Raw genomic sequence first — 114,483 nt, forward strand, 5'->3', positions numbered from 1 at the left:
GCGGCTCGGCGACGCCGCCCGCCGACGCCTCGCCGAAGGACACGCCGTCGTCGGAGCCGAAGCCCCCGGCCGAGACGCCCGCGGCCGACGACGGCGACGAGGGCACCGAGGACACCTCAGGCGTCCCGCCGACCTGCACGCCCGAGGTCCTCGCGCTCGCGATCGCCGCGACCGCCGAGTCCTTCCCCGAGGGCACGAGCCCGTCGTTCACGGTCAGCATCACCAACACCGGCACGCAGCCGTGCGTGGTCGACGCGGGCGACACGCAGCGGGAGATCGTCATCACCTCCGGTGTGGACCGCGTCTGGTCGTCGAAGGACTGCCCGGTCGCGGGCAACGAGACCCGCACGCTGCTGCTCGCGGGTGGCGCGGCCGACGAGTCGACGCTCGCGTGGAACCGGGTCCGCTCCGCCCAGGGCTGCCCGGCCGACCAGCCGACGCCCGGCGCGGGCACCTACTCGGCGGCGTTCACGCTCGCGGGTGCGACGGCCACCCCGGTCGTCTTCGGCCTCGGCTGACCGGTTCGTCGGCGCGGGCCCACCCTGTGCGGGTCAGCCGATCGAGTCTCTAGACGTACCGCTCGAGGATCGACGACTCCGCGAGCCGGGACAGGCCCTCGCGCACCGCGCGCGCCCGCTGCTCGCCGACGCCGTCGACGGCCATGAGGTCGTCGATGCTGGCCGCGAGGAGCTTCTGCAGGCCGCCGAAGTGCGCGACGAGCCGGTCGACGATCGTGCCGGGCAGGCGGGGGACCTTCGACAGCAGCCGATAGCCGCGGGGGCCGGCGGCCGCGTCGAGGGCGTCGCCGCCGCCGGGCAGACCGAGCACGCGGGCGATGTGCGCGATGTCGAGCAGCTCGGTCGACGTGAGCTCGCCGAGCGCGGCGAGGACGGTGTCGACGTCGCGGCGGTGGGTGTCGACGTAGTCGCGGATGACGAGCGCGCGGTCCGACCCGAGCCCGCCGACGAGCTCGTCGAGCTGGAGCGTGAGGAGGCGTCCGTCGGTGCCGAGCTCGACGACGTAGCCCTCGATCTCCTCGGAGATGCGGCGGACCATCTCGAGCCGCTGGACGACGGTCGACACGTCGCGGACGGTGACGAGGTCCTCGATCTCGAGCGCCGAGAGCGTGCCGCTGACCTCGTCGAGGCGGGCCTTGTAGCGCTCGAGCGTCGCGAGGGCCTGGTTGGCGCGCGACAGGATCGTCGTGGAGTCCTCGAGCACGTGCCGCTGGCCGCCGACGTAGAGCGCGATGATCCGCATGGACGCGGACACCGAGATCACGGGGAAGCCGGTCTGCTTGGCGACGCGCTCGGCGGTGCGATGACGCGTGCCGGACTCGGACGTCTCGATGGTCTGGTCGGGCAGCAGCTGCACCGCTGCGCGGACGATGCGGTCCCCGTCGACGACGACGGCGCCGTCCATCTTGGCGAGCTCGCGCAGGCGGGTGGCGGAGAACTCGACGTCGAGCTCGAACCCGCCCGAGCAGATGCTGGCGACGAGGTCGTCGAAGCCGAGGACGATGAGGGCGCCCGTGCGGCCGCGCAGGATCCGCTCGAGGCCGTCGCGAAGCTCACCGCCGGGGGCCACGGCGGCGAGGGTGGACCTGAGCAGGTCGTCGGGGGCGTGCGAGGTCGGCACCTGAGCATGGTAACGAGCCGTGTCGAGCGAGTTCCGGACGACCCGCCTGACGGGCACGACGAGTGCGGAGGTCCGCCCGTTCGCCACGCTCACAGGGCGGGCAGCTTGCGGTGGTCGACGATCGCCGTCTCGACGCCGCACGTGGTGCACCGCAGCCGGTGGACGGTGCTCTCCACGTCGGTCCAGAGCACGACGGGCTTCGGCTCCCAGACGACGTCCCGATGCGCGCAGGCCGCGTCGCCCTCGCGAGCTCCGTCGTGCTCCGCCGCCTCCCCGTGCTCGTGCTCCCCGCTCACGCGCCGATCCCGGCGGCGCTGACGGCCTGCGCGAGGTCGCCGACCTGGAGCACGCGGATGCCGTCGGGCGGGGCGACGCCGTCGAGCGACCCGGCGGGTACGACGGCCCGCGTGAACCCGAGCCGCGCGGCCTCCGACAACCGACGGCCGACGCCGGACACGCTGCGGATCTCCCCGGCCAATCCGACCTCGCCGACGGCGACGAGCCCCTGCGGCAGCGCGGTGTTCTCGCGCGAGCTGACCGCGGCGAGCGCGAGCGCGAGGTCGGCGGCGGGCTCGACGACGCGGGCGCCCCCGACGGTCGACACGTAGACGTCCTGGTCGGCGAGCCGCGCGCCGAGGCGTCGCTGCAGCACGGCGAGCACCATCGCGAGCCGGGACGAGTCGACGCCGGAGGTCGTCCGGCGCGGGTTCGGCACCGCGGACGGCGCGACGAGCGCCTGGACCTCGGTCGCGAGCGGTCGGCGTCCTTCGAGCGTGACGGTCAGGCAGGTGCCGGGGACGGCGGCGTGCGACCGCGACACGAACAGCCCGGACGGGTCGGCCAGTCCGACGATGCCGTTCTCGGACAGGTCGAAGCAGCCGACCTCGTCGGTCGGGCCGAAGCGGTTCTTGGTCGCGCGCAGCAGGCGGAGGCGGGAGTGCCGCTCGCCCTCGAACTGGCAGACGACGTCGACGAGGTGCTCGAGCGTGCGCGGCCCGGCGACGGACCCGTCCTTGGTGACGTGCCCGACGAGCACGACGGGCAGGTCGCGGGACTTCGCGGCGGCGATGACGGCGGCGGTGACCTCGCGGACCTGCGCGACGCCTCCCGCGGTGCCCTCGACGGCCGCGGACGCGATCGTCTGGACGGAGTCGAGGACGAGCAGGTCGGGGTCGACGACCTCGATGTGCCCGAGCACGGTCGCGAGGTCGGTCTCGTCCGCGAGCAGCAGCTGCTCGTGCAGCGCGCCGACGCGCCCGGCCCGCAGCCGCACCTGCCCGGCGGACTCCTCGCCGGTCACGTAGAGCACGCGACGTCCGCCACGCGCGGCCCGTGCGGCGACGTCGAGCAGCAGCGTCGACTTGCCCACGCCGGGCTCGCCCGCGAGGAGCACGACCGCACCGGGCACGATGCCGCCGCCGAGGACCCGGTCGAGCTCGTCGACGCCGGTCGGGCGGGCGCGCGCGGCCTCGACGTCGATCTCGCTGATCGGGCGCGCGGGGGAGCGCGTCGGCGCGGTCGCGACCGTGCGCGGGGCGCCGCCGCCGGGCCCGAGGTCCTCGCTCACCGTGCCCCACGCCTGGCACTCGCCGCACCGGCCGACCCACTTGGTGGCCGTCCAGCCGCACTCGGCGCAGCGGAAGCCGGGGCGGGCGCTGCGGTCGGCGCGCTTGGTGGTCGTCGTGCTCACGCCCGGCACCGTACCGACGGCCACCGACACACCCGGCTCGCCGCGCCCGACGCCCGCGCGCCACGGCGGACCGCGCTCGGCTCGCTCCACCCGGTGGCCCGCACGACGCCAGGACGGAGAGGCTTGCGTGAGTGCTGAACGGGTGTTTAGTGTGGTGAACGTGCGTTCAGCCTCCGACGACCTGACCGCCCGCGCCCGCATCCGGGACGCGGCCATCGCCCGCTGGGGCCGGGAGGGCTTCCGGGCGGGCATGCGCGCGATCGCCGCCGACGCGGGCGTCAGCGCCCCCCTCGTCGTCCACCACTTCGGTTCGAAGGACGCGCTGCGCGCCGCGTGCGACGAGCACGTCCTGCACCGCATCTTCGAGGAGAAGTCCGCGGCCGTCGCCGGCACCCCGCCCACCGACGTCGTCGCGAAGCTCGCGATGCTCGAGGAGTACGCCCCGCTGTTCGCGTACGTCGTGCGCAGCCTGCTCGACGGCGGCTCGCTCGCCGCGCGGTTCGTCGACGGGATGGTCGAGGACGCGGAGAAGTACCTGGAGGACGGCGTCGCCGCCGGCACGATCCGGCCGAGCCGCGACCCGCACGGACGCGCGCGAGCGCTCATCGCGACGACCGTCGGCACGATCGTCATGGCGCAGACCGACGCCGCCGCGGGACGCGGCCCGGCACCGACCGAGGACCCGACGGCCGCCATGAGGGCGATGTACGACAACGTGATGGTCGGCAGCCTCGAGCTCTACACGCACGGCCTGTTCACCGACAGCTCCTACCTCGACGCCTATCTCGCCTACGAGGAGAACCCCCATGAGTGACGCGATCGTCATCCGCGACCTGGTGAAGACGTTCGGTGCGAAGCGCGCGCTCGACGGCTTCGACCTCACGGTGCGGACCGGGGAGGTGCACGGCTTCCTCGGGCCGAACGGCGCGGGCAAGTCGACGACGATCCGGGTCCTGCTCGGGCTGCTGCGCGCGGACTCCGGTGAGGTGCGGCTGCTCGACGGTGACCCGTGGCAGGACGCGGTCGCGCTGCACCGCCGGCTCACGTACATCCCGGGCGACGTGAGCCTGTGGCCGAACCTGTCGGGCGGCGAGGCGATCGACGTGCTCGGGCGCCTGCGCGGCGGGCTCGACCCGCGTCGTCGGGCGGAGCTCGTCGAGCGCTTCGAGCTCGACCCGCGGATCAAGGGTCGCGCGTACTCGAAGGGCAACCGGCAGAAGGTCGCGCTCGTCGCGGCGCTCGCGACCGACGCGGAGCTGCTGCTCATGGACGAGCCGACGAGCGGCCTCGACCCGCTCATGGAGGCGGTGTTCCAGGACGTCGTCCGAGAGGCCGCGGCCGAGGGGCGGACCGTCCTGCTGTCGAGCCACATCCTCGCGGAGGTCGAGGCGCTGGCCGACCGCGTCACGATCATCCGCCAGGGGAAGGCGGTGCAGTCCGGGTCGCTCGACGAGCTGCGCGGGCTGACCCGCACGACGGTCGTCGCCGGTGTCCGCGACGGAGCGACCGCGGAGACGGCGCTCGGCGCGCTGCCGGGTGTCCACCACCTGCGCCGCGACGACGGCCACGTCACCGCGGACGTCGACACGGCCGCGCTCGACGAGGTGCTTGCCGTGCTGCCCCGGCTCGGCGTCACCTCGCTCGTGGCGCACCCGCCGACGCTCGAGGACCTGTTCCTGCGCGAGTACAGCGACGAGCTCGCGACGCTCGGCGTGCGGGAGGGCGACGCGCGATGACGACGACGACCGCACCGGCGCGGGTACCCGCCGCCGCGGAGCGCTCCGGACGTGACGACCCGCTCGTCGGGACGGGAGCCCTCGTCCGCGTCGCGCTGCGGTTCGACCGCTGGCGCATCCTCGTGTGGGCCGTCGCCGTCGCGGGGATGGTGCAGGTCTCCGTCGACGCCCTCGCGAACGTCTACGCCGACCCCGCGACGCGCGCCGCCCGCGCCACGCTCATCTCGTCTCCCGCGGCGACCGCGCTGGCCGGCCCGGGCTACGGGCTCGGCGACTACACGCTCGGCGCGATGACGGCGAACGAGATCGCACTGTGGGTCATGCTGCCCGTCGCGATCATGGCGATCCTCGCGGTGACGCGGCACCTGCGCGCCGCCGAGGAGGACGGCCGTCTCGAGCTCGTGCGGTCCGCCCCCGTCGGCCGGGACGCGCCGGTCGTCGCGGGGCTCGTCGCCGCGGTCGTCGCGACCCTCGCCGTCGGCGGGCTGACGTTCCTCGCGCTGCTGTCCACCGACCTCGACCCCGTGGGCTCCGCCGCGATGTGCGCGGGGGTCGTCATGGTCGGCCTCGTGTTCGCGGGCGTCTCGGCGGTCGCCTCGCAGCTCTCGTCGCACGGGCGCACCGCGTCGAGCCTCGGCATGGCGGCCCTCGGCGTCGCGTTCCTGCTGCGCGCGGTCGGCGACGTCCGCGGGCCCGAGAGCACGAGCGTCCTCACCTGGCTCTCGCCGTTCGGCTGGGCGCAGGCCACGCGCGCCTACGTCGACGAGCGCTGGTGGCCGCTGCTGATCGGCGTCGCCTTCGCGGCCCTGTGCGTGGCCGTCGCGTTCCGCCTCGTCGGGCGGCGCGACCTCGGCACCGGCCTCGTGCCCGAGCGCCTCGGCCGCCCGGCCGCGCGTCCCGCGCTCGCGGGCATGGCGGCGCTGACGCTGCGCCGGCAGACGGGCGCGATCGTGTCGTGGGGCATCGCGATCGTGCTGTGCGGCGCGCTCATCGGCGTCCTCGCCGGTGCGATCGTCGACTTCATCGAGGACGACGCGACCCTCGGCGAGATGTTCGGCAGCGGCACCGACGCCACCGCGGGCGCCTTCGCGCTCTACACGATGTTCCTCGCCGTGATGGCCGCGTCCTACGTCGTCACCGGCGTCGCGGCGGTCCGGCACGAGGAGGTCGCGACGCGCGGCGCCCGCGTGCTCGCCGGACCGGTGTCGCGGTGGCGCTGGCTCGGGACGCAGGTCGGTGTGGCGGGCGTCGCCGGTCTCGTCATCATGCTCGTCAGCGGCCTCGTCATGGGTGTCACGGCCGCGGCGAGCCTCGACGACCCCGCCCAGGTGGGCGTGCTCGTCGGCGCGGCTGCCGTCACGCTGCCCGGCATCGCGTGCGTGCTCGGGCTCGCCGTCCTCGTCTACGCCGTCGCCCCGCGACTGCTGGGGGTCGTGTGGGCGTACGTCGCCTACGTGGGTGTCGTCGGCATGTTCGGCGAGCTGCTGCCCGACGGGTCCGACGCGCTCTCCCCGTTCACCTACCTCCCCGGCCTGCCCGCCGACGAGATGGCGTGGTCGCCGGTCGTCGCCGTGACCGCCGTCGCGGCCGTGCTGCTCGCCGCCGGGTTCGCCGCCTTCCGGCGTCGCGACGTCGTCGGCTGAGCGCCCGTCGGTAGGCTGCGGAACGTCCGGCGGGCGTGCCGGGCAGGGCGAGCGATGGGAACCCGATGACCGAGACCGGCGGATCCGGCGGCAACACGAGCCCGCACTGGGGGCGGCTGGGCTGGGCGCCGACGGGTGCGACGGCTCCCGCCGACGGTGCCCCCGCGACGGCCGACGGCCCCGCGGCCGGTGGTCCGAGCACGCCGCCCCTGGTCCCCGCGGCCGTGGCCCCGGGTTCCGCGAACGCGCCGTACACGCCGACCACGACCGCGCCGTCCGCACCGGGCACGAACGCGCCGTCCGCACCGGGTGCGTCCGCGCCGTCCGCACCGGGCACGTCCGCACCGGGTACGACCGCGCCGTCCGCACCGGGTACGACCGCGCCGTCCGCACCGGGCGCGACCGCGGCGGCATCGACCGTGCCGGCCGACGCGACCGCGACCACGCCCGCGGACCCGCCGTCGGTCGCTGCGCCCCTGCCGCGGCGAACCGCCGCGGGGGCCGCGGACCCGTCTCCCGGTGCGGGCGCGCTCGCCGCCTTCAGGGCCGGCGCGGCGGCGGGTGCCGCCGCCGGTGCGGCGCCCACGACCGTGACCGCGGGCGCCCCGCCCACGACCGCGGGAGCCCCGCCCACGACCGCGGGCGCCCCGCCCGTCGGCCCGCCGCCCGGCCTCGTCCGGCCGGTGCCGTCCGCGGCGACCGCCGCGGGCGCCACCGCGCGTCCTGCGTTCACCGCGCCGACGCCGGCGGCCGTGCCCGCGAACGGGACGCCGCTGCCGACCCGCACGCCCACGACCGCCGTGGTGACATCGGCGGCCGGCCAGGCCACGCCGCCTCGCGCCACGCCGACTGCTCCGTCCGGTCCTGCCGCCGCCACGCCGACCGCTCCGTCCGGTCCTGCCGCCGCCACGCCGACCGCCTCGGCCGCGGGAGTGCCGTCTTCGGCGGACGCTGCCGGAGCGGCCCGTCCGGTCGACTCGCCGTCGGGTCTGCCCACGGCCCCGCCGACGGGACCTGCGACGGGCCCGTCGCGACGCGTCCCGGTCCGTCCGTCCTTCGGCAAGCCGTCGACGCGGCCGGTGAAGGCCGTCGCCGCCTCCGCCTCCGCGGCGACGGGCGCGGGGGACGAGTCCGGTGCGTCCTCCGGCGGCACGGGTGGCTCGGGCGGGCGGCCGCGCTGGCTGCTGCCGGCGATCATCGGTGCGGTCGTGGTCGTGATCGCTGTAGTCGTCGGGGGGATCCTGATGTCGCGGAACACCGGCGACGAGACGCCCCCGCCGGTGGCGAGCACGATCCTGCTGCCGTCGCCGACGCCGACGATCCAGCCCGCGGCCCGGACCGCGACGACGGCGTTCGCGACCGCGCTGCCGACGACGGTCCTCCAGTACGCGCTGACGGGCTCCGCGCCCGACGACGAGTGGCTGGCGGCCGGTGCGGTCGAGGCGTACACGGACACGTTCGGCGACGGCGCGGACGGCGACGTCGTCGTGCGGGCCGGGCAGTGGGAGACGCCGGAGGAGGCGTCGACCTTCGCCGCGCAGCTCGTCGCAGCCCTCCCCACGGCGGCGGCCGCGCCGAGCCCGTCCGCGACCGCCGGTCCGGCCGACGCCGGCCTGCCCCAGACGGGCGAGGTCGTCGCGGGTGGCACGCCGGCCGGGACGTACACGATCGTCGACGCCGGTGACGGCACCGGGGTCGCGGTGTGGACCAACGGCTCGTCGGTGTTCCACGTCGTCGCCCCGGTCGCGGACATCGCCGACCTCTACGCCGCCTTCCCGCTGTAGCGGCGTCCCGCACAGCTGCCCGTCGGGCCCCGGACGCGTCACGCGCCGGGGCCCGACGTCATCACGCGCCGGGGCCCGACGTCATCACGCGCCCACCCACGCCCCGACGTCCAGGCCCAGGACGCGACCCGGCGTCGAGCGTGTCCGGCGACGACTCGAGGCGGTCGTGCGTGGCCGCGCCCGGCCCGTCGTCGGGCGGCAGGTCGGGCCTGTGCGCGACCCTCGTCGGGCGCCGCCGGGGCTTCCGTCACCCGTCCGGGCGATTCGTCGCGAGACGTCCTGCAGCCCCTGCGGCGTGTCGCGCACCGGCGCGTCCGGGCGAACTGGACGCTGCCCTTGTGGACCCGGTTGTGCACGGTGCTGTGCGGCTGCTGGGGACGCCTGTGGACGGTCCGCGAACCCGCAGGTCGGGGGCTCTGTCGGACCTCGGCGATACCCTGGGTTCTCCACAGGGTGAAGTTGAACGACACGGATGTAACACAATCCCTAGTGGTGGCTTGTGAGTCGCACCCCTAGGTGTAGTGTTGAAGTCGACGCGGTGGGGGAACCGCGATCGGCTCCGCAAGGGGCCCACGGACCATCGCGACCCACTCCGGGGGGAGCGTCGCGCGAGAGTGAACTAGGAGCCACGATGACGATCACGGTCTACAGCAAGCCGGCGTGCGTGCAGTGCAACGCGACCTACCGCGCGCTCGACAAGCTGGGTGCCGAGTACACCGTCGTGGACATCAGCGAGGACGCCGACGCGCGTGACTACGTCATGTCGCTCGGCCACCTCCAGGCCCCCGTCGTGATCGTCGACGGCGACCACTGGTCGGGCTACCGCCCGGACCGCATCAAGGCGCTCGCCGACCGCATGGCCGCCGCCGTCGCCTGACGCACGCGGGCGGCCGGACGGGTCGCCCACCACGGACGCCCCGGGCCGGCGCAGGACTCGCACCGCGTCGGCCCGGCGGGCATCCGCCCCCGGTACCGGACACAGAAGAGGGTCGGCTCCGCCGTGCCCTCGCACCGACACCGCACCGACACCGCACATCGAGAGCGACGGTCCGACCGTCCGACCGGGGCGAGGGGAGCAGGCCGATGAGCTCGCTGGTCTACTTCTCCTCCGCCTCGAACAACACGCACCGCTTCGTGGAGAAGCTGGGCCTGCCCGCCCGGCGCATCCCGCTGCGGCCGACTGACCCGTTCCTGCACGTGACGGAGCCGTACGTCCTGGTCGTCCCCACCTACGGCGGTGGCAACGAGGGCGGCGCCGTGCCGCGGCAGGTCGTGAAGTTCCTCAACGACGAGGGCAACCGGTCGCTCATCCGCGGCGTCATCGCGGCGGGCAACACCCACTTCGGCGAGGCCTACTGCATCGCGGGGGACATCGTCGCGGCCAAGTGCCGCGTCCCCTACCTGTACGGGTTCGAGCTCATGGGAACGAACGAGGACGTGCACCGCGTCCGCGAGGGATTGAGGACATTTTGGCAGCGACAGTCGCAGATACCCGCGTAGAGCTGACGGGGCTGGACTACCACGCCCTGAACGCGATGCTGAACCTCTACGACGCGGACGGGAAGATCCAGTTCGACAAGGACCGGGAGGCGGCGCGGCAGTACTTCCTGCAGCACGTCAACCAGAACACGGTCTTCTTCCACGACCTCGACGAGAAGCTCGAGTACCTGGTCGAGAACAAGTACTACGACCCGGCGGTGCTCGCGCAGTACGACCGCGCGTTCATCAAGACGCTCTTCGAGTACGCGTACTCGAAGAAGTTCCGCTTCCAGACGTTCCTCGGCGCGTTCAAGTACTACACGTCGTACACGCTGAAGACGTTCGACGGGAAGCGGTACCTCGAGCGTTTCGAGGACCGTGTCTGCATGGTCGCGCTGAGCCTCGCCGAGGGTGACCAGGACTTCGCGATCAGCCTCGTCGACGAGATCGTCTCGGGCCGCTTCCAGCCGGCGACGCCGACGTTCCTCAACCTCGGCAAGGCGCAGCGCGGCGAGCCCGTCTCCTGCTTCCTGCTGCGCATCGAGGACAACATGGAGTCCATCGCGCGCGGCATCAACTCCGCCCTGCAGCTCTCCAAGCGTGGCGGCGGCGTCGCGCTCCTGCTCAGCAACATCCGCGAGCACGGCGCGCCCATCAAGCACATCGAGAACCAGAGCTCGGGCGTCATCCCCGTCATGAAGCTCCTCGAGGACTCGTTCTCGTACGCGAACCAGCTCGGCGCGCGCCAGGGCGCGGGTGCCGTGTACCTGCACGCGCACCACCCGGACATCTACCGGTTCCTCGACACCAAGCGCGAGAACGCCGACGAGAAGATCCGCATCAAGACGCTGTCGCTCGGCGTCGTCATCCCGGACATCACGTTCGAGCTGGCGAAGAAGAACGAGCCGATGTACCTGTTCTCGCCGTACGACGTCGAGCGCGTGTACGGGGTGCCGTTCGCGGACATCGACGTCTCGGAGAAGTACTACGAGATGGTCGACAACGCGGCGATCCGCAAGACGAAGATCAACGCGCGCGAGTTCTTCCAGACGCTCGCCGAGCTCCAGTTCGAGTCCGGCTACCCGTACGTGATGTTCGAGGACACGGTCAACCGTGCGAACCCCGTCAAGGGCAAGATCACGCACTCGAACCTCTGCTCGGAGATCCTCCAGGTGTCGACCCCGTCGACGTTCAACGAGGACCTCTCCTACAAGGAGGTCGGCCGCGACATCTCCTGCAACCTCGGCTCGATGAACATCGCGCTCGCGATGGACGGCCCGGACTTCGGCAAGTCGGTCGAGACCGCGATCCGTGCGCTGACGGCCGTCTCCGACCAGACGGACATCGAGTCGGTGCCGTCGGTCAAGCGCGCCAACCGCGGCGGCCACGCCATCGGCCTCGGGCAGATGAACCTGCACGGCTACCTGGCGCGCGAGCGGATCTTCTACGGGTCCGACGAGGGCCTCGACTTCACGAACATCTACTTCTACACGGTCGCCTACCACGCGATCCGTGCGTCGAACCTGCTCGCGCAGGAGCGGAAGCAGGCGTTCTACGGGTTCGAGGACTCGAAGTACGCGACGGGCGAGTACTTCCAGAAGTACGTCGAGAAGGAGTGGGCGCCGCGCACCGAGCGCATCCGTGCGCTCTTCGCGGACGCCGGCGTGCACATCCCGACGCAGGACGACTGGCGTCAGCTGGCCGCCTCCGTCAAGGAGCACGGCATCTACAACCAGAACCTGCAGGCGGTCCCGCCGACCGGCTCGATCTCGTACATCAACCACTCGACGTCGTCGATCCACCCGATCGCGTCGAAGATCGAGATCCGCAAGGAAGGCAAGATCGGCCGCGTCTACTACCCGGCGCCGTTCATGACGAACGACAACCTGGAGTACTACCAGGACGCGTACGAGATCGGCTACGAGAAGGTCATCGACACCTACGCCGAGGCGACGCAGCACGTCGACCAGGGCCTGTCGCTGACGCTGTTCTTCAAGGACACGGCGACGACCCGTGACCTCAACCGGGCGCAGATCTACGCCTGGAAGAAGGGCATCAAGACGATCTACTACATCCGCCTCCGCCAGCTCGCCCTGGAGGGCACGGAGGTCGAGGGCTGCGTCAGCTGCATGCTGTGATTGATCGACGCCCTCCTCGTCGGTCCGCCGTGGTGACCTCACCTCCGAGCGGACCGACGAGGGCGCCGGCTCCGGCGTGGTGGGCGTCAAGGCCGCCGAAGGCGGCCCGGGCAGAGTCGGCGCCCTCGTCGGGCCGCGGACGGGACCACACGAGAAGGAACGACGGGACATGACCCCCACGGGGAAGCTGAAGCTGATCGACCGCGTGTCGGCGATCAACTGGAACCGGCTCGAGGACGAGAAGGACGCCGAGGTCTGGGACCGGCTCGTCGGCAACTTCTGGCTGCCGGAGAAGGTGCCGGTGTCGAACGACATCCAGTCGTGGGCGACGCTCACCGAGCAGGAGAAGACGCTCACGATGCGCGTCTTCACCGGCCTGACGCTGCTCGACACGATCCAGGGCACGGTCGGCGCGGTCAGCCTGATCCCGGACGCGATCACGCCGCACGAGGAGGCCGTCTACACGAACATCGCGTTCATGGAGTCGGTGCACGCCAAGTCGTACTCGTCGATCTTCTCGACGCTGTGCTCCACCAAGGAGATCGACGAGGCGTTCCGCTGGTCGGAGGAGAACCCGAACCTCCAGCGCAAGGCCGAGATCGTCATGCAGTACTACAAGGGCGACTCGCCGCTGAAGCGGAAGGTCGCGAGCACGCTGCTCGAGTCGTTCCTCTTCTACTCGGGCTTCTACCTGCCCATGTACTGGTCGAGCCGCGCGAAGCTCACGAACACGGCCGACCTGATCCGGCTGATCATCCGTGACGAGGCGGTGCACGGGTACTACATCGGCTACAAGTTCCAGAAGGGCCTCGAGGCGCTGTCGGCCGAGGAGCGCCAGGAGCTCAAGGACTACACGTTCGAGCTGCTCTTCGAGCTGTACGACAACGAGGTGGAGTACACGCAGGACCTGTACGACGGCGTCGGTCTGACCGAGGACGTCAAGAAGTTCCTGCGCTACAACGCCAACAAGGCCCTGATGAACCTCGGCTACGAGGCGCTGTTCCCGCGCGACGAGACCGACGTGAACCCGGCGATCCTGTCGGCGCTGTCGCCGAACGCGGACGAGAACCACGACTTCTTCTCGGGGTCGGGCTCGTCGTACGTCATCGGCAAGGCCGTCAACACCGAGGACGAGGACTGGGACTTCTGATCCCGTCCTGACGCACGCCACGAGAGGCCCGCACCCCGCCCGGGGTCGCGGGCCTCTCGCGTGTCAGGACGGCCCGGCGGCGGCCGTCGCGGCGTTGCGGGCGGCGAGCCGGGCGAACGCGTCGGTCAGCTCGGGCGGGGACACGACGTCGACGTCGGTGTCGAAGCGGTTGAGCGACGCGGCGAGCGCGACCCACGACCACGAGCTGGTCGTGAGGCGGCAGCGGTCGGGGCCGAGGTCCTCGACGACCCCGTCGCCGACGAAGGGCCGGACGACAGCGGCGGGGCTGTGCAGGACGACCGTGCCGCGGCAGGGCGGGCCGCCGGTCGCGTCCCCCGCGCCCGCGTCGGAGCCCGCGAAGCGCGCGGCGACGTACGCGGCGACGTCACCGCCCGGCACCTCGCGCGGCGTGAAGCGCGGCCCGGTCGGCGTGCGCGGGGTGAGGCGGTCGGCGCGGAACAGGCGCCAGTCGTCGCGGTCGAGGTCCCACGCGACGAGGTACCAGCGGCCGCGCGACGCGACGAGGTGGTGCGGCTCGACGCGCCGCGGCGGACCGGTCGCCGCCGGTGTGCCGGCGCGTGGGTCGGCGTGGTCGAACCGCAGGACCTCGTGGGCCCGGACGGCGGCGGAGATCGCGACGAGGACGTCGGGGGCGACGGGGTCGGCGGCACCTGGTCGACCAGCAGCCGGGAGCGTCGTGAACGTCAGGGCGTCGAGCCGGTGGCGCAGCCGCGACGGCATCACCTGACGCACGGTGCCGAGCGCGCGCACCGCGGCCTCGTCGATCGCAGCCCCGGTTGCCGTCGCGGCCTGCAGCGCCACGGCGAGGGCGACCACCTGGTCGTCGTCGAGGAGCAGCGGCGGCACCTCCGACCCGGCCTCGAGCCGGTAGCCGCCGTCGGGTCCCATCGTCGCCTCGATCCGGTAGCCCATCGCGCGCAGCCGGTCGACGTCGCGGCGCACGGTCCGGCGGCTGATGCCGAGGCGGTCGGCCAGGAGCGAGCCCGGCCACGCGCGGCGCGTCTGCAGCAGCGAGAGCAGCCGCAGCAGGCGGGAGGTCGTCGTCGCCATGCCGTGAGCCTAGGGGCGAAGTAGGACCGAACCTGACCTACACGCACGGAAGGGTGGTGGTCACCGGGATCGACCCGGGCGAGCACCCGTCAGGAGCGGACATGACCCTCACCACCACCACGCACCTCAATTTCCGCGGCGACGCCCGCGCGGCTCTCGACCTGTACGCCGCGGCCGTCGGCGGGCGCGTCCCCGTGACCACCGACGCCGAGCTCGGCATGCCCGCCGACGCGCCCGGTGCCGACGGCGTCGTCTTCGGGCTCGTCGAGGCCGACAACGGGTTCCGGGTCATGGCGTACGACGTCCCCGGCGCACCGGGCCCGGCGCAGACGGGCTCGACGCGGCGCGAGAACGGCGTCACCCTCACCGACCAGCCGTTCTTCGTCTCCGTCCGCGGCGCCTCGCTCGACGAGGTGCAGGCCGTCTGGGACGGTCTCGCGGACGGCGCGACGGTCGTCGAGCCGCTCGCCGCGTCGGCGTGGAGCGCGGGGTTCGGCATGCTCACCGACCGCTTCGGCGTGACGTGGGTGCTCGACGTGGCCACCCCCGCCTGACCTGAGCGGAAGGCGGGACCTTCGCCTCGCGCGACGGTCCCGCCCCGCTCGTAGCGTGCGGAGCAGGTCCCGACGGAGGGGGTGGAGGTCTCGTGTCCCGTCACACGCCGACGGCACGTGCGCGGCTCGACGACGTCCCGGGCCCGCGGCTCGGTGAACCGCTGCCGCGGTTCACGTCCGCCGGCACCGCCGGTCTTCCCGAGGCGACGAGGCGCTGGCTGCGGCACGCGATCGCCGAGGGCACGCCGCTGCACCGCTCGGCGGCACTGACGATGCACGGCGAGATCAGGATCGGCTCGTGGCGCCCCTTCACCGCGCGTCAGCTGATCGTCCCGGGCTCCGCGTTCGTGTGGCAGGCCCGGACCGCGATCCTCGGGCTGCCCGTGCGCGGCTTCGACCGCTACGTCGACGGCGTGGGCGAGATGCGTTGGCGGCTCGCGGGCGTCGTCCCGGTGCTGAGCGCCCAGGGCGACGACGTCACGCGCAGCGCGGCCGGGCGGCTCGCCGGGGAGGGCGCGCTCGTCCCGACGGCGTTCGGCGTGGCGACGTGGACCGCGGACCGCGACCACGACGCGTTCGTCGGGCGGTGGCTGATCGACGGCGACGAGCACGGCGTGCGGTTCGAGGTCGGACCGGACGGACGGCTGCGCCGCGTGACGATGGACCGGTGGGGCGACCCCGACGGACGCGGCCACGCGCTGCACCACTTCGGCGTGACCGTCGACGCCGAGGCGACGTTCCACGGCGTGACGATGCCCGGACGCTTCCGTGCGAGCTGGTGGGCGGGCTCCGAACCCGAGGAGGAGGGCGAGTTCTTCCGCGCGACGATCACGGACGCGTCGTTCTCCTGAGGCCGTCGCGGGGTGGATCTCGGGGACGTCCGCTTCCCCAGGAGGATGCTGGGTCCCATGGACCACGACGCACTGCACGACGTCCGACCCGTCACGACACGTCTCGTCGATCCGCGGGACATGACGCACGAGGTCACGGCCCCCGTCTTCCGGGTCACCTTCTGGACGGGGGAGCGTCACGACGACGACGGCACCCCGGCGAGCCAGGAGGCGACGTACGAGCTCGAGGGGGTCGACGTCGTCGAGGCGATCGCGTGGACGCGAGCTCACGCACGGACGGTGTCCCCGCTCGTCCTCGTGCAGCTCGCGGTCGTCGCCGACGACCCCCGGACGGACGGCCGCACGGCGATCAGCCTGTGGTCGTGGGACGGCATCGCGGATCGGTAGGCGACGCGCGAGGCGGACGGCTCGCGCCGCGCGCGCGGCGGGGTGAGGCTGGTCGTCGGCCCGGTGGACGCCGGCCGTACACAGCAACGAGGAGCTCGCATGGAGTACCGCCAGCTCGGCCGGACCGGCCTGAGGGTGTCGGAGATCGGGTACGGCGCGTGGGGGATCGGGGCGTCGCAGTGGAAGGGCGCGCAGGAGGACGAGTCGGTCGCGGCGCTGCGCCGCGCGATCGAGCTCGGCGTGAACTTCGTCGACACGGCGCGCGGGTACGGCGAGAGCGAGCGCATCGTCGGCAGCGTCCTGCGGGAGCACCCGGACGTGCTCGTCGCGACGAAGGTGCCGCCGAAGAACATGGTCTGGCCCGCGCCGGACGGGCTGCACCCGGACGAGACGTTCCCGGGCGAGCACGTCCGCGCGAGCCTCGAGACGAGCCTGCAGGCGTCGGGGCTCGATCACTTCGACGTGCTCCAGCTCCACGTCTGGTCCGACGAGTGGGTCGGCACGGGCGACTGGCTCGAGACGGTCGCGGCGCTCAAGGACGAGGGCAAGATCCGCTTCTTCGGAGTCTCGATCAACGACTACCAGCCGGAGAACGCGCTCGCCCTGGTCCGCAGCAGTGCGGTCGACACGGTGCAGGTCATCCACAACGCGTGGCACCAGCAGCCCGAGGAGCAGCTGCTGGGCGCGTGCGAGGAGCACGGCGTCGGCGTCATCGTGCGCGTCGCGCTCGACGAGGGCGGGCTGACGGGCCGGATCACGGCGGGCGCGACGTTCCCGGAGGGCGACTTCCGGACCACGTACTTCGGTGGCGACCGGCCGGCGCAGGTCGAGCAGCACGTGACGGCGCTCGTCGAGGACCTCGGCATCGACGTCGACGCGCTGCCCGACGTCGCGCTGCGGTACGTGCTGGACCACCCGGCGGTGTCGACGGTCATCGCGGGCATGCGGACCGTGCGGAACGTCGAGCGCAACGCGGCGACGAGCGACGGGCGGCGGCTCACCGAGGAGCAGCGTGCGGTGATCCGGCGGCACCGGTGGGAGCGGAACTTCTACCGGGCAATCGACGCCGAGGACTGATCGGCGGCCTCGGGCCCCGCGCACGCGGACGGGCGCGTCCGTCCGCTGCGCGGGGCAACCGTTCGCGCGTCCGGGCGACGGCGACCGGCGCCGGGCAGCCGGAACGGGCCGGGCGGGTCAACAGCGCGGCACCGCGGCCGATGAGGTCGGTGGGACCGGTGGCGACACACCGGTCGTCCGCGACCCAGGAGCACAGCCCCATGCCCGTCTTCACCCCGAAGCGCACCGCCGACGTCCCCACCCAGCGGTCGTCGCCCGAACCGACCGCCGAGCGCGGGGCCGCCACCAGCGGGGGCGCGGGTGCGAGGACGCGGCGCCGGCTCGTCGCGGACCGGTCCGTGCGGACCAAGATCCTCGGCCTGGTCGGGATGCTCGCGGCCGTCCTCGTCGCCGTCGGGGCGTTCGGCGTGATGTCGTTGAGCGCGCTCGCCGACCGGTCCGCCGCGACGTCGCGGGCGAGCTCCGAGGTCACCGGGCAGCTGGCGACCCTGTCGAACGCGCTGTGGACCGTGCGCAACGGCATCTCGAGCGTGCCCGGGTACCCGGACGACGAGGGCAAGCAGAAGGCGATGGCGGCGGTGCGTGCCGCGTACGCGTCGTTCGACTCGGCGACGGACGACTTCGCGGAGGTCTACGCGGGCGCCTACGGGTCGATGCCGCCCGAGTGGGACGCGTTCCTCGCACGCTACGACGAGTACAAGACCAGCGTGGACGCCGACGTCCTGCCGCCGGCGATGGACGACGACCGGGCCGCGTGGGCCGCGCAGAGCGACGAGACGGCCCGCGTGGGCATGAACCTCACCGCGTCCCTCGCGGACCTGAGCACGCACGTCGACGAGGCGGTCGCGCTGGACCAGGCGGACGCCGGTGCGGCGGCCTCGCTCGCGCGCTGGACCATGATCGGCGTCGCCGGGGCGGGCCTCGTGGTCGCGCTCGCGCTCGGCATGCTGTTCGCCCGCAGCGTCCGCCGCGCGGTCGGTGACGTGCAGAGGAGCGTCGACGCGCTCGCCACGGGCGACCTCACGGTGACAGCCCGGGTGCGCAGCGACGACGAGCTCGGCCGGATGGCCGCGGCGCTCGGCCGCGCGCAGTCGGCGCTGCGGACCACGCTCGCGGGCGTGACCGAGGCGTCCGGGACCGTCGCGACCGCGTCGGAGGAGATGTCGGCCGCCGGCGCGCAGGTCGCCGCCGGTGCGGAGGAGACGTCCGCGCAGGCCGGGGTCGTGGCGACGGCCGCCGACCAGGTGAGCCGCAACGTGCAGCTCATCGCCGCGGGCGCGGAGGAGATGGGCGCGTCGATCCGCGCGATCGCGGAGAACGCGAACGAGGCCGCACGCGTCGCGGAGGAGGCGACGGCCGTCGCGGCCCGCACCACCGACACCGTCGCCCGGCTCGGCACCAGCTCGCGCGAGATCGGCGACGTCGTCAAGGTCATCACGTCGATCGCCGCGCAGACCAACCTGCTCGCGCTCAACGCGACCATCGAGGCCGCGCGCGCCGGGGAGGCGGGCAAGGGGTTCGCGGTCGTCGCCGGGGAGGTCAAGGACCTCGCGCAGGAGACGGCGAACGCGACCGACGACATCGTCCGCCGGGTGCAGGCCATCCAGACGGACACCGAGGGCGCGGTCGCGGCGATCGAGCAGATCTCGCACATCGTCGCGCAGATCAACGACTACCAGCTCACGATCGCGTCGGCGGTCGAGCGGCAGACGGCGACGACGAACGAGATGTCGCGCGGCGTCGTCGAGGTCGCGACCGGCGCCGGCGAGATCGCGGCGAACATCACCGGCGTCGCTGCGGCGGCCCGGTCAACGACCGAGGTGCTCACGCAGATGGGCGAGTCGATCCGCGAGCTCGCGGTCATGGCGCAGGACCTCGAGGGCCGCATCACCGCGTTCACCTACTGACGAGGCCCGCGTCCTCGGCCGGCACGACCGGCGACGCGCTCGGGCGGCGGTCCGACGGCCGTGACCTGCGCGGGGACCGTCGCAGCGCGGTCCTGGACGCGCGGCCGAGTGAGGCTAGCCTCACCTGAAAAGCGGCTCTGACCTGCGCAGAGACCCCGGCGCTTCCCTAGGCAGGACGCGCGTGACGGGTCTAGCGTCGGTCAGGTACGCCCCGTCCCCGGATCGTGGAGGTACCGATGAGCACGCTGATGGACCTGCCCCCGGTCGCCGAGTGCTCGGTGGCCGGCTGTTCGTACAACGACCACTCGCACTGCCACGCGGCGGCGATCACGATCGGCGGGCACGCGGGCGACGCGGCCTGCGCGACGTTCATCCCGCTCGGCGTCAAGGGCGGGCTCGAGAAGGTCGTCACCCACGTCGGTGCGTGCCAGCGCGACGACTGCGTGCACAACTCCGCGCTCGAGTGCGCCGCCGACTCCGTCCGGGTCGGCGCCGGCCAGGACTCCGCGGACTGCCTCACCTACACGCCGCGCTGACCCGTCGCCGAGACCGCCCCACCCGATCGCCGGGTGCGGGCGGTCTCGTCGTCCCCGGGTGGTGTGGGCGGTTCGGTGCGTTTGACCGCCGCCGGGAAGGTGACGTGCGCCGTCCGGGCTCCCGCGGCCTCGGTCGACCTCCGTAGGGTGCGGCTGCCGCGTCTCCCGAGGCGGCTCTGGTCCGAAGGAGGCACGGGTGAGCGCACGCGCCGGCTGGTACGCCGTCCCCGCCGAGCCCGGCACCATGCGGTACTGGGACGGGTCCGCGTGGACCGAGCACCGGCAGCCGCTGCCGCCTCCCGCGGACAGCGTCCCGATCCCCGCGCCGGCGCCCGCCACGCCCGCCACGCCGGCCGCGGCCGCTCACCCGGGCCCCGCCGCACCCGCTCCCGCTCCCGCTCACGCCTCGACCCCGCCGACGCGTCCCACGCCGGCCCCCGCGCCCGCATCTCTGCCCGCCGTCGCGACCGTCGCCGGCACGACGGCCTGGTCCCCGACCCAGCCGTGGACACGCCCGACGACGCCCTCCCCGGTGGGTGGCCTCACAATCCCGCAGCCGAGCCGCCCCGCGGATCCGGCCGCCCGCAGCACGTCGACGACGGACATCGCCCCCTACCCCTCGCTGCCGCCGGGCTTCAACGGCCCGACGGGACCTGTCGCGGTCGTCCCGCCGCAGCTCGCGGGTGTGGCCGCGGACCTGTGGGCCTCGGCGTCGCGGTACGCGGCGAGCGAGCAGGGGCGCAGCGCGGGGGCGACGGCGGTCGGCGGCGCGCTGGTGGCGGACGGCATCGTCGGGTTCGGGCGGAACCGCGAGGGCCTCGGCGGCGCGGTCAAGATGATGCTGTTCGGGCTCGTCTTCTTCGCCCTCGGCATGTTCCTGGTGAAGCCGATGCTCATCGACGCGGGGACGGTCGGCTCGGGCGAGGCGAAGGCGGTCGGCACGGTCACGAACCGCAACGAGTCGCGCGACGACGACGGCGACCGGCTCTGCGCGCCCGACGCGACGTTCACGGTCGCCGGCACCGTCTACACCGCGTCGGCCGGCTACCGGTCGAGCGCGTGCCCGTCGGTCGGCGGCTCGGTCGACGTCATCTACGACGTCGCCCGCCCCGCGGACGCGCGCATCGCCCCCGACGCGACGTTCCGCCTGCTCGGCTGGGTGTTCCCGGCGGCCGGGCTGCTGTTCTTTGTCGTCGGCCTGTGGACGACCGTCGTCCGGGCGGGGCAGATCGGCGTCGGCGGTGCGCTGCTGCTGCGCGGCCTGCGCGGTCGCCGGTCCGCGGCGGGGGCCGGGACCCCCTGAACGACGACGAGGGCCACCTGCGCGCACCGGGTGGCCCTCGTCGTTCCCTCGCCTGGCGGCGAGAGGCTGTCAGTGCTCGGGCGGTGTCGCGACGGCGACGAGCTCCCGGATGAGCGCCGCGGCGGCGGGCACGAGCTCGCGCTCGCCGGCGACGAGCGACGGGTCCTGCGACCGGACGGCGGCGGCGTCGTCGAGCGCGCTGATCAGGTCGGTGCCGACGCACGTGAGGAACGCGGCGAGCAGCGCGCGCGCCGCGGCGGAGTACTCGCCCCCGGCGTCGACGACGACCTCCGCGATGATGAGCGCGGTGAGCGCGACGTCGAGCTCGGCCGGGCCGCTGCGGGCGTTCGACCAGTCGATGAGCGCGGGTCCGTGCGCCTCGCTGAGGATCACGTTGGCGGGGTGCAGGTCGAGGTGCACGACCGTCGGGCCGCCGGTGACGTGCGGCCACTGCGACCGCGTGTCGCTCCAGCCGTCGGGCGCGGGGATCTCGTGCAGCCGACGGTGCAGGTCGGCGAGGATCTGCGCGCCGTCGTGGATCGACACCTCGCCCGCCGTGAGCGCCTGGAGCAGGGTCGGCCCGTGCAGCCGCTCCGCGACCAGGTCCGGCCCGTGCACGCCGAGCACGGCGGGGGCGGGGAAGCCGTGCGCGACGACGTGCCGCAGGATCTCGGCCTCGCCCGTCGCGTCGCGCCCGTCGCGGTCGCGCCGCAGGACGCGCCGGTCGTCGAGCGCGTAGACGTCTGCGACGGTCCCGGTCGCGAGCAACGGCCCGGGCGGGTCGGCGCTGAGGTCGACGTCGAGGTCCTCGAGGTCGGACGGGACGCCGGGGTGGTGGGGCTGCGTCGGGACGGCGGGGCCGCTCGTGGACGCTCCCTCGCCGGCCGGGTGAGGGGCGGACGCGTCGCCTGCGGGTGCAGGGTCAGGGGCGAGCTCGGCGGGGTTCATACACAGACGGTAGACGCATCCGCCCGGCTTGTCCCGGGCACCCGTCCGACTCCGCGCTGACCTGCGCCGGAGCGACAGTTGAACCGTCGCCTATCGGCGCTTGACCTTCGACGCTCCTCCGCGCGGGAGCCGATCAGGGGCGTGAGACCCGCCGCAACGTGTGCACCGCCGCCTCGTGCGTGGCCGGCAGCCGCTCGACCCAGACGCGGACGGGCTGCCGGGTCGCTGCTCTGACCTCGAGGCGGTCGACCCTCCGCGCGATCTCGACCTGCAGCCGCTGCACGCGCTCCTCGAGCGGGTCCTGCCGCCGCGACAGCACCGCGAACACGCCGCCGCCGAGCGTGGCCATCGGGTGGCCGTCGCCGAACGTGGCCGTCATCGCCGCACCGACCGCGGCCGACCGGGCCGCGCGCGTGAACGGGTCGACCGCGCCCGCAGCGACGTCGACGATGACCAGGTGGTGCGACTCCTGCGCGGGCAGCGCGGCACGCTCGCCGTCCTGGTAGGTCTCGGCGAGCCGGACCGCGAGGTACTGCCGCGTCGGCAGGCCGGACTCGGGGTCGAGGGACGTGCCCACCGACACGGCCGCGGCCTGCGCGTCGGCCCAGCCGTCGCACAGCGCACGCACCGCGAGCAGCGGGGGCTGCGCCTCGCCGCGCGAGCGGTACAGGCACGCGAGGTCGTCGATCGTCTCGGCGATCCCGACCCCGTCGTAGCCGCGGGCACGGCCGAGCTCGGCGGCCGCGAGCGTCGGGTCGCGGTCACCGAGGACCGCGCCGGCCAGGTCGTCGACCGCGGGGTGGTACCAGTCCGCGGGCCGCAGCCAGACCGAGCCGAGGCTCTCGTGCCGCCAACGCTCGCGCAGCGCCACGCCCGCGGCGTCGTCCCTGCCGATGTCTGTCGTCACGCCGGATGAGAGGGCGCCACCCGCCGGCGGTGACGCGGGATGCGGAACTTTTCACCCACCCGTTCGAGCGCTTTCCCCGCCGCTCGCCGCCCGGAACCGCCGGAGCATCCCGTACGTTGCAATTGGGCGATTGCGGTCTGGACACCCGATCCATCCGTTGTGGCAGGCTGTGCGCTCGACGAAGAACGCTGACGGGAGCAGGTCGTGGTGGCAAGCACGCGGCTCGGTGACGGCGTCACAGGAGACGCCGAGCTGATCGCTGCCGTGCGCACGGGTGACGCCGCCTCGTTCGGCACCCTCTACGAGCGTCACGCGGGTGCCGCGTTCGTCGTCGCCCGCCAGTACACCGACTCCCACGCCGACGCGGACGACGTCGTGGCCGACGCGTTCACCGCCGTGCACGGCGCGCTGCAGCGGGGCAACGGCCCCGAGTCCGCCTTCCGCGCCTACCTGTTCACCGTCGTGCGCCGCACGGCCGCCGACCGCCGCGAGAAGGCCCGTCGCGTCGAGCCGACCGACGACCTGGCGACCCTCGAGCGCGGGACGGCGTGGGCCGGCACCGCGGAGGAGCCGGCCCTCGAGGGGTTCGAGCGCGGCGTCGTGTCGCGGGCGTTCCACTCGCTGCCCGAACGGTGGCAGGCCGTCCTGTGGCACTCGGAGGTCGAGGGGCTCGCGCCCGCGCAGATCGCCCCGATCCTCGGCCTGACCGCGAACGGAGTCGCCGCGCTCGCCTACCGCGCGCGCGAGGGTCTGCGGCAGGCCTACCTCCAGCAGCACCTGCAGGACCCGCTCGACGAGGGGTGCCGCACCGTCTCCGGCAAGCTCGGCGCGTACGTGCGCGGGGGCCTCGGGACGCGCGAGAACGCGCAGGTCGAGAAGCACCTCGACGACTGCGGCGACTGCCGCGCCCTGGTCCTCGAGCTCGGCGACGTCAACCACGGCATGCGTGCCGTGGTTGCACCGCTCGTGCTCGGGATCGTCGGCCTCGGCGCGCTGGCCCACGTGCTGCCCGTCGGTGGCGGCATCGCCGCGGGTGCGGCGGCGCTCAGCAGCGGTGCCGGCGCTGCGGGCGGGGCCGCGGGGGCCGGTGGGGCGGGTGCGGGTGGGGCGGGTGCCGCGACGGCTGCGGCGACCGGGACGACGGCGGCCGTCAGCGCCACCGCGGGCACGGCTGCCGCGGGTGGTGTCGCCGCGCTCATCTCCTCGATCCCGCTGGGTGCGGTGGCCGTCGCGGCCGGCACGGTCGCCGTCGCCGCGATCGCGGCCGTCGGCATCTACGGCCTGACGCGCGGCACGGACGAGCCGGAGGCCCTGCCCGCGCCGTCGGTGTCCGTCCCGGAGGCGAGCGCGACCCCGACGCCGAGCACGTCGACCGCGCCCGCACCGACGCCCACCCCGACCCCGTCGCCGACCGACGTGCCCGACCTCGACGGGTCGGGCGCGCTGCTCGCCGACGAGCCGCAGGACAGCACCCCCCGCACCCGCACCCAGCCGGGCAGCACCGACGACGAGACGCCCGACGACGAGACCACGCCGCCGCCCGCCCCCGCGGACGTCGGCGTCGTGCTGCCCGACGGCGGGCTCGTGCTGGCCGCGGGCCTCGCGGGGCAGGAGCTCGCGTTCGGCGTGCAGAACACCGGCGGGACCGTCGCGACGAACCTCGTCGCCGAGGTGACCCTGCCTGTGGGGGTGTCCGTCGACGGGATCGCCGGCGCGGCGCTCGAGGGCCTGACGCCCGGCCGGTTCGCGGTCACCGCCGCCGGCGGCTGGGTGTGCACGCCCGACACCGGCAACGGGGTCGTGCGCTGCACGCTCGCGACGCTGCCACCCTCGTCGGTGGCCCGCCTCGCCCTGCGCGTCTCGATCGACGAGGCCTACGACGGCATGGACGCGGCCGTCGGGCTGCGCGTCGCCGGTGGCGGCATCCAGTACCGCCCCGCGCCCTTCCCGCTGCACATCCAGGCGTCGCCCGCACGGCTCGCGCTCCGCAGCGCGCCCGCGTCGGTCGCGCTGCTGTCGGGCCGCTCGACCCAGCTCGACCTCGACCTCGCGAACGTCGGCGGCTCACCCGTCGGCCCCACGCCCGCGACCGCGACGCTGCAGCTCCCGCGCGGCGTGTCCTGGTCGCCCGTCGCGGGCAGCGCCTGGACGTGCGTGGACTCCGCGGCCGGGGTGACGTGCCAGGTCCCGCGGATCGGACCGCGCGCCGCCGCGCCGCTGTCGCTGCTGCTCACGGCCGACGAGCCCGGCGCGGTCGGTGCGCGCAGCATCGGGATCGACCTGCGGCCCACCGGCGTGCGTGCACCCGAGCACCTCGAGGTGCCGTTCACCGTCCAACGGCCCACGCGCCTCGGCCTCACCGGCGACGTCGGCACGACGCTCGCACGCGGCCGGGCGTCGAGCGTCGCGCTCGCCGTCTCCAACCTCGGCGACGTGCAGGCGCCCGGGCTCGTCGCGCGACTCACCCGACCCGCCGGGACCGCGTGGCCCGTGACGCCCGTCGACGGCTGGACATGCGGCCCCACCGACGCGGTCGAGATCTCCTGCACGCACGACGTCCTGCCCGGCGGCGGCAGCGTGCCGCTCACCGCGCACCTCGACGCGCAGCCCGGCGCCGTGGGCGGCCTGGGCGACCTGCTCGTGCGCGTCGACGCACCCGGTGCGGACGCCGCGCAGGAGCACCGCGTCGCCGTGACCGCGACCGCGCCCGTGCTCACCGTCACGCAGCCCGTCGTCACGCTCACCGACTCGTCACGCTCCGGCACCGTCTCGTTCGCCGTGAGCGCCGCCGGTGGCGACCTCGCCGCCGACGCCGACGACGTCGTCGCCACGCTGACCCTCCCGACGGCGTTCACCGTCGACACCGAGGGCGGCGGCACGACCACCGAGAACTGCGTCGCCGTCGACGCCCGCCGCTACCGCTGCGACGTCGGCCCCGTGCCCGCAGGCGGCACCGCCGAGGTGCTCGTCAACGCGCGCTGGTCGGGGAGCGCGCGCGGGGCGTTCGTCGTCGCCGCGCAGGCTCCCGGGGCCGCGCCTGTCAGCGCCTCGACGGACGTCAGCACCTCGTCCGCGGGCCTGAGCCCGCGCGCGCGGTTCGAGGGCGGCTGGGCCGTCACCGAGGTCGGCGCGCCTCTGCTCACGTGCCGCACCACGCTCACGACGTGCGTGCCCGCGCTGCAGAACGGCGACCGCGACAACAACAGCTTCGACATGGTCGAGCTCGACGAGGGGCCGGACCTGCCCGGCGCGAACGGCACCCGCCCTGCCGTCCGCACGTCGTCGTTCACGCAGCTCGACGTGCCCGCCGGCCGGCAGATCGCCTTCGCCGGCCTGTACTGGTCCGCCAACATCGGGCCCGGCGACACGTGGAGCGGCGACCCGGCGGTCGTCCGGTTCCGCGGGCCGAGCTCGGCGTACCAGACGCTGCGCGCCGCCGACGGCGACGTCGACCGCCTCACCGACAACGCCGGACGCGCCTACTACCAGTCGTTCGTCGACGTGACCGACCTCGTCGCCGCCCAGGGCGGCGGCACGTGGTCCGTCGCCGACGTCGCCGTCCGCGCCACCAGCAAGGACCCCCAGCGGTCCTACTACGCCGGCTGGTCGCTCGTCGTCGTGTACGCCGACCCGTCGACCGACTCCAACGTCACCGTCTACGACGGAGCCGCGTGGATCGGCACGACCGCGGCCCCGCCCGTCTTCGAGTTCGCCGCCCGCGCCGGGACCAGCGCCCGCATCGGGGTCGTCGCGTGGGAGGGCGACCGGACCGCCGTCGGCGACCGGCTGCTGCTCGACGGCAACCGTCCGCTCGTGCCGGTCCGCTGGGACGGGAGCACGCCCGGCTCGGGCGTCAACAACGCGTTCGACTCGACCGCGCACGGCTGGCGGTGGCCCAACTCGCTCGGCGTCGACGCCAAGGCGTTCGTGCCCGCGACGCTCTCCGGCGACGTGTCGTCGCTGTCCGCCACCACCAACGGCGACCAGTACCTCATCGGCGTAGTGACGCTCCGCACCGAGCCCGTCGTCTCCTCGGCGAGCATGCCCCGCTGACGCGCCGCCTGCGCGGCTCGGCGCTCAGTCCGCCGGCTCGACCACCGCGGCGACGGCCGCGTCGACCGGCACGACGCCCTCGGTGAGCTCCAGGACCAGCCCGGCCGTCAGCGGCGCGTGCAGGACTGCTGCGAGGACCTCGGCGACGTCGGCGCGGGGGATCGAGCCGCGCGGCACGTGCGCGTCGAGCTGCACCCGGCCCTGCGCGTCGTCGTCGGTCAGCCCACCCGGGCGCACGATCGTCCAGTCGAGGTCGCGCGACCGCAGGTCCTCCTCGCTCGCACCCTTCGCGCGCAGGTAGGCCGCGAACACCTCGTCCGTCCCGGGCGGCGGCTCCGTCGACGCGCCCATCGACGACACCAGGACGTACCGCCGCACGCCCGCCAGCTCGGCACCGTCGGCGAGCAGCGCGGCCGCGCCACGGTCCACGGAGTCCTTGCGCTCGGCGCCGCTGCCCGGACCCGCGCCCGCGGCGAACACGACCGCGTCCGCACCCGCGATCGCCTCGGCGACGTCCCGCGCGTTCGAGCGCTCCAGGTCGAGGACGACCGCCTCGGCGCCGTCCTCCGTCACGTCCTGGACGTGGCCCAGCTGCCGGATCAGCGCGACGGGGACGTCACCCCGTGCCGCCAACGTGCGCGACAGCAGGCGCGCGACCTTCCCGTGCCCGCCGGCGATCGCGATGCGCATGCCCTCGACGGTAGGCCGGGGTCGTCGCCGCGGCGACCTGAGCCGGGACGTCCCCGGGGTGTCGCCCCAGCGTGTCGCCCGCCCTCAGCGGTGCGTGCTCGGCGCCGCACACGGAGCCCGACCACTCGGCGTCCGGTCCGCGGGTGTGTCGCGCTGCCGGACCTCCCGGGTCCCCCAGACCGGCGGGTGGTCCGGCAGCGCGTGCGTCGACGGCGTCCCCCGAGCCGTCGACGAGACGTGATGCTGACAGCGGTGCCGGTCGCGCCCAAGGGGTCCCCACCGCCGTCTCAGGATGCGGAAGCGGTGCGAGGTGTCCGCCGCCGCCGGCCTCACGGGCGATGATCGTCGGCAGCGCGACATGGGAGCCGGATCCGGCGCGCCGGTCGGTGCGCCGCGCGTCGACGCGGCCGTGTACCGGCCGGTCCCGTCGAGGCGCTCGTGAGCGCCGTCCGCGTCGCCCGTGCGCCGTGCGCCGGCGCGGTCGTGCGTCAGACGATCCCGTAGAGCCGGTCGCCCGCGTCGCCGAGGCCCGGGACGATGTACGCCTTCTCGTTGAGCCGCTCGTCGACCGCCGCCACGACGACCTTCACGTCGGCGCGGTCACCCACGAACTCCTCGACGACCTGGAGCCCCTCGGGAGCCGCGAGCAGGCACACGGCCGTGACGTCGCGCGCCCCGCGGGCCAGCAGGTAGTCGATCGCCGCGACGAGCGTGCCGCCGGTCGCGAGCATCGGGTCGAGCAGGAAGCACTGGCGGCCGGACACGTCGTCGGGCAGCCGGTTCGCGTACGTGACGGCCTCGAGCGTCTCCTCGTCGCGCTGCATCCCGAGGAACCCGACCTCCGCCGTGGGCAGCAGCCGCGTCATGCCGTCGAGCATCCCGAGGCCCGCGCGCAGGATCGGCACGACCAGCGGACGCGGGTCGGCCAGCTTGACGCCGGTCGTCGTCGTCACGGGCGTCTCGATCTCGACGGTGTCGACGTGCACGTCCCGCGTCGCCTCGTACGCGAGGAGCGTGACGAGCTCGTCGACGAGCTGCCGGAAGGTCGGCGAGGGCGTGCCCTTGTCCCGCAGGACCGTGAGCTTGTGGGCGACGAGCGGGTGGTCCGCGACGTGCAGGCGCATGCGCACAACCTACCGGCAGTCCCACCAGGTGGACGTGGCGAAGGTCCCCGCAGCGGGCGTGTGCTGCGTCATCATGGCGGGCATGACGGACGGTCCCCGGCGGGCGGTGCAGCCCGCCGACGCGTGGGCGATGGGCCTCGCGCTCGACGAGGCCCGCCGGGCGGTCGCGACCGGTGACGTGCCCGTCGGCGCGGTGGTGCTCGGCCCTGACGGCGACGTCGTCTCCCGTGGCCGCAACGTCCGCGAGGCGACCGACGACCCGACCGGGCACGCCGAGGTCGTCGCGCTCCGCGCCGCGTCGGACCGGTTGAGCCGCTGGCGTCTCGACGACTGCACGCTCGTCGTCACCCTGGAGCCGTGCCTCATGTGCGCGGGGGCTCTGGTGCTGGCGCGGGTCGCGCGGCTGGTGCTCGGGGCGTGGGACCCCAAGGCGGGCGCCTGCGGGTCGCAGTGGGACGTCGTCCGCGACCGCCGCCTCAACCACCGCGTCGAGGTCGTCGGGGGCGTCCGCGCCGACGAGTGCGGCCTGCTCCTCCAGCGCTTCTTCGAGACCCACCGCGACGGCGTCCCGCACCTCTGACTCGGGGTGCTTGGCCTTAGAGAGTGGCGGCGAGCTCCGTCAGCGTCTCCGACGTGCCGGCGTGGAGCGTGACCGTCGCGTGGCGGTCGCCGCGGGTCGTGCCGCGGTTGACGATCACGACCGGCTTGCCCGTCTGCGCCGCGTGCCGCACGAACCGGAGCCCCGACTGCACCTGGAGCGACGACCCGGCGACCAGCAGCGCGTCGCCGTCGTCGACCATCGCGTACGCCCGCTCGACCCGTGCGCGTGGCACCGTCTCGCCGAAGTAGACGATGTCCGGCTTGAGCATCCCGCCGCACACCGCACAGTCCGCGACGACGAAGTGGCTGGTCCGCTCGACGACTGCGTCGGCGTCGGGTGCGATCTCGACGTCGGCGACCTCGTCGGCGAAGTGCGGGTTGAGGTCTTCGAGCCTCTGGGCGAGCTCCGTGCGCGGGATCACGCGGTGGCAGCCGAGGCAGACCACGCGGTCGTAGCGTCCGTGCAGGTCAATGACGTTTCGCGAGCCTGCCGCCTCGTGCAGCAGGTCGACGTTCTGCGTGATGAGGCCGAGCACCGTCCCATCGCTTTCCATCTGCGCGAGCGCGAGGTGCCCGGCGTTCGGCTGCGTGCGGCCCACGTGCCGCCAGCCGACGTGGTTGCGGGCCCAGTAGTGGCGGCGGAACCGCTCGTCGCCCGTGAACTGCTGAAAGGTCATCGGCGTGCGCGGCGGCGAGTCCGGGCCGCGGTAGTCGGGGATCCCCGAGTCCGTCGACACGCCCGCCCCGGTCAGCACCGCGAGGCGTCGGCCGCGCAGCACGTCGACCACGTCGGCCAGGGTGCCCGCGGAATCGAGGACGGCATCGCTCACGTCCCCACGGTAAGCCGCGGTCCGCCGAGGGGCCGATTCGGTGCAGCGGCTCCGACCGGGTACTCTTCTCCGCGAGGTAGCGTGTCCGAGCGGCCTAAGGAGCACGCCTCGAAAGCGTGTGTGGGTGAAAGTCCACCGTGGGTTCAAATCCCACCGCTACCGCCAGTCGAAGGGCCCCATCTGCAGATTCATGCGGGATGGGGCCCTTCGCGGCTCCCCCTTTACTCCCCGTTGCCCACCAAGATGCGTGTTCTGACGCCTGCGTCACGACCCGGTCGATGACGACGGGGACGCTCCAAACCGCGCGGGTCCTCCGAAGAACCACTCTCCAAGCTTGGACCGCCTGCCGCTCGGTCCTGAACCTGCGACTCGTCGGTACCCTCTTCGACGTGATCACCGGTGAACTGAAGAGCAAGGTCGACCGTGTCTGGGACGCCTTCTGGTCCGGCGGGATCTCCAACCCGCTGGAGGTGATCGAGCAGATCACCTACCTGCTGTTCATCCGTCGCCTCGACGACCTGCAGACCGCCGAGGAGAACAAGGCCAACCGCCTTGGCACCCCGGTCGGGCAGCAGTTCTTCCCTGAGGGGGACGCCCCAACCGGGGTGCCGTATTCGCACCTGCGCTGGTCGTATTTCAAGGACCAGGCTCCGCAGACGGCCTTCGACCTGGTCGACAAGCACGTCTTCCCGTTCCTGCGCACCCTGGGCGCAGACGGCTCGACGTACGCCGCACACATGGAGGGCGCGCGCCTGACGATCCCCTCACCGGGTCTGCTAGCGAAGGTCGTCGACCTGCTCAGCGATGTGCCGATGAACCGCCGCGATACCAACGGTGACCTGTACGAGTACATGCTGGGCAAGCTGGCGACGTCGGGGCAGAACGGCCAGTTCCGCACCCCGAGGCACATCATCGAGCTGATGGTGCGGCTCATGGCGCCCTCACCGCAGGACGAGATCTGCGACCCTGCATGCGGCACGGCGGGCTTCCTCATGGCGGCGAGTGAGTACGTACGCGAGCACCACCCGGCGGTGCTGACCGACGGCGCTCAGCGCAGCCGGTACCACTCGTCGATGTTCCACGGGTACGACTTCGACCGAACCATGCTGCGCATCGGAAGCATGAACATGCTCATGCACGGCGTCGAGAAGCCGGACATCCGCTACCGCGACTCTCTCTCAGAGGCGGCCGGCGGCGACGAGGGCAAATACTCGTTGATCCTCGCGAACCCGCCGTTCGCCGGCTCGCTCGACTACGAGGCCGTGAGCAAGGACCTGCTCAAGTTCGTCAAGACCAAGAAGACCGAGCTACTGTTCCTCGCGCTCTTCCTGCGGCTGCTACAGCCGGGCGGGCAGGCGGCGGTGATCGTGCCCGACGGCGTGCTGTTTGGTTCATCCTCCGCCCACAAGTCGCTGCGCCAGACCCTCGTAGAGGACCAGAAGCTCGACGCCGTCATCAAGTTGCCCTCGGGTGTCTTCAAGCCGTACGCGGGGGTGTCGACAGCTATCCTCATCTTCACGCGGACCGACTCCGGCGGCACTGACGATGTGTGGTTCTACGACGTGCGCGCAGACGGGTTCTCGTTGGATGACAAGCGGAACCCCATCGAGGCCAACGATCTGCCAGACGTGCTGGCCCGATGGTCGCAGCGCTCGACGACGGAACGTGATCGTGCGCGGACCGAGCAGTCCTTCGTGGTCTCCAGGGCCGAAATTGCGCTCCAGGGATACGACCTGTCCCTCAGCAGGTACAAGGAACTCGTCCAAGAGGACGCAGAACATCGGAGCCCGGCAGCGATCCTCGCTGACATCAAGGCGCTGAATCATGGGATCGCGCAGGGCCTCGCAGAGCTGGAGGTGATGCTTGGGTGATCGAGACGGCGCCCAGTGTCGCCTTCCTCGAAGCGGTTCGAGATGTTTCCGCTGGAAATCGGAAGGTGCCGCAATCCGAGTTTCTCAGCGCTGGTGACCTCGCCGTAGTCGACCAGGGCGCCCGCCTCATTGCGGGCTACACCAACGATCGCTCAATGAGAGTCTCCGCCAGGGGCCCGCTGATCGTCTTTGGCGACCACACCCGCACCTTCAAGTATGTTGACTTTCCCTTTGCCATGGGGGCGGATGGCGTGAAGGTACTAGCGCCTCGGGAAGGATTTGACGCCAAGTTCGTTTACCGCTACCTGCAAGCGTGTAGCGTTCCGAACGCAGGCTACTCGCGACATTTCAAATTCCTAAAGGAAATACGCATACCTAGGCCGCCGATCGAGGAGCAGCGGCGGCTTGCGGGGATTCTCGACCAGGCAGACGCGATCCGCGCCAAGCGCCGCCGGGTCCTCACCCACCTCGACTCCCTCGTGCAGTCTGTCTTCCACGAGATGTTCGGCGACACAGTCGGCGAGGGGTGGGAACGTGCCGCTCTCGGCGACGTGGTTGAGCGGATTGACAATGGCACAAGCCCGAATTGCGAGAACCGCCCTGCTGAGTCAAACGAGTGGGGCGTGCTGAAGCTAGGTGCGGTCACGTACGGCGTGTTCCGTGCTGGCGAAAACAAGGCATACCTTGGCCAGGTCGGGGGAATGTCGCTCAACGAGGTTCGTCCCGGCGATGTCCTGATGACTCGAAAGAACACCCGCGAACTGGTAGGGGCCGTCGCAGTCGTGGACGACGTGCGACCACGTCTCCTCTTGCCTGACCTCATTTTCCGCCTTGAGCTTGATCGGGCACGCGTAGATCCGCGGTACTTCCAGGCGATGATGATGAGTGAGCGGGTCCGGGCCGCCGTACGCGGCCTGTCGAACGGCTCGGCCGCAAGCATGCCGAACATCTCGAAGGCCCGGCTTCGAACTCTCACGATCGGTCTGCCTCCGATCCGTCTTCAGCGTCAATTCAACGATCGAGTCGCGGCGATCCACGCTCAGCGCGGAATGGTCGAACGTGCGATCGCGGCCGACGAAGAACTGTTCGCTTCGCTCCAGTCCCGCGCGTTCCGAGGGGAGTTGTAGTCATGTCGGAACTCAACGCCACCGAGCTGGGCATCCCGCAGTGGTGGCAGTTCCTGCACCCGGTGCTTCAGGTGGCCTCCGACGGCAGGGAGTGGGCTCGCCGGGACCTCTACTCGGCGGCGCTCGACCTCGCCGGTGTGTTCGATGAGCTCCGCGCCGTCCAGTACGAGGCATCGGGCAACTTCGCTGCGGAGAACCGAGTGGGTTGGGCGAAGTCGGCTCTGACGCGCGCCCGGCTGCTGGACACGGTGCGCCGTGGCGTCTTCCGCATCACCAATGCCGGCCGGGAGTTCCTCGCAAGCCACCCGCAGGGCATCACGCAGAGCGACCTCCAGGCACTCCCCGCCTGGGACGAGTACGAGGTGAAGCGTCGCGCGTCTGTCGCCATCGACGACGACGCACCCGTGGCTGCCGCTGACGTCACCAGCGACCCGGACGAGTTGCTCGACGCCGCGGAGTCCGCCACCGAGCAGAGCGTCGCCGTGGACCTGCTCCAACGGCTCCGTGACGGGGACTGGCAGTTCTTCGAGCGCACTGTCCGTCGGCTCCTCACCGCCATGGGGTACGGCACGGAGGGCGCCAAGCTGCGCACAACGCGCTCGGGCGACGGCGGCATCGACGGCGTCATCAACCGCGATGCGCTTGGCCTGGATCGGATCTACATCCAGGCCAAGCGGTTTCGCGACGCGTCCGTCGACAGTGACACCGTGCGGACCTTCCTGGGCTCCCTCGACACCCAGCGGGCGAGCTTCGGAGTCTTCTTCACCACGAGCCGATTCACGAAGGACGCTCAGGACGCCGCGGACCGGAGCAGCAAGAGCGTCGTGCTCGTCGACGGCCAGGAGCTCGCCAAGCTGATGATCCGGCACCGGGTCGGGACCCAGGTTCGGCGAACCGTGGAGATCGTCGAGGTTGACGAGGACTTCTTCGAGTAGGTCGGCACCCTACGCCTCCAGCAGTCCGCGTGCGGATTCTGCAATGCTTCAGACGTTCGATGACAGCGCCGCATCAGGGGAGCACGTGACCAACTTCGGGTTCTTGCGCGACGAGTTCCCGGCGGTGTTCGCCGAAGCCGCGCGCGCGGAGCAGTTCGCCAGGGTGGACTCGCGCACGTCCTGCTTCTACTCGCGCCGCGCCCTGGAGGTCGCGCTCGCCTGGGTCTTCCAGTACGACGCCTCGCTCAAGCAGCCCTACAAGGCGGACCTGTCCGGGATGATCCACGAGCCGACCCTCCGGCAGCTCGTGGGCAACGACGTCCAGGCGAAGATGGAGATCGTCCGCAAGAAGGGCAACGCCGCCGTCCACTCGACGCGGCCCGCCTCGGCGCAGGACGCGGTCGTGACGCTGCAGCAGCTCTTCCACGTCCTGTACTGGTACGCCCGCACGTACACCAACCAGCCGGGGAGCGTCCCGGCGAGCCTGCAGTTCGACCTCTTCTCGCTGCCCGACCCGGGGGCGACGAAGGCCAAGACCCAGGCGCAGCTGTTGTCACTCGCTGCCGACCTGGAGAACAAGGACGCCCAGCTCGCGGCCGCCGCGGCCAAGACCGCGGACCTGGAGGCGCAGCTCGCGTCCGTCCAGGCACAGGTCGCGGCTGCCAAGGCCGCCAACGCGACGATCCCGGACGCTCACGACTACGACGAGGCCACGACCCGTGATCTGTTCATCGACACCCTGCTCGAAGAGGCGGGCTGGGTGCGCGACGCCGTCGACGGCAGCGCGGCGTACACGATCGAGCACGAGGTCGCTGGTATGCCCAACGCCCAGGGCGTCGGGTTCGTCGACTACGTGCTCTGGGGCGCCGACGGGCGCCCGTTGGCGGTCGTGGAGGCCAAGCGCACGCGCAGCAACCCCCAGGTGGGGCAGCAGCAGGCCAAGCTCTACGCCGACACCCTCGAATCCCGGTACGGGCGGCGTCCGGTCGTCTACTACACCAACGGGCACGACCACTGGATGTGGGACGACCACGCGGGAGCCGGCTACCCACCCAGGAAGGTCGCGGGCTTCCGCACGCAGGACGAGCTGGAGTACCTCATCGGGCGGCGCGGGACCCGCGCGAGCCTGCTGACATCGCCGATCAACGAGGAAGTCGCCGGGCGGTACTACCAGCAGCGCGCGATCCGGGCGATCGACAAGGCCTTCGAGTCAGACAACCAGCGTGAGGTGCTGCTCGTCATGGCGACGGGGTCGGGCAAGACCCGCACCGTCGTCGCTCTCGTCGACCAGCTCATGAAGGCCGGCTGGGTGCGGCGGGTGCTGTTCCTCGCCGACCGGGTGGCACTCGTGAACCAGGCGGCGAACGCGTTCAAGGAGCACCTCCCGGACTCGTCACCGGTCAACCTGGTGACCGACCGGCATGGCGAGGGTCGCGTCTTCGTCTCGACCTACCCGACGATGATGAACCTCATCGACACCCGCTCGGAGGGCACTCGCAAGTTCGGGCCCGGGTTCTTCGACCTGGTCATCGTCGACGAGGCGCACCGGTCCGTCTACCAGAAGTACCGAGCACTGTTCCACTGGTTCGACGCGCTGCTCGTGGGCCTGACGGCCACGCCAAAGGACGAGATCGACCGCAACACCTACGAGCTGTTCCACCTCGAGAACGGCGTCCCCACTGACGCCTACTCTCTGGAGCAGGCCGTCGCTGACCAATACCTCGTGCCGCCCACGCCCATCTCGGTGCCGCTGAAGTTCCAGCGCGAGGGCATCCGGTATGCCGAGCTCTCAGAGGCGGAGAAGGACGAGTGGGACGCCCTGGAGTGGGGCAACGACGGCCCGCCGGACGAGGTCGACCCCGACGCGGTGAACAAGTGGCTGTTCAACACCGACACCGTCGACAAGGTGCTGCACACCCTCATGACCCACGGCCTGCGGGTCGCGGGCGGCGACCGGATCGCCAAGACGATCATCTTCGCCAAGAACGACGCCCACGCCCGGTTCATCGCCGAGCGGTTTGACCTCGCCTACCCGCAGTACAAGGGGGAGTGGGCCCGTGTCATCACGTACTCGACGACGTACGCGCAGTCGCTGATCGACAAGTTCTCCACGACTGACAAGGCGCCGCACATCGCGATCAGCGTCGACATGCTCGACACCGGCATCGACGTGCCCGACGTCTCCAACCTGGTCTTCTTCAAGATCGTCCGGTCGTCGTCGAAGTTTTGGCAGATGATCGGCCGCGGCACCCGGCTGCGCCCCAACCTGTTCGGGCCCGGGCAGGACAAGAAGGAGTTCTACGTCTTCGACTTCTGCCAGAACCTCGAGTACTTCGGGCAGAGCCCCACCGGGCACGAAGGTTCGGTTCAGCAGTCGGTGTCCCAGCAAATCTTCACCGCCCAGGTCGAGCTGCTCCTCGGCGTCGAGAAGCTGACCGGCGACGCCACTGCGAACGAGAGCGACGACGGCACGACGGCGCTGCCCGCTCTGCGTGAGGACATCAAAAGCGCGCTGCACGAGAAGGTCGCCGGCATGACGCTGGACAACTTCGTCGTCCGCCCGCACCGTCCGTGGGTCGAGCGGTTCGGTGCGCGGGAGGCGTGGGCGGGACTCGACGAGCAGACCGCCCGCGACGTCGTCGAGCACCTGGCAGGGCTGCCAACCACTGTTGTCGACGACGACGAGAAGGCCAAGCGGTTCGACCTGACCATGCTCAAGCTCCAGCTCGGTGCGCTCGACCCGACTCTGGCTACCGACCGGCTACGCCGTCAGGTCCAGGCGATCGCGTCCGGGCTGTTGGAACAGACCAACATCCCGCAGATCAAGGCCCAGGCCGTCCTACTCGAAGACCTCGCTGGCGACGAGTGGTGGGTCGACGTCACCGTCCCCATGCTGGAGCTCGCCCGCCGGCGGGTACGTTCGCTGGTCCGGCTGCTGGCGCGAACCAAGCAGCCGATCATCTACACCAACTTCGAGGACACCCTCGGGCAGTTCGAAGTCATCGACCTCGGACGGCCGCACGTCGGCGTGGACCCCGAGCGGTTCCGCGAGAAGGCTCGCGCCTATCTGCGCACCCACGAGGACCACACCGCGCTGCGGAAGGTGCGCCGCGGCCGACAGCTCACACCACTCGACCTCGATGAGCTCGAGCGAATGCTCTCCGACTCCGGGGCCGGTACCGAGGTTGAGATCGCCGAGGCCAAGGCCGTCGAGGGCGGACTGGGCGTCTTCATTCGGTCACTTGTAGGTCTTGAGCGATCGGCCGTCGAGGAGGCTTTCGGGGAGTTTCTAGCTGGCACGACCTACACGGCCGAGCAGATCGACTTCATTCACCTCGTTGTCGCTGACCTGGCGTACAACGGCGTCATGAAGCCCGAAGTGCTGTGGTCACCACCGTTCACAGACGACGCTCCAGGCGGGCCCGATGACGTCTTCGACGGCGACCAGATCGACGTCATCGTCGACAAGATCCGCCACCTGAACGCCACCGCGGAAGTTGAAGCCGCGTCCTAGTAGGGCGGTGCTTGCCTCGCCGCCTCGGCAGGCGACTTTGCCGTGATCGAGCGGGCGCCATGGCGGCGGACCCGCGCGGGTGGGCTGCGCAGGCGAGATCTTCCGCTACCAAGATTCTGAAAGCTCCATCGGCACTGCGTTGCGCGGGGTAAGACTGGTCCATGACGACCGTCGTTACAGCGCCACCAGCGCGCACGAGTGCCGCCCCGGGCCACAGCGCCTACCGCACCTGGCTGCGGACCGACGCCGGCGCGGAGTGGATTGACCGCGCCGTCGACCAAGTTGGCGCGTGGCTCCGCGGCAAGGACGGGCGCTTGGACGTCGACCTGTCGCGCGACGGAACGCACATGGCTGCCGGTAAGACGCTCACCGTCCGTCGTCACGGTAACGGCGGACAAGACGCGTTCCGATTCACGATGGTCGAGGGGCCAAGCGGGCGAAGGTTCACCACGACCGTGATATTCGTACGCGGCCGTAGTCGCGCTGGCGGCTGGATGAGTTTGCAGGGCACCAACGAGAGTGGCCAGTGGGTCGGAACCCCGAAACTTGCCACGAACCTCCTCGAGAGCCCCGGCGACTTCGCCGACGGTAGCCGAGTCGTCTCTCCGGGGCTCTGGCGGGTGCGCACCGCTGAGGATCGGATCGCCCTGCTGGACTTGTTGGTCTCCGACCGGCGCGGCGCGGTGTTCGTTGCCGCCGCTGGGCACCAGGACCCTGCGCTGGCAGCTGATTTCGGCCGCAAGGTCGATGAGTGGACCAGCGGGGCCCGCGGGCTCGCGCACGTCGCGTTCCTGGACCACGAGTCCGCCGCCTGGCTGCGCGATCAGGTTGCTGGCGCGCTCGGTGTGGCGGAGTGGACCGTGCGAACCTTCAGGCCCGGCATCGACCTCGGCTCCCCGGCCACATTGCGACTACATCGCACTATGGGCATGCGAGCGTTGATCGAGACCAGCGAGCCGCGGCTTCGGCGGCTGTTCTCCGTCTTTGCGCGCCAACTGCTCGACGAGCAGCCTGAACCGGCCGAGCTCGTGGCGTGGCGGCGCACGTTCGAACGCCTGGACTCCCGGGAGGCCGCCGAGGGCCTGCGACGTGTTGCGGAACGCGCTGACGCAACTCGTCGCCGAGTAGAGGAATCGCGCAGTCTGTACGCCGCGCAACGAGCCATAGAGGACACCGAGCCGGCAGTCGCCGATCTTCCGCCTTCTATCGAGCCGCAGATCGACGAGGAAGCCGTCGCGCCGGGAGAAGTCCTCGCTGAGATCGAGCGGCTCCGCGCCGAGCACGCAGCTGCGACCGCTGAACGGGACGTGCTCTTGGGCAAGCTGCGTAGCGTGCAGGAGACGCTCATGCTCCCCGATCTGACGGACGAGTCCCTGACAGCTCTCTTGGATGCTGCGACCGCTACCGACCAAGACCAAGGCGCCGCGGCTGCAGGTGCTGCTCGCATCGAGGCCCTGGAGGAGCAGGTGGCAGATCTGGAGACGAAGGTGGTCGAGCACCAGGATGCCGAGTGGGCCGCTCGTCAGGACGCTGTCGATACGCAGGGGCAGGTTGTCAGCCTCGACGAGACTGTCCGGCAGCTCTCACGGCAGGTCGCGATCATGGCCGCCGGTGGTGACCCCGTCGACCTCGCCGAGGCACCGCAGGACTGGCCCAACGGTGAGTCGCCCGGGTCGTGGCAGGAACTCGTCGATGGGTTCGAGGCTTGGGAGGCGTTCGGCGTCGTGATCACCGCAGACCGCGACACGGCCGCTGATCTGCACGACATCGATGTCGACGGCCGCTGCTTAATCAACGCCTGGCGTTGCCTGACTGCCTTGGCCGGGTACGTGCGCGCCAAGCGTGACGGCGTCCACGATGGAGGGTTCAAGAAGTACTTGGAGGCGCAGCCGAACGGCTACCCCCGCTACAACCAGAGCTGGTTCGCTACGTCAGAGACGAGCAACGCGATGACCGGCGACCGCGCGAAGGAACGCGATCTGCCCGTGCCCGCCTCTGTCCACCCCGACGGCGTGCTCGAGATGCAGCAGCACTTGCGCATCGGACGGATCCCGAACCTTGACCCCCGCGTCTACATCCACGACGACACCAACGAGACCGGCGTCGTCGTCGTGGGATACATCGGTCCGCACCTAACGACGCGAGCAACGGCGAGGCTCAATCGCTGATGGGGGTCGTCGTGTGACGAGGGGCGGTCCTACTCGCGGGACCGCCCCTCGTCGTGCTCGACAAGACGTGACGCGTCAGTCAGTGCGCTGCAAGCTTCTTGGTGGCGTGCGATGGCGTGTCACGTCGGACCGCCTCTATGAGCGCTGCGAGCTCGGGGATCACACGGGGCTCAGCGTCAAGTGCGGCGTCGACCTGGTCGAGTTCGCGTGGAGTCAACTGAATGACGCGCTCGCGGAGCAGGACATCCCGAGCGTGCTCCAGCGCGGCTCCGAGGACAAAGGCGGACACGTCCTGCTGCTGTGCTGCAGCCGCCTCGCGTATCGTTGCCAAGGCTTCAGGTGAGACTCGCATGTTGAGGCGTTCGGACCGCGCGGTTGCGGTGGGCATCTCTACTCCTTCGGGTTGCGTGGCAGTTGGGAACTGCTGCCCTCGCGAGCGTCCACTGTACGCACGTGGTGAGTACAGATCAATCCGAGCGGGAGGCGGCGAAGGTCGCGCGAAGGTCCTTCGTCGTCATGAACAGACTGAGCTCCTGGTCGAGGAACCGCTGGAAGCCGTGCTTGAGGTAGAAGCACGCGGCGTCCTCGTGCAGAGCGTGAACGACCACCATCTCGAACCCGATGTCGTCAGCCGCTGCCGCAAGCTTCTGTAGCGCGTCGAAGAGGAGCAGGCGGCCCGTGCCGCGACCTTGGTAGTCACGGTCCACAGCTAGGCGCGCAATCAGCATCGCGGGAACGGGGTAGCGGCGGCTACGACCTGTCGCAGCGATGGCGTCGGCCGCGGCTAGTTCGAACGTGCGCATCGAGTAGTAGCCGGCGATGCGCCCCATCCGCTCGTCGAGGAGCAGGGTAGTACGGACGTTGTCCTTGCGTTCGCTCTGCCCGGCGTACTTGATCAGCCACTCATCGAGTTCGTCTTCGCCGCAGCTGAAGGGGTGGAGCTTGAGGGCCGCCGGGTCGAACGGCCGTGAGATGAGCATCTGTCGAGTGCCCTCCGTTGAGATGAGGCATCGCTGCCATGGTCACCCTAGGGCGAAGTGGCGACTCGCGGTCGAGGTTCGTTTGCCTGTCCTCGCACCTGGCGATGGGGCGACGTTGTCCGCAGGTCAGGCCGATGCTGTGTGAGCACTTCGCGCAGATCAGTGTGAGCCTTCCTCGTGCTGAACGATCGCGTCGCAAGTCAGGCACTCGTGTCGCCACCCCGCCACCCGAACGGCCCCACCCGCGCCCAGATGCGGTTGTGGGGCCCCTCCGTCGTTCCGTGCGTCGGCGCCCTCCGTGGCCGAGGCGCCGCGCCGGTGGATCGCTCCTAGTGTGAGCCGTGGACGGACGCGGCGACGGCAGGGGGTGTCATGAGCACCGCGGCGCAGGAGGCGGAGCGCCTGGCGGAGGTGCCCACGGAGCGCTACGACCGGATCGTGCGGCTGGCGCAGGCGATCTTCGAGGTGCCGATCGCGTCGCTGAATCTCATCGGCGAGGACGAGCAGTTCGCGGTGGCGGCGGTGGGGACGCCGACGGCGACGTACCCGTTGTCGGCGGCGATCTGCGGGCACACGGTGCTGCAGGACGACATCTTCGAGGTCCCGGACCTGCGGGAGGACGAGCGGTTCCGGGAGCACTCGATCGTCATCGGCCCGTCGCAGGTGCGGCACTACGCGGGCGTCCCGCTGCGGGCGCCGAGCGGTCAGAAGGTGGGGGCGCTGTGCCTGCTCGACCGGGAGCCCGGCCGGCTCGACGCGGGCCAGCGGGAGATGCTGACCGACCTGGGCGCGGTGCTGGAGCGGGAGATCGCGGTGCAGGCGGAGATGCTGCGCGCGGGCGAGGTGCAGCGGCTGCTGCTGCCGGACCAGCCGCCGGAGCTCGCGGGGGTCGAGGTCGCGGGGCGTGTGCAGCAGGCGACGGAGGCCGGTGGGGACTTCTTCGACTGGCAGGTCGTGCCGGTGCCGCTGGGGTCGCGGCGGTTGCAGGTGGTGCTCGCGGACGTCATGGGGAAAGGGCTCGCGGCGTCGTTGATCGCGTCGGAGATGCGGGCTGTGCTGCGGACGCACTCGCACTACGTCGAGGTGGACGAGGCCGTCCGGCGGACGAACGACACGACGAGCCGGGACCTCGAGAGCAACGGACGGTTCGTGACGCTCTGGGCGGGACGACTGGACCCGGTCGACGGGAGCGTGGAGTTCGTCGACGCGGGGCACGGGCTGGCGGTGGTCGCGTCGGAGCGCGGGGTGCGCCGGCTGGCGCAGGAGCATCCGCCGCTGGGCGTGCCGGTGCCGTCGAGGTGGTCGAGCGTGCGGGACGTCCTGGCACCGGACGAGTCGTTGGTCGTGGTGAGCGACGGCGTGTTCGACGTGTTCGGGGGCGTCGATGAGGCGCTCGACGCGGTGCGGGCGGTCGCGGTGTCGGCGCGGTCGTGCGTGGAGCTCGTGGACAGGACGCTGGAGTTCGTCTCGGGCCAGGGGGCGACGGACGACGTCACCGTCGTCGCGGTGCGCACGAGGCCGACGGGACTCGAGCGGGGGGATGCGTGATGGAGCTGGACGAGCAGGACGCCGGTACGCACGTGACGCTCGTGGCGCGCCGGCGGTTGAACCTGGTGGCGGCACCGCTGGTCAGGTCCCGCATCGACGACCTGGTGCGCGACGGCCGGGTGCGGATCATCGTCGACCTGCAGGGTGTGGCGTCGGTCGACTCGTCCGGTCTGGGGGCGCTCATCGGCGGGTTGAAGTCGGCGCGGCAGGCGGGTGGCGACGTGCGGATCGCGGCGCCGGGTGAGCAGGTCCGTGCCGTGCTGGGGCTGACCAACCTCGACAAGGTGCTGACGCCGTACGAGTCGGTGGAGGCGGCGGGCCGTGACTGGTGAGCCGCGTGAGTACGTGCTCGAGGGGTTCGCGGTGCCGGAGGAGCTGTCGCACGTGAGCGACCTGCTCGAGCTCGCGGGTGCCGAGCACCCGGAGGTCGACCCGACCGACCTCATGCTGTTCGAGACGGCGGTCGTCGAGATCGCGAACAACGTGGTCGAGCACGGCAAGCCGCACGGGGCGTCCGGTGGCGCCTGACGCTGCGGGTGAGCGACGACGAGATCGTCGCGGACCTCGTCGACTCGGGTGCGGCGTTCGCGATCGACCTCGCCGCGACGATGCCCGGTGCCGACGCCGAGAGCGGGCGTGGCCTCGCACTCGCGGAGGCGGTGCTCGACGTGGTCGAGCTGCGGCGGGTCGGCGCCGCGAACCACTGGCACCTCGTGCGAAGGCTGCGTCACGCCGACCCGCACTGACAGGCGCGTGTGAGGTCGACGACCGCGCGCCCTCCGGCGGGCCGGCGCCGTCCGTCTGAGGCGCGCCGGTCGGGCGTCGCGACCGGTCAGGTCGGCGTGCCGCGGCCAGTCAGGCGGACTCGCGGACGACGAGCGTGATGGCCTCGGAGCGCGGTGGGCGCGGCGGGGTGCCGCCGGCGAGGCGCTGGAGGACGGCGGCGGTCAGGTAGTCCATGACGGCGTCGGCGTCCTGGCGGACGGTCGTCAGGGGCGGGTGCGCGAAGGGTGCCAGCGGGGTGTCGTCGACGCCGATGATCGCGAGGTCGGCGGGGGCGCTCAGGCCCAGGGAGCGCATTCCGGCGAGCAGGGCGAAAGCCTGGTCGTCGTTGTACGCGCACACGGCGGTCACGGCCGGTGACTCGGCGCGCCACGCGGTGACGGCCGCGGCGGCACCGGCGACGTCCATCGGCACGACGCGTGCCGACGGCTCCGCGAGCCCGAGCTCGAAGGCGGCGGTGCGGACGCCGTCGAGCCGCAGGTCGCGGAAGACGGTGACGCGGGGGTCGTCGGGCAGGCCGTAGCCGATGTGCCGGTGGCCGGTCGCGGCGAGGTGCTGGAGCTGCGTGGCGCCGATGAGGGTGTGCGACAGCGTGAGCACGCCCTGGGCGGAGCGGCGCGGGCGGACGAGCGCGCTGACGACGGGAATGCCGGCGTCCTCCATGGCGCGCTGCTCGGCGTCGTCGAGCCCGTCGAGGCTGACGACGGCGGCGGGTGCGACGGTCCGCCACAGCCCGGACAGGGCCGAGCCGTCGGTGGTCCGACGCACGAACAACGACAGGCCCTGCGCCTGGAGGCGCTCCGTCAGACCCTCGACGAGCGTCACGACGGCAGGGCCGATCGGCCAGTCGGGGAGCAGGAACAGGACGACGTCCGATCGGCCCGTCCGGAGTGCCCGCGCGGCCCCGTGGGGCGCGTAGCCCAGGCGTGCGACGGCGTCCTGGACGCGCTGACGGGTGGCTGCGGGGATCGTCTGGCCTGGGGTGTTGTTCAGGACGTAGCTCACGGTGGCCTGCGAGACCCCGGCTTCCCGGGCGACATCCGTCGCCGTGACCCTCCGACGTGCAGTTCCGTCCGGGGAAGACGCGCGTCTTGACGGGGCCATGCGGGCAACTTTAACGTATCAGCGGCACTGATACGTAAAAGTGGGCCGATCACCGGCCCGCCACCCACAGTCCCCCTCCACCTCCGGAGGTCCCCATGGCCACGAACCCCTACGGCACCACGCCGCCGACGCCGGCGGCCGCGGTCGCCTACGACGTGCTCGAGCCTCGCGAGCGTCACTGGTTCAGCGAGCCGACCCGCAAGGTCGGACCGCGCTTCACGATCGCGCTCTTCGTCGCGCAGCTCGTCTTCTTCGTCGCACTCCTCGGCCCCGCCATCGTCGGCATCGCGGTCAAGGTCGACTCGATCGTCCCGGAGGCGCAGCGCACCTCCGCCGTCGCGCTCGTCGCCGGGTTCGGCGCCGCGGCGGCGTTCATCGCCAACGTGCTGTTCGGCCGGTTCTCCGACCGGACCACGTCCCGCTGGGGTCGGCGGCGGCCCTGGCTCGTCGGCGGCACCGTCGTCATGACGCTCGCCTTCGTGATCATGGCGCTCGGCACGAACGTCGCCATGGTCACGCTCGGCTGGTTCCTCGCGCAGATCGGCGCGAACGCCACGCTCGCGCCGTTCGTCGCGACGCTCGCCGACCAGGTGCCGAAGGTGCAGCGCGGCAAGATCGCCGCGGCTCTCGGCATGGCGCAGAACATCGGCATCTACGGCGGGACGCTCGTCGCGCAGTTCTTCCAGGACGACCTGCTCGTCATGTTCGTCGGGCCCGCGATCCTCGCGGTCGTCGCGATGGCCGTCTACGCGTGGGTCCTGCCCGACCAGGTGCTGCCCGGCAAGCCCGAGCGCATGGCGCTGCGCGAGTGGGTCACGACGTTCTGGGTCAGCCCGCGCCGTCACCCGGACTTCGCGCTCGCGTGGTGGTCCCGGTTCCTCATCGTGCTCGCGACGTTCATGTTCACGACGTTCCGGCTGTTCTACATGCAGGACCGGATCGGCCTGGAGTCCGGCGAGGCGGTCGCGGCGGTGTCGACCGGCGTGCTCATCTACACGGTCGTGCTCGTCGCGGTGTCGCCCGTCGCCGGCTGGATCTCCGACCGCACGGGTCGCCGCAAGTTCTTCGTCGCCGGGTCCACGCTGATCTTCGCGATCGGCACGCTCATGCTCACGCAGGCCGGCACCGTCGGGCAGTTCTACGCCGTCGAGGCGATCCTCGGCCTGGCGTACGGCATCTACGTCGGCGTCGACCTCGCGCTCGTCGTCGACGTGCTGCCCAACCCCGACGACTCCGGCAAGGACCTCGGCGTCTTCAACATGGCCAACGCGATCCCGCAGACGCTCGCGCCCGCGCTCGGCGGTGTGCTGCTCGCGGTCAACAGCGCCGTGAACCAGAACTACGACCTGCTGCTGTGGGTCGCCGGCATCGCGAGCGTCATCGGGGCGCTGGTCATCATCCCGATCAAGAAGGTCCGCTGAGCGGCACGCCCGCGCCAGCCGCCCGCCCAGCACCGTCCAGGAAAGGACCGACATGACCGTCACCGACACCACCCGCGCCACCGACGAGGGCGCGATCCGCGCCCGCGTCGAGGAGCTCCTCGCCGACATGACGATCGAGGAGAAGGCCGGCCAGCTCACGCAGTACTTCGCGTTCGACCTCCCCGAGGGTGAGGCCACCGTCAGCGACCTGCCGCAGGTGCCCGGCGAGGTCGACGACGCGCTCGCGCGCGGCGGCGCCGGCTCGCTGCTGTTCGTCAACGACGCCGCCCGCACCAACCGCCTGCAGCGGCTGGCCGTCGAGGGTTCGCGCCACGGCATCCCGGCGCTGTTCGGGTACGACGTCATCCACGGGCTGCGCACGATCCTGCCCGTCCCGATCGCGCTCGCGGCGTCGTGGGACCCCGACACGATCGAGCGGGGTCAGGCGGTCGCGGCCCGTGAGGCGCGTGCGGTCGGCATCCACTGGACGTTCGCGCCGATGGTCGACATCGCGCGCGACCCGCGCTGGGGTCGCATCGTCGAGGGTGCGGGCGAGGACCCGTACCTCGGCTCGGCCGTCGCGGCGGCGCAGGTGCGCGGCTTCCAGGGCGGCCGGATCGGCACGCCCGAGCGCGTCGTCGCCGGTCCGAAGCACTTCGCGGGGTACGGCGCCGCGATCGGCGGACGCGACTACGACGAGGTCGACCTGTCCGACCAGCAGCTCCGCAACGTGTACCTGCCGCCGTTCAAGGCCGCGGTCGACGCGGGGGCGGGCAACCTCATGACGGCGTACATGCCGCTCAACGGCGTCCCCGCGACGGCCGACGAGTGGCTGCTCAAGGACGTGCTGCGCGACGAGTGGGGCTTCGACGGCTTCCTCGTGAGCGACGCGAACGCGGTGCGCAACCTCGTCACGCACGGCTTCGCGGCCGACGCGCCCGACGCCGCGGCGCGTGCCGTCGAGGCGGGCCTGGACCTCGAGATGGCGATCTCCGACCCGGCGTACGCGCACCTCCCGCAGGCCGTCGCGGACGGTCGCGTCAGCATCGAGGCCGTCGACGCGTGCGTCCGACGCATCCTCGAGGTCAAGCTGCGGCTCGGGCTGTTCGACGACCCGTTCGTCGACGAGGACCGCGCGCGCGACGTGCTCGCCGACCCCGCGCACCGTCAGGTCGCCCGCGAGGCCGCCCAGCGCTCGGCCGTCCTGCTGCGCAACGAGGGCCACCTGCTGCCGCTCCGCGCGGAGACGCTGACGTCGGTCGCCGTCATCGGCCCGCTCGCCGACTCGAAGCGCGACACGCTCGGCCCGTGGGTCTTCGACTACGACCTCGACGAGACGGTCACGGTCCTCGACGGCCTGCGCGCCCGCCTCGCCGACGGCGGCACGGAGGTCCGCTACGCGCCCGGTGTCCGCCCCGCGCAGCGGACCTTCCCGTCGATGTTCGAGATGTTCCCGGGCAACGCGACGCCCGACCCGGAGAACTTCGACGACGAGGCCGAGCTCGCCCGCGCGGTCGAGGTGGCGCGCAGCAGCGACGTCGCCGTCGTCGTGGTCGGCGAGTGGCAGGGGATGATCGGCGAGGCCGCGTCGCGGTCGTCGCTCGAGCTCCCCGGACGCCAGCTCGAGCTGCTCCAGGCGGTCGCCGCGACGGGCACGCCCGTCGTCCTGCTCGTCATGAACGGCCGGCCGCTCGACCTGCGGTGGGCCGCCCAGCACGTGCCCGCGATCCTCGACGTCTGGTACCCCGGCACGCAGGGCGGCACGGCCGTCGCGGACCTGCTGCTCGGCGACGTCGCGCCCGGCGGCAAGCTGCCGTTCTCGTGGCCGCGGACCGTCGGCCAGGTGCCGATGATCTACTCGCACACCACGTCGTTCGAGCCGCAGAACCAGGGCCGGCGGTACTGGGACGAGGAGAGCACGCCGCTGTTCCCGTTCGGGTTCGGGCTCGGCTACGGCGAGTTCACGTACTCCGACCTGCGGCTCGACGCCGAGACGGTCCCGCGCGACGGGCGTCTGACCGCGTCCGTCACCGTGACCAACACCGGCGCGCACGACGGCGACGAGGTCGTGCAGCTCTACCTGCACCAGCGCCACGGCCGGGCCGCGCGACCCGTCCGGGAGCTCAAGGGCTTCCGCCGCCTGCACCTGGCCGCCGGGAAGTCGCAGACGGTCACGTTCGAGGTCGGCCCCGACGAGCTGCGGTACTGGAGCGCCGCCGCGCGCGACTGGGTCGTCGACGCCTCGACGTTCGACCTGGGCATCGGCGGCGACAGCACCGTCCCGCTGACGGCGTCGTTCACCACGACCGCTTGACGCGCGCCGCCGCACCCCCGCGCACCGTCGACCCGGTGCGCGGGGGTGCGGCGTGCTCGCCCGGCGTGAGCCGGTCGTCGCAGTGAAGGACGTCGCGGGTCGGCGACCGCCGCGCCGTCAGCCGACCGACGGCGGCCAGCGGTGCCGGCGCCACGCGTCCCACGTCGCGAAGCCCGGCGGTGGGGCGTCGACGGGCTCGGTGCCGGCGAGCTCTCCCGGCGTCGGGACGTCGATGGCGGCCGCCCACGCGGCGAGCTCCTCGTCGGTCATGTGCCACGTGGTGTGCGGCTCCTCGGTGTGGCGGCGGTCGAGCCGTCGACGCTGCTCGTCGGGGGCGAGCGTCAGGTAGCGCAGCTCGACGAAGGCCTCGCGGTCCGCGGCCGCCTGACGCAGCGCGGACCGCTCGTCGCGGGACCACAGGCCGAAGTCGAGCACGACGTCCGTGCCGAGCTCGAGCACGCGCAGGGCGACCTCGATCAGCCGTCCCTCGACGACAGCGGTCGCGTCGGGCGGGTTGTCGTTGCCGTACAGCGCCTTGACCCACTCGTCCTTGGTGAGGCGCAGCGCGCCCCGCTCGACCTCGATGCGCCGCGCCTCGGTCGTCTTCCCGGTGCCCGGCAGGCCGACGGTGAGGTACAGGGTCGGTCGGGTCGTCATCGTCCCCCCTCCGTGTCGGTGCCGTCATCATCGCCGACGCCGCCCGCGGCAGCGACGGTCGCGGCGGACGCACGCCGGTCCGGGCGGGCGGAAACCCTCAAGTCACGGGGCCTTCCCGCCGACGGGGAACTCATGGCCAGAAGGAGGATCCCCGCGGGCTGGTATCCCGACACGCGTCGGCGCGGGCAGCACCGGTGGTTCGACGGGCGCGAGTGGACCGAGCACACCGTGCCGACGACCGCCGTGCCCGGGCCGCCGCCGCCCGGTCCCCGCCCGGGTCGCAACCGTCGAGGGGTCGTCCCGGCCCCGCCGTCCGTGGTCTGATCGTCCGTGGTCGCGCGTCGGGGCGCGGCCCCGACCCCGGAGGACGCCATGGCGACGCTCGTCTCGACCTTGTTCATCTCCCTCGACGGAGTCGCGGAGATCGACCCCGCGTGGCACTTCCCGTACTTCGACGAGCGGATGGGCCAGGCCGTCGGCGAGGACTACGAGGACGTCGACGTCCTGCTGCTCGGGCGCGTGACGTACGACAGCTTCGCGGGCGCGTGGCCGGACCGTGAGGCGGCCGGCGGCGAGGACGCGCCGTTCGCCGCGACGCTCGGCGACACCCGCAAGGTCGTCGCGACGCGCGGCGACCAGGACCTGGGCTGGCGCAACGTCGAGCGGGTCGACGGGGACCTCGTCGCGGCGGTGACGGCGCTCAAGGCCGACCCGGCCGTCGGGAAGATCCTCGTGCCCGGGTCGCTCTCCGTCGTCCGGCAGCTGCTCGCGGCCGGGCTGCTCGACGAGCTGCGGCTGCTCGTCCACCCCGTCGCGGCGCGCAAGGGCGAGCGGCTGTTCGACGAGGGCGGGCCGATCTACCCGCTGCGGCTGGTCGCGTCGGAGGCCCTGCCCACGGGTGTCGTCCGGCTGATCTACGCGCCGAGCGCGCTGCCGGGCCAGGCGGCGTACGAAGACGTCGTCGACAAGGTGCCGGGCGCCGGTCACGACTGACGCCTCGACGACACCGGCGACGGCGACCGCCGCCCGGCGCGACGGCGCACGGCTCGCGGCGCGCGGCGCACGTCGTCGCCCTGACGTCAGGCCAGCCGGCGCAGGTGCGGGTCGGGCCGGCGTCGGCTCAAGTCGGCGACCTCGCACGCCGACTACAGGGGCGTGAGCGAGCACGCGCCCGGGTGGTACGCCGACGGTGTGACGCCCGGCGTCCTGCGCTGGTTCGACGGCGCGGGCTGGACCGAGCACACGACGCCGCAGCCACCGCCTGCACCGGTCGCCGCGGTCCCCGCAGCGGCGCAGGTGCCGGCCGGGGGCGGCGCGGCGCCCGGCTACGCGACCGCGGCCGCCGGTGCGCCCGGGTACGCCGCACCCGTGCCGACGTGGGGCGGCGCGCCTGCGCAGCACGCGACCTTCGGTGCCCCCGGCTACGCCGGAGCCGCGTACGGCTACGCCCCACCGACGGCGACCGACGAGAACGGCCCCCGCAACGCGATGCACTGGGTCGTGCCCGTCGGGCGGTCGTGGCAGTCGATCCTCGCGGGCTACCTCGGGCTGCTCGCGCTCGGGATCTGGGTGCTCGGGCCGTTCGCGATCGGCGTCGGGGTCTGGGCGCTCGTGCGCGCACGGGCGGGCGGTCACGGGAGCGGCCGCGGGGTGTTCGGCGTGGTCGGCGGCCTGCTGGGCACCGCGGCGATGATCTGGTTCGTCGCGTCGGGAGCGATGACCGCGCCCTGACCGCCGCGGCGAGCAGACTGCGCGGGTCGGCGGGCGCCCGGGCGGCGTCCTTCCTACGATCGAGCCGACTGCTCGCGGAGGAGACCGGCGTGATCGACCTGACTGCCCTGGCGGACCAGCACCTCGAGAGTGCCCGCACCGACCCGCACGGCCGCAGCGCGGAGCTCGTCGCGCACGACGGCGAGCTGCGGCAGACCGTCCTCGCGCTCACGGCGGGGTCGCGGCTCGGCGAGCACAACTCGCCCGCGGCGGCGACGCTGCAGGTGCTGCGCGGGCGGGTGCGCGTCGAGTCGGACGACGTGCAGGCAGAGCCGGGTGCGGGCGAGCTGTGGGTGCTCACGCACGAGCGGCACTCCGTCGTCGCGCTGGAGGACAGCGTCTTCCTGCTGACGACGGTGACGAACGTGGACCGCGGCACGTACGCCTGACGGTGCTCGGCACGCGCATCAGAGCAGCGTCGCCGCGTACTCCTCGACGCCCATGAGGTGCGCTGCCATGTGGACGCGCGCGCGGTCGGCGTCGTGCGCCTCGAGCGCCGCGAGGATCGCCCGGTGCTCGGCCTGCGCGACGCGCACGGCGCCGTCCTCCCGGATCGCGCGCCACAGCCGGGCGCGCGCGGTGCTGCCGGCGAGCGAGTCGAGCAGCCCGGCGAGCACGGGGTTGCCCGACGCCCGGTGGACGACCGCGTGGAAGCGCAGGTCGGCGTCGATGACGGCGGTCAGGTCGTGGTCGGGCTCGTCGAGCAGCGCGTCGACGGAGTCGAGGAGCGTGCGCAGCTCGCGCAGGGTGGCGTCGTCGATCTCGACGGCGGCCCGGCCGACGCCCTCGACCTCGAGGACCCGGCGGACGCGTGCGAGGTGCACGGCGTCGTCGCGGCCGGGCAGGTCGGCCAGGAAGCCGACGGGTTCGAAGAGGCGGGCCGGGTCGAGCGAGGTCACGTAGGTGCCGTCGCCGCGCCGGGTGCCGAGGACGCCGAGCAGCACGAGCGCGCGGACCCCTTCGCGCAGCGGCCCGCGCGAGACGCCGAGCCGGGCGGCGAGGTCCTTCTCGACGGGCAGCCGCGACCCCGGTCCGAGCTCGCCGGACAGGATCATCGCCTTGATGCCGTCGATGACGACGTCCGTCTGGGAGGCCGTCGGGTGGGGCGCCGGGCCGCGCATCGAGCCATCGTAGTGACGGCCTCGTGACGGGCGCCGTCCCCCGTGGGGGCGAGGGCGGCGCCGTGACCGGCACCCGTCCGGCGGTACGTGCGTCGTGCGAGAGCCCGCGGCTGACACTGGCGAGGTCGCGCCGCGGGCGCGAGCCCCAGTCCGACGTCCTCGCGCTGAGAGTGCGCTGAGGCGTGCGTGCGGCTGGCCCTGCGCGCGTCCTAGCGTCGGCGACAGGTCGAGGTGGGTGCCGCGGCACGGGCCGCGCGACGACGGCCGGTCGGTCAGGGGGACGCGATGAGCGTGGCGACGGTGTGGGGTGCCCGGCCCGACGAGGTGGCGGGCCGGTACGCGTGCGACGACGAGGCGGCCGACCACCCGGTGCGTCTCCTGCGGGCGGTCGACGTGGCCGCGCCGGCGGACGTCGCGTTCGCGTGGCTGTGCCAGCTGCGGCTCGCGCCCTACAGCTATGACCTGCTCGACAACGGCGGCAGGCGCAGCCCGCGGACGCGCACCGTGGACCCGGCGGACCTCGTGCCGGGCACGACGATGATGCAGATCTTCGCGCTCACGTCGGTGGTCCCGGGCGAGCACCTGACCATGCGCATCGTCGACCGCCGCGCTCTCGCGGTGTTCGGGCCGGTCACGGTGACGTACGCGGTGCACGCCGACGGCCCGGACCGCTCGCGCTACGTGGCGGTCCTGCGGATCGGCTCACCGCAGCGGGGCAGGCTCGTCTCCGTCGGGCGTGGGCTGCTCGCGTGGGGTGACCTCGTCATGATGCGCAAGCAGCTGCTGACGCTCGCCGCGCTCGCGGGTCGCGAGGCACGCGAGGAGCAGGGGGCGCGGTAGACCGGGCGGCGGCCCGCCCGGCAGCCGTCAGCCGCGCGACCTGCCCGCGCCGACCGTCTGACGCTTCGAGCGCGCCGACCGCACGTCGCGCTGCAGGTAGTTCCACGCGAGGACCGCGCAGGCGACACCGTTGACGAACCCCATGGTCACGTCGGTGAGCGAGTGCATGCCGCGGTACATGCGGCCGATGCCGACCGCGAACGGCACGAGGACGCACAGGATCGTCGCGACCCACCGCAGCACGGGGTTGCCGATGCGCTGGCAGAGCGCGGCGAGCGTCAGGTAGAAGGCGGTCGCGGCGCCCGTGTGCCCGCTCGGGTAGGACGACGTCGGAGGCGACACGTCGAGCTGCTCGACCTCGGGCCGGGTGCGGCCCACGACCAGTGCGGACGTGAGGAAGACGATCGCCTGCAGCGACACCGCGAGCCCGGGCACGACGGCGAACCACCACTGCTTGGTCTTCCACCAGATCAGCGCGATGGCCAGCGCGCACGCGCCGATGATGAACTCCGTCTGACCGATCCCGGACAGGAACGTCGTCAGGGTGTTGAGCGCGCCGGTGCGGCGGCTCACGAACCACTCGTTGACGCCGGCCTCGCCCGGCAGCCCGCCCAGCGGCCCGACGATGAGCAGCCCGACGCCGACGATCACCAGCCACAGCCCGACGCCGGGCAGCAGCGCGCGGCGGGACAGGTCGCGCCAGAACTGCCGGGACGTCGGGGCCGACGTGTCCAGCTCGTAGCGGTGCAGGAACTCGTGCACGTCAGGGCTCCTCAGGGGGGACGGGCGGGCCGGCAGGGTGCCGGTCGCCGGGGGCGGGGGTGGTCGACGGGACGCCGTCGTCGCGTCGACCGGTCTCGGGCACGGCGTCGCCGCCATGGGGGACGTCGGGGACGTCGGCGGGTGGGGGCGTGTCGGCGCCCCAGCCGCGGTAGCCGACGTAGGAGGCTCCGGCGATCGCGACGCCGAGGAGGACCCCGGCGACGACGTCCGACGGGAAGTGGACGCCGAGCAGCACGCGGTCGGCGGCGGTGAGGACCACCGCGAGGCCCGCGACGGTGGGCACGACGACGCGTCCGGCGCGACCGAGCAGCGGCCACACCAGCAGCGTCAGCGTGACCGCGGCGACGGCCGTGTTCGTCGCGTGACCGGACGGGAAGCTCGAGCCTGGCGCGTGCTCGACGGCGTCCTCGACGACTGGCCGGGCGCGCTGCACGACGCCCTTCGCGGCGAGCTGGAGGCCCCACCCGGCGGCGATCGTGACGGCCGCCCACAGCGCGCGCGTGCCGAGGCGGTGCCGTCGCCACACCCACACGCACAGCAGCGCGCCCGCGGTGTTGACGACGACCGCCTGGAACGCGGTCTGCCAGGCCACGAGCACGCTGCGCAGCGCCGGGTTCGCGCGCGTGAGGTCCGTCGCGGCGACGATCGCGGACTGGTCGACGTGGACGATCGCGGTCACCTGCCCGCGCACGAGGAACGCGAGCACGACGACGGGGAGCGCGACGGCGGCACCGAGCGTCGCGGCGCGCACGAGTGCGCGTCGGCGGACGGTCGTGGCTCGCATGCGGTGAGGGTAGGGGCGTCGGGGCGCGCGCGCCCGGCGAGACGGCGCAGGTCAGCCGACGGTCGTGACGACCGTGCCCGCGGGCGCCTGCCACAGCACGTCGAGCACGTCGTCGGTGACGCGCACGCACCCGTTCGACACGGCGCCGCGGCCGCGCAGCGTCGTGGTGTGGATCGCGGTGACGGCCGTGCCCGTGGGCTTGTCGTAGTGGTCGATCGTCTCGCTCTGCGTCGACAGCGGGAGGACGCGCGGGGTCGTCGTGCCCGGCTCCGACCAGCGCAGGCCCAGCAGGAACGCCAGCCCGTGCGGGGTCGGCGTCGCGGGTGCGCCCGTCGCGACCACGGGGAACGTGCGGACCGACGTGCCGTCGTCGACGGTGAGCGTCTGCGCGGACACGTCGACCACGACCGACCAGTCGGTGCCCGACGGCATCAGGTCCGTCGTGCGGACCCATCCGGTGCGCCCGTTGACCTGCGCGCGGTCGTCGCGGGGGAGCGCGCCGCGCGTCGCGAGGAGCACCTGGACCCAGCCCGCGGCCTCGTCGACGACGGGCAGCACGTTCGCGGCGCCGAGCACGTCGGTCGGCAGGACGCCGACGGCGGGGCCGCCGACGCTCGCGTGGACCGCGGTCGGCTCGGACACGACGACGGTCCGCCACCGGCCGAGCGACGGGTCGTCGTTCTCGAGCGGCATCAGGCCCTCGCTGCCGGGCAGCCCCGGGACGACGTGCAGGACGTCGACCACGGGCAGCGTCGCGAGGTCGACGGGCGGGGGTGGCGCGGGCGCGGCGGCCTTGGCGACCGCGACGGGTGCGGCGAGCTCGACGGGCGGGGGAGCCGCGACAGGGCTGTCCGTGGCGCACCCGGCCACCCCGACGGCGAGCGCGAGCGCGACGGCCGCACCGGCCGCGCGGCGGCTGACGGGGACGGACGTGCGCACGAGGACCTCCGGGGTCGGGATCCCATCGTCCGTCAGCGAGGGTCCGCGCGGCAAAGGCGCGAGCGCCGCGAGGACGCGGACGAGCCCCGCGCGGAGGGGTGCGCGGGGCTCGCCGGTGGCGGTGGGCAGCTCGCCGGGACGCGTCAGATCGCGGTCGCGTCCCCGATCCGGTGGTACGTGCGGTCGTGGTAGACGAGCGGGGCGACCTCGTCGGTCGTGCCGTGCGCGAGCGCGCGAACCGACACCAGGTAGGACCCACCGACGGGTGTGCGCTGCACGACGCGCCCGCGCACCCACGACACGGCGCCCTCGATCACGGGCTCGCCGGTCGGCAACGCGGTCCAGCCGCCTGCGGCGAACCGGTCGATGCCGCTGGTCGCGAACCGGGCGGACACGTCGTCCTGCGCGCCGGACAGGAAGCTGATCGCGAGCGACCGGGCCTGGGAGACGGCGGGCCAGGACGACGACGTCGACGCGAGCGAGAAGGCCAGCAGCGGCGGCGCGGCGGACACGGAGATGACGGACGTCGCGGTGAAGCCGACGAGCCGGTCGCCGTCGGTGAGGGTCACGACCGCGACGCCCGCGGGGTGCCGGCGGAACACCTCCTTGTACGCGTCGGGCGTGAGCTGCTCCTCGTCCTGCTGGACGAGGTCGGCGTCGAGCGCGCGCAGGATCTCGGCGGTCATCGCAGCGCCTCCGCGAGGTCGGCCGCGTCGCGGACGGCGCGGCGCAGCGGTTCGGCGGCCCGGTCGAGCCAGCGGTCGACGACTGCGTCGAGCGCCGCGGGGTCCCGCAGGTCGGCCTCGGTGACGACGAGCGCGCGCGTCGGGACGGTCGCACCGAGCTCGACGAGCAGCGGCCGCAGGTGCACCTCGCCGACGAGCGCGTGCGCGGGCGAGCCGGTGACGACCAGCGGGACCGCGACGACCCCCGCGAGCCCGTCGGGGCCGTACCCGTCGAGGAACGCCTTGAGCAGCCCGGTGTACGACGCCTTGTAGACGGGCGTCGCGACGACGAGGACGCCCGCAGCGGCGACGGTCCGCAGCGCGGCGTCGGCGGCCGGACGCGCGGGCGCGAACAGCTCGCCCGCGACGTCGGCCAGGTCGACGGTCGTCACGCCGGCGGTGGTGGGGCCGGCAGGGTCGGCGCCGAGGTGCGGCAGCAGGCGGCCGGCGACGTGCTCGGCGGTGCTGCGGGTGCGGGAGGCCGGGCGCGGGTTGCCCACGAGGGCGACGACGCTCGGACCGGTCGGGTGGCTCACGGTGCGGCTCCTTCACGTTCACGCTTGCCGCACCGGGTGGTGCGGCCTGGTCATCTCCCGGAGCACCCCGTCGTGGAGGGGTTGCTGACCAGCGAGCCGGGGCTTGCGTGCTGGTGCTCGTGACCTGGCCGCGGTTTCTACCAGCGGTCGCGGCGGCGGCAAGGGGTCGGGGGACGTCTTCTCGATATGCGGACAAGACCAGTCGGGATTTCGCACGGCCGCAGCCCACCGGGGAGGCGTCGCCCGCTCGTCGCCGCCGTGCCACGATCGCCGCATGACGGACGTCGTCGACCCGCACGCGCTCCCCGCGACCGCCGTGACCAACCTGCGCGACCTCGGCGGCCGCCCGACCGCGGACGGCGGGACCGTCGCGCGCGGCGTCGCGTTCCGCTCGGCCGAGCTCACGTCGGACGGCGTCCCCGACGACCCCGTGCTCACCGCGCTCGGTGTGCGCACCGTCGTCGACCTGCGCACCGCCGCCGAGCGCGAGGCCCGGCCCGAGCGGGTGCCCACGGGTGCGCGGCTCGTCGAGCTCGACGTGCTCGCCGACCTCCCCGGGAACGCCGCCGCGCAGGCGGCCACGCTGCTCACCCGTCCCGCGGTGCTGCTCGAGACGCTCGACGGCATGGACGTCGCCGAGCAGATGCGCGCCACCTACCGGCGGCTCGTGTCGTCGCCGGCGGCGCTCGCGGGCTACGCGACGTTCGCGCGCACCGTCATCGACGCGCAGGGCACGCCTGTGCTGTTCCACTGCACGGCGGGCAAGGACCGCACGGGATGGGCCGCGACCGTGCTGCTGCTCGCGGCCGGCGTCGACGAGGACGGCGCGACGGACGAGTTCCTCGCGGTCAACCCGGCGGTCCGGGCGACGTTCGCGCCGCTGCTCGCGCAGCTCGAGGCCGCGGGTGGCGACCCCGCCCTCGTCTCTCCGTTCCTCGAGGTGCGCGAGGACTACCTGCGGGCCGCGCTCGACACCGTCGAGGCCCGGTTCGGGTCGTTCGACGGGTACCTCGCCGACGGGCTCGGGCTCACGCCGCTCGAGGTCGAGGCGCTGCGCCGCACCCTGCGCGCCGACGCCTGACAGCGGGCCGCACCGCGCGGTTCGTCCGGTTGGTCCGTTCGGGTGGTCCGGTATGTCCGATGTTGCCGGGCCTCCCACGTGCGCTGACGATGGAGCGACCGAGCCGACGGAAGGCGGACGCATGCACGAGGACGAGCTGGTCTCCCCGATCCGCAAGGGTGCGCACGACATCGCGCTCGACCGCGAGCGCATGCGTCGCCGTCGCGTGTACCGGCTCGCGGCCGTCGTGCTGGCGGCCGAGGCGTACGTGATCGTGAGCGCGCTGCTGGGCCGCGACCCGCTCCCGTCGCTCCCGGCGGTCGACCCGCTGGTCCTCGTCCCGGTCCTGTTCTTCGGCGCGATGCTGCTCCTGCTCGTCGGCACGCAGGTCGGGTCCGCGCGGTCGCCGCACCTCACCTACCGGCCCGAGCAGGTCGACGTGCGGCTCGACGACGTCATCGGGATCGACCCGGTGAAGGAGGACGTGCGCCGCTCGATCGACCTGTTCCAGACGCACCGCCAGTTCGCCGACCAGATGGGCGGCACCCCGCGGCGCGGCCTGCTGTTCGAGGGGGCGCCGGGCACCGGCAAGACGATGACCGCGAAGGCGATGGCCGCCGAGGCGGGCGTGCCGTTCCTGTTCGTGTCGGCGACGTCGTTCCAGTCGATGTACTACGGCGCCACGGCCCGCAAGATCCGTGCGTACTTCCGGGCGCTGCGCCGCGCGGCCCGCACCGAGGGCGGGGCGATCGGGTTCATCGAGGAGATCGACGCGATCGCGCTGCGCCGCGGCGGGATGCTCGGGGCGTCGTCGTCGCGGACCCTCGTCGGTGCGGCGTCCGCCGGTGCGCCGGGCCTCGTGACGAACGCGATGATGAGCGAGGGCACGGGCGGCGTCGTCAACGAGCTCCTCGTGCAGATGCAGTCGTTCGACGAGCCCACGGGCGGCGACAAGGCGTACAACCGGCTGGTCGCCGCGGTGAACCTGTTCCTCCCCGCGACGCGCCAGATCCGCCAGCGCCGCCCCGGACGCGCACCGATCCTGCTGATCGCGGCGACGAACCGCGCCGACTCGCTCGACCCCGCGCTGCTGCGGCCCGGCCGGTTCGACCGCCGGCTCATGTTCGCCGCGCCCGACGCGCACGGCCGTCGCGCGCTCGTCGACCACTTCCTCGCACGCCGCGCGCACGACGCGGAGCTCGACGACCCGGTCGCCCGCGACCGCGTGGCGGCGTCGACGAACGGCTGGACGCCCGTGATGATCGAGCACCTGCTCGACGAGGCGCTCGTGAACGCCCTGCGCCGCGGCTCGCTCACGATGTCGTTCCAGGACGTCGAGACCGCCCGCATCACCGAGATGGTCGGCATCGGCCAGCCCGTCCGGTACACGCGCGCCGAGCAGGAGCTCATCGCCACGCACGAGGCCGGGCACGCGGTGACCGCGTGGCTCGTCGCCCCGAACCGGTCGCTCGAGGTGCTGACGATCATCCGCCGCGGCGAGGCGCTCGGGCTGCTCGCGCACGGCGACTGCGAGGAGGTCTGGACGCGGTCGCAGGGCGACCTGCGGGCGCTCGTGCAGATCGCGATGGGTGGCTGGGTCGCCGAGGAGCTGTTCTTCGGCCAGACGACGACCGGCCCCGCGAGCGACCTCGCCGCGGCGACGCGCACCGCCGCGCAGATGGTCGGCGCGGCCGGCATGACCGGGTCGCTCGTGTCGTTCCTCGCGACCGAGAAGCCGCTGGTCGACGCGGTCGTGAGCGACGGGCGGGCGCGTGAGCAGCTCGAGCAGGTGCTCGAGGACGCGCGCGCGACCGTGCGGCGGCTCCTGTCGCGGCACCGGTACCTCGTCGAGGCGCTGCGCGACGCGCTGCTCGAGCGGCACGAGCTGCTCGGCCGGGAGATCACCGACGTGCTGGTCGCCGCGCACGAGGCCGCGACGCGGGCGTCGGGCGACGTCGTGCCGCAGCTCGCGGACGAGCCGTCGCGTCCCGCGCCGGCCGCCCTCCCGCTGGCGGGCCCGACCGTCTGACACACCCACCCGCGGGTCGACCGCCCGGCCCCGACCGCCCCCTCGCGGGTGCGACATCCGCTCGTCGTCGCACCCGCGGCAGCGGCACCCACCTCGGCGGCGGTCGGCGACGCGACGGCGACCGGGCGGGAGGCGGCAGCACGCGTTAGCGTGCGTGACCGTGCCCGAGGGTCATACCGTCCACCGCATCGCCCGCCAGTTCACCGCCGACTTCGCCGGTCACCGGCTCGCCGTGTCCTCCCCGCAGGGTCGCTTCGCCGCCGGGGCCGCGCGCCTCGACGGGCAGGTCCTGACCGAGACGGCCGCGGTCGGCAAGCACATGTTCGCGACGTTCGAGAGCGGCGACGTCCTGCGCGTGCACCTCGGCCTGTACGGCGCGTGGGACTTCTTCGGTGTCGTGTCGCCGATCGTCGACGGCCAGGACGTGCGCGGCTCGATGGGCGCGCCGCGGCTGCGCCGGGCCGTGCGGATGGGCGAGGACGAGCGCGAGCCCCCGTCGGCGGAGGGCGGTCTCGTCGCGTCCTTCCCGCCCGACCCCGTCGGAGCGGTGCGCGTGCGGCTCGCGACCGAGGAGTCCGTCGCCGACCTGCGCGGCCCGTCGGCGTGCGAGGTGCTCGACCCGTCGGAGGCGCAGGCCGTCGTCGACCGCCTCGGCCCGGACCCGGCGTCGACGGACGACCTCGACGCGGCGGGGCAGGTCGTCGTCGAGCGGATCACGTCGCGCGGCGTCGCGGTGGGGCAGCTGCTCATGGACCAGTCGGTCGTCGCCGGGATCGGCAACATCTACCGCGCCGAGCTGCTGTTCCGCGCCCGGCTCGACCCGCACACGCCCGGCCGCCGCGTCCCCCGCGAGGTCGTCCGCGCGATCTGGGACGACTGGGCGGTGCTGCTGCCCGACGGCATCCGCACGGGCGCCATGCTGACGCGCGAGGACCTGGACGAGGACGGTCGTGCCCGCGCGATCGCCGACACGACCGAGCGGCACTGGGTGTACGGCCGTGGCGGTCTGCCGTGCCGCGTGTGCGGCACCCCGGTCGTCGTCGAGGAGATGGCGGGTCGCAAGCTCTACTTCTGCCCCGTCTGCCAGCGCTGACCAGTCAGTCGGTCGCCAGGTCGGGGAGGGGGAAGGTGCGCTCGCCGACGGGGAGGTCGACGGGGACCGTGTTCGCGCGCGTGGCCAGGGGACAGGCCCACGACGGGTCGTACGCGCACGACGGGTTGTAGGCGAAGTTCAGGTCGACGACCAGCAGCCCGTGCGACGTCCCGAGGTCGGCGCCCTTGATCGTGTCGAGCACGTAGCGCCCGCCGCCGAACGTGCCGCCCGGCTGCCCGCCGCTCGCGTCGCGCACGGGCAGGAACAGCCCGCCGCCGTAGGACCGCAGCGCCCAGACCGCGAGGGTCCCCACGCCGGGCAGCTCGACGACGCCGGCGCGCTCGAAGGGCACGACGCCGTCGGTGCCGGTCGCGACGTCGAGCCGCTGCGGGTCGGCGGGGCGGACCTCGACCTCGAACCGGTAGGCGGCGTCGTAGCGCGCGACCTCGAGCCCGGCGAACGACGCGCGCGTGGGCCCGTCGAGCGGGGACGCGGGGTGCTCGGCGAACAGCTCGTCACGGCGCTGCACCCAGACGGCGTGCGCGGCGGGCGGGTCCTCGACGGCGATCCGGCGGACGTCGGCGTACGTCTCGGCCACGCGGCGTCGCCAGTCGGCGACCGCGAGCGCGTCGGCGGCCCGGGCGGACGAGGTCAGCGGTCGGTGCGGCACCCCTCCACCCTCGCACGCGCCCGGCGACCCCGCGCCCGCGCAGGACGCCTCTGACCGGCCCTCTCACCCACCTCACCCCTCACGACCACTCCCCTCCCACCCGCCTCTTCACGCCTGACCCCACCTGGCCGCGGGTGCGGCGGTCGCAGGTGCGGCAGTGTCCCGTGCGCCCCCACCACCGGTGGCGACGGCGTGCGGTGGCCGCGGTGCGTGTGAGGGTGGGGGCATGGATCTGCGCATCTTCACCGAGCCCCAGCAGGGGGCCACGTACGACGACCTGCTCGCGGTGGCGAGGGCCACCGAGGACCTGGGCTTCGACGCCTTCTTCCGTTCCGACCACTACCTGACGATGGGCGGCGACGGCCTGCCGGGCCCGACGGACGCGTGGACGACGCTGGCAGGGCTGGCGCGGGAGACGAGCCGCATCCGGCTGGGCACGCTGGTGTCGTCAGCGACGTTCCGCCACCCGGGGATCCTCGCGATCCAGGTGGCGCAGGTGGACCAGATGTCGGGCGGCCGCGTCGAGCTGGGGCTGGGCACGGGCTGGTTCGCGCAGGAGCACGCGGCGTACGGCATCCCGTTCCCGGAGAAGCGCTTCGGCATCCTCGAGGAGCAGCTCGCGGTCGTCACCGGCCTGTGGGGCACGCCCGGGGGGGAGACGTTCGACCATGCGGGCGCGCACTACACGTTGACGGACTCCCCGGCGCTGCCGAAGCCCGTCCAGCAGTCGCCGCTCGACCCGTCGAAGGCCGGCGTGCCGGTGATCGTCGGCGGCAGCGGCCCGCGTCGCACGCCGGCGCTCGCGGCGCGGTACGCGGCGGAGTTCAACCTCGCGTTCCCGGCGTTCGACGAGGTCGAGGCGAAGCTCGCGAACGTGGACCGTGCGCTGGAGGAGGCGGGCCGCGCGAAGGAGAGCCTGGTCCGCTCGGCGGCCCTCGTGCTGTGCGTCGGGTCGGACGAGGCGCAGATCGCACGCCGCGCGCAGGCGATCGGCCGCGAGGTCGACGAGCTGCGGGAGCACGGGATCGCGGGCACGGTCGACGAGGTGGTTGACCGCCTGGGACGGCTGCGCGAGCAGGGCGTGTCGCGGGTGTACCTGCAGGTCCTGGACCTGCAGGACCTCGACCACCTGGACCTCGTCGCGCGCGAGGTGGTGCCGCGCCTGGGCTGACGAGCCCGATCGGGTGAGCCGGGTCCCCCGCCGATGAAACCCGTTGCCCGGAGCGACGTCCCGTGTCTCGCGCCCTGAGACATGGGACGTCTCTCCGTGGACGTCACACGGGTGGCCTGGGCCGACGCCGCCACGCATGGCCACCTGCCCGTTCGTCCTGCGCGTTCATCTCCGGTTCGCCCGATCCGACCCGAACTGTGACCCGGCGCACACCGGGCGCGCGTGGACTAACCGGGCATACGTCCGTACGTTCGAAGACATCACGGGGCGGCGACGCCCGCCGGGAACCCACCCGACGCAACCGGGTTCCTGCGGCGCCTCCCGCTTCTCGTGGGCCCGGCGCCAGCGTCGCCGTCGCAACGGAGGGTTCTGTCACGAGCCCTCCGCTCGACCGGACGACCACCATGGGGGCGCTACGTGGCCACAACTTTCGACAGGCTCGTGATCGAGCCGCGCAGGACCGAGTCCGAGCGGATCAGACCGACCCGCACACCCGAGAACAACGAGGCCCAGAGCCCGTCGCTGCTGCTGCTCGTGCTGCTGGCGGCGACCGGCGTCATCGTCTACGCGATCTTCCTGCTCAACCCGGCCAACCGGGGTGACTGGCTGCCGTACGTGATGGTCATGCTCGCGGAGACGGTGCTCGTGGTCCACGCGCTGCTGGCGATGTGGACCGTGCTGTCCAGCGGGCACAACCCGCGCAACTTCGGGTTCCACCTCGCGCAGGACAGGCTGTACGACATCGCGGAGATCGTCCGCGACAAGACCGAGAAGCGTCCGCAGGACTGGCGGATGTACCTCCAGGAGTGGCCGATCAGCGTCGACGTCTTCATCACGACGTACGGCGAGGACCTGGACACCATCCGACGCACCGTCACGGCGGCCGTCGCCATGCAGGGCCGCCACGACACCTACGTGCTCGACGACGGCCGCAGCGACGAGGTCCGCGACCTCGCCGCCGAGCTCGGGGCCCGCTACGTGCGGCGCCTGTCGAGCAACGGCGCGAAGGCCGGCAACATCAACCACGCGCTGTCCCTGACCCGCGGCGACTTCTTCGTCGTGTTCGACGCGGACTTCGTGCCGAAGCCCGAGTTCCTGCACGAGACGGTGCCCTTCTTCGCGACGGACGACGTCGCGTTCGTGCAGACCCCGCAGACGTACGGCAACCTGCACACGATCATCTCCCGCGGCGCCGGCTACATGCAGGCCGTGTTCTACAAGTTCGTCCAGCCGGGCCGGAACCGGTTCAACGCCGCGTTCTGCGTCGGCACCAACGTGATCTTCCGCCGCGCCGCGATCGACTCCATCGGCGGCATCTACTCCGACTCGAAGTCGGAGGACGTCTGGACGTCGCTCATGCTCCACGAGAAGGGCTGGCGGACGATCTACATCCCCACGACCCTCGCCGTGGGTGACACGCCCGAGACCGTCGAGGCGTACACGAAGCAGCAGCTCCGCTGGGCGACCGGCGGCTTCGAGATCATGCTCACCCACAACCCGCTCTCCCGGAAGCGTCGCCTGACGATGGACCAGCGGCTCATGTACACGGTGACCGCGACGCACTACCTCACGGGGATCGCACCGCTGCTCCTGCTGCTCGTGCCGCCGCTGCAGATCTTCTTCGACCTCACCCCGATGAACCTGTCGATCACGCCCGGCCAGTGGGCGCTGTACTACGCCGGGTTCTACGTCATGCAGATCATCCTGGCCTTCTACACGCTCGGCTCCTTCCGGTGGGAGGTGCTGCTGCTCGCGTCCGTGTCGTTCCCGATCTACACGAGGGCCCTGGTCAACGCGATCTTCCGCAAGGACCAGAAGTGGCACGTCACCGGCCAGAAGGGCGCCTATCGCTCGCCGTTCGCCTTCATGCAGCCGCAGGTCATGTTCTTCGTGTTCCTGCTGCTCACCACCGTCGTCGGCGTCTGGAAGGACCTCGGCAACGGCTACCTGAGCCTCGCGCTCGCCTGGAACGCGACGAACACGCTGATCCTCGGCGGTTTCGTCATCACCGCCTGGAAGGAGGGGCACGCCGGCCGTCTCGCGGCCCGCGCCGCCCGCGCCGACCAGGAGTCCACCCGTCGCAACGACGCGGCCGACCCGAAGCTCGCACTCACCGGAGGTGCCGCATGACCTGGGCCAGCCGCATCCGACTCGTCGTCGGCGTGATCGTCGTCGCGATGATCGCCGCGCTCGCGACGTACCAGCTCAACGAGACCCGGGGGGTCGCGACGAGCGACTCCGCGCAGATCCTCGCCCGCACGTACAGCGTCGGGACCCCGTACTCGGGTCTCGTCGTCGACCAGAAGGTCGACGTGGGCGACACCGTGAAGACGGGCGACCCGCTGTTCGTCATCGACTCCGCGACCCTGCAGTACGACATCCGCAACGGCTTCGCCCGCCAGGCGACCGAGGCCACCCAGATCGACCCCGACGGCAAGCTCGTCATCCTCGCGACGGGCGACGGCACGGTCACCAAGGTCGGCTCCGAGCGCGGCACGTTCGTGCAGTCGGCGTCCGAGCTCGCCACCGTCCAGCGCGCCGGCACGCTCTACGTGCAGGCCGAGTACCGGCTGTCCGCCAAGGAGTACGCCCGCGTCCCGGACGGCGCCGACGTGACCGTCGTGCTGCCCGACCAGCGGGAGATCGCCGCGACGGTCGAGCGGAACGACGTCGAGACCGTCGGCGGGCAGGCGCAGGCCGTCTTCACCATCACGGGCGACGAGCTCGTGGAGGGTGACGGTGACGGGCTCGTCTCGGCCGGCACCCCCGTGACCGCGGAGCTCCACCTCACGAACGACGGGGTGGTCACCCGCACCGCCGACTCCGTCAAGACCTACCTGAAGGGCCTCTTCGGATGACGGCACGCACCACGGACCACCCGCCCCTGTCCCCGCCCGCACCGGCGCCCCGTCGCCGCCGCTGGCTGATCGCCGGGATCGCCGCCCTCGCGGTGGTGACCCTCGCCGCGGTCGTCGTGCTCGTCGGCCCGTGGGGGCGCAGCGCCCCCGCGGCCGGCGGGTCCGGCGGCGGTTCCGCACCGGACGCCCCGGTCGCCGGCCCGCCCGACGCCCGCACCCCGGAGGTCGACACGGCCGCGCTGACGGCCGGCGTCGAGCAGAAGGCGGTCGGCAAGATCGCGCCCGTGCGCCTCGCCGAGGGCGTCGTCCCGCCGACGAACCGCTGGTACAGCGGGCTCGTGTTCGGCGACGAGCCGCAGCCGGTCTTCGCGCAGCCGGTCTCGTTCGCGCTCACCGACACCGGCTTCACGCTCGGCCTGCCGAACCCGGTGGCCAGCGACAAGGCGGTCGTCGCACCGCACGTCCCGGCCGTGACCGTCGACGCGGGCGCCGCGTCCGCACAGGTCAGCGCCGCCGACCCCGTCAGCGTGACCGTCGACCTGCTCGACGCGACCGGCGCGGTGCTGGGACACGTCGTCCTCGCCGAGGGCTCGCCGTTCGTCAGCCTGACGGCCGAGCGGGACCTCACGCTGGACGCGACCGCCGAGGGCGGCTCGTTCTCGGGCGGCGGCGACGGCGAGCCGGCGACGGCCACCGTCGCGGGCACCGACTGGGCGCTCGTCGGCGCCGAGGGCGGCTCGACCACCCTCGCCGCGGGCGACACCGCGACCTGGTACCCCGTCCCGCAGGACGCGGACGCCGACGCGGCCGCCACCCTCGCCACCGCCGCCGCCGACCCCGTCACGGGGGTCGACGTCACCTACGGCGTGGACGACGACGTGGCCCGCACGACCCTCACGTACAACACCGCCGGCGGCACGCCGTCGGCCTACGTGCTCGCGCCGCACCAGCGCACCGGCACCCAGCCGGAGCGCGACGGCTGCGACCTGGGCACCTACCCGAGCGTGTACGGCACGCTCGAGCTCTGCGCCGGCTCGCACCTGTCGGCGTTCGCGCCCACCGTGCGGCCCACGGGTGCGCTCGACCTCGACGGCGTCCCCGACGACCGTCGGACCGCGATCGTCGACGCCCTGCGCGCCGACGTCGCGGCCACCGAGCCGTTCCCGTCGGACACGTACTTCGGCGGGAAGGCGCTGTTCCGCGCGGCGTCCCTCGTGACGCTGGGCGAGCAGCTCGGCGCCGACGACGTGGTGGCCGACCTGCGCACCCGGACGACCGACGCGCTGCGCGAGTGGGCGGAGCCCGACGGCTGCGCCGAGCGGGACGCACGCTGCGTCGTCTACGACGCGGCCGCCCGGTCCGCGATCGGTCTCACGCCCTCGTTCGGGTCGGACGAGCTCAACGACCACCACTTCCACTACGGGTACCTCCTCGCGGCGGCGGGTCTGCTGTCGGCCGACGACGAGAAGCTCGCGGACGACCTCGCGCCGGTCATGGACCTGCTCGCGGCGGACATCGCCTCGGCGACGCCGTCCGACGAGCTGCCGCAGCTGCGGTCGTTCGACCCGTGGTTCGGTCACTCGTGGGCGTCGGGCACGTCGCCCTTCGCGGACGGCAACAACCAGGAGTCGTCCTCGGAGGCCGTCAACGCCTGGAACGGCCTCGGGCTGTGGGCACAGGCGTCCGGGCAGGACGACCTCGCGACGCAGGCGGCGTGGATGACCTCCACGGAGGCCGCGTCGGCGCGCGCGTACTGGACGGCCCCCGACCTGGACGACCCGTCGCTCGACGGGTTCGGCCACGAGGTGTTCTCGATCAGCTGGGGCGCGAAGCGTGACTACGCGACGTGGTTCAGCCCCGAGCCGTCGGCGATCCTCGGCATCCAGCTCATCCCCATGGGCCCGGTGCAGATGTCGCTCGCGACCGGGGTCGACCCCGAGCGGATCTCGGCCGCCGTCGAGGAGTCCGGGTTCACCGGGCCGCTCGCCGACTACGTCGTGACCTACTCCGCGCTCGCGGGGACGGACGCGGCGGAGAAGGCGTGGACGACGGCCACCGGGCTGTCGGAGGACGCGATCGACGACGGGTCGTCCCGCGCGTCGATGCTCGCGTTCATCGCGTCGGCGCAGGCGCACCCGCCCCGCAGCTGACGCGCCGCGTCACGGCATGTCGTCAGACGGCGTCGCTCGCCTCGTGCAGCGGCGCCGTCTGCGGCGTCCGGGCCGCGACCGCGTCGACGGCCCCGCCGCCGTCGAGCACGGGCGGCAGGTCGTGCGCGGGCGGCCGCAGCAGGGCGCGCGCGGTCATGACGAGCAGCACGACGAGCGCGACGTTGCGCGCGGCGAGCACGGCCGTGACGAGCAGCCCGCCCCCGAGGATCTGGTCGTACCCCCACGGGAAGACGACCTGTGTCGCGGCGGCGACGCCGGCGACGGTCCACGCCGTCCCGCGCCACCCGGGCAGCCGCAGCGCGAGCGCGACGGCGACGGGCGGGGCGAGCCACCCGATGTACTGCGGCGACCCGACCTTGTTGAAGACGATGGTCGCGAGGACCAGCAGCAGGGCCCCGCGCGCGACGAGCTCGCGCTGCGCGACCGCGTCCTCCCAGAACCGGTCGCCGAGGTGCCGGCGACGCCACCACAGCAGCACCGCGCACGCCGCGAGCCCGACGAAGAACAGCGCGCCGAGCGCGTCGGCCGCCCCTGCTGTGCCCGGCCCGGACACCTCCCACGTGACGATCGGCTCGTTGAGGTGCCGGCGCACGGCGTCGCTGAACACGCCGACGAGCACCCACGGCGTCGCGCCGACGGCCTCGATCTGCAGCCCGCGCTCCTCCTGCTCGCCGAGGAACGACGCGACGTGCGCCCCGCCCCCGAGCGCGAGCACGGCGCCCACGACGACGACGCTGACGACCGCGGCGGGCAGCACGACGTCGCGCCACGGCCGCCGGACCGCGACGACGACCGCGAGCAGCAGCGCACCCGGCGCGACCTTGATCCAGGCGGCGACCGTGAGCAGCACGGACGACACGCGCGGGTGCCGCAGCGTGACGGCGAGCGCGACCACGACGACGGGTGCGACGACGGCGTCCAGCCGGCCCATCGCGATCGGTCCCAGCAGCGCGAGGAACCCGATCCACCACCACGCCCCGGTGGTCGTGCGGGGCTCGTGCGGGCGCCGGCCGGTGCTGCCGACCGGGCGCGCGAGCCGCGGCGCGTGCAGCAGGACCCCGAGCGCGACCGCGTCGAGCGCGGTCACCAGGACCGCCCAGGTCGCCGCGTACTCCGGGCCCGTCCACTGCCCGGTGACCGCGGCGGCGAGCATCGGGAGGATCGCGCCGACCGGGTACACCCAGTCGCCCGACAGCACGGGCCACTGCCCCTCGTGCACGCCGAGCCACATCCAGTACCGGTAGAGCTCGAGGTCCCAGAACGCCTTCTGCGGGATGAGCACGACGCCGACGTACGCGAGCCACGCGTGCACGGCGAGGAACGCGACCCAGACGGCCGTCAGGGAGCGCAGCAAGCGGTGCAGGGGAGCCTCCGGCGGCCGTACGGGACGAGGGCGGACGAGCGGCCCCAGGCTATCGGGGCGTCAGGTCCGCCGTGCCGGGCTTCCACACCCGCGACGCCGGGCGTGCCGGTCCGGCTTCCACAGCCGCGGCGCCGTGCGCGCCGGTCCGGCTGCCACGCCGGCGACGACGGCTGAGCCGACCGGACGGCCCACGGCACGCCGACGGTCCGACCCGCGGCACGAGCCACGCGAGCCGGACCGGACGCGCCGCCTACTCCTGGACGGGCCGCGCCGGCGGCGGCGGCACCGCCGGGCCGGCACCGACGACGGGGACGACGCGCGGCGTCGAGTCGTCGATGTAGCTGCTGTCCTGCACGTCGGCGTCGTCGGGTGCGGGTGCGGCGTGCGGAGCCGTGTCACGGACGGGGTCCGGTGTACCGCCGGGGATGACGCCGGACGGGGCGGGGCGGCTCTCGGGGACGTCGGGCTCGGTCATCGTGGACTCCTCCTCGGTGGGTGGGTCGCGCTCCTTGCCGCTCACCGTGGCACGGGGGACCGCGGTCCGCGCGTCGAGCGCCGACGGGGCCGTACCCTGCGGTGCAGCCGGCGCAGGGAGAGGGCCGGCGACGACGTGACGGGAGCGGTTGATGGCGGGTCTGGGCTGGTCGGTGCACGGCGACGGGCGGAACGTGCGACCGGGCGAGGTGGTCTCCCCGGACGAGCGGCTCACGTGGCCACGCACGGTCGGGATCGGTCTGCAGCACGTCGTCGCGATGTTCGGCGCGACGTTCGCCGTGCCGCTCATCACCGAGTTCTCCCCGCAGACGACGCTGTTCTTCTCCGCGATCGGCACCGTCGCGTTCCTGCTGATCACGCGCAACAGGCTGCCCAGCTATCTCGGCTCGAGCTTCGCGTTCATCGCCCCCGTCGTCGCGGCCACCGCGAGCGGCGGGCAGTCCGTCGCCGTCGGCGGCATCCTCGTGACGGGCCTGGTGCTCGCCGCGGTCGGCGCGGTCGTGCACGTCGCGGGGTCGCACTGGATCGAGGTCGTGATGCCGCCGGTCGTGACCGGTGCGATCGTCGCGCTCATCGGCTTCAACCTCGCGCCGGTCGCGTGGGGCTCGGTCCAGAAGGCGCCGCTCACGGCGATCGTCACGCTCGCGGCGATCGTCCTCACGACGGTCCTGTTCCGCGGCATCCTCGGCCGGCTGTCGATCCTCGTCGGCGTGGTCGTCGGCTACGTCGCCGCGCTGCTGCAGGGCCAGGTCGACTTCACGCGCTTCCGCGAGGCCGCCTGGGTCGGCCTGCCGCCGTTCACCGCGCCGTCGTTCGACCTCGAGATCCTCGGCCTGTTCGTCCCCGTGGTCCTGGTGCTGGTCGCCGAGAACGTCGGCCACGTGAAGTCCGTCGCCGCGATGACGGGCCGCGACCTCGACCCGCTCACCGGCCGCGCGCTCTTCGCCGACGGCGTCGCGACCTCGCTCGCCGGCCTCGGCGGCGGGTCGGGCACGACGACGTACGCGGAGAACATCGGCGTCATGGCGGCGACGCGCGTGTACTCGACGGCCGCGTACTGGGTCGCCGCGGGCGGCGCGCTCGTGCTCAGCCTGTCCCCGAAGTTCGGCGAGCTCATCAAGACGATCCCCGACGGGGTGCTCGGCGGGGCCACGACGATGCTCTACGGCATGATCGGGCTGCTCGGCGCCCGCATCTGGATCCAGGCGCGCGTCGACTTCTCGAACCCCGTCAACCTCGTGCCCGCCGCGATCGCGCTGGTCGTGGGTGTCGCCAACTACACCTGGGTCGTCGGCGAGCTGCGGTTCGAGGGCATCGCGCTCGGCACCGCGACCGCGATCGGGCTCTACCACCTCATGCGCGTCGTGGCCCGCTGGCGCGGCACCGGCGAGGAGCCGGCGACCCCGGCCTCGGTGCCCTCGGCGGAGGAGCGGCGCGACCGCGCGTAGACCAGGAGCGTCAGCCCTGCGGGGCCTGCTCCTCGGTACCGGCGGGGGCCTCCTCGCCCGCGCCGTCGGCGGCGGGCGTCTCCGGCTCCGGGGTCTCGACGGCGGCCTGGTCGAGCGGCACGCAGCCCTCGGGCGCGACGAGCGGCACGGACGGGTCGAGCACGACCTGGTCGGCGGGCGTGAGCTCGGCGAACTGCGTGCCGAGGGTCATGTCGACGGACGGGTCCTCGCGCGCGACGAGGTGCAGGTCCTCGCCCTCGAGCTGCGCGGCCAGCGTGTAGGCGGCGGCCGCGCCGGCGACGCCGAACGAGATCCGCGCGACCCCCTCGAACGCGGGTTGCGTGTTGCCCGAGCCCGCGACGACGAACCCGCGCTGCGTGAGCTCCGCGGCCGCGCCACCCGCGAGGCCGACGCGGCTCGTGCTGTTGAGCACGGTCACGGTCACCTGGTTGTACGCGAGCGGCAGAGCGCCGGCGGGCGGGCACGGGTCGGGGTCCGGGACCGGAGGAGGCGGTGCGGTGCTGAAGCCCCGCGCGACGAACGGCAGGCTCACGCTGCCCGTGTAGACCGCCGTGGCACCGAGCCCGGCGACCGCGAGCCCGGCGAGGAGGACGCCGAAGATGACGGCCTGCCGCTCGTGCATGTGCCGGCGGCGCAGCGCCCGGGCGCGGTCCAGGTCGCTCACGGCTCGACCGTCTCCGACGTCGCGTCCGACGCGAGGTCCTCGGCGGGCTCGCCGCCGGGCTCCTCCGCCGCCGACGCACCGCCGCCCGACTCGACGACGAGCACGCGCGCGTGCAGCACGGCGCGCTGCTGGAGCGCGGCCCGCACGGCGCGGTGCAGGCCGTCCTCGAGGTACATGACGCCCTTGTACTGCACGACGTGCGCGAACAGGTCGCCGTAGAACGTGGAGTCCTCGGCGAGCAGCGCGTCGAGGTCGAGCGTGCGCTTGGTCGTCACGAGCTGGTCGAGGCGCACGACGCGCGGCGAGACCTCGGCCCACTGCCGGGGGCTCTCGTACCCGTGGTCCGGGTAGGGTCTGCCCTCGCCCACCGCCTTGAAGATCACGGGTGGCAGTCTAGGTGGGACCGGCTGCCGGGCGAGCCGCGTCCACGATTCCTGTCCGGTATCACCCGGTGGGCGGCACGGGAGGCGACGAGAGGCCGACGTCGCGTCCGTCCCGGGTCGGACGCGCAGGAGTCGACGGTCGGTCCGCGGTCGGCGTCGACACCTCCGACGGCGGGACCGCCGGGGGACGCGCACCGCACGCCCGCCCGGGCACGCTGGACGGCATGAGCACCCCCGCCACCGGCGCCGTCCCCACGGTCGGCGACGCCGCGACCACCGTCCGTGTGTCCGCCCGCGGCCTCGTCAAGCGCTTCGGCGAGACGACTGCGCTCGCGGGCGTCGACCTCGACCTCGCCGACGGCGAGGCGCTCGCCGTGACCGGCCCGTCGGGGTCGGGCAAGTCGACGCTGCTGCACTGCCTCGCCGGGATCCTCGTGCCCGACGCGGGGACCGTCGCGCTGCGCGGCCGACCCGTGCAGGGGCTCGACGAGCGCGAGCGCTCGCTGCTGCGTCGCTCGCACTACGGGTTCGTCTTCCAGAACGGGCAGCTCCTGCCCGAGCTCCCGGCGGTCGAGAACGTCGCGCTCCCCGCGATGCTCACGGGCACACCGCGCCGGGAGGCCACTGATCTCGCCGCGCGCTGGCTGCACTCGCTCGGGCTGGCCGGCATGGAGGGCCGTCGCCCGGGTGAGCTGTCCGGCGGCCAGGCGCAGCGGGTCGCGGTCGCCCGCGCGCTCGTGACGCAGCCCGACGTGGTGTTCGCCGACGAGCCGACGGGCGCGCTCGACCAGGCCAACGGGTTCGAGGTCATGCGGCTGCTCACGCAGGCGACCCGGTCCGTCGGGGCGTGCCTCGTCGTCGTCACGCACGACCCGCAGGTGGCCGCGTGGTGCGGGCGCCGCATCGAGGTCCGTGACGGGCGCGTCGTCGAGGAGGTGCGCCAGTGAACGCGGTGGTCGCGCTCGCGCCCCACCTGCGCCGCGCGGGCGGCCGCGACACGCGCGTCACGACCGCGCTCTCGGTGACCGCGTTCGCCGTGTCGACGGCCCTCACGCTGTCCGTCCTCGGCGGCCTGCTCGGGTTCGCCGAGCGTGCCGCGCACCCCGCCGACGCCCTGCAGCGCGAGCTCGGCACGCTCTACGTGCAGCTCGCCTGGACCGCGCTCATCCTGCTCGTCGTCCCGCTGGTCACCCTCGCGGGTGCCGCCGCGCGCATGGGGGTGGCCCGGCGCGACGCGCGCCTCGCCACGCTCCGGCTGCTCGGTGCGACACCGCGCGAGGTCGTCGCGCTGTCGCTGCTCGAGACCTGCGTGCAGGGGCTCGTCGGGGCGGTGATCGGCGTGCTCGGGTACGTCGCGCTGCTCCCGCTGTGGGCGCTCGTGCCGTTCCAGGGCGGCACCTTCTCCGTCGGCGAGCTGTGGGTCGGCCCCCTCGTGGTGCTCGCCGTGCTGGTCGCCGTCCCCGTGCTCGCCGCCGTCAGCGGCCTCGTGTCGCTCCGCCGCGTCGTCGTGTCGCCGCTCGGCGTCGCGCGTCGCACCACGCCGCCCGGCCTCAAGGTCGTGCGCGTCGTCGTCCTCGCGGTCGCGCTCGTCGGCTTCGCGATCGCGACCGCCGCCGCCGGACGCCTCGCCGCGGCCCTCGTCGCCGTCCTGCTCGGGTTCCTCGCGGCGGGCTTCGGCGCCATGAACCTCGTCGGGCCGTGGGTGCTCGGGATCATGGGCCGCGTCCAGGCGCGCCGCGCACGCACCCCCGTCCGGCTGCTCGCCGCCCGTCGCCTCGCCGACGACCCGCGCGGTGCCTGGCGCGTCGTCGGCGGGCTCGGGCTCGCCGGGTTCGTCGCGGGCGCGCTCGCCGTCGTCCCCCTGTTCACGTCGGGCCAGCAGGTCGACCGGCAGGGCGAGATCCTCAACGACGACCTCGTCACGGGCGCGATGCTCACGCTCGTCATCGCGTTCCTGCTCGCGGCCGTGTCCGCCGGGATCCAGCAGGCGTCGACCGTGCTCGACCGCCGCCGCGAGTACGCGCTCGTCCACCTCGCGGGCATGCCCGTCGAGCTGCTCGACGCCGTGCGTCGCCGCGAGGTGACCGGGCCGATGGTGCGCGTCGCGGGCGGGTCGTCGCTCGTCGCCGTCGTCATGCTGTCGCCGCTGTTCAAGACAGCCGCGTTCGCCGACTGGCGCGGGATCGTCCTGCTCGTCGGCTGTCTGGTGGGCGGCTGCCTGCTCGTCCTCGCCGCGACCGAGACCAGCCGCCCGCTGCTCCGCTCGGTCCTCGCCGAGCCGCTGGTCCGCGCGGACTGACCGCGCGCGGCCGGGCACCTCCCGGCGCGGCCGAACCCGTCACGGTGCGGCCGGCCGCGTCGGCGGACGGGTCGACCGCGTCGACAGGCCGGCCGGCCGCGTCGACGGGCCGTCCCACCGCGTCCGCGAGCGGGCCGGACGCGTCAGCGGACCGTCCAGCGCAGCGCGTGCGTCGAGCCGTCGGGCGCGAGCACCGTGCCCATGACGTACCGGCCCGCGACCGCCTGCGCGGTCACGACGCCGTCGATGCCCGCGCCGAGGTCGACGAAGCGGCCGCGGTCCAGCAGGAACGCGCTCGTCCGGCTCGGGTCGGACGCGGGCGTGAACTGGCCGACCACGCGGTGCCGGTCGTCCGTCGCCGTGGCGTGGGTCGAGACGTCGGCGGGGCCGAGCGGCACGTAGCGACGTCCGTCCCAGCGGTAGGCCCGCTCCGTCCCGGCGGGGTCTGCGCGCAGGTTGAGGACCGCGTGCCCGTGCTCGTCGACGGCCACGGGCAGCGCCTCGCCGATCCCCGGCGGCAGACCGAGCCACGTCTGCACGCCCGCCCGCCACAGGAACGGCCCGCCCTGGTACGCGGTGCCGAGCACCCAGCCCGAGTCCGACAGGTCGACGACGGCGTTGCCACCGAAGACGAACGGGTCGCCGATCGGCGTGAACGTCCCGGCCGACCACAGGTAGCCGAGCTCGAAGCTCTCGGGACCCAGGCCGATCCCGAGCACGCGCCCGCGGTCGTCGAGGTCGACGAGCCTGCTGCTCGGGCCGGCGAAGCCCGGCACCGGACCCAGGTCGACACGCGTCCCCCGCGTCCAGACGAACGGGTTCCTGCTGAAGTCGCCGTCGAACGTCAGGACGGTCCCGGCGACCTGCCCCTTCGCGTTCACCTGCTCGGCGCCGACCTCGCCGAGCGGCACGGTGCGCCGCCCGGTGCGCAGCTCCGACACCGTGGGCCCGCCGGCGAGCGCGGTCACCTGCACGACGACCTGGCCGCGGTCGTCCACGTCGGGCGCCTCGGCGCTGTCCGCGTCGGGCGTGAGGTCCGTCATCCGCCCGCGCTCCCACGAGAACGCGTGCCACCGGCCGTCGGCCGTGAGCGACCGCCCGACCACCTGCCCGCGGGCGTTCACCGCCTGCGCCACGGTGTGCCCGCCACCGAGCGAGCCGAGGTCGACGACCGGCGGACGCCCGTGCCCTCCGTGCGTCGTCGCGGGCGGTGCGGCACCGGCCGGTGCGGCGACGAGCGCCGCGGGCAGCAGGGCGACGGCCGCCAGGGCCGTCAGGAGTCGTCGACGTGCCATGCGGACCGCCCCCGGTCTCGTCGGCCCCCGGCGTGACCCGCGGGGCGACCAGCCCGTCGCTCCGGTGCGCGGACCGGTTCTCCCGTCCTAGCCCTCGGGCCCGACGGGGACAACGGGCGCGCGGGGTGATATCCCCGGTGCATGACCGGTTCGACGCGCCCGTCCGACGACTCCCGCTGCCCGTGCGGCACCGGCCTGGTGCTCGGGGAGTGCTGCGGCCCGACCCTCGACGGGCGCCCGGCACCGACCGCGGAGGCGTTGATGCGCTCGCGGTTCACGGCGTTCGCGGTCGGCGACGCGGCGTACCTGCGGGCGACGTGGCACGCGTCGACGCGCCCGCGCGACCTGGTCCTCGACGACGACGTCGAGTGGCGGTCGCTGGAGATCCGCGCCACCTCGGCGGGCGGGCCGTTCGACGACGCGGGCGTGGTGGAGTTCGTGGCCCGCTACCGCGAGGGCGGGGTGCGCGGGGCGCTGCACGAGACGAGCCGGTTCGTGCGGGAGGGCGGTCGGTGGTCGTACGTCGACGGGACGCTGTCGCCCTGACCGGACCGTCGGGACGCACGGACGCGACGAGGCCCCGGCCGCTGCTGCGACCGGGGCCTCGTGCTCAGAGCGTCTGCGTGGAGACGATCAGAGGGGCGTGATGTTCGACGCCTGCGGGCCCTTGGGGCCCTGCGTCACGTCGAACTGCACCTTCTGGTTCTCCTCGAGCGAGCGGTAGCCGCTCGTCTGGATGGCCGAGTAGTGCGCGAAGACGTCGGGTCCGCCGTCCTCGGGGGCGATGAAGCCGAAGCCCTTCTCCGCGTTGAACCACTTCACGGTGCCAACAGGCATGTTCTCTCTCTTCTCACGTGCGGTACTGACAACCCCGACAGACCGGGACCGGTGATCACGGTGGTCGTCGTCCGACACCGGCAGGGGTCCTGACGGCGAGCGTGACAAGCGAGGCAACGCGACTACGGGAAGAGGGTACGCGAGAGAGCCCTTCGTGGCACTGCCCTTCTTGAGCCGGTCTCACCCGGTCAGACGAGGACGGAGTCGGGCAGACCCGGTCAGACCCGGTACGCCGCGACCATCGGGCACACGAACGGGTCACGGTCGCCCAGCCCGACGGTGTTGAGGTGACGCACGACGATGGCGTACGACCTGGCCAGCGACACCTGCGTGTAGGGGATCTGGTGGGTCGCGCAGTACTCGCGGACGATCGGCGCGACGCGGCGCAGGCTGATCGACGGCATCGACGGGAACAGGTGGTGCTCGACCTGGTGGTTGAGCCCTCCCATCACGACGTCGAGCCAGCGGCCACCGCGGATGTTGCGGCTCGTGAGCACCTGACGGCGGAGGAAGTCGATGCGCGCGTCCTTGGGGACGAGCGGCATGCCCTTGTGGTTCGGCGCGAAGGACGCGCCCATGTACAGGCCGAAGAGCCCGAGCTGGACGGCGAGGAACACGGCGGCCTTGCCGGGCGACATCACGGTGAGGACGAGCGCGAGCCAGCCGCCGAGGCGGACGGTGAGGAACAGCGCCTCGACCCACCGGCGCTGCATCGGGCCGGGCTGGGCGAGCCGCTTGACGCTCGACACGTGCAGGTCGAGGCCTTCGAGGAGCAGCAGGGGGAAGAAGAACCAGCCCTGCCGCGCGAGGAACCAGCGGGCGAGCGGGGAGCGGCGCTTCTCGACGTCGCCAGGGGTGAACGAGAGCACGGGCAGGTCGATGTCCGGGTCGGCGTCGACCTGGTTCGGCTTGGCGTGGTGCCGGGTGTGCTTGCGCTGCCACCAGCCGTACGACAGGCCGACGAACAGGTCGGCGAGGACGAGGCTGGCCCAGTCGTTGGCGCGACCGGAGCGGAAGATCTGCTTGTGGGCGGCGTCGTGGCCGAGGAACGCGATCTGCGTGAAGACGACGGCCGCGACGGCGGCGAGGGCGACCTGCCACCACGAGTCCCCGAGGAGGACGACCCCGGCGACGAGGCCGGCGACGGCGACGACGGCGCCGCTGAGCCGCGCGGCGTAGAAGCCGTAGCGGCGGCGCATGTACCCGGCCTCCTGGATGGTGCGGGTCAGCGCGGTGAAGCTGCTGGTGGGGTGGGGGCGCTCGGCGGTGCTGGTGCCTGCGCGGGCGCCGGCGGGGCCGGCGGGGCGGATCTCGGTCACGGTGGTCCGTCTCTGCCCCGTGCGGGGCCGGTCGCGTGCTGGTGGAGCGGGCGACGGGTGCGCGGCGGCGATGGACGACGACGACCCGCAGTACGACGCGGGCGCCCCAGCACGGTCGTGCTGGGGCGCCCGGTCAGGTACGGCGCTGGATCAGGCCGGCGTGATGTTCGACGCCTGCGGGCCCTTGGGGCCCTGCGTGACGTCGAACTGCACCTTCTGGTTCTCCTCGAGCGAGCGGTAGCCGCTGCTCGCGATGGCCGAGTAGTGCGCGAAGACGTCGGGGCCGCCGTCGTCGGGGGCGATGAAGCCGAAGCCCTTCTCGGCGTTGAACCACTTCACGGTGCCCAGGGGCATGATGCTCTCTTCTCTGTCGGTGTGGTGCGTGACAACCCCGGGTGTCCGGGACCGGTGAATCACGGTGTGTCGTCCGTCCGCTGCCGAGAGGATCTCGAGAACGTCGTGCCGGGGTCGCCCCGCGGCGGTGATGACAACTGCGACTACACGGCCACCGTACGGCACGCGGTGCGGTTATGGGGTACCGGGTGCGGGATGTGTGCACGACGGGCACCCGGCGCGCACCTCTCCTCAGGCGCACGGTGACGCCGGGACGCGGCCTCCGACGCCTCCTCGCCGCTCGAATCCGCCGTGGACAGCGGTTTCCGCAGGATGGTGGCGCTCCCATCCTCACTTTCCGTCGAATCGCCCGTCGGGGGTTCAACCGGGACGGACCGCCGGGGTACGGTCGCGGGCAGGCCGAGGGCAAAGGCGCCCCGGCCGCTCTTGCCGTCCGGGGAGCCCTAGCGCTTTGAAAGGATTCAAGGATGAGTCTTCCCCGTCTCCACGGCCGCCTCGCGGCAGCCACCGGGACCGCAGCCCTGCTCGTCGGCTGCCTCGCCGTGCCCTCCGTCGCCGCCCCCGGGGTGCCCGCGACGGGTGCGCAGGGCGGGAAGCACGACGGGCCCGACCGCCTCACGCTCGAGCGGCTCGACCGCGGCCTCGTCGCCGCGACGACCGGCCAGGGCGTCTTCCTGTCGTGGCGGCTGCTCGCCCCCGAGGTCACGGGTGCGACCGCCACCGGCCAGACCGGCCCCGACTTCGCCGTCTACCGGGACGGCACGAAGATCGCCACGGTCTCCGACTCGACGAACTACCTCGACGCCGCCGGGACCGCCGGCTCGCGCTACCGCGTCGCGGCCGTCGTCGACGGGGTCGAGGTCGACGGAGCCGACGCGAGCCCGTGGGCGCAGGCGTCGGTCGACCTCCCGCTGAAGAAGCCCGCCGACGGCGTCACGCCCGTCGGCGAGGCGTACACGTACTCCGCGAACGACATGAGCGTCGCGGACGTCGACGGCGACGGCGCGTACGAGTACGTCGTCAAGTGGGACCCGTCGAACTCCAAGGACGTCAGCCAGGTCGGGTACACCGGCAACGTCTACGTCGACGCGTACGAGCTCGACGGCACGCAGCTCTGGCGGATCGACCTCGGCGTGAACATCCGCGCCGGCGCGCACTACACGCAGTTCCCCGTCTACGACTTCGACGGCGACGGCAAGGCCGAGCTCATGATGAAGACGGCGCCCGGTTCGACGATCACCACGTACCGCGCCGACGGGACCGTGAAGTCCGAGAAGTACGTCTCCATCCCGAAGGACGACCGTAAGGCCGGGGTCACCGACACGACCGACTACCGGCTCAGCAAGCAGGGGTACTACGAGCACGTCGTGGCGATGTTCCGCGGCTGGGCCGACCGGCCCGAGGTCACGTCCGGGCAGTGGCCGGCGACGCTCGAGGAGGCCTTCGGCATCGCGCCGCAGTACACCTACCCGCTGTCCGACACCGACGCCCGCGCGCTCACCGACTACTTCATGGACGTCTACGCGCCCAGCCGCAGCGCGCGCAACGTGCTGCGCAACTTCGAGGGCTTCGTCGTCGACGGCCCCGAGTACCTCACGGTCTTCGCGGGCGACACCGGCAAGGAGCTCCAGACCGTCGACTACAAGCCGGGCCGCGGCGACGACGGGCTGCTCTGGGGCGACTACGCGATGGCCCGCATCGAGCCCGGCAACCGCGTCGACCGGTTCCTGTCCGGCGTCGGGTACTTCGACGGCAAGACGCCGTCGGCCGTGTTCGCGCGCGGCTACTACACGCGCACGACGGTCGTCGCGTACGACTGGGACGGCAAGAAGCTGAAGGAGCGGTGGTACGTCGACTCCGGCCACGTGCCGCTGACGAACCCGTTCAACGACGGCCCGCACGGGCGCGACGGCACCGACCCCGAGTTCGGCACGATCACCACGCAGGGCTTCCACTCGCTGTCCGTGGCCGACGTCGACGCCGACGGCCGTCAGGAGCTCGTCTACGGGTCCGCGACGATCGACGACGACGGCTCGCTGCTCTACTCGTCGTTCGACACGCTGCCCGCGGGCAGCGCCGACCCTGGTGCGGACGTCCGCCTGGGCCATGGCGACGCGATGCACGTGACCGACATCGACCCCGACCGCCCCGGCCTGGAGATCTTCACCGCGCACGAGGGCGCCACGTACGCGCCCTACGGCATGGCGATGCGCGACGCCGCGACCGGCGAGGTCCTGTTCGGCGTCTACTCCGGCCGCGACACCGGCCGCTCGATGGTCGGCGACGTCCTGCCCGGCACCCGCGGGCTCGAGGCGTGGGCGTCGCTGCCCGGCGGCACCAACTCGCTCGGCCTGTACTCCGCGGACGGCGTCGTCACGCCCGGCCCGATCCCCGGCACCAACCAGTCGATCCGCTGGGCCGCCGACGGGACGACGCAGATCGTCAACGGCTCGGGCGACCAGGACGTCACGATCGACGACTGGAACCGCGGCCGGCTGCTCACCGCGACCGGCACCCGCGCCAACAACGGCACCAAGGGCAACCCGTCGCTCGTCGCCGACGTCCTCGGCGACTGGCGCGAGGAGCTGCTGGTGCGCACCGCCGACTCCTCGGCGATCCGGATGTTCGTCTCGACCGAGGTGACGAGCCACAAGCTCGCGACCCTCATGCACGACCCGCAGTACCGCGCCGAGGTCGCGCGTCAGCAGACGACGTACAACCAGCCGTCGTACCCGGGCTTCTACCTCGCGTCCGACACCGACTACACGCAGGTGCCCGTCGCGGACTTCTGGGCGCCCGGCAGCATCGACGCCCTGGCGTCGGCCGTGAAGGCCCGGATCGACGCCCGCGAGATCCGCGGACCCGTCGCCGCCGTCCTGCTCGCCGCCGTCAAGACCGCCGACGTGGCGGCCGACCACGGCAACGAGAAGATCGCCGTGAAGTCGCTCGAGGCGTTCGTCACGGCGCTCACGCCGAAGAGCCGCGTGTCGAGCGTCTCGGACAGCGCCCGGGTCGCGCTGACGCACCAGGCGGAGCAGGTCGCCGCGATGCTCGACTGACCGACCCACCCGGCCGGCACCCCTCCGCCGGCCACGCCGCCGCAGCTCCTCCTGCGACGGCACGAGCGCCCGGGACCCCGACCAGGTCCCGGGCGCTCGGTCGTCCGTGCGTCGAGGCAGCCCGCCCGGCCGCGGCCGCGGCGGTGCGCGCGTCCTGACCGCGCCGCGCGGAGGCTGCGCGCCGGATCAGTGGATGAGGTCGCGCCAGTTCTCCGGCACGCGGTCGCGCGGTGCGGGCGGGCGCTGCGCGTCGGGGCGCGCCTCGGGCGGGGCGAGCGGCGGGCCGTCGACGGGCACGCCGTCGGCGTAGTCCCACCACCAGTCCTCGCCGGGCTCGAACGAGCGCATGTAGCGGTGGCCCGTCTCGCGCCAGTGCGCGGTCGCGTGCTGGGCGGGCGACGTGTCGCAGCAGCCGACGTGGCCGCAGTGCGCGCACCGGCGCAGGTGCACCCACCACCCGCCGTCGGCGTCGCACTCGGCGCAGCCGGTGCCGCTCGGCGGGACGGTGGTGTCGACGTCGATGCTCACGAGGCCTCCGGTGGGGTGAGGGGCAGGCGGACGAGGAAGCGGGTGTCGCCGGGGTGCGACGTCACGCGGAGGTCGCCGTGGTGCTTGCCGACGACGATGCGCCACGAGATGTCGAGGCCGAGCCCGGTGCCGGACCCGACCGGCTTGGTCGTGAAGAACGGCTCGAACACGCGGTCGACGATCTCGGGCGGGATGCCGGGGCCGCTGTCGGCGATCTCGACCTCGAGCCAGTCGTCGACGCGACGCGTCGTGATCGTGAGGCGGCGCTGGTCGGGCGGCATCTCGGCGAGGGCCTGGCGGGCGTTGTCGATCAGGTTGGTCCAGACCTGGTTGAGCTCGGCGCCGTGCACGAGGACGGGCGGCAGCGACCGGTCGTAGTGCCGGACGACGTCGACGCCCTTGAGCTTGGCGTCGAGCATCGTCAGGGTGCTGTCGAGCAGGACGTGGACGTCGGCCTCCTGCTGCGCGGCACGGCCGATCTGCGAGTACTGCTTGGCGGCCTCGACGAGCGTGGAGATGCGGGTCGTCGCGTCCTCGACCTCGTTCATCAGCAGCTCGGTCTCGAGCGTGTAGCCGAGCCAGTGCGCGGCGCCCGCGACGACGTTCTCCGGGATCCCGCCGACGTGGTCCTCGAGCCACTGGGGGTCGATGCCGGCCTCGACGAACGAGTGCGCCATCTCGGCGTTGTCGCCGACGCCGTGGTCGTCGAGCCAGTCCGCGACGTCGTCCTCCCGGTCGGACGTGTCGAGCGCCGACAGCGGCGGTCGGCCGCGTGCCTCCTCCAGGGCCGCGACGGCCTTCTCCTGCAGCTCGATGATCTGCACGAGCTCGTCGCGGTCGTACGCACCCGACGCGACGAGCGCGAGCTTGCTGCGCATCCGGGCCACCCGCTCGCGCAGGGTCGCGGTCGCGCGGGTCGCGGCCGACGCCGGGTTGTTCAGCTCGTGCGTCAGGCCCGCCGACAGCGCCCCCAGCGCCAGCAGGCGCTCCCGCTGGGCCGTCGCCGTCTGCATGCTCTTCTGCCCGAAGAACAGGCCTTCGAGCAGGTGCATCGCCATCGGGAACCAGGTGTGCATGATCTCGGAGAAGTCGGCCGCGGGCAGCACGTAGAACCGCGACGGTGCCAGCACGCGCAGCGAGTGCAGGTAGCGGCGCGCCTCCTCCTGCTGGAGGTAGGCGTGCCAGGCGCCCGCGTAGACGCCGACCTGCGACGTGCGGCTGATCTCGACGTCGTCGGTGCCGACCCGCCGGTACAGCGCGAGCGACCCGTCGAGCAGCACGTAGAACGCGTCGGCGGGCTCGCCCTCGCGGAAGACGAAGCCGGGCTCCTGCCGCTCGACGTGCCCGCGCGAGCACAGGAACAGCAGCTGCTCGTCGTCCAGCTTGTCGAACAGGAAGAGCGTGCGGAGCTCCGCGATGTCGCAGGGCAGGCGGTCGGGTGTCGTCGTCACAGCTGCTCCAGGTACCGGTGGACGAGCATGACCGCCATCGCTCCCTCGCCCACGGCGGACGCGACGCGCTTGGCCGACTCGGCACGGGCGTCGCCCGCGACGAACACCCCGGGTCGGCTGGTCTCCAGGTGGTAGGGCGGCCGGTCGAGCGGCCAGCCGCTCGGCGGTCGGCCCTCGTCGAGCAGGTCGGGCCCGGCGAGCACGAAGCCGCGCGTGTCGCGGGCGACCGTCCCGTCGAGCCACTCGGTGCGCGGGACGGCGCCGATGAACACGAACAGGTGGCTCGTCGGCACCTCCTCCTTCTCGCCCGTCGTCGAGTCCCGCAGCACGAGCCGCTCCAGGTGGTCGTCGCCGATCGCCTCGACGACCTCGCAGCACGTGCGGACGTGCACCTTGGGGTTCGCCGCGATCTGCTCGATCAGGTAGTGCGACATCGACGCCGACAGCCCCTCGCCGCGCACGACGAGCGTCACCGACCGTGCCGTGCGGGACAGGTGCATCGCCGACTGCCCCGCCGAGTTCGCGCCGCCGACGATGTAGACGTCCTGGTCGGTGCACGCCGGCGCCTCCGTCAGCGCCGACCCGTAGTAGACGCCCCGCCCGGTGAGCGCCGCGAGCCCCGGACCGTCGAGCTCCCGGTACGAGACCCCGTTCGCCAGCAGCACCGTGTGCGCGCCGACGACGTTCCCGTCCCCTAGCCGCACGTGCCGCGCCGCACCGTTGACCTCGAGCGAGACGACGTCCGCCGCGAGCACGATCTCCGCACCGAACCGCAGCGCCTGCCGCCGCGCGCGCTCCGTGAGCTGCGCACCCGAGACGCCGTCGGGGAAGCCGAGGTAGTTCTCGATGCGCGAGCTCTGCCCCGCCTGACCGCCCGTCGCGACGCGCTCGATGAGCGCCGTGCGCAGGCCCTCCGACGCGCCGTACAGCGCCGCCGACAGGCCCGCGGGGCCGCCGCCGACCACGACCAGGTCGTAGAAGTCCGTCGCGGGCGACGTCGCGAGCCCGACGCGGGCGGCCAGCGTCGCGTCGTCGGGGGCCTGCAGCGGCTCGCCCTCGGGCGTCACGACGAGCGGCACCGCCGACTCGTCCGCACCCGCCGCCTCCAGCAGCCGGCGCCCCTCGGGCGAGTCCGAGGAGAACCACCGGTACGACACCTGGTTGCGCGCCAGGAACTCCCGCACCTCCGACGACCGCGCCGACCAGCGGTGGCCCACGACCTTCGCCTGCGGCACGGGCGGCGGTGCGCTCGCGGCCCACGCGTCGAGCTGCGCGTCGATGACGGGGTAGAGCTTCTCCTCCGGCGGCGCCCACGGCTTGAGCAGGTAGTGGTCCAGGTCGACGACGTTGACCGCGTCGATCGCCGCCTCCGTGTCCGCGTACGCGGTCAGCAGGACCCGCCGGGCCTGCGGGAACAGGTCCATCGCCTGCTCCAGGAACTCGATGCCGGTCATCCCCGGCATCCGGTGGTCCGCGAGCAGCACCGCGACCTGCTCGCCGCGCAGCTTCAGCTCGCGCAGCGCCTCCAGCGCCGCGTCGCCCGACTCGGCGCGCACGATCCGGTAACCCGCGCCGTAGCGGCGGCGCAGGTCACGGGCGACCGCCCGGGAGACGGCCGGGTCGTCGTCGACGGACAGGAGCGCGGGGCGCGGGGCGGTGTCCTCCGGGGCGGCGTCCGTGCGGTCGGGGTGGGTGGTGAGGGCCGGGGTGCTCGACGTCACCTGGGCATCGTGCCTCGCGATCCGGCTGCTGTCAGCGGTCTGAGGTGATCCCGTGGCCGACCGCGCCCCTGGTCCGGTTGACGGCGGGCCCGGCCGGACCAGCGGCTGCGTCAGTCGTCCGAGCCCCAGCGGCGCCACACGACCACCGCCGTCAGGACGAGGAGAGGCAGGACGACGAGCGACTCCGGCCGCGCCGCGAACGCCAGCGGGCTGTCGATGCGCACGACGTCCGCGTCGAGCAGCGCGAACGCGACTGCGTTGGCGACGCCGTGCTCGACGACCGCCGGCCAGACGCTGCCCGTCCGGGCGCGCATCACGCCGAGCACGACGGCCATCGCGAGGACCGCGACCGTGAACAGCGGCACCTGCAGCGCGAGCGGCACGTCGGTGTACTCGGAGCCCATCGCGAGGATGTACGGCACGTGCCAGACGGCCCACAGCGCCCCCACGGCGAGGTGCCGCCGCAACCCGGCGACACCGAGCGCCTGGAGACGCGGCTCCAGGTAGCCGCGCCACCCCCACTCCTCGAACAGGGCGAACAGCGTGCGGGCCACGAGGCCGGTCGCGACGAGCGTCCCGAACAGCGGAAGCCCGCCGTCGCCCGCGTGCACGTGACCCGTCAGGGCCCCGACCAGCAGCGCGACCGCGGCCGCGACGGGGAACCACAGCGCGCCGAAGACGTACCAGCCGCGCTCGCGGCCGATCCCGAGGCCCGCGTCGGCCCAGCCGTCGCGGCCGAGCGTGCGCAGCGCGACCGCCGTGAGGATCGGGCTCAGGACGAACAGCAGCGCGCCTGGGCTCGTCGCCTTGTCCTGTGCGCCGGCGAGCGTGAGCGCGCCGAGGACGGACAGGGCCATGACGCCGACGGCGTAGATCGTGACGTTGCGCCACGACGCGGGGCGGGGCGTGCGGGTGCGGGCGCGGCGGGTGGCGGTGGACGCGGACATCGCGGGTCTCCTCGTGCGGTGCGGTGCGGTGCGGTGCGGTGCGGTGCGGTGCGGTGCGGTGCGGTGCGGTTCGGCGGCTGCGGCGTGCGGTGCGGTGCGGCAGGCGTGCGGGGTCTCGCCGTCCCCCCGGGGACGCGTGCGGGGTCGGTCGAGACCGACATGGCTGCCGTTCCGGGGTCGCGAACGGCAGCCATGCCGGTGTGGACGTGGTGCAGACGTGGCGTGGCGGGGTCGGACGTCGGGCCCGGGTCCCGGTTGGGCCGGCATGACGTCGGAGGGTCGGGGTCAGATGTCGGAGCGCGGGGTCAGGCGTCGTCGAGCTCGGTGAGCAGGTCCTCCACCCAGGTGAGCTCGGCGCGGGCGTGGACCAGGCCGTTGGACAGGGTGGCGAGCCGCAGCCGGACGGGCAGCGGGACGTCACCACCGGCCTGCGCGAGGGCCTGGTCGTTGAGGTGGCGGGTCTGCTCGAGGACCGCGACGAGCTCGCGGGCCTCGGCGGCGCGCTCGTGCAGGACCGCGCGTGCCTGCTCGACGCCGAGGCGTCCGACGAAGAACAGGCGGACGAGGAACGACTCGCGCGACGGGACGTACTCGACGGGGGAGGCGAGCCAGCGGTCGAGCTCGGCCTCGCCCGAGGGCGTGATGGAGTGCTCGCGCCGGTCGGGGCGGCCCTCCTGCGGGATGGTGCGGACGTCGACGAGGCCGTCGGCGGCCAGCACGGTGAGCGTGCGGTAGATCTGCGCCTGGTCGGCCGGCCAGAAGTGCGCGACCGACTCCTCCATGTGCTTGCGCAGGTCGTAGCCGGTCATCGGTGCGACCGACAGGAACCCGAGCACGGCGTGCTTCAGCGACATGTCCCGACCATAGGTGACACGTCCTATATAAGACAAGACATCTATCGGGCTACGCGGCTCGTTCCGATCGCCGGGCGGTGGTCTCAGTCGAGCAGCAGCTCGCAGCGGACACCGGGAGCGCGCGCGAGTCGGCGGTCGCGCGTGAGGAGGGGGCAACCGAGGAGCGCCGCGAGGGCGACGTAGGCGGCGTCGTACGCGGTGACGGCACCCGACAGCCGCCAGATCTCCGCCTGCAGAGTCGCGAACGGCCAGAGATCGAGGGGGAGGGCCGCGAGCCCGTCGAGAGCCAGCGTCGCCTCGGCATCCGACAACGCGCCGGTGGCGCGGTGGCGGCGTAGCACGTTCGTCACCTCGTACGGCAGCAGGTCGGGCGCCGCGACCCGGGCGCCAGCCAGATGACGTGCGACCACCTCGCCGTCGCCCGCCGGGTCCAGGAGGAGAGTGATGACGGCGGACGCGTCGACGACGAGGAGCGTCACCGCCGGTCGGCGTCGAGGTCGTCGATGACGCGCGCGAGATCGAACGGCGGGTACGTCCGCGCGCGAGCGCGGATCGCTGCGACGGCGTCGGCTGCGGTCGGGTGGGCGGAGAGATCGATGAGCTGAGCCCGCAGGTACTCCTGCAGCGACCGTCCGCTGCGGGCGGCGCGGGCGGCGAGCTCGTCCCGGACGTCGTCGGGGACGTCGCGCACGGTGATGGTGACGCTCATGCCGCCATCGTAGCGGCGATGCATGCAGAATGCAGTCACGACCTCCGTACAGCGCCGCGACTCGGCGGGGGTCGCGACGGCCGTCTGTCAGGCGCGGTAGGCGGCGGTGATCGGGCAGGCGAACAGGTCGCGGTCCGGGCGGCCGACGGTGTTGAGGTGGTCGACGATCATCCGGTACGACCGCACGAGCGACACCTGCGCGTAGGGGATGCCGCGCGCCTCGCAGTAGGCGCGGACGATCGGCTGCGCGCGGCGCAGCGCCGCGCGGGGCATCGACGGGAACAGATGGTGCTCGACCTGGTGGTTGAGGCCGCCCATGAGCACGTCGACCCAGCGGCCGCCGCGGATGTTGCGGCTCGTCAGCACCTGGCGGCGCAGGAAGTCGACGCGCGCGTCCTTCGGCAGCAGCGGCATGCCCTTGTGGTTCGGCGCGAACGACGCGCCCATGTAGAAGCCGAACAGCGCGAGCTGCACGACGGCGACGACGAGCGCCTTGAGCGGCGACATGACGGCGAGCACGAGCGCGGCCGCGCCGACCAGGCGGACCGCGAGGAACGCGATCTCGGTGCTCCGACGCTCGAGCGGCTCGCGCGACAGCACGCGCCGCACGGCGGCGACGTGCAGGTTGACGCCCTCGAGCAGCAGCAGCGGGAAGAAGAAGAACCCCTGCCGGGCCAGGTACCACCGCGACCACGCCGACTCGCGCGCCGCGATCTGCTCGGGCGTGAAGGACAGGACCTTCATGTCGATGTCGGGGTCGGTCCCGACCTTGTTCGGGTTCGCGTGGTGGCGGGTGTGCTTGTGCTGCCACCAGCCGTGGCTGAGGCCGACGAACAGGTTCGCGAGGACCAGGCTGGCCCAGGTGTTGGCGCGGCCCGACGCGAAGATCTGCCGGTGCGCGGCGTCGTGCCCGAGGAACGCCACCTGCGTGAGCACGACGGCCGCGACGACGGCGACCGCGACCTGCCACCACGAGTCGCCCACCAGCACGACCGCGGCGACGAGGCCCGCCATCGCGACGACAGCCCCGGAGAGGCGAGCGGCGTAGTGTCCGGGCCGGCGCGCCATGAGGCCCGCGGCCTGCACGGCGTGCGCGAGCTCGGTGAAGTCGCTGACCGCGCGGCGACGCGAGCCGGCGGAGCCGTCGACGTGCGAGGCGGGGAGGGCGGTCGTGCTCATGGGCTGTCCGTCCAGTCGGTCCGGCCGCGACGCGGCGGGGCGCGAGGCGACGGAGTCTCGGGCGCACGTCGCCGGATCGCCCTGGCTCGACGGAGACGACGAAGGCCCCGGCCGGGTCGACGGCCGAGGCCCGTGCTGTGAAGTCCCGCCCACGGTACGTCAGAGACGGTGCTCGCGTGCGGTGAACCGTCCACCGGTCACACGCGTGCCTGTGAGTTCGCGACGGCTCAGCACGACGGCCGCGTTCCGTGCGACGGCAGTGCTCCGCACGACGGGAGGGCGCCGCGCGACGGGAGCCCGGGGCCGTCGCGACCCGGGGCTCCCGTCGTGCGGGCGTGCCGTGCGTCAGGCGGTGGCCCGACCGGCGCGCGCCCTCCGCCGCGTCGCGACGACGACTGCCGCACCGCCGAGGAGGAGGAGCAGCACACCCGTCGCGAGAGGCGCCGCGAGGTCCGCGCCGGTCGTGGCGAGCGACGCGCCGGCGACCCGGATCTCCACCTGCGCGAGCACCACGCCCGTGGCGTCGCGCACCTGCAGGTGGTGGAGGCCGGGGGACAGCGTCGTCGGGATCGTGACGGTCGCCGTCCCCGTGCCGCCCACGACCGGGACGGTCGCGAGGCGCTGGTAGGTGCTGGCGACGCCGACCTCGACCTGCGAGCCGGCCACGCCGGTGACCGTCACGGTGACCGTGTCGCCCGGCCGGACCGTGGTCCGGCTGGCGGTGATCGCCGGACCGCTCGCCGACGCCGACGCGGTCGGGGCGGGCGTCGTCGTCGGGCTCGACGTCGGCGTGGTCGTGGGCGTGCTCGTCGGCTCGTTCGTGGGCGTGGGCGTCACCGTCGGCGTGGGCGTGACCGTCGGTGTCGGGGTGGCGGTCGCCGCGGGTTCCAGCCCGTCGACCGCATCCGTCACGAGGGCCGTCACGCTGTCCACGTCCTGCTGCGTCGGCTGCCCGGCGGCGAGGATCACACGACCCGACGCGACCGCGTCGTCGAGGACCGCGACCGACTCCGGGGTCCACGCGTCGCGGTCGACCGCGTCGGCCGACGCGAGCGCCGCCTGCAGCGCGGTCGTGTCGACGGTCGTCGCCGCGACCGTCGGCTCGAGCCGGACGTCGTCGATCACGCCCCACGCGGGCGCGTCGAGGCTCAGCCAGGCACCGACCTTCACGAGCCCGTCGTCACCGACGACCACGTCGGGGACGGTGAACGTCGTCGGCTTGTTCCAGCCCGCGAGCCAGACGGGAGTCGACCGCGTGCCGCTGGTCTCGTTCCACGCCCAGATGCTCAGGTCGGTGCCCGTCTGGTCGCCGCCGTGCAGCGTGGCCGACAGCGTGTACGTGCCCGCGGGGACGCCCGTCAGCTGCTGGCTGAGGTCGACCGTGAACGGCGTGCCCGCCCAGAACGCGACCGCGCGGGTGCCGTCGGTCGCGTTGCCGGTCGCCTTGATGGCGTTGTCGCCGGACGCGACGGAGTAGGTGAGGTCCCACATGCTCGTGTCGGCGTCCTCGAAGGACCCGTTCACGACGACGTTCTCCGCACGCACGTGGACCGTCGCGACGGTGTCGACGCCCGTCGACGTCCGCCCGGGGATGCGGTAGGTGCCGGTCCCGCGGATCCAGCTCAGCGCGCCGCCCCACGTGACGGACGCGGTCTCCTGCGTGCCGTCGTTGTAGCGGACGGTGATCGTCGACGGCAGCGTCACGGGGTCGCCGAGGCGGACGTCGACCACGGGCTTCTCGACGGACGTGGGGACGCGCGCGGTCGTCGCGCCGGTGCGGACGTACCGGAACACGTCGAGGGACTCGAGCGGCGTGCCGTCGAACGCGAACAGCGCCTGGTTGTCCCACGCGGAGCCGCCGTGCCAGTCGCGCGCGTCCTCGTCGTACCCGCCGGCGTAGCTCGACGCCCAGCCGGACCCGAACTGCTCCCACCGGGCGTTCTGCGACGCCCAGTCCGAGGGCCCGCCGACGGGCAGCCACGCGGGCTCCCAGTAGAAGACGCCGATGCCCGCGTCGCCGACGGCGTGCACGGCCGCGATGACGTCGCGCACCAGGTCGGCCTGGCCCTGCACGCTGATCGGGTACACGGGCGTGGTCGAGGTGTTGATCGTGTTGCCGTGCTGGTCGCCGTTGTCCGTCGTGTACGCCCACGACGTCTCGGCGACCATGACCTTCTTGTCGTACGTGTCGGCGACGTGCTTCAGCATGCTCGTCAGGTTCGTCAGCGAGCCGTGCCACATCGGGTACCACGAGCTCGCGAACACGTCGTAGTCGACGTCCGCCCGGTCGAGGATGCCCGCGTAGGTCGCGTACCGGCCGTTCTCCGGGTTGGTGAAGTGCAGCGCGACGAGCGCGTCGTCGCCGTAGTCGGACGCGCGGACGGCCGCCGACCCCGCCGCGTAGACGGCGACGCACGGCGCCCACGACGCGTCCGTGGCGCTCCCGGACTCGCAGCGGATGCCCGCGATGCCGTTGTTCGACTCGTTGCCGATCTGCACCATGCCGACGTCGACGCCGGCCGCGGAGAACGCGTCGAGCGCGTCGGCGGTGAAGTCGCCCGCGGCGTCGGCGCGCTCGGCGTCGGTCAGGCCCGCCCACGCCTTCGGCACGTGCACCTTGGCCGGGTCGGCCCAGAAGTCGGAGTAGTGGAAGTCGACGAGCACGCGCAGCCCGGCCTCGGTCGCGCGGCGCCCGATCTCGACCGCGCGGTCGACGTCGACGGTCCCGCCGCCGTAGCCGTGGCCGTCGGCGTCGTACGGGTCGTTCCAGACGCGGACGCGGACGTCGGTGATGTCGTGGTCGGCGAGGACCTCGAAGAGGTCCGCCTGCTGGCCGTCGGAGTCGCGGAAGACCGTGCCGCTCTCCTCGAGCGACAGGACGGAGGACACGTCGACGCCGGCCGCGAAGTCGGCGGGGAGGCCGTCGACCTTCTCGACGAAGATGCCCGCGTCGACGGGGCCGGGGTCCTCGGCCGCGGCGGACAGGGCGGTGGGGGCGAGGATCGCCGCACCCACGGCGATCGCGGCGGTGGTGGCTCGCGCGGCACGCGTCGCGCGGGATCTGGTGGGCGTCATGACACTCCGTCGAGTCGAACGCGGTACCGCACGCGCATCGTCGCGCTGTGCACGGTCCCAGCCTGAGACCGTGCACAACATACGACAGCAAGGGCGGGGAAGCGCAAGAGCTGGACCGCCGACGAGACACAACCGTGACCGTTCACAGCGTGGCGCCGCCCTCACCCCGGCCAGGAGAAGGGGTGCAGGCGGCGCCGCCAGGTGAAGGGGAGCAGGCTGGGGTCAGGCGCCCGACAGCAGACGCGCCTTCGCCGCCTCGAACTCCGCGTCCGACAGGTGCCCGGCCGCGCGCAGCGAACCGAGCCGCTCGAGCCGCTCGAGGAGGTCGCCCTCGCCCTCGGGGCCGACGGTGCCCGACGTGGGCGCACCCGGCGCTGTCGCGTCGGTGCCGGCGGTCTCCGGCGGTGCCGCGACGACGCTGAACGGCCGCTTCGCGGCGGCCGCCTCCTCCTCGCGCTTCTCCTCGAACGCGTGGTAGCCCTCGCGTGCCGCGCCGACCGCACCCTTGCCCGCGACGACCGCGCCGTTCGCGATCGCGACCCCGGTCTCCGCCGCGATCGCCACGGCCTCGCCGCTGCGCGTCGTCAGCATCGACTTCGTCTCGTCGCTCACGGGGAGGAAGCCGATGCCCTTGCTGAGCCCGCGGTGCACGTCCCGGGCGAACCCGTGCCGCTGCAGCCGGGCGTCGAGGTTCGAGCGCGTCTCGTCGGTCATGGTGCCTCCGTCGTCCGTGGCCGCGGTTCGCGGCTGCGTGCGGTCGTCCGCGTCAATCTAGGCCACGGTGCGCGCAGACGGCGCGTCCAGGCGCCGGCACCCCGCCGACGTCACCAGTCGACGCGCGGCGACGGCGGAAGCTCCGCGGCTTCGACGCCGAACCCCAGCACGCACAGCACCTCCGACGTCCCGTCGACCTTCCCGGTGAGCTCGACGAGCGCGCCCGGGCCCGCGTCGTCGAACACGCGGCGCGGGACCGTCAGCTCCGGCACCTGGGTCACGTCGTCGGTCCAGGCGGCACCGTCACGGAACGCGACCGTCGAGCGCCACGCCGCGTCGCCGTCCGCCTCGACCACCGCCACGTCGAGCGTCGTCCCGTCCGGGTCGGCACCGGGGGCGAGCGTCCAGGACAGCACGACCGGCGGCCGCGCCGGTGACAGCCGCCGGATGCCGATCCGCGTGACCCACACGTCCCCGGGCTCGCGTCCGGACACCGTCGCCAGGCCCGAGGCGTGGTCGGGGGCGAGGGTGCACTCGACCCTCGTCTCGCCGCTCTCCGTCACGGCGGGGGACAGCACGAGCGCCCCGGCGGTGACGGTCGCGACGCCGACGACCACCGGCACCGGCACGTCCACCCGCGCCCGCACGACCACCGTCCGCACGACCGAGTCGGCGAACGTCTGCCGCCGCGGGTGCCACAGCGGCCGCAGCCAGCCGACCAGCAGGATCCAGTCGAGCGCGTGCAGGAGGTCCCGCAGCACCGTGACCGGCAGCCCCGCAGGCCGCCCGTCGCGCTCCCGGACCACGCGGACGCCGACCATCGCCCTGCCCGGCGTCATTCCGGTGAACGCCTGGAGCACCAGCAGCAGGGCGACCGCGCCGGAGGTCCACCACGAGAACCGCCCGTCGGGCTCGATGCCCGGCACCGCCGAGAGCGGCAACCACGGCACGGGCCGGAACGGCACGGGCGCCACCGACCCCGTCGCGAGCCACGCGACCGCCGCGACGAGCAGCCCGTCCGCGACCGACGCGACCGCCCGCCGCCACCACGCCGCATACCGAGGGCCCGCTGGAGCGGTTGGCTCGGCACCCGTCGCCGTCGTGGCCTCGGTCGTCGTCACCCGCGGATCGTCCCACTGGCCGTCGTCCGGTGAGGGTCGTTCACGTGCCCTCGGTGGCGACGACCTCAAGCCGCAGGATCCGCCCGTCCAGCAGCCCGACGGCGAGCCGTCCCGGTCCGCAGGTGCTCACGGAGAGCGGGACGACGGGCGCGCCGTGCACCGCGAGCTCGACGGCCTCGAGCAGAGCGCCCGTGACGGCGTCGGCGCGCACGAGCCACCCGTTGGACGTCGTGATCACGAGGACGCCCTCCTCCTCGAGCGCGTCCGTCGCCACGCCCGGCAGGTCCAGCGTCCAGCGAGCCGCGCCGGCGGGGTAGTCGCGTCGGACCGCGAACGGGCCGTGGCTGCCGGAAGACGCGTGGACCTCGCCGCAGTGGACGATGCCGGTCCCGAGCTCGTCGTCGACGTAGACACCGGGACCACCGAACAGGTGGCGTTGCTCGGTCCCCTGCCAGTCGAGGGGGAAGAGCCGCTCCAGCTCCGGCCTGCCACCGGCGGCGACGACGCGGGTGACCCACTTGTCCAGGTGGGGCTTCTTCTCGTCGGTGCCGACCAGGACGAGGGGATCCGGTGCGCCCGCGATGTCGAACCAGTGGTTGAACAGGTCGTACCCCGTCGTCGCCACCCGGCCGACGGTCCGTCCCGCCGGGTCGATCACCAGGGAGTCGGTCGAGGTCGCGTCCCGGGTCGCCGGTCGGAGCAGCGAGTACGGGCCGGTCGACCCGACGACGACGGACGCGCTCTCGGGGACGAGCTCGCCGACGACCGCGCCCGTCTCCTGGTCGAGGACCTGGTGCTGCGACTCGTGGCGCGGGGGCCGGCCGTCGATCCACGGCGGCCGCAGCGCGACGGTGGTCGCGACGGTGGTCGCGTCGAGGGCCGTCAGCTGGCACCCCGTCCCCGTCGTCGGGATCCGCCACCCCGGGGCGTCCCCTCCGGTCGCGTCCCACCGCTCGGCGGCGACGCCGTCGCACGCGGCGAGCACCGATCCGTCCGGGCGTCCGGCGACGCTCCACACCGCACGCCTCAGGGCCCACGCGCGGCCGGCCTGGGCTGCGAGACGCTGCAGCGCGGCCCGGGCACCCGCGCGGTCGGGCTGCGGGTAGACGAAGGGGACCGACTCCGCGTCGTGCGTGGACAGGTCGAGCTCGCGGTCACGCAGCTCGCGCCAGGGCGCCTCGATCTCGAAGGCGTCGCCCACCAGGTCCTTCCAGTCGGCGACGTCGTCGTCGTGCCACGGCGCCAGCACGACGGCCAGCCGCTCGTCGTCGACCCACCGGACCGTGCGGACCTGGCGTGCGTCGCGGAGCGGGCTGACCCGCCGTGCCCGTTCGAGGTCGAGGAGGAGGAGCTCGCCCTCGAAGCTGTAGCCGCCGTCGTACGCGCCCGTCCCGACGGCCACGAGCGTCCCCGACGGGTGGATCGCGACGTCGTTGACCGGGCGTCGGAGCGACTCGACCTGCCGGCACGCGAGGTCGGTGCGGTCGTAGACGCCGACCCTGGCGTGGGCCCGTGACGCCGTGCCGGCGCCGAACCACTGGGAGTACGGCAGCTCGCCGGCCACGACGACGACGTCGTACGCCGGGTCGTCGACGACGAGCGTCGGGTCGCCGATCTCGGCGAACGGCTGGTCGGCGAGGACGTCGAGGTGGTGAAGGGGCACGCGGCGATCCTGCCGCACGACGCGTCGACGACGAAGGGCCCGCGCTGCACGGTGGCAGGTCACGGGCCCTTCGGGCGGCGGAGGATGGGGGATTCGAACCCCCGAGGGCTTTCACCCAACACGCTTTCCAAGCGTGCGCCATAGGCCACTAGGCGAATCCTCCAGGCGGGCCCAGGGTACTCGACCCGACCGCGATCTCCGAAACGGGCGACGGGGACGGGGTCGGGCGGCCACGATGGGGTGTCGGTCGGGGACGCGGCGACGAGGAGGGCGCGATGGTGGTGGCGCAGGACGCGGACGGAGACGTCGCGACGGTCGAGGGTGCGCAGATCCGACGGGCCCGCCCGGCGGACCTCGCGGCGACGCGGACGGTGCTCGCCCGGGCGCTCGCGCACGACCCGCTCATGGACTGGATCTTCGGCCTGCGGGCGGACCGGTCGGCGGCGGTCGCGGCGTTCCTGTGGGGCGCGATCGAGGAGTACGTGCTCGCGGGCAACGCGTGGCTCGCGGTCGACGACCGCCGGGCTGTGGGAGCGGCGGCGTGGCGGGTGCCGGGCACCGAGGCGACGGGGGCGGACGGTGGTCCCGCGCTGCCCGGGCCGTCGACCCTCGGGCTGCTGCTGCCCGCGGACCGCGTCGTGCTGGTGCGTGAGGGGTTCGCGGCGATGCACGACCTGCTCCCCGACGAGCCGCACGCGCTCCTGCACTTCCTCGGCGTCGACGCAGACCGGCGGGGCTTCGGCCTCGGTGCGGCGCTGGTCGAGGCCGGGCTCGCGGGCGTCCCGGACCACCTGCCCGCGCACGTCAACACGACGCTCGAGAGCAACGTCGCGTTCTACGTCGCGCGCGGCTTCACGCACGTCGGCGCGGTGCGGCTCGGGCCGCGCGGACCGCAGATGCACGGGCTGCGCCGACCCGCTCGCCGCCCCTAGTCTGGCGAGGTCCGGCCCGGCGCGGACGGCGGCGGGCACGAGCGCGACGAGCGGAGCGACGGCCATGGCGCACGGCGACATCACGCATGTCGACATCCCCGCGGACGACATGCAGCGGGCGACGACGTTCTACCGGACGGTGTTCGGGTGGGACGTGCAGGAGTTCCCCGGGTTCGAGGGGTACCCGATGTGGCGGGCCCCGAACCAGATCAGCGGCGGCGGCTTCGGGCCGCGCGGCGGCGACCTGCAGGCACCGCGGTCGACGATCGAGGTCGACTCGATCGAGGACGCGCTCGCCGCGGTCGAGGCGAACGGCGGCAAGGTCGTCCGCGGCAAGGAGGAGATCACGCCGACCAGCTGGTGGGCGGTCTTCGAGGACTCCGAGGGCAACCAGATGGGTCTCTACGAGGGCACCACGGACACGGACGCGTCGGACGCGGGCTGACGGGCGACGCGGGACGGCCCACGCGACGTCGCGCACGTCGATGTCCCGACCGACGACGTCACGACCGACGACGTCCCGCGCGCGGCTCAGGGTCGGTCGAACGCCGTGTGCACCGACGGCCGCAGCCACGACGGCAGGACCGCCCGGGCGCGCAGCGCGGCCTGCACGAGCTCGGGCCGCTCGAGCGCCCGCAGACGTCGACGTCGTCGCGCGCTCGGCCGCCCGTACGCCGCGACCTGCGCGGCGGTCCCCGCGATCGCGCGGGCCGCGTCGAGGTCCCCTGACCGCAGGGCGGTCACGTAGTCGTCGAGGGTGATCTGGAACAGGCGCGGCACGACGAGGTCGCGCACGTAGTACCGCTGCATGCGGACGTCGTCGGGCGTGGTGCGCGCGAGCTTGTCGAGGAAGGCGACGCGGCTGGCACGGAACCGCTCGCCCGCCGACGTGCTCGTCGCGTGCACGCGGAACCGGGTGAGCGACTCGCGGACGAACTCCGCGTGCCAGCCCGCGCGGAACATGCGGATGAACAGGTCGTCGTCCTCGTACCCGACGAGCTGCGGGTCGAACCCGCCGACCTCGCGGTAGGCGTCGGCGCGCAGCACGGACGCGGACGGCACGACCATGAGGTCGGACGCGAGCAGCTCGAGCAGCGTGCGGTGCGGGTGCGGCAGCTGGTACGTGCGGATGTACGAGCGCGTGACGGTCCCGCCCTCGCCGTCGATCTCGTCGAAGTCGCTGTACGACCACGCGACGTGCTGGGACCGCTCGAACGGCCGCACGAGCCGGGCCAGGTGCTGCGGGTACCAGGTGTCGTCCTGGTCGAGGAACGCGAGCAGGTCGCCGCGCGCGGCGGCGGCCGCGGTGTTGCGGGCGGCGGACTGCCCGGCGTTGTCCTGCCGCAGGACGCGGATCGGCACGGGCGAGTCGAACGCGGCGGCGAGCGCGCCGCCTCCGTCGGTCGAGCCGTCGTCGACGACGAGGACCTCGACGGGCAGCAGGGTCTGCGCAGCGATCGACCGCAGCGCGTCCTGGACGTACCCGGCGCCCTGGTAGAGCGGGAGGATCGCGGTCACGGCGGCCGACCGCGGGTGCGCGGTCGCGGCCCCCGGACGGGCGTCGGCGAGCGCCGCCCGCGCGGCGACCGGCGCGGCTGTCCCGGGGACGAAGGCGACCGGCGCGGGTGTCCCGGGAGCGACGACGTCCGGCGACGCGGGGGTCCGCGACGCGTCGGCGTCGGCCCGCGCGGTGGTCCCGACGGGAGGCGCCGCCGGCGCGAGCCCGTCGACGGGGTAGCGACGGGCGACTTCGGCGCTGTCCGCCGCGTCGACGGGCCAGCTCACGGGACTGGCGGGCGGGCCGACCTTCTCGGCGACCACCCACGCCCCGGACTCGCTGGCGACCGCGGGCATGAGGTACGCGTGCTCGCGCCACTGCGCCGACGGCGTCACCGTCACGCCCCCGGCCATGCCCGTCCGCAGCGTGCGGAAGCCCGTGGCAGGCCCGAACAGCTGGCGCAGGCCCGCGTCGGAGAGCCGCCAGAAGTCGTTCGGCTGGGCGTGCGTCGGCCAGGTCCACGGGACGACGTGGCACGTGAGCCCGCCGGGCGCGAGCACCTTGCCGATCTCGGCGGCGACGAGCCACGGCGCGGCGACGTGCTCGAGCAGGCTCCGCGACACCACGACGGCGTACTCGCCGGCGGGCACCGCCGTGGACAGCGCGTGCACGTCCGCGACGACGTCGACGCCCGGACCCGCGTGGATGTCGAGGTGCCGGACGACGCGTCCCGCGAAGGGCGCCTCGAGCCGCGCGTACTCGTCGGGCCGGTCGGTGCGCGAGCCCAGCCAGAGGACGGGCCCGGGTGGTGCGGCGGCGGCGAGCTCGGCCAGGAGCTCCTCCTCCTCGAGCTCCGGGACGTCCTCGTGCCGCGGGAGCGGGTGGTCCGGCAGGTCGAGCGGGACGCGGTGGTCGCCGCGCGCGGTGTGCACGACGAGCGTGACCTCGCCGTGCGGGGTGCCCGGCACGTACGCCGCGAACCCGGTGTCGACCACGTGCGGGTCGCCGGGCCAGAACGCCGCCAGGTCGGGGCGGGGGCGCCGCGCGGCACGGACCGAGGTGCCGCCGACCTCGACGGACACGCCGCTCGCGGGCTCGGGCGCGGTGTGCGCCCAGCCCTCGAGGTACACGCCCGACGCGTCGCACCAGTACACGTCGAGGCCGTGGTGCACGGGCGCCTCGACGGGTCGCAGCGGTGCGACGTCCTCGACGGCGCCCTGGGCGGCGGCGAGCGTGACGTGCTCCCGCGCGACGACGGCCAGCGCCTGCGCGTGCGCGTCGTCCGGGTGCTCGCCGGCGGCGTCGGCGGCGGTCGTGAACCACAGGCGCGCGGTGCGCGGGTCGCCGGTGTTGAGCGCGCGCATCCCGAGCGACAGCAGCGCGTCGAGCGCGGACGTCGACCAGCGGCCGTCGCCGCGGGCCAGGCGAGGTGCGGCGTCCGCGACGGGTCCGACGAGCGGGCCGGCGTCGTCGTAGCGGCCGCGCGCGACGAGCTCGACGAGGACGTGGCAGCGGCGGCCGGCCACGCGGTCGCGTCCGTCGGGCGTGGACGTGTCCAGGTGCTCGGGCAGCTCGAGCGCGAGCGCGGCCGCGTCGGCGGGCCGGGTGCGGGCCAGGGCGACCGCGCGGTGCACGGCGGCCTCGAAGCGGACGTCGAGCGCGTCGAGGTCCGTCGGGTGCGTGCCGATCCACGCGATCGCGGCCTGCTGCGCGAGCGCGAGGTACCGCTCGGCGGCGGTGACGTCGTCGCGCGAGAGGAGGCACGTCATGCCGATCGCGTGCGCCGCGCCCGGCAGCGCCCACGACGCGTCCGCCCCCGCGTGCAGCGCCGCGAGCGCGGCGTCGGGGTCGTCGAGGTCGACGCCGTGCCGGGCGCGGACCGCCTCGACCATGCGCGGGATCGCCTTCTCGGCCTCCGCGAACGCGCCCCGGGCGACGAGCGAGCGCACGAGCCGCGTCGCCGTGCCGACGGCGAGCGCGCCGGACGGGTCCGACTCGGCGGCGCGGTGCGCGTAGTAGTCCTCGAGCACGGCGGGCGGCAGGTGCCGGTCCCAGTGCGGCGCGGGCGCGGAGGTGTCGTCGGTCGCGAACGCGACGAGGGTGAGGCCCTCGCGGCGGACCTCGGCGACCGCGAACCCGGCCTCCCGCAGCAGGTCGCGCAGGCCGTCGCGCGTCGCGAGGACGGTGTGCAGGCCGGCGCTCAGGGCGGCGACGACCTCCGGCTCGGGGGACTCGGGCGTGACGTGCTCGGCGGCCGGAGTGGTGAGCAGCACGATCCCCGTCGGGCCCGCGTGGCGGCGCAGCACGCGCGCGAAGTCGAGCGGTGCGGGGACGTGCTCGATGACCTCGCTCGCCAGGATGAGGTCGAACGTGCCGCCGAGGTCCGACTCCGTCGTCAGGAAGTCGTGGACGATCGGCACGCCCAGTTCAGCCGCGCCCCGGACCGCCGCGTACGACGGGTCGATGCCCAGCACCTCCCACCCGTGCGCGAACCGGGCGAGGTCGAGCGCGAAGCCGTAGTTGCAGCCGACGTCGAGGAACCGCCGCACACGTGCGGGGTCGACCGCCGCGAGCGCCGTCGCGATCGTGCCGACACCGGCGCCGCCCTCGACGTACTCGTCGACCTGCACGTCGTCGGAGCCGGACGCCCCCGCGACGGGCAGCAGGTCGAGCGCGCCGCACGTCGCGCAGCGCACGCCGTGGATCTCGGCCCCGTCGGGTCCGGCCGTCGTGACGACGCCGTCGGCCGTGCCGCGCGTCCCGCAGATGCGGCAGTCGAGGTCCCGAGCGGGCCCTCCCCACGTGAGCCCCGCCACCGGTCCTCCTCCGTCACACCTCGCTGAACCGTGCCACCGCGCGGATCTTGTTCGTGGCGTCCAGGGCCGCGACCTTGTACGCCTCGGACAGGGTCGGGTAGTTGAGCACGGTGTCCACGAGGTAGTCCACGTCGCCGCCGCACGCCATGATCGCCTGGCCGATGTGCACGAGGTCGGTCGCCGACGTCCCGAAGATGTGCACACCGAGCAGCTCCCGCGTCTCCGTGTGCACGAGCAGCTTGAGCATCCCGTAGGAGTCGCCGACGATCTGGCCGCGTGCGAGCTCACGGTAACGCGCGATCCCGACCTCGTAGGGGACCGCGTCCGCGGTGAGCTGGTCCTCCGTCCGCCCGCAGTACGAGATCTCCGGGATGGTGTAGATCCCGATGGGCTGGACGGCCGCGAGCTCCCGCGCGGGCTCGTCGAACGCGCGGTACGCGGCGAGCCGGCCCTGGTCCATGGACGTGGCCGCGAGCGCGGGGAAGCCGATGACGTCGCCGACGGCGAAGACGTGCGGCACGGCGGTCCGGTAGTCCTCGTCGACGACGATCCGCCCGCGCTTGTCCGCCTGCAGCCCGGCGGCCTCGAGGTTCAGCCCGGCCGTCTGCCCCTGCCGGCCCGCGGAGTACATGACGGTGTCGGCGGCGATCTTCTTGCCCGACGCGAGCCGCGTCACCGTGCCGCGCGAGCCGGTGTCGACGCCCGCGACCTCCTCACCGAGCCGGAACGACACCGACAGGTCGCGCAGGTGGAACTTCAGGGACTCGACGACCTCGGGGTCGCACATCTCCAGCATCGTCGGGCGCTTGTCGATGATCGTCACGCGGGTCCCGAGCGCGGCGAACATGGACGCGTACTCGATGCCGATGATCCCGGCGCCGACGACGACCATCGACCCCGGCACCCGGTCGAGCGCGAGCACGCCGTCGGAGTCGACGACGGTCCGCTCGTCGAACTGCACGGTGTCGGGACGGTGCGGACGGGACCCGGTCGCGATGACGACGAACCGCCCCGAGATCCGGGTGCGCCGCCCGTCGTCGTCGGTGATCTCGACGGTGTGCGGGTCGACGAACGCCGCGCGGCCCGCGTGCAGGTCGACGTGGTTGCGCAGCAGCTGCGCACGCACGACCTCGATCTCGCGACCGATGACGTGCTGCGTGCGCGCGAACAGGTCCTCGATCGTGATGTCGCTCTTCACGCGGTAGCTCGCGCCGTACATGTCACGCTGCGCCATTCCCGTCAGGTAGAGGACGGCCTCCCGCAGCGTCTTCGACGGGATCGTGCCGGTGTTGACGGAGACGCCGCCCATCATGTGCCGCCGCTCGACGACCGCGACGCGGTGCCCGAGCTTCGCCGCGGCGATCGCCGCCTTCTGGCCGCCCGGCCCGGAGCCGATGACGACGAGGTCGTAGTCGTACCGCTCGGTCCCCGGCGCAGGTGCCGCAGGGGGCTCGGCCACCGGTCCCGGGATGCCGTCGCTGCTCACCCCTCCGAGTGTGGCCCGGTCGACCGTCCCGCACACCCGCTGGACGCGCGCCCGGCCGCCCGGTACACCTGCGGCGTGAGCCTCGACCGTCCGCTGCCCGTGCGACGCGTGCAGCCGTCGGGCGCGCCCGACGAGGAGGACGCGCCCTGGTACGCCCGCATCCCCGCCGTGCGGCAGGTCATGGAGGAGGGCTGGGACCTCGACCCCGTGACGATCCTGGTCGGGGAGAACGGCGCCGGGAAGTCGACGCTCGTCGAGGCGCTCGCCCTCAGCCGCGACATGGGACCCGAGGGCGGCTCGATCGGGTCCGCGCACTCGACGCGCCCGACGGAGGCCGAGCTGCGGTTCCGGCTCGTGCGCGACGTCGGGGCCGGGCGGTTCGGCTTCTTCCTGCGCGCCGAGACGATGCACTCCTTCTACACGTACCTCGAGGAGAACCCGGGCATGCGCCCGGAGCCGCGGTTCCACGAGATGTCGCACGGCGAGTCGTTCCTGTCGCTCGTCGGCGACCGCATGTTCAAGCCGGGGCTGTACCTGCTCGACGAGCCCGAGGCGGCGCTGTCGTTCACCGGCTGCCTCGCGCTGCTCGCGCACCTGCACGACCTCGTCCGGTCGCCCGGGTCGCAGGTCGTCCTGTCGACGCACTCGCCGATCCTCGCGGCGCTGCCCGGCGCGACGGTCTGGGAGGTCGGCGAGTGGGGGATGCGGCGGTGCGACTGGGACGACCTCGACCTCGTCCAGCGGTGGCGCGGGTTCCTCGACGACCCGCACCGCTACCTGCGGCACGTCCTGGACTGACGGCCGTCGCCGCGCGCGTGTCCGGGCCGTGCGCCGCTCGGCCGTGCGTGAGGGCGTCCCCACGTCCGTTAGGCTGGTGGGCAGACCCCTCGTGCGGCGTCATCTCGCTGAACCCCCCCAGGGCCGGAAGGCAGCAAGGGCAGGTGAGCTCTGGCGGGTGTGCGAGGGGTCCTTCACGTCCCGGGCGGGATCCGGGAGGATCACGCCTCGGGCGACGAGCGCTCCCGTCGCGTCCACTGCGCGAGGTAGGAGCCCGCGGCGGCGACCACGACGAGCGCGAGGACGAACCCCGCGGCGCCCAGCACCAGGACGGTGGTGTGCCAGAACGTCATCTCCTGCTGCCTCTCGCGCGTCGTGAGCCGTCGTCGAACCTATCGACGGGCGCGCGCCGCCCGACAGGGACCGACGTCCCGCGGGTGGGGTGAACCGTCGCGACGACGGCGCGTCAGGCGGGCTCGGGGTCGCGCAGGGCGAGGCGCGTGAACGTCTGCGCGGCGCCCGCCTCACGCTTGAGCCGGCGGACGAGGCGGTCGAGCGACGCGGGGTCCGCGACGAGCGCGTGCAGCAGGTAGTCGTACGAGCCGGTCACGTGCACCGCGTCGAGGACCTGCGGGAAGCCGGGCGCGCGTCGCAGCGCCGCCTGGAAGTCCTCGTTGGTCGTCTCCGGCGCCAGGCGCACCTCGATGAACACCTCGAGCCCGCCGACGGGCGCTCCCGCAGGTGCGCGGCCGGTGACGATCGTGAAGCCGCGGATCGTGCCGTCGTCCACCAGGCGGCGCACGCGTGCCGCCGCGGCGTTCGCGGAGAGGCCCACGCGCGCGCCGAGCTCGCGGAACGGCAACCGCGCATCCGCGGTCAGCTCTCGAAGGATCGCGTCGTCGATGACGTCCACGGCGCACATTCTCGCAGTCCGACGACGACTTGCGCAGCGGACCGTCGACGCGCGCCGCACGACGGGACGATCCTGGTCGGCGTGGACGTGACCTCCGCCCTGCTGCTCGGCGCGCTCGCCGGGCTCGCCGTCGCCGTGCCGGTCGGGCCGATCGGGGTGCTGCTGCTGCGCGAGGGCGTCGTGCACGGGACGCGCGTCGCGATCGGCGCCGGGCTCGGCGTGGCGACCGTCGACCTGCTGTACGCGACCGTCGCCGTCGCCGCGGGGGCACCCGTCGGACGGGTCGTCGCCCAGCACGAGCACGTCGTGCGGTGGGTGGCCGCCGCGGTGCTCGTCGTCGTCGCCGTGCTCGCGCTCCGCGCGTGGTGGCGTGACCGCGCGAGCACCTCGCACGCGACCGTCCCGGCCGCGCCGCGCGAGACGGGGGCGTCCGAGCCGGCCGTGCCCGGCCAGACAGGCGTGGCCGTCGCGGCCGTGCCCGTGGAGCCGCGCGCCGCGACGCCCGCGGTCGACGTCGACCCGCCCGGGCCCGGCGGCGGAAGAACCGTCGCCGACGGCGGGCCGGGGGCGGCGACGGTGCCCCGGGCGTGGGTGACGCGACCGACCCCGGCGGCCGCGTACGTGCGGTTCGTCGGGCTGACGATCGTGAACCCCGCGACGCTGCTGATCTTCGCGACGGTCGCGGTCGGGCTCGCGGTGCGGCTCGGCGCGGACGGGTCGTCGGTGCTCGTCGCGGGCGCACTGTTCGTGGCGGGTGCGGGCCTCGCGTCGGCGGCCTGGCAGTCGGTCCTCGGCGTGGTGTCGGGTGCGCTCGGGCGGGTCGTCGGGGAGCGCGGGCGGTCGTGGGCGTCGCCCGTCGGCGCCGTCGTCGTGCTCGTGCTCGCGGGCGTCGTGCTGCTCGGCTGACCGGGCCGTCCGCGGCACGTCGCCGGCGTCGCCGCGCGTCCGTGCAGGCCGGGGACGGACGCTCCCGCGCGTGGGTGGGGGCGTCTAGGGTTCTCGCGTGACGACAGCCCTGTACCGCCGCTACCGGCCCGAGAACTTCGCCGAGGTCATCGGTCAGGACCACGTCACCGCACCCCTGCGGCAGGCGCTGCGCAGCGGCCAGGTCAACCACGCGTACCTGTTCAGCGGCCCGCGCGGATGCGGCAAGACGACGTCGGCCCGCATCCTCGCGCGCATCCTCAACTGCGAGGCGAACACCGAGGCCAGCCCGACGGACACCCCGTGCGGCACGTGCCCGTCGTGCGTCGAGCTCGCGCGCGGCGGCTCGGGCAGCCTCGACGTCGTCGAGATCGACGCGGCCAGCCACGGCGGCGTCGACGACGCCCGCGAGCTCCGCGAGCGTGCGACGTTCGCCCCGGCCCGCGACCGGTTCAAGGTGTTCATCCTCGACGAGGCCCACATGGTCACGCCGCAGGGCTTCAACGCGCTGCTCAAGATCGTCGAGGAGCCCCCGCCGCACATCAAGTTCATCTTCGCGACGACCGAGCCCGACAAGGTCATCGGCACGATCCGTTCGCGCACGCACCACTACCCGTTCCGGCTCGTCCCGCCGGACGTGCTCGTGCCCTACCTCGAGCAGCTCTGCGCCAGCGAGGGCGTGCCCGTCGGGTCGGGCGTGCTGCCCCTCGTCGTGCGCGCGGGCGGCGGCTCGGTCCGCGACACCCTCTCCGTGCTCGACCAGCTCATCGCCGGCTCGGGCGAGGGCGGCCTCGACTACGACGACGCGGCCGCGCTGCTCGGCTACACCCCGGCCGCGCTGCTCGACGACCTCGTCGAGGCGATCTCCGCGCGTGACGGCGGGTCCGCGTTCCGTGTCGTCGAGCGCGTCATCACGACCGGCCACGAGCCCCGACGCTTCGTCGAGGACCTGCTCGAGCGCCTGCGCGACCTCATCGTCATCGCCGCGTCCGGCGACGCCGCCGCTGCCGCGCTGCGGGACGTGCCCGCCGACCAGCTCGCCCGCATGCGCCTGCAGGCCCAGCACCTCGGCGCGTCCGAGCTCTCCCGGTCCGCCGACCTCGCGAACGCCGCCCTCACCGAGATGACGGGCGCGACGTCGCCGCGCCTCCACCTCGAGCTCCTCATGGCGCGCCTGCTGCTGCCCGCCGCCGACGACACCCGGTCCGGCCTCGGCGCGCGCCTCGACCGCCTCGAGCGTGGCCTGCCCGCCGACGGCGCCGCCTTCGCCTCGGCGCGCCTGGTCGGCCCGGGCGACGCGGAGGCTCCCGCGGCGCCGGTCGCGCGCCCCGACGACATGCCCGTGCCCGCCGTCGGCGGCGCCCGTGGCGCCGCCGCGGTCCGGGAGGCGCTCGCCAACCGCGGCGCCGCCGTGCCCGCGTCGACGCCCGGTCGCCAGGCCGAGCAGCCCGCACCCGCCGCTGCGGCCGCGACTGCGTCGTCGGCCGATCACCCAGCCGAGCCGGCCGTGTCCGCCGCCGCGTCGCCGGCTGGTCACCAGGCCGCGCCGGCCGGTACGACCCCGTCGGACGGTGCCTCCGCTGCGCAGGACGCGGGCACCTCGGACGCGGACGACGCATGGCCCCCGGTGAAGGCGCCGGCGTCGCCCGCGGACGCAGGTGGTGCGCGCACGGCCGGGGACGACTCGACCGCACCTGCCGCGGGCGAACGGCGGGGCTCTGTCGACGCGGCCACACCCCCCGTCGAGGCGACCGTTCCCGACGACCGGACCGCCGTCGACGCGGGCGCGACCGAGCCCAGCGACGTGACCGCCGTCGACGCGGACGCACACGCGACCGCCGTCGACCCGGACGCACACGCGACCGCCGTCGACGCGGACGCGCACGCGTCCGCTGAGCGGCCTGCCGAGACGGGCGGTCCGGCGGGCGCTCGCGAGATGGCTGCGGACGCGGGCCGACCTCACGGGGACGCGTCTGCGGATCGGTCGGCCACCGAGGCGGAGGCGGTCGCGGACCGGGGCGAGTCCGTCGCGCCCGGCCAGTCACCCGCACCGGCGCCTACGCCCGCACCGGCGCCGGCACCGGAACCCGCACCCGCGAGCCTCGCGCCGGCGACCGCCGCGGCCGGCGGGTCGCGGGACACCGAGGTGCTGCGTCGGCGCTGGCCCGAGGTGCTCGAGACCGTCAAGGGACTGCGCCGCGTGACGTGGGCGCTCGTCGACCCGCGCAACGCGCAGGTCGCCGAGCTCGACGCGACGACGCTGCGCCTGTCGTTCACGACCCCGCAGCTCGCGGCGACGTTCCGCAACGGCGCGCACGCCGACGTGGTCGCCCGCGCGGTGCGCGAGACGCTCGGCTTCGACGTCCGTGTCGAGGGGATCCTCGGCGAGCCCGGGGCCGGGCCGGGAAGCGGTGGCGGACGTCCGTCCGGCGCCGGGCCGTCGGCGGCACCGTCCTCAGGTCCCGCACCCTCGGGCGGATCGCCGGCTCAGGAGACGCACCGCGGTGCGACGTCCGGCGCGACCTCTGCCCCTCGCGCGGCCGCCCCGACGGGTCCCGGCGGCGTGGACGGCGGGTCGGCGTCGGGTGACGCCCAGGGCGGCCCGTCGGCCGGCGCTGGTGCGGCCGGCGTGGCGACGGCGGTCGCGGCACCGCCCGCTCCCGTCCCGGTGCCGCGCGGTGTCGTGAGCGCCGCGGAGGCCGCGGCCTCGTGGGACGACGACGCGCCGCTCCCGGAGCCCCCGGACGACGACCCGGGCGAGCCCGGGCTGCCCGAATCTCCGCCGGACGTGGCCCCGTCGGCGCGTGAGCGCGGGATGGCGGCGGCGGCGCGCGAGTCGGCGGCCCGGTCGGCCGCGCGGCACGAGGTCGACGAGCCGTCGCCGGACGACCCGGACATCACGTCGTCGTCGCTGGTCGGCGCGCCGCTGGTCGCGCAGCTGCTGGGCGGGACCGTCATCGACGAGCAGTTCGACGACCCCCAGGGGTGAGCGCGCGCGGGTCGCTGCACCATGTCGAGGTCTGGTGCCGCGACGTGGCGTCGTCGGGCCCGTCGTGGGACTGGCTGCTCGGCGCGATGGGGTTCGTGCCGCGCGACACGTGGCGTGACGGCCGGAGCTGGACCGCGCCGGACGGTTCGTACGTCGTGCTGGAGTCGGGGCCGGACGTCGTGGCAGCGGCGCACGAGCGTCGCCGGCCGGGCGTCAACCACCTGGCGTTCCACGGCGGCTCGCGCGCCGACGTCGACCGGCTCGTGGCGGCTGCACCGTCGCACGGCTGGACGCTCCTGTTCGCCGACCGGCACCCGTTCGCCGGCGGTCCGGCGCACTACGCGGCGTACCTGGAGGACCGCGACGGGTTCGAGGTGGAGGTCGTGGCGCGCGGCGACGCGCGACCTGCGGCACCACCGGGGCGCGCCCGCCACACCGTAGGCTGGGCCGCGTGTACGAGGGCGCGGTCCAGGACCTGATCGACGAGCTCGGGCGGCTGCCCGGCGTCGGTCCCAAGAGCGCTCAGCGCATCGCGTTCCACATCCTCGCGGCGGACCCGGCCGACGTGCGCCGGCTGTCGGACGCGCTCGTCGAGGTCAAGCGCCGGGTCCGGTTCTGCGAGATCTGCGGCAACGTCGCGCAGGAGGACCAGTGCCGCATCTGCCGTGACCCGCGCCGCTCGCCGACGACGCTGTGCGTGGTCGAGGAGCCGAAGGACGTCGTCGCGATCGAGCGGACCCGCGAGTTCCGCGGGAAGTACCACGTGCTCGGCGGCGCCATCAACCCGATCGCGGGGGTCGGCCCGGACGACCTGCGCATCGCGCAGCTCATGACGCGGCTGGCCGACGGCACGGTGACCGAGGTGATCCTCGCGACGGACCCGAACGTCGAGGGCGAGGCGACCGCGACGTACCTGGCGCGCCTGCTGGTCCCGATGGGGCTCACGGTGAGCCGGCTCGCGTCGGGCCTGCCGGTCGGCGGCGACCTGGAGTACGCGGACGAGGTCACGCTCGGCCGGGCGTTCGAGGGACGACGGCGCATCAGCGCCTGACGTGGCCCGGCGACGGGACGCGAGGACGGGGGAAGTGATGGACACCGTGAAGGCGACGACGGCGGACGCCGACCTGCTGGAGCTGGCGCGCGCGGTCGCGGACGAGTCCCGCAGCTACCTGACGACGGTCACGGAGGTCGCGGCGGGCACGACGCCCGAGGCGACGCTGCCGCTGCTGCTGCTCGCGGTGTCGGACGTGCTCGCGGTGGGTGCGCGGCTGGGCGCGACGACGGACGTCGTGCCGGCGGAGCGCTTCGAGCCGGACCGCGGCCCCGACCCGGACGTGGACCCGCTGCGCGCTGCGCTCGCGAACGTGTTCGAGGGCATCGACGAGTACGCCGAGGTCGTCGACCCGCTCGTGACACCCGAGCTCGAGCAGTCGTCGGTGTCGGGCGACCTGGTCGCGATCGCGCAGGCGCTCGCGCAGGGGCTGCGGCACTACGAGGCGGGCTCGGTCACCGAGGCGCTCTGGTGGTGGCAGTTCTCGTACCTGTCGGACTGGGGCGAGCGCGCGTCGGGCCTGCTGCGCGTCATCCAGACGATGCTCGCGCACCTGCGTCTGGACGTCGACGACGACGTCGCCGCCGAGGCGGAGTACGACGCCCTCCAGTCCTGACGCTCAGGTCGCCCCGCTCCGGGCTGGCGGTCGTCAGGCGACTGGTGGTCGTCAGGCGACCTCGACGCGCCTCCCCGTGCCCATGTCCGCCTCGTCGTCGGTGACGCGTGCGTACACGCCGTCGGGCACGCCGGGGTGGCGGGCGACGGTGCCCGCGACCGCGACCAGGGTCGCCTCGTCGTCCCCGGTGACGAGCACGGGTGATCCTCCGGTCGGGGGGGGTCAGGCGACGCGGGTGCCGCGGGCCAGGCGGTGCTGCGGGACGCGTAGGCGGCGGACGGCGACGACGAAGCCGGCGGCGCCGAGCAGCACGTGCAGCGCGAGGCCGAACGGCCACACGGGTGCGGTGTTGTGGCTGGCGGTCGAGTCGGCCGGGCTGGCGTCGTCGATCCAGCACCAGTCCTCGACGGGCGGCGGCCCGTCGCGGAGGTCGCGGACGCCTTCGCGGATCGCACCGAGCGGCTCGGACGGCGGCACGGCCGTGTCCGTCGTCGCGGGGACGGCGTCGGCGACGATCACGAACGGGTTCGCGCCGAGCAGCCACCACGTCCGCTCGGTGTGCATGACCTCGGACCGCTGCGTGAACTCCTCGCACTCCATGAGCGAGGACGTGACCTCCTGCGGCGGCACCCCGTAGACGCGCACGTCCTCGGTGGTCGTGACCACGGGCAGCGTGAGCCCGAACAGCATCGGCGTGAAGACGGTGAGCGCGGCGACGGTGACGAACGTGAGGACGGTCGACCCGGCGGTGCGCGACACGAGCGCCGACCAGCCGAGGCCCATCCCGCAGACGGTCGCGAGCAGCAGCGCGACGAGCAGCAGCCCGCCGAGCAGGGACGTCGGGGGAGTGTCGCCGAGGAACAGCGTGAGCACGAGGAACGGGATGCTCGCGACGAGGAACGCGCACGCGGCGGCCCACGCGGCGAGCAGCTTGCCGGCGGCGATCTCGGCGGGCGTCAGGAGCGTGACCTGCAGCGTCGCGAGCGTCCCGGCGGCACGGTCGCCGTTGATCGCGGTGGACGTGAGCGTCGGCGTGACGAGCAGCCCGAGCCCGAGGACGAGCATCGTGACCGCGCCGAACGCGATCGCACCGCGCTGCAGGCCTTCCTCGTCCATCGTCCCGATCGCTCCCGTGATCAGCAGCGTCAGCGCGCCGACGACGAGGAACCAGACGACGAGCGCGACGACCCACCGGGTCGACCTGACCCGCTGGCGCAGCTCGAGCGCGGCGACGGTCCGCACGCCGTGCCACGTGAGTCCCCAGGTCGCGGAGCGGGGCCCCGACGGCACGGGCGGCGGGGTGGTGTCGGCGGCGTCGTCGAGGTCGACGGGGGTGACGCTCATCGGCGCTCCTCCTCGAGGTCCAGGTAGGCCTGCTCGAGCCGGCCGACGACGGGCGCGTACGACGCGACGTCGACCCCCGCGGAGACGGCGGCACGCAGGACGCGGGCGGCGTCGGCGTCGTCGGTCACGTCGACCAGGACGCCCGCGGGCCGGTCGGGCGCGGTCTCGACCGTCGGGCCGTCGGGGCGCCACACGACGCCGGCGGTCGCGAGCCACGCGGCGAGCGGGCCGGCCGCGAGGGCCTTGAGGTGGAACGTGCGCGTGGTCGTCGCGGTGGCGTCGGCGGACCACGAGTCGACGACCGTGCGGCCCTTCGACAGGAAGACCGCGTCGTCGGCCATCTCCTCGAGCTCCGAGAGCACGTGGCTCGACACGAGCACCGTGCGGCCCTCGTCGGCGAGGCGTCGCAGCAGCAGCCGCAGGTCGACGCGCGAGCGCGGGTCGAGGCCGCTCGCGGGCTCGTCGAGCAGCAGGACCTGCGGGTCGTGCACGAGCGCCCGCGCGAGGCCGAGGCGCTGCTTCTGCCCGCGGGACAGGACGCTCGCGGGCCGGTCGGCGAACTCCGACAGGTGCACGGTCGCGAGCAGGTCGGTGACGCGCGCGTCGGCCTGCGCCTTCGGCAGCCGGTAGGCCGCCGCGAACGTGCCGAGGACCTCGCGCGCGGTCAGGGAGTCCCACGTGCCGAACGCGTCGGGCATCCAGCCGGTGCGGGCGCGTGCGCCGGGTCCGTCGGCGACGGGGTCGTGCCCGGCGACGAGCACGCGCCCCTCGTCGGGCACGAGCAGGCCGGCCAGGACGAGCAGCAGGGTGGTCTTGCCGGAGCCGTTCGGGCCGACCAGCGCGGTGACCGCACCGGCTCGGGCCCGCAGGTCGACGCCGTCGAGCGCCTGCACGGTCCCGAACGCACGCCGCAGACCCTCGACGACGATCCCGTCGGTGCCCGCCGGGGGCGGCGTCGAGGCCGGGGCCGGTGCGCCCGCGGGCGGTGGGGGCGGCGGACCGTCCGCGGGGGTGTCGTCGTCGACCGCGCTCGTCATGCGGACACCGTAGGACCGGCCCTCGACGACGCGAGGCCGTTCGGGTGGAGGAACGGTGCAGGTCGTCGACCGTCACCCGGACGCCCGCCGACCTGGACCGCCGGGGCGGCCCTCGTCGACGCCACGCGCGGGACGACCCCGCCCTGACGCCCGCTGCCTCGTCCGCGGCGGTCGTCACGACGGGGTCGTCGTCCCCCTCCGTGCGTGGGGGGTCTCAGCAGCCCAGGCGGGAGCCCGCGACGGCCACGTCGTCGAACCACAGCGTGTCCGCGCCCTCGCCGTAGCTCTCCCAGCCGAGCCGCAGGTCCGTCGGGCGGGGTGCCCAGGCCGTCCGGTACCACTGCCCGTCGACGTCGTGCGTCGGCGTGCCGTCCGCCGTCAGCCCGGTCACCGCGGTGCCGTCGAGCCATGTCGCGAGCCGTCCGGCGCGGTCGACCTGCACCTCGACGCAGTGCCACGACGACGTCGGCAGCGGCCGGCTCAGCGCGACGCCGTTGGGCGACTGCTCGGGCAGCGTCGCGTCGTCGGACGCCCGGTTCCACTGCAGCGCGCCGTTCTGGCCGCCCATGCGCAGGTCGCGGTTGCCGTCGCCCGCGTCGCGCATCGCGAGGAACGTCGTGTGCGACGTCGGCAGGGCCGTCGTGTGCCGCACCCAGTACCGCAGCCACACCTGCGACAGCCCGCTGAGGTCCGCCGCCGCCCTCGCGAAGACGTGGTTGCAGTAGCCCGCGGCGCCGACGACCTTGAGCGACCGGCTGCCCGAGTGCGCGATCGACGAGTCCACCTCGACGCGGCCCTGGCCCGAGCAGTCGGGCGTGACGACGCTCCACGATCCCGACGGCGTCGTCGACGTCTGCGACTCGAGGCCGTCGCAGAACACCGCGCTGCCGCAGCCGACAGCGGTCGGGGTGGGCGTCGGCGTCGGCTCGACGGTGGGCGTGGGGGTCGGGGTCGGCTCGACGGTCGGCGTGGGGGTCGGGGTCGGCTCGACCGTCGGCGTCGGCGTCGGCGTCGGAGTGACGGTCGGCGTCGGGGTCACGGTCGGCGTGGGGGTGACGGTGGGCGTCGGCGGTGTCGTCGGACGCCCGTCGCACGGGATGCCGTTGACGGCGAAGTCGGTCGGTGCCGTGTTCGCACCCGACCAGGACCCCTGCAGGCCGAACGACGCGGTGCCGCCCGACGGGACGTTGCCGTTCCAGGCCGCGTTGCGCGCGGTGACGCGGCTGCCCTCGGACGTCACGGTGGCGTTCCACGCCGACGTCACCTGCTGGGCACCCGGCCACGTCCACGTGAGGGTCCACGACGTCAGGGGCGTGCCGGTCGTGAGCCGGACGTCGGCTGTGAACCCGCCGGGCCACGTGTTGTTCGTCCAGGTGACGGCGCACGCGGCGACCGCCCCCGACGCGCGCGACGCCTGCGCGACGAGCGTCCCGACGACCGCGAGCAGCACGACGACGAGCGCGGCGAGCACCAGCCGGCCCCGGCCGTGCACGACTGCGATGGACATGTCCGGTCCTCTCCGACGCCGCCCTGCGGCGGCCGCCGCGTCGTCGCGTCGACCGTGGCGCGCGACCGTCCGCGGCGCCCCCTGCTGCGTCGCCGGGAAGCCTCCCGCGCCCCGCGCCCCGCCCGTCACCCCCTCAAACGCTTCACCTCGCCCGGGCCCGGATGTTCGATACCCGCGACCGGCCCGCGTAGCGCGAGCCGCACGCCCTCCGCGGCTGCCGTCGCGTGGAAGCTCTGTTGCACCCTGCGCGACAGAACCTCCACGCGAGCGTGTCGACGTCGTGCGCGCCGAGGGGTGGAACGGGTTTGCCGCGGGACCGGCCGCGTGTCTACGCTCCGGCGAACCCCAGGAACCCGGCGGGCCGTTGAGAGAGACGGAGGCCGGCGACAGATGGAGCAGGCACGTGGCACTTGTCGTGCAGAAGTTCGGCGGATCGTCCGTAGCGGACGCCGCCAGCATCAAGAGGGTCGCCAAGCGGATCGCGGCGGCCAAGCGAGCGGGTGACGACATCGTCGTCGTGGTCTCGGCCATGGGCGACACGACGGACGAGCTCATCGACCTCGCCCAGCAGATCACCCCGCTGCCCCCGTCGCGGGAGATGGACATCCTCCTCACCGCGGGTGAGCGCATCTCGATGTCGCTGCTCGCGATGGCGATCAACAACCTCGGCGTGAAGGCCAAGTCGTTCACCGGCCAGCAGGCGGGCGTCATCACGGACGCCGTGCACGGCCGGGCGCGCATCGTCGACGTCGTCCCGCACCGCATCCGGGAGACGATCGAGCGCGGCCAGGTCGCGATCGTCGCGGGCTTCCAGGGCGTCACGTCCGACACGAACGACGTCACGACGCTCGGTCGCGGCGGCTCGGACACCACGGCCGTCGCGCTCGCGGCGGGCCTCGGCGCCGACGTCTGCGAGATCTACACCGACGTCGACGGCGTCTTCTCGGCGGACCCGCGCATCGTCCCCGCAGCGCGCAAGCTCGACCGCGTCTCCTACGACGAGATGCTCGAGCTCGCCGCCAGCGGCGCGAAGGTCCTCGTCCTGCGGTGCGTCGAGTACGCGCGCCGGTACGGCGTCCCGGTGCACGTCCGTTCGTCCTTCTCGACCCACACCGGCACGCTCGTGACGAACGAGCCGGCGCCTGACAGCCCCGAGGGAGCAGCAGTGGAACAGCCGATCATCGCGGGCGTCGCGCACGACCGCTCCGAGGCCAAGATCACCGTCGTCGGCGTGCCCGACGTGCCCGGCAAGGCCGCCCGGATCTTCCAGGTCGTCGCCGGGTCCGGCGTGAACATCGACATGATCGTCCAGAACGTGTCCGTCGCCGCGACGGGCCTCACGGACATCTCGTTCACGCTGCCCGCGTCCGACGGAGCGACCGCGACCGCCGCGCTGTCCGAGCACCAGCCCGACATCGGCTTCACGTCGCTGCAGTACGACGACACGATCGGCAAGCTCTCGCTCATCGGCGCGGGCATGAAGTCGCACCCCGGCGTCTCCGCGAAGCTGTTCGCGGCCCTGTCGGACGCCGGCATCAACATCGAGATGATCTCGACCTCGGAGATCCGGATCTCCGTGGTCACGCGGGCCGACAGCCTGGACGACGCGGTGCGCGCGGTCCACACGGCGTTCGACCTGGACGCGGACCAGCAGGAGGCAGTCGTGTACGGAGGGACGGGACGATGAGCGGGCTCACCGTGGCGGTGGTCGGGGCGACCGGCCAGGTCGGGAGCGTCCTGCGGCGCCTGCTCGACGAGCGGGACTTCCCCGTCGGGACGATCCGCTACTTCGCGTCGGCGCGCTCCGCCGGCACGACGCTGCCGTGGCGCGGCGCCGACGTGGTGGTCGAGGACGTGGCCGTCGCCGACCTGTCCGGCATCGACATCGCGATCTTCTCCGCCGGCGGCGGCACGTCGAAGGAGCACGCACCACGGTTCGCGGCGGCCGGTGCGGTCGTCATCGACAACTCGTCCGCGTGGCGTCGGGACCCCGAGGTGCCGCTGGTCGTGTCCGAGGTCAACCCGG

104 protein-coding genes, 2 tRNA genes, 1 other RNA gene and 1 riboswitch (1 of these 108 only partly in view) are annotated in these 114,483 nt (G+C 73.6%); of the genes, 58 read left to right on the forward strand and 49 right to left on the reverse strand.

Features of this window, described 5'->3' with window-relative positions:
- Positions 1 to 518, forward strand: a 518-nt coding sequence (locus KOV94_RS00050; RefSeq protein WP_218050875.1) for a hypothetical protein, incomplete at its 5' end; no start/stop codon positions are given.
- Positions 519 to 567: 49 nt separating this feature from the next.
- Here the strand turns inward: KOV94_RS00050 and disA are convergent.
- The 3 genes from disA to radA form a co-directional block, all read right to left on the reverse strand.
- Positions 568 to 1,638, reverse strand: coding sequence for a DNA integrity scanning diadenylate cyclase DisA (disA, locus tag KOV94_RS00055; protein WP_124344378.1), 1,071 nt, complete (start codon positions 1,636 to 1,638; stop codon positions 568 to 570).
- Between the two features lie 89 nt (positions 1,639 to 1,727).
- On the reverse strand, positions 1,728 to 1,934 hold the full coding sequence (locus tag KOV94_RS00060) for a hypothetical protein (protein ID WP_124344377.1): 207 nt from the start codon (positions 1,932 to 1,934) through the stop codon (positions 1,728 to 1,730).
- Entirely contained in the window at positions 1,931 to 3,328 is a 1,398-nt protein-coding gene (gene radA, locus KOV94_RS00065; protein ID WP_124344376.1) for a DNA repair protein RadA, read from the reverse strand. The genes KOV94_RS00060 and radA overlap by 4 nt, the downstream gene beginning before the upstream one ends.
- Positions 3,329 to 3,488: 160 nt before the next feature.
- On the opposite strand from radA, the gene KOV94_RS00070 reads away from it, so the two are divergent.
- The 8 genes from KOV94_RS00070 (at position 3,489) to nrdF (ending at position 13,258) form a co-directional block, all read left to right on the forward strand.
- Positions 3,489 to 4,142, forward strand: a complete 654-nt coding sequence (locus tag KOV94_RS00070) for a TetR/AcrR family transcriptional regulator (RefSeq protein WP_200829823.1) — start codon at positions 3,489 to 3,491, stop codon at positions 4,140 to 4,142.
- Positions 4,135 to 5,064: an ABC transporter ATP-binding protein gene (locus KOV94_RS00075; protein ID WP_218050876.1), complete on the forward strand. Its 930-nt coding sequence runs from the start codon at positions 4,135 to 4,137 to the stop codon at positions 5,062 to 5,064. The genes KOV94_RS00070 and KOV94_RS00075 overlap by 8 nt, the downstream gene beginning before the upstream one ends.
- On the forward strand, positions 5,061 to 6,707 hold the full coding sequence (locus KOV94_RS00080; protein ID WP_124344374.1) for an ABC transporter permease: 1,647 nt from the start codon (positions 5,061 to 5,063) through the stop codon (positions 6,705 to 6,707). The genes KOV94_RS00075 and KOV94_RS00080 overlap by 4 nt, the downstream gene beginning before the upstream one ends.
- A 65-nt stretch (positions 6,708 to 6,772) precedes the next feature.
- On the forward strand, positions 6,773 to 8,491 hold the full coding sequence (locus tag KOV94_RS00085) for a hypothetical protein (RefSeq protein WP_218050877.1): 1,719 nt from the start codon (positions 6,773 to 6,775) through the stop codon (positions 8,489 to 8,491).
- Positions 8,492 to 9,122: 631 nt separating this feature from the next.
- On the forward strand, positions 9,123 to 9,368 hold the full coding sequence (gene nrdH / locus KOV94_RS00090; protein ID WP_013772638.1) for a glutaredoxin-like protein NrdH: 246 nt from the start codon (positions 9,123 to 9,125) through the stop codon (positions 9,366 to 9,368).
- A 206-nt stretch (positions 9,369 to 9,574) separates the two neighbouring features.
- Positions 9,575 to 9,991, forward strand: a complete 417-nt coding sequence (gene nrdI, locus KOV94_RS00095; RefSeq protein ID WP_218050878.1) for a class Ib ribonucleoside-diphosphate reductase assembly flavoprotein NrdI — start codon at positions 9,575 to 9,577, stop codon at positions 9,989 to 9,991.
- Positions 9,961 to 12,108, forward strand: a complete 2,148-nt coding sequence (gene nrdE / locus KOV94_RS00100) for a class 1b ribonucleoside-diphosphate reductase subunit alpha (RefSeq protein ID WP_218050879.1) — start codon at positions 9,961 to 9,963, stop codon at positions 12,106 to 12,108. Before nrdI ends, nrdE begins: the two co-directional genes overlap by 31 nt.
- A gap of 169 nt (positions 12,109 to 12,277) precedes the next feature.
- Positions 12,278 to 13,258: a class 1b ribonucleoside-diphosphate reductase subunit beta gene (nrdF, locus tag KOV94_RS00105; RefSeq protein ID WP_210728346.1), complete on the forward strand. Its 981-nt coding sequence runs from the start codon at positions 12,278 to 12,280 to the stop codon at positions 13,256 to 13,258.
- Between the two features lie 63 nt (positions 13,259 to 13,321).
- On the opposite strand, the gene KOV94_RS00110 is transcribed toward nrdF, so the two are convergent.
- On the reverse strand, positions 13,322 to 14,329 hold the full coding sequence (locus KOV94_RS00110; RefSeq protein WP_218050880.1) for a helix-turn-helix transcriptional regulator: 1,008 nt from the start codon (positions 14,327 to 14,329) through the stop codon (positions 13,322 to 13,324).
- A 101-nt stretch (positions 14,330 to 14,430) separates the two neighbouring features.
- Here KOV94_RS00110 and KOV94_RS00115 point away from each other — a divergent pair, with 101 nt between their 5' ends.
- The 7 genes from KOV94_RS00115 (at position 14,431) to KOV94_RS00145 (ending at position 20,944) form a co-directional block, all read left to right on the forward strand.
- Positions 14,431 to 14,883, forward strand: a complete 453-nt coding sequence (locus KOV94_RS00115) for a VOC family protein (protein WP_218050881.1) — start codon at positions 14,431 to 14,433, stop codon at positions 14,881 to 14,883.
- Positions 14,884 to 14,975: 92 nt separating this feature from the next.
- Positions 14,976 to 15,734 (forward strand): DUF6920 family protein, encoded by a 759-nt coding sequence (locus KOV94_RS00120; RefSeq protein WP_218050882.1) that lies wholly within the window; start codon positions 14,976 to 14,978, stop codon positions 15,732 to 15,734.
- Positions 15,735 to 15,791: 57 nt separating this feature from the next.
- Entirely contained in the window at positions 15,792 to 16,121 is a 330-nt protein-coding gene (locus KOV94_RS00125) for a hypothetical protein (RefSeq protein ID WP_218050883.1), read from the forward strand.
- Between the two features lie 99 nt (positions 16,122 to 16,220).
- A complete protein-coding gene (locus tag KOV94_RS00130; RefSeq protein WP_218050884.1) occupies positions 16,221 to 17,198 on the forward strand; it encodes an aldo/keto reductase in 978 nt (325 codons plus the stop codon).
- 200 nt (positions 17,199 to 17,398) lie between these two features.
- Complete coding sequence (locus tag KOV94_RS00135) at positions 17,399 to 19,105, forward strand: methyl-accepting chemotaxis protein (RefSeq protein WP_225915893.1); 1,707 nt, start codon at positions 17,399 to 17,401, stop codon at positions 19,103 to 19,105.
- A gap of 236 nt (positions 19,106 to 19,341) precedes the next feature.
- Positions 19,342 to 19,641 carry a DUF1540 domain-containing protein gene (locus KOV94_RS00140; protein ID WP_124344396.1) on the forward strand — a complete coding sequence of 100 codons (300 nt, stop codon included), beginning with the start codon at positions 19,342 to 19,344 and terminating at the stop codon, positions 19,639 to 19,641.
- Between the two features lie 196 nt (positions 19,642 to 19,837).
- Positions 19,838 to 20,944 carry a DUF2510 domain-containing protein gene (locus tag KOV94_RS00145; RefSeq protein WP_218050885.1) on the forward strand — a complete coding sequence of 369 codons (1,107 nt, stop codon included), beginning with the start codon at positions 19,838 to 19,840 and terminating at the stop codon, positions 20,942 to 20,944.
- 69 nt (positions 20,945 to 21,013) lie between these two features.
- On the opposite strand, the gene KOV94_RS00150 is transcribed toward KOV94_RS00145, so the two are convergent.
- Both KOV94_RS00150 and KOV94_RS00155 read right to left on the reverse strand, forming a co-directional pair.
- Complete coding sequence (locus tag KOV94_RS00150; RefSeq protein WP_124344600.1) at positions 21,014 to 21,892, reverse strand: phosphotransferase; 879 nt, start codon at positions 21,890 to 21,892, stop codon at positions 21,014 to 21,016.
- 133 nt (positions 21,893 to 22,025) lie between these two features.
- Complete coding sequence (locus tag KOV94_RS00155; RefSeq protein WP_124344599.1) at positions 22,026 to 22,799, reverse strand: hypothetical protein; 774 nt, start codon at positions 22,797 to 22,799, stop codon at positions 22,026 to 22,028.
- A 207-nt stretch (positions 22,800 to 23,006) separates the two neighbouring features.
- On the opposite strand from KOV94_RS00155, the gene KOV94_RS00160 reads away from it, so the two are divergent.
- Positions 23,007 to 26,852, forward strand: coding sequence for a sigma-70 family RNA polymerase sigma factor (locus KOV94_RS00160; RefSeq protein ID WP_218050886.1), 3,846 nt, complete (start codon positions 23,007 to 23,009; stop codon positions 26,850 to 26,852).
- A 24-nt stretch (positions 26,853 to 26,876) separates the two neighbouring features.
- Here KOV94_RS00160 and KOV94_RS00165 read toward each other — a convergent pair whose 3' ends face one another.
- A complete protein-coding gene (locus KOV94_RS00165; protein WP_124343062.1) occupies positions 26,877 to 27,542 on the reverse strand; it encodes an NAD(P)H-binding protein in 666 nt (221 codons plus the stop codon).
- 488 nt (positions 27,543 to 28,030) lie between these two features.
- A complete protein-coding gene (gene upp / locus KOV94_RS00170; protein ID WP_124343063.1) occupies positions 28,031 to 28,666 on the reverse strand; it encodes a uracil phosphoribosyltransferase in 636 nt (211 codons plus the stop codon).
- A gap of 73 nt (positions 28,667 to 28,739) precedes the next feature.
- On the opposite strand from upp, the gene KOV94_RS00175 reads away from it, so the two are divergent.
- Positions 28,740 to 29,246, forward strand: a complete 507-nt coding sequence (locus KOV94_RS00175; protein ID WP_225915924.1) for a nucleoside deaminase — start codon at positions 28,740 to 28,742, stop codon at positions 29,244 to 29,246.
- A gap of 16 nt (positions 29,247 to 29,262) precedes the next feature.
- On the opposite strand, the gene KOV94_RS00180 is transcribed toward KOV94_RS00175, so the two are convergent.
- Positions 29,263 to 30,096, reverse strand: a complete 834-nt coding sequence (locus tag KOV94_RS00180) for an NAD-dependent protein deacetylase (protein WP_218050887.1) — start codon at positions 30,094 to 30,096, stop codon at positions 29,263 to 29,265.
- A 75-nt stretch (positions 30,097 to 30,171) separates the two neighbouring features.
- On the opposite strand from KOV94_RS00180, the gene KOV94_RS00185 reads away from it, so the two are divergent.
- The 6 genes from KOV94_RS00185 to KOV94_RS00210 all read left to right on the forward strand — a co-directional run bounded on the left by KOV94_RS00185 (position 30,172) and on the right by KOV94_RS00210 (position 39,711).
- Positions 30,172 to 30,261: transfer RNA gene (locus KOV94_RS00185), tRNA-Ser, on the forward strand.
- A gap of 224 nt (positions 30,262 to 30,485) precedes the next feature.
- Positions 30,486 to 31,967 carry a type I restriction-modification system subunit M gene (locus KOV94_RS00190; RefSeq protein ID WP_218050888.1) on the forward strand — a complete coding sequence of 494 codons (1,482 nt, stop codon included), beginning with the start codon at positions 30,486 to 30,488 and terminating at the stop codon, positions 31,965 to 31,967.
- On the forward strand, positions 31,964 to 33,094 hold the full coding sequence (locus KOV94_RS00195; protein ID WP_218050889.1) for a restriction endonuclease subunit S: 1,131 nt from the start codon (positions 31,964 to 31,966) through the stop codon (positions 33,092 to 33,094). Before KOV94_RS00190 ends, KOV94_RS00195 begins: the two co-directional genes overlap by 4 nt.
- Positions 33,095 to 33,096: 2 nt before the next feature.
- Positions 33,097 to 34,029, forward strand: coding sequence for a restriction endonuclease (locus KOV94_RS00200; RefSeq protein ID WP_218050890.1), 933 nt, complete (start codon positions 33,097 to 33,099; stop codon positions 34,027 to 34,029).
- 85 nt (positions 34,030 to 34,114) lie between these two features.
- Positions 34,115 to 37,543, forward strand: a complete 3,429-nt coding sequence (locus KOV94_RS00205) for a DEAD/DEAH box helicase family protein (protein ID WP_218050891.1) — start codon at positions 34,115 to 34,117, stop codon at positions 37,541 to 37,543.
- A 161-nt stretch (positions 37,544 to 37,704) separates the two neighbouring features.
- On the forward strand, positions 37,705 to 39,711 hold the full coding sequence (locus KOV94_RS00210; RefSeq protein WP_218050892.1) for a coiled-coil domain-containing protein: 2,007 nt from the start codon (positions 37,705 to 37,707) through the stop codon (positions 39,709 to 39,711).
- A gap of 79 nt (positions 39,712 to 39,790) precedes the next feature.
- On the opposite strand, the gene KOV94_RS00215 is transcribed toward KOV94_RS00210, so the two are convergent.
- A complete protein-coding gene (locus KOV94_RS00215; protein ID WP_218050893.1) occupies positions 39,791 to 40,099 on the reverse strand; it encodes a type II toxin-antitoxin system TacA family antitoxin in 309 nt (102 codons plus the stop codon).
- A gap of 79 nt (positions 40,100 to 40,178) precedes the next feature.
- The gene (locus tag KOV94_RS00220) at positions 40,179 to 40,691 is read right to left on the reverse strand and encodes a GNAT family N-acetyltransferase (protein ID WP_218050894.1); all 513 of its coding nucleotides are present in this window, start codon (positions 40,689 to 40,691) and stop codon (positions 40,179 to 40,181) included.
- A 372-nt stretch (positions 40,692 to 41,063) separates the two neighbouring features.
- On the opposite strand from KOV94_RS00220, the gene KOV94_RS00225 reads away from it, so the two are divergent.
- Genes KOV94_RS00225 through KOV94_RS00240 form a run of 4 tightly spaced genes read left to right on the forward strand, consistent with a single transcriptional unit; the run spans position 41,064 to position 42,985 of the window.
- Positions 41,064 to 42,239, forward strand: coding sequence for a PP2C family protein-serine/threonine phosphatase (locus KOV94_RS00225; RefSeq protein WP_218050895.1), 1,176 nt, complete (start codon positions 41,064 to 41,066; stop codon positions 42,237 to 42,239).
- Complete coding sequence (locus tag KOV94_RS00230; RefSeq protein ID WP_218050896.1) at positions 42,239 to 42,571, forward strand: STAS domain-containing protein; 333 nt, start codon at positions 42,239 to 42,241, stop codon at positions 42,569 to 42,571. The genes KOV94_RS00225 and KOV94_RS00230 overlap by 1 nt, the downstream gene beginning before the upstream one ends.
- A complete protein-coding gene (locus KOV94_RS00235) occupies positions 42,561 to 42,767 on the forward strand; it encodes a hypothetical protein (RefSeq protein WP_218050897.1) in 207 nt (68 codons plus the stop codon). The genes KOV94_RS00230 and KOV94_RS00235 overlap by 11 nt, the downstream gene beginning before the upstream one ends.
- A gap of 8 nt (positions 42,768 to 42,775) precedes the next feature.
- Positions 42,776 to 42,985, forward strand: coding sequence for an ATP-binding protein (locus KOV94_RS00240; RefSeq protein WP_218050898.1), 210 nt, complete (start codon positions 42,776 to 42,778; stop codon positions 42,983 to 42,985).
- 109 nt (positions 42,986 to 43,094) lie between these two features.
- Here the strand turns inward: KOV94_RS00240 and KOV94_RS00245 are convergent, their stop codons facing one another.
- Positions 43,095 to 44,126: a LacI family DNA-binding transcriptional regulator gene (locus KOV94_RS00245; RefSeq protein WP_218050899.1), complete on the reverse strand. Its 1,032-nt coding sequence runs from the start codon at positions 44,124 to 44,126 to the stop codon at positions 43,095 to 43,097.
- Between the two features lie 95 nt (positions 44,127 to 44,221).
- On the opposite strand from KOV94_RS00245, the gene KOV94_RS00250 reads away from it, so the two are divergent.
- The gene (locus tag KOV94_RS00250) at positions 44,222 to 45,547 is read left to right on the forward strand and encodes an MFS transporter (RefSeq protein ID WP_218050900.1); all 1,326 of its coding nucleotides are present in this window, start codon (positions 44,222 to 44,224) and stop codon (positions 45,545 to 45,547) included.
- A 52-nt stretch (positions 45,548 to 45,599) separates the two neighbouring features.
- Positions 45,600 to 47,861: a beta-glucosidase BglX gene (gene bglX, locus KOV94_RS00255; protein WP_218050901.1), complete on the forward strand. Its 2,262-nt coding sequence runs from the start codon at positions 45,600 to 45,602 to the stop codon at positions 47,859 to 47,861.
- A 117-nt stretch (positions 47,862 to 47,978) separates the two neighbouring features.
- Here bglX and KOV94_RS00260 read toward each other — a convergent pair whose 3' ends face one another.
- Positions 47,979 to 48,518: a P-loop nucleotide/nucleoside kinase family protein gene (locus KOV94_RS00260; protein WP_218050902.1), complete on the reverse strand. Its 540-nt coding sequence runs from the start codon at positions 48,516 to 48,518 to the stop codon at positions 47,979 to 47,981.
- Between the two features lie 132 nt (positions 48,519 to 48,650).
- On the opposite strand from KOV94_RS00260, the gene KOV94_RS21390 reads away from it, so the two are divergent.
- The 4 genes from KOV94_RS21390 to KOV94_RS00280 all read left to right on the forward strand — a co-directional run bounded on the left by KOV94_RS21390 (position 48,651) and on the right by KOV94_RS00280 (position 50,677).
- Positions 48,651 to 48,842 carry a DUF2510 domain-containing protein gene (locus KOV94_RS21390; RefSeq protein ID WP_218050903.1) on the forward strand — a complete coding sequence of 64 codons (192 nt, stop codon included), beginning with the start codon at positions 48,651 to 48,653 and terminating at the stop codon, positions 48,840 to 48,842.
- A 48-nt stretch (positions 48,843 to 48,890) separates the two neighbouring features.
- Entirely contained in the window at positions 48,891 to 49,511 is a 621-nt protein-coding gene (locus tag KOV94_RS00270) for a dihydrofolate reductase family protein (RefSeq protein WP_218050904.1), read from the forward strand.
- Positions 49,512 to 49,673: 162 nt separating this feature from the next.
- Positions 49,674 to 50,249: a DUF2510 domain-containing protein gene (locus tag KOV94_RS00275; protein WP_218050905.1), complete on the forward strand. Its 576-nt coding sequence runs from the start codon at positions 49,674 to 49,676 to the stop codon at positions 50,247 to 50,249.
- 89 nt (positions 50,250 to 50,338) lie between these two features.
- Complete coding sequence (locus tag KOV94_RS00280; RefSeq protein WP_124343525.1) at positions 50,339 to 50,677, forward strand: cupin domain-containing protein; 339 nt, start codon at positions 50,339 to 50,341, stop codon at positions 50,675 to 50,677.
- Between the two features lie 18 nt (positions 50,678 to 50,695).
- Here the strand turns inward: KOV94_RS00280 and KOV94_RS00285 are convergent, their stop codons facing one another.
- Positions 50,696 to 51,409, reverse strand: a complete 714-nt coding sequence (locus tag KOV94_RS00285; RefSeq protein ID WP_124343526.1) for a FadR/GntR family transcriptional regulator — start codon at positions 51,407 to 51,409, stop codon at positions 50,696 to 50,698.
- A 285-nt stretch (positions 51,410 to 51,694) separates the two neighbouring features.
- On the opposite strand from KOV94_RS00285, the gene KOV94_RS00290 reads away from it, so the two are divergent.
- Entirely contained in the window at positions 51,695 to 52,249 is a 555-nt protein-coding gene (locus KOV94_RS00290; RefSeq protein ID WP_218050906.1) for an SRPBCC family protein, read from the forward strand.
- Positions 52,250 to 52,276: 27 nt separating this feature from the next.
- On the opposite strand, the gene KOV94_RS00295 is transcribed toward KOV94_RS00290, so the two are convergent.
- From KOV94_RS00295 to KOV94_RS00315, 5 genes are all read right to left on the reverse strand, one after another.
- On the reverse strand, positions 52,277 to 53,011 hold the full coding sequence (locus tag KOV94_RS00295) for a phosphatase PAP2 family protein (RefSeq protein WP_218050907.1): 735 nt from the start codon (positions 53,009 to 53,011) through the stop codon (positions 52,277 to 52,279).
- Between the two features lies 1 nt (position 53,012).
- Positions 53,013 to 53,816, reverse strand: coding sequence for a phosphatase PAP2 family protein (locus KOV94_RS00300; protein ID WP_218050908.1), 804 nt, complete (start codon positions 53,814 to 53,816; stop codon positions 53,013 to 53,015).
- 51 nt (positions 53,817 to 53,867) lie between these two features.
- Positions 53,868 to 54,755 (reverse strand): L,D-transpeptidase, encoded by an 888-nt coding sequence (locus tag KOV94_RS21080; RefSeq protein ID WP_308160292.1) that lies wholly within the window; start codon positions 54,753 to 54,755, stop codon positions 53,868 to 53,870.
- Between the two features lie 143 nt (positions 54,756 to 54,898).
- Positions 54,899 to 55,441: a flavin reductase family protein gene (locus tag KOV94_RS00310; protein ID WP_218050910.1), complete on the reverse strand. Its 543-nt coding sequence runs from the start codon at positions 55,439 to 55,441 to the stop codon at positions 54,899 to 54,901.
- Positions 55,438 to 56,016 carry an NADPH-dependent FMN reductase gene (locus KOV94_RS00315; RefSeq protein ID WP_218050911.1) on the reverse strand — a complete coding sequence of 193 codons (579 nt, stop codon included), beginning with the start codon at positions 56,014 to 56,016 and terminating at the stop codon, positions 55,438 to 55,440. Before KOV94_RS00315 ends, KOV94_RS00310 begins: the two co-directional genes overlap by 4 nt.
- A 15-nt stretch (positions 56,017 to 56,031) precedes the next feature.
- Positions 56,032 to 56,141, reverse strand: a riboswitch (SAM riboswitch).
- 149 nt (positions 56,142 to 56,290) lie between these two features.
- Between KOV94_RS00315 and KOV94_RS00320 the strand changes: the two genes are divergently transcribed.
- The 3 genes from KOV94_RS00320 to KOV94_RS00330 all read left to right on the forward strand — a co-directional run bounded on the left by KOV94_RS00320 (position 56,291) and on the right by KOV94_RS00330 (position 60,198).
- The gene (locus KOV94_RS00320) at positions 56,291 to 57,097 is read left to right on the forward strand and encodes a tyrosine-protein phosphatase (protein WP_218050912.1); all 807 of its coding nucleotides are present in this window, start codon (positions 56,291 to 56,293) and stop codon (positions 57,095 to 57,097) included.
- Positions 57,098 to 57,218: 121 nt separating this feature from the next.
- A complete protein-coding gene (locus KOV94_RS00325) occupies positions 57,219 to 59,105 on the forward strand; it encodes an AAA family ATPase (protein WP_218050913.1) in 1,887 nt (628 codons plus the stop codon).
- A 160-nt stretch (positions 59,106 to 59,265) separates the two neighbouring features.
- Complete coding sequence (locus tag KOV94_RS00330) at positions 59,266 to 60,198, forward strand: Fpg/Nei family DNA glycosylase (RefSeq protein ID WP_124343535.1); 933 nt, start codon at positions 59,266 to 59,268, stop codon at positions 60,196 to 60,198.
- Between the two features lie 4 nt (positions 60,199 to 60,202).
- Here the strand turns inward: KOV94_RS00330 and KOV94_RS00335 are convergent, their stop codons facing one another.
- Complete coding sequence (locus KOV94_RS00335) at positions 60,203 to 60,868, reverse strand: DUF1684 domain-containing protein (protein ID WP_235843486.1); 666 nt, start codon at positions 60,866 to 60,868, stop codon at positions 60,203 to 60,205.
- Positions 60,869 to 61,094: 226 nt separating this feature from the next.
- On the opposite strand from KOV94_RS00335, the gene KOV94_RS00340 reads away from it, so the two are divergent.
- The 4 genes from KOV94_RS00340 (at position 61,095) to KOV94_RS00355 (ending at position 67,047) form a co-directional block, all read left to right on the forward strand.
- Positions 61,095 to 62,039, forward strand: coding sequence for an LLM class F420-dependent oxidoreductase (locus KOV94_RS00340; protein ID WP_218050914.1), 945 nt, complete (start codon positions 61,095 to 61,097; stop codon positions 62,037 to 62,039).
- Between the two features lie 417 nt (positions 62,040 to 62,456).
- Positions 62,457 to 64,169, forward strand: a complete 1,713-nt coding sequence (locus KOV94_RS00345; protein WP_124343537.1) for a glycosyltransferase family 2 protein — start codon at positions 62,457 to 62,459, stop codon at positions 64,167 to 64,169.
- Complete coding sequence (locus tag KOV94_RS00350) at positions 64,166 to 64,897, forward strand: HlyD family secretion protein (protein ID WP_124343538.1); 732 nt, start codon at positions 64,166 to 64,168, stop codon at positions 64,895 to 64,897. Before KOV94_RS00345 ends, KOV94_RS00350 begins: the two co-directional genes overlap by 4 nt.
- Positions 64,894 to 67,047: a glycosyl hydrolase gene (locus KOV94_RS00355; protein ID WP_218050915.1), complete on the forward strand. Its 2,154-nt coding sequence runs from the start codon at positions 64,894 to 64,896 to the stop codon at positions 67,045 to 67,047. The genes KOV94_RS00350 and KOV94_RS00355 overlap by 4 nt, the downstream gene beginning before the upstream one ends.
- Positions 67,048 to 67,069: 22 nt before the next feature.
- Here KOV94_RS00355 and KOV94_RS00360 read toward each other — a convergent pair whose 3' ends face one another.
- Both KOV94_RS00360 and KOV94_RS00365 read right to left on the reverse strand, forming a co-directional pair.
- Positions 67,070 to 68,422, reverse strand: coding sequence for a glycosyltransferase 87 family protein (locus tag KOV94_RS00360; RefSeq protein ID WP_225915894.1), 1,353 nt, complete (start codon positions 68,420 to 68,422; stop codon positions 67,070 to 67,072).
- Positions 68,423 to 68,681: 259 nt separating this feature from the next.
- Positions 68,682 to 68,906 (reverse strand): hypothetical protein, encoded by a 225-nt coding sequence (locus tag KOV94_RS00365; protein WP_124343540.1) that lies wholly within the window; start codon positions 68,904 to 68,906, stop codon positions 68,682 to 68,684.
- Positions 68,907 to 69,057: 151 nt separating this feature from the next.
- Here KOV94_RS00365 and KOV94_RS00370 point away from each other — a divergent pair, with 151 nt between their 5' ends.
- Positions 69,058 to 70,374 (forward strand): uracil-xanthine permease family protein, encoded by a 1,317-nt coding sequence (locus KOV94_RS00370; RefSeq protein WP_124343541.1) that lies wholly within the window; start codon positions 69,058 to 69,060, stop codon positions 70,372 to 70,374.
- Positions 70,375 to 70,384: 10 nt separating this feature from the next.
- On the opposite strand, the gene KOV94_RS00375 is transcribed toward KOV94_RS00370, so the two are convergent.
- Positions 70,385 to 71,059, reverse strand: a complete 675-nt coding sequence (locus KOV94_RS00375) for a LytR C-terminal domain-containing protein (protein ID WP_124343542.1) — start codon at positions 71,057 to 71,059, stop codon at positions 70,385 to 70,387.
- On the reverse strand, positions 71,056 to 71,442 hold the full coding sequence (locus tag KOV94_RS00380) for a type II toxin-antitoxin system VapB family antitoxin (RefSeq protein ID WP_235843487.1): 387 nt from the start codon (positions 71,440 to 71,442) through the stop codon (positions 71,056 to 71,058). Before KOV94_RS00380 ends, KOV94_RS00375 begins: the two co-directional genes overlap by 4 nt.
- A gap of 224 nt (positions 71,443 to 71,666) precedes the next feature.
- Here KOV94_RS00380 and KOV94_RS00385 point away from each other — a divergent pair, with 224 nt between their 5' ends.
- Both KOV94_RS00385 and KOV94_RS00390 read left to right on the forward strand, forming a co-directional pair.
- Positions 71,667 to 72,389: an ABC transporter ATP-binding protein gene (locus KOV94_RS00385; RefSeq protein WP_225915895.1), complete on the forward strand. Its 723-nt coding sequence runs from the start codon at positions 71,667 to 71,669 to the stop codon at positions 72,387 to 72,389.
- Positions 72,386 to 73,741 carry an FtsX-like permease family protein gene (locus KOV94_RS00390; protein ID WP_218050916.1) on the forward strand — a complete coding sequence of 452 codons (1,356 nt, stop codon included), beginning with the start codon at positions 72,386 to 72,388 and terminating at the stop codon, positions 73,739 to 73,741. Before KOV94_RS00385 ends, KOV94_RS00390 begins: the two co-directional genes overlap by 4 nt.
- A gap of 143 nt (positions 73,742 to 73,884) precedes the next feature.
- Here the strand turns inward: KOV94_RS00390 and KOV94_RS00395 are convergent, their stop codons facing one another.
- On the reverse strand, positions 73,885 to 75,036 hold the full coding sequence (locus KOV94_RS00395) for a hypothetical protein (protein WP_218050917.1): 1,152 nt from the start codon (positions 75,034 to 75,036) through the stop codon (positions 73,885 to 73,887).
- Between the two features lie 141 nt (positions 75,037 to 75,177).
- Between KOV94_RS00395 and KOV94_RS00400 the strand changes: the two genes are divergently transcribed.
- Positions 75,178 to 75,582: a YchJ family protein gene (locus tag KOV94_RS00400; protein ID WP_124341271.1), complete on the forward strand. Its 405-nt coding sequence runs from the start codon at positions 75,178 to 75,180 to the stop codon at positions 75,580 to 75,582.
- Positions 75,583 to 75,669: 87 nt separating this feature from the next.
- On the opposite strand, the gene KOV94_RS00405 is transcribed toward KOV94_RS00400, so the two are convergent.
- The 3 genes from KOV94_RS00405 to KOV94_RS00415 all read right to left on the reverse strand — a co-directional run bounded on the left by KOV94_RS00405 (position 75,670) and on the right by KOV94_RS00415 (position 77,546).
- Positions 75,670 to 75,873 carry a cold-shock protein gene (locus KOV94_RS00405; RefSeq protein ID WP_124341270.1) on the reverse strand — a complete coding sequence of 68 codons (204 nt, stop codon included), beginning with the start codon at positions 75,871 to 75,873 and terminating at the stop codon, positions 75,670 to 75,672.
- A gap of 218 nt (positions 75,874 to 76,091) precedes the next feature.
- Positions 76,092 to 77,192 carry a fatty acid desaturase family protein gene (locus tag KOV94_RS00410; protein WP_235843119.1) on the reverse strand — a complete coding sequence of 367 codons (1,101 nt, stop codon included), beginning with the start codon at positions 77,190 to 77,192 and terminating at the stop codon, positions 76,092 to 76,094.
- 150 nt (positions 77,193 to 77,342) lie between these two features.
- Positions 77,343 to 77,546 carry a cold-shock protein gene (locus KOV94_RS00415; protein WP_124341269.1) on the reverse strand — a complete coding sequence of 68 codons (204 nt, stop codon included), beginning with the start codon at positions 77,544 to 77,546 and terminating at the stop codon, positions 77,343 to 77,345.
- A 467-nt stretch (positions 77,547 to 78,013) separates the two neighbouring features.
- On the opposite strand from KOV94_RS00415, the gene KOV94_RS00420 reads away from it, so the two are divergent.
- Positions 78,014 to 80,605, forward strand: coding sequence for a rhamnogalacturonan lyase (locus KOV94_RS00420; RefSeq protein ID WP_124341268.1), 2,592 nt, complete (start codon positions 78,014 to 78,016; stop codon positions 80,603 to 80,605).
- Between the two features lie 186 nt (positions 80,606 to 80,791).
- On the opposite strand, the gene KOV94_RS00425 is transcribed toward KOV94_RS00420, so the two are convergent.
- The 13 genes from KOV94_RS00425 to KOV94_RS00485 all read right to left on the reverse strand — a co-directional run bounded on the left by KOV94_RS00425 (position 80,792) and on the right by KOV94_RS00485 (position 94,730).
- Positions 80,792 to 81,133: a UBP-type zinc finger domain-containing protein gene (locus KOV94_RS00425; RefSeq protein WP_124341267.1), complete on the reverse strand. Its 342-nt coding sequence runs from the start codon at positions 81,131 to 81,133 to the stop codon at positions 80,792 to 80,794.
- Positions 81,130 to 82,584: an ATP-binding protein gene (locus tag KOV94_RS00430; RefSeq protein WP_218050918.1), complete on the reverse strand. Its 1,455-nt coding sequence runs from the start codon at positions 82,582 to 82,584 to the stop codon at positions 81,130 to 81,132. Before KOV94_RS00430 ends, KOV94_RS00425 begins: the two co-directional genes overlap by 4 nt.
- Positions 82,581 to 84,305, reverse strand: a complete 1,725-nt coding sequence (locus tag KOV94_RS00435; protein ID WP_308160294.1) for an FAD-dependent oxidoreductase — start codon at positions 84,303 to 84,305, stop codon at positions 82,581 to 82,583. The genes KOV94_RS00430 and KOV94_RS00435 overlap by 4 nt, the downstream gene beginning before the upstream one ends.
- Before the next feature lie 110 nt (positions 84,306 to 84,415).
- Positions 84,416 to 85,252 carry a CPBP family intramembrane glutamic endopeptidase gene (locus KOV94_RS00440; RefSeq protein WP_218050919.1) on the reverse strand — a complete coding sequence of 279 codons (837 nt, stop codon included), beginning with the start codon at positions 85,250 to 85,252 and terminating at the stop codon, positions 84,416 to 84,418.
- A gap of 305 nt (positions 85,253 to 85,557) precedes the next feature.
- The gene (locus KOV94_RS00445) at positions 85,558 to 86,106 is read right to left on the reverse strand and encodes a PadR family transcriptional regulator (protein ID WP_124341265.1); all 549 of its coding nucleotides are present in this window, start codon (positions 86,104 to 86,106) and stop codon (positions 85,558 to 85,560) included.
- Positions 86,107 to 86,189: 83 nt separating this feature from the next.
- Entirely contained in the window at positions 86,190 to 86,585 is a 396-nt protein-coding gene (locus KOV94_RS00450) for a type II toxin-antitoxin system VapC family toxin (protein WP_124341264.1), read from the reverse strand.
- Positions 86,582 to 86,815: a FitA-like ribbon-helix-helix domain-containing protein gene (locus KOV94_RS00455; RefSeq protein ID WP_124341263.1), complete on the reverse strand. Its 234-nt coding sequence runs from the start codon at positions 86,813 to 86,815 to the stop codon at positions 86,582 to 86,584. The genes KOV94_RS00450 and KOV94_RS00455 overlap by 4 nt, the downstream gene beginning before the upstream one ends.
- Before the next feature lie 87 nt (positions 86,816 to 86,902).
- Positions 86,903 to 87,994, reverse strand: coding sequence for a fatty acid desaturase family protein (locus KOV94_RS00460; RefSeq protein WP_124341262.1), 1,092 nt, complete (start codon positions 87,992 to 87,994; stop codon positions 86,903 to 86,905).
- Positions 87,995 to 88,339: 345 nt separating this feature from the next.
- Positions 88,340 to 91,069, reverse strand: a complete 2,730-nt coding sequence (locus tag KOV94_RS00465) for a glycosyl hydrolase 53 family protein (RefSeq protein ID WP_218050920.1) — start codon at positions 91,067 to 91,069, stop codon at positions 88,340 to 88,342.
- A 222-nt stretch (positions 91,070 to 91,291) separates the two neighbouring features.
- Entirely contained in the window at positions 91,292 to 91,783 is a 492-nt protein-coding gene (locus tag KOV94_RS00470; RefSeq protein ID WP_225915896.1) for an SHOCT domain-containing protein, read from the reverse strand.
- Between the two features lie 110 nt (positions 91,784 to 91,893).
- Positions 91,894 to 92,904 (reverse strand): RDD family protein, encoded by a 1,011-nt coding sequence (locus tag KOV94_RS00475; protein ID WP_218050921.1) that lies wholly within the window; start codon positions 92,902 to 92,904, stop codon positions 91,894 to 91,896.
- A gap of 40 nt (positions 92,905 to 92,944) precedes the next feature.
- A complete protein-coding gene (locus tag KOV94_RS00480; protein ID WP_124341259.1) occupies positions 92,945 to 94,567 on the reverse strand; it encodes a hypothetical protein in 1,623 nt (540 codons plus the stop codon).
- A gap of 78 nt (positions 94,568 to 94,645) precedes the next feature.
- Positions 94,646 to 94,730, reverse strand: a tRNA-Ser gene (locus KOV94_RS00485).
- 112 nt (positions 94,731 to 94,842) lie between these two features.
- Between KOV94_RS00485 and KOV94_RS00490 the strand changes: the two genes are divergently transcribed.
- Positions 94,843 to 95,499, forward strand: coding sequence for a GNAT family N-acetyltransferase (locus KOV94_RS00490; RefSeq protein ID WP_218050922.1), 657 nt, complete (start codon positions 94,843 to 94,845; stop codon positions 95,497 to 95,499).
- 64 nt (positions 95,500 to 95,563) lie between these two features.
- Positions 95,564 to 95,944, forward strand: a complete 381-nt coding sequence (locus KOV94_RS00495) for a VOC family protein (protein WP_124344019.1) — start codon at positions 95,564 to 95,566, stop codon at positions 95,942 to 95,944.
- An 86-nt stretch (positions 95,945 to 96,030) separates the two neighbouring features.
- Here the strand turns inward: KOV94_RS00495 and KOV94_RS00500 are convergent, their stop codons facing one another.
- A complete protein-coding gene (locus KOV94_RS00500) occupies positions 96,031 to 99,813 on the reverse strand; it encodes a glycosyltransferase (protein ID WP_218050923.1) in 3,783 nt (1,260 codons plus the stop codon).
- Between the two features lie 13 nt (positions 99,814 to 99,826).
- The gene (sthA, locus tag KOV94_RS00505; protein ID WP_218050924.1) at positions 99,827 to 101,299 is read right to left on the reverse strand and encodes a Si-specific NAD(P)(+) transhydrogenase; all 1,473 of its coding nucleotides are present in this window, start codon (positions 101,297 to 101,299) and stop codon (positions 99,827 to 99,829) included.
- 75 nt (positions 101,300 to 101,374) lie between these two features.
- Between sthA and KOV94_RS00510 the strand changes: the two genes are divergently transcribed.
- Together KOV94_RS00510 and ffs are read left to right on the forward strand one after the other, a co-directional pair.
- The gene (locus KOV94_RS00510) at positions 101,375 to 102,097 is read left to right on the forward strand and encodes an AAA family ATPase (protein WP_218050925.1); all 723 of its coding nucleotides are present in this window, start codon (positions 101,375 to 101,377) and stop codon (positions 102,095 to 102,097) included.
- Positions 102,098 to 102,177: 80 nt separating this feature from the next.
- Positions 102,178 to 102,274: signal recognition particle sRNA small type (ffs, locus tag KOV94_RS00515), an RNA gene on the forward strand.
- A gap of 23 nt (positions 102,275 to 102,297) precedes the next feature.
- Here the strand turns inward: ffs and KOV94_RS20880 are convergent.
- Complete coding sequence (locus KOV94_RS20880) at positions 102,298 to 102,429, reverse strand: hypothetical protein (protein ID WP_255490122.1); 132 nt, start codon at positions 102,427 to 102,429, stop codon at positions 102,298 to 102,300.
- Between the two features lie 113 nt (positions 102,430 to 102,542).
- Positions 102,543 to 102,998 (reverse strand): Lrp/AsnC family transcriptional regulator, encoded by a 456-nt coding sequence (locus tag KOV94_RS00520; RefSeq protein ID WP_200829759.1) that lies wholly within the window; start codon positions 102,996 to 102,998, stop codon positions 102,543 to 102,545.
- A 72-nt stretch (positions 102,999 to 103,070) separates the two neighbouring features.
- On the opposite strand from KOV94_RS00520, the gene KOV94_RS00525 reads away from it, so the two are divergent.
- The 5 genes from KOV94_RS00525 (at position 103,071) to KOV94_RS00545 (ending at position 108,569) form a co-directional block, all read left to right on the forward strand.
- A complete protein-coding gene (locus KOV94_RS00525) occupies positions 103,071 to 103,895 on the forward strand; it encodes a LysE family transporter (protein WP_218050926.1) in 825 nt (274 codons plus the stop codon).
- Positions 103,896 to 103,992: 97 nt separating this feature from the next.
- Positions 103,993 to 106,902 carry a DNA polymerase III subunit gamma and tau gene (locus tag KOV94_RS00530; RefSeq protein ID WP_308160296.1) on the forward strand — a complete coding sequence of 970 codons (2,910 nt, stop codon included), beginning with the start codon at positions 103,993 to 103,995 and terminating at the stop codon, positions 106,900 to 106,902.
- Positions 106,899 to 107,381, forward strand: a complete 483-nt coding sequence (locus tag KOV94_RS00535; protein WP_218050927.1) for a VOC family protein — start codon at positions 106,899 to 106,901, stop codon at positions 107,379 to 107,381. The genes KOV94_RS00530 and KOV94_RS00535 overlap by 4 nt, the downstream gene beginning before the upstream one ends.
- Positions 107,354 to 107,953 (forward strand): recombination mediator RecR, encoded by a 600-nt coding sequence (recR, locus tag KOV94_RS00540; protein WP_124341671.1) that lies wholly within the window; start codon positions 107,354 to 107,356, stop codon positions 107,951 to 107,953. Before KOV94_RS00535 ends, recR begins: the two co-directional genes overlap by 28 nt.
- Positions 107,954 to 107,990: 37 nt before the next feature.
- Positions 107,991 to 108,569 carry a DUF5063 domain-containing protein gene (locus tag KOV94_RS00545; RefSeq protein WP_168677595.1) on the forward strand — a complete coding sequence of 193 codons (579 nt, stop codon included), beginning with the start codon at positions 107,991 to 107,993 and terminating at the stop codon, positions 108,567 to 108,569.
- 51 nt (positions 108,570 to 108,620) lie between these two features.
- Here the strand turns inward: KOV94_RS00545 and KOV94_RS00550 are convergent, their stop codons facing one another.
- The 4 genes from KOV94_RS00550 to KOV94_RS00565 form a co-directional block, all read right to left on the reverse strand.
- The gene (locus KOV94_RS00550; RefSeq protein WP_160142820.1) at positions 108,621 to 108,767 is read right to left on the reverse strand and encodes a hypothetical protein; all 147 of its coding nucleotides are present in this window, start codon (positions 108,765 to 108,767) and stop codon (positions 108,621 to 108,623) included.
- A gap of 24 nt (positions 108,768 to 108,791) precedes the next feature.
- Positions 108,792 to 109,913 (reverse strand): ABC transporter permease, encoded by a 1,122-nt coding sequence (locus tag KOV94_RS00555; RefSeq protein WP_218050928.1) that lies wholly within the window; start codon positions 109,911 to 109,913, stop codon positions 108,792 to 108,794.
- A complete protein-coding gene (locus KOV94_RS00560; RefSeq protein WP_218050929.1) occupies positions 109,910 to 110,950 on the reverse strand; it encodes an ABC transporter ATP-binding protein in 1,041 nt (346 codons plus the stop codon). Before KOV94_RS00560 ends, KOV94_RS00555 begins: the two co-directional genes overlap by 4 nt.
- Positions 110,951 to 111,164: 214 nt before the next feature.
- Positions 111,165 to 112,457 carry a cellulose-binding domain-containing protein gene (locus KOV94_RS00565; RefSeq protein WP_218050930.1) on the reverse strand — a complete coding sequence of 431 codons (1,293 nt, stop codon included), beginning with the start codon at positions 112,455 to 112,457 and terminating at the stop codon, positions 111,165 to 111,167.
- Between the two features lie 403 nt (positions 112,458 to 112,860).
- Here KOV94_RS00565 and KOV94_RS00570 point away from each other — a divergent pair, with 403 nt between their 5' ends.
- Positions 112,861 to 114,144, forward strand: a complete 1,284-nt coding sequence (locus KOV94_RS00570) for an aspartate kinase (protein WP_124341676.1) — start codon at positions 112,861 to 112,863, stop codon at positions 114,142 to 114,144.
- Positions 114,141 to 114,483, forward strand: partial view of an aspartate-semialdehyde dehydrogenase gene (locus KOV94_RS00575; RefSeq protein ID WP_218050931.1) — the 5' end (the start) only. Its footprint extends 716 nt past the window's final position; only the first 343 of its 1,059 coding nucleotides appear in the window; it begins with the start codon at positions 114,141 to 114,143; its stop codon lies beyond the right edge, outside the window. The genes KOV94_RS00570 and KOV94_RS00575 overlap by 4 nt, the downstream gene beginning before the upstream one ends.

Source organism: Cellulomonas algicola, from assembly GCF_019024305.1.
GTDB lineage: Bacteria > Actinomycetota > Actinomycetes > Actinomycetales > Cellulomonadaceae > Cellulomonas > Cellulomonas algicola.

Coding starts and splice junctions, on each gene's coding strand:
- KOV94_RS00250 (WP_218050900.1), top strand. CDS start 44,222: ATGGCCACGAACCCCTACGGCACCACGCCGCCGACGCCGGCGGCCGCG.
- KOV94_RS00225 (WP_218050895.1), top strand. CDS start 41,064: ATGAGCACCGCGGCGCAGGAGGCGGAGCGCCTGGCGGAGGTGCCCACG.
- KOV94_RS21390 (WP_218050903.1), top strand. CDS start 48,651: ATGGCCAGAAGGAGGATCCCCGCGGGCTGGTATCCCGACACGCGTCGG.
- KOV94_RS00285 (WP_124343526.1), bottom strand. CDS start 51,409: ATGCGCGGCCCGGCGCCCCACCCGACGGCCTCCCAGACGGACGTCGTC.
- KOV94_RS00220 (WP_218050894.1), bottom strand. CDS start 40,691: ATGCTCATCTCACGGCCGTTCGACCCGGCGGCCCTCAAGCTCCACCCC.
- KOV94_RS00340 (WP_218050914.1), top strand. CDS start 61,095: ATGGATCTGCGCATCTTCACCGAGCCCCAGCAGGGGGCCACGTACGAC.
- KOV94_RS00260 (WP_218050902.1), bottom strand. CDS start 48,518: ATGACGACCCGACCGACCCTGTACCTCACCGTCGGCCTGCCGGGCACC.
- KOV94_RS00365 (WP_124343540.1), bottom strand. CDS start 68,906: ATGACCGAGCCCGACGTCCCCGAGAGCCGCCCCGCCCCGTCCGGCGTC.
- KOV94_RS00140 (WP_124344396.1), top strand. CDS start 19,342: ATGAGCACGCTGATGGACCTGCCCCCGGTCGCCGAGTGCTCGGTGGCC.
- KOV94_RS00320 (WP_218050912.1), top strand. CDS start 56,291: ATGACGGACGTCGTCGACCCGCACGCGCTCCCCGCGACCGCCGTGACC.
- KOV94_RS00470 (WP_225915896.1), bottom strand. CDS start 91,783: ATGACCGACGAGACGCGCTCGAACCTCGACGCCCGGCTGCAGCGGCAC.
- KOV94_RS00135 (WP_225915893.1), top strand. CDS start 17,399: ATGCCCGTCTTCACCCCGAAGCGCACCGCCGACGTCCCCACCCAGCGG.
- KOV94_RS00555 (WP_218050928.1), bottom strand. CDS start 109,913: ATGAGCGTCACCCCCGTCGACCTCGACGACGCCGCCGACACCACCCCG.
- KOV94_RS00175 (WP_225915924.1), top strand. CDS start 28,740: ATGGCGGGCATGACGGACGGTCCCCGGCGGGCGGTGCAGCCCGCCGAC.
- KOV94_RS00115 (WP_218050881.1), top strand. CDS start 14,431: ATGACCCTCACCACCACCACGCACCTCAATTTCCGCGGCGACGCCCGC.
- KOV94_RS00325 (WP_218050913.1), top strand. CDS start 57,219: ATGCACGAGGACGAGCTGGTCTCCCCGATCCGCAAGGGTGCGCACGAC.
- KOV94_RS00420 (WP_124341268.1), top strand. CDS start 78,014: ATGAGTCTTCCCCGTCTCCACGGCCGCCTCGCGGCAGCCACCGGGACC.
- KOV94_RS00545 (WP_168677595.1), top strand. CDS start 107,991: ATGGACACCGTGAAGGCGACGACGGCGGACGCCGACCTGCTGGAGCTG.
- KOV94_RS00440 (WP_218050919.1), bottom strand. CDS start 85,252: ATGTCCGCGTCCACCGCCACCCGCCGCGCCCGCACCCGCACGCCCCGC.
- KOV94_RS00270 (WP_218050904.1), top strand. CDS start 48,891: ATGGCGACGCTCGTCTCGACCTTGTTCATCTCCCTCGACGGAGTCGCG.
- KOV94_RS00150 (WP_124344600.1), bottom strand. CDS start 21,892: ATGAACCCCGCCGAGCTCGCCCCTGACCCTGCACCCGCAGGCGACGCG.
- KOV94_RS00165 (WP_124343062.1), bottom strand. CDS start 27,542: ATGCGCATCGCGATCGCCGGCGGGCACGGGAAGGTCGCGCGCCTGCTG.
- KOV94_RS00490 (WP_218050922.1), top strand. CDS start 94,843: ATGGTGGTGGCGCAGGACGCGGACGGAGACGTCGCGACGGTCGAGGGT.
- nrdI (WP_218050878.1), top strand. CDS start 9,575: ATGAGCTCGCTGGTCTACTTCTCCTCCGCCTCGAACAACACGCACCGC.
- KOV94_RS00130 (WP_218050884.1), top strand. CDS start 16,221: ATGGAGTACCGCCAGCTCGGCCGGACCGGCCTGAGGGTGTCGGAGATC.
- KOV94_RS00370 (WP_124343541.1), top strand. CDS start 69,058: ATGGCGGGTCTGGGCTGGTCGGTGCACGGCGACGGGCGGAACGTGCGA.
- KOV94_RS00400 (WP_124341271.1), top strand. CDS start 75,178: ATGACCGGTTCGACGCGCCCGTCCGACGACTCCCGCTGCCCGTGCGGC.
- KOV94_RS00215 (WP_218050893.1), bottom strand. CDS start 40,099: ATGCCCACCGCAACCGCGCGGTCCGAACGCCTCAACATGCGAGTCTCA.
- KOV94_RS00520 (WP_200829759.1), bottom strand. CDS start 102,998: ATGTGCGCCGTGGACGTCATCGACGACGCGATCCTTCGAGAGCTGACC.
- KOV94_RS00300 (WP_218050908.1), bottom strand. CDS start 53,816: ATGCGAGCCACGACCGTCCGCCGACGCGCACTCGTGCGCGCCGCGACG.
- KOV94_RS00245 (WP_218050899.1), bottom strand. CDS start 44,126: ATGGCCCCGTCAAGACGCGCGTCTTCCCCGGACGGAACTGCACGTCGG.
- KOV94_RS00310 (WP_218050910.1), bottom strand. CDS start 55,441: ATGACCGCCGAGATCCTGCGCGCGCTCGACGCCGACCTCGTCCAGCAG.
- KOV94_RS00110 (WP_218050880.1), bottom strand. CDS start 14,329: ATGGCGACGACGACCTCCCGCCTGCTGCGGCTGCTCTCGCTGCTGCAG.
- KOV94_RS00075 (WP_218050876.1), top strand. CDS start 4,135: ATGAGTGACGCGATCGTCATCCGCGACCTGGTGAAGACGTTCGGTGCG.
- bglX (WP_218050901.1), top strand. CDS start 45,600: ATGACCGTCACCGACACCACCCGCGCCACCGACGAGGGCGCGATCCGC.
- KOV94_RS00080 (WP_124344374.1), top strand. CDS start 5,061: ATGACGACGACGACCGCACCGGCGCGGGTACCCGCCGCCGCGGAGCGC.
- KOV94_RS00415 (WP_124341269.1), bottom strand. CDS start 77,546: ATGCCCCTGGGCACCGTGAAGTGGTTCAACGCCGAGAAGGGCTTCGGC.
- KOV94_RS00210 (WP_218050892.1), top strand. CDS start 37,705: ATGACGACCGTCGTTACAGCGCCACCAGCGCGCACGAGTGCCGCCCCG.
- KOV94_RS00460 (WP_124341262.1), bottom strand. CDS start 87,994: ATGAGCACGACCGCCCTCCCCGCCTCGCACGTCGACGGCTCCGCCGGC.
- KOV94_RS00350 (WP_124343538.1), top strand. CDS start 64,166: ATGACCTGGGCCAGCCGCATCCGACTCGTCGTCGGCGTGATCGTCGTC.
- KOV94_RS00125 (WP_218050883.1), top strand. CDS start 15,792: ATGGACCACGACGCACTGCACGACGTCCGACCCGTCACGACACGTCTC.
- KOV94_RS00290 (WP_218050906.1), top strand. CDS start 51,695: ATGAGCGTGGCGACGGTGTGGGGTGCCCGGCCCGACGAGGTGGCGGGC.
- upp (WP_124343063.1), bottom strand. CDS start 28,666: ATGCGCCTGCACGTCGCGGACCACCCGCTCGTCGCCCACAAGCTCACG.
- KOV94_RS00495 (WP_124344019.1), top strand. CDS start 95,564: ATGGCGCACGGCGACATCACGCATGTCGACATCCCCGCGGACGACATG.
- nrdF (WP_210728346.1), top strand. CDS start 12,278: ATGACCCCCACGGGGAAGCTGAAGCTGATCGACCGCGTGTCGGCGATC.
- KOV94_RS00230 (WP_218050896.1), top strand. CDS start 42,239: ATGGAGCTGGACGAGCAGGACGCCGGTACGCACGTGACGCTCGTGGCG.
- KOV94_RS00405 (WP_124341270.1), bottom strand. CDS start 75,873: ATGCCTGTTGGCACCGTGAAGTGGTTCAACGCGGAGAAGGGCTTCGGC.
- KOV94_RS00560 (WP_218050929.1), bottom strand. CDS start 110,950: ATGACGAGCGCGGTCGACGACGACACCCCCGCGGACGGTCCGCCGCCC.
- KOV94_RS00455 (WP_124341263.1), bottom strand. CDS start 86,815: ATGAGCGTCACCATCACCGTGCGCGACGTCCCCGACGACGTCCGGGAC.
- KOV94_RS20880 (WP_255490122.1), bottom strand. CDS start 102,429: ATGACGTTCTGGCACACCACCGTCCTGGTGCTGGGCGCCGCGGGGTTC.
- KOV94_RS00085 (WP_218050877.1), top strand. CDS start 6,773: ATGACCGAGACCGGCGGATCCGGCGGCAACACGAGCCCGCACTGGGGG.
- KOV94_RS00565 (WP_218050930.1), bottom strand. CDS start 112,457: ATGTCCATCGCAGTCGTGCACGGCCGGGGCCGGCTGGTGCTCGCCGCG.
- KOV94_RS00445 (WP_124341265.1), bottom strand. CDS start 86,106: ATGTCGCTGAAGCACGCCGTGCTCGGGTTCCTGTCGGTCGCACCGATG.
- KOV94_RS00385 (WP_225915895.1), top strand. CDS start 71,667: ATGAGCACCCCCGCCACCGGCGCCGTCCCCACGGTCGGCGACGCCGCG.
- KOV94_RS00355 (WP_218050915.1), top strand. CDS start 64,894: ATGACGGCACGCACCACGGACCACCCGCCCCTGTCCCCGCCCGCACCG.
- KOV94_RS00200 (WP_218050890.1), top strand. CDS start 33,097: ATGTCGGAACTCAACGCCACCGAGCTGGGCATCCCGCAGTGGTGGCAG.
- nrdH (WP_013772638.1), top strand. CDS start 9,123: ATGACGATCACGGTCTACAGCAAGCCGGCGTGCGTGCAGTGCAACGCG.
- KOV94_RS00395 (WP_218050917.1), bottom strand. CDS start 75,036: ATGGCACGTCGACGACTCCTGACGGCCCTGGCGGCCGTCGCCCTGCTG.
- KOV94_RS00465 (WP_218050920.1), bottom strand. CDS start 91,069: ATGACGCCCACCAGATCCCGCGCGACGCGTGCCGCGCGAGCCACCACC.